Genomic DNA, 114,896 nt, shown 5'->3' on the forward strand with positions numbered 1-114,896 from the left:
CGGCCCGGCGACGTGATCGTCGCGGTCAACGGCGAGAAGACCGCGACCATGGCCGCGCTGTCCGAGCAGCTCACCACCTTCAAGCCCGGCGACCAGGTCAAGGTGGAGATCCTGCGTCCCGACGGCGAGACCCAGACCGTCACCGTGACCCTGGGCCAGCTCCCGGGCGATTGACGCCCCCGTCCTCACTGCCTGGCGGTGAAGACGATCTCCACGCGCCGGTTCTTCGCCCGGTTGCGTTCCACGGGCTTGCCGTCGACCAGGTTGGGCAGCTTCGGCCGCGTCTCGCCGTAGCCGGTGGCCTGGAGGGTCACCTCGCCGCCGCCGAGCAGCGTGCGCAACGCCTCGCGCACGGCCTGCGCGCGCCGCCGCGACAACACCAGGTTGTACGCATCGCTCCCCTGATCGTCGGTGTGCCCCTCGATCCGGACGACGCCGCCCGCCCCCTCCGCCTCGACCTTCTCGGCCACCTTCGCCAGCCGGCTCCTGGCCTTGGCGGTCAGCCGCCACTTGTCCAGCGCGAACAGCACGTCGCTGGTCAGCGCGACCGTCACCTGCCGCCCCTGCTTGGTCTCGCTCTCGCTCCCGTCCAGGGACTCGACCTCGCCGATGATGTCCTCGACGGGCAGCACGAGGTCCTCGACCGGCCCGGTCGCGCCGGGCGGGACCGTGGGCTGCTCGGTAGGCGCCGGAGCGGGCGTCAGGACGAGGGCGAGCGCGAGGCTAAGAGAGCGGAACATCGGACAACACGCCCATCATCGGCATCTCCACGTTCACCTTCGTGACCTCGGGCGGCGGGGCGGCGAAGACCGCGTACAGGGTGCTGGCGTTGCCCGCCTCCAGGAACTGGCCCTGGGTGCCGGAGCACACGCACTTGGCGTCCGCGCCGGTGCCGTTGCGGGCGACGCGGTAGCGCTTGGCGTTCACCGGGTCGATCAGGGAGACGTTCGCGACGCTGTAGTCGAGCGTCCCGGTGCCCAGGCCGTTGTGCAGGTTGACCTTTCCCTCGATCGCGGTGACCGTCCAGTTGAGCGTGACGGTCCTGCCCTCGCGCTTGAGCGAGGTGATCTCGACGCGGGCCTTGCCGTACTGGCCGCCGGAGCCGACCTTGGTCTCGCGGGTGGCGATGGGCTCGTCCTGCTGTACGGGCGCGCTCTGCTGTGGGGCCGTGCTCTGCTGTGGGGCCGCGCTCTGCTGTGAGCCGGGGGCGGTGGTGACCGCCTCCTTCGCGGCGGTCTGCGACTGCCCGCCGGGCAGCATCCCGCACCCCGACAGGACGAGGGCCGCGGCGGTCAGCCCGATCGTCTTTCGCATCTGTTGATCACCTAACTGCTCGGGAAGGGCCCAAGTCAGACACACTAGCCCGGATCACTCATTTCGGGCTGGACAAAAGGCGATCAACCGGTCGCCGACGACTGGGTCAGCCGGTAGTGCGAAGGCGGGACGCCGTACCGGTCCACGAAGGCCTGGCGCAGCGTCTCGGCCGTACCGAAGCCGCAGCGCGCGGCGATCGCGGACATCGGCAGCGAGGTCGAGACCAGCAGATGCGCGGCGCCCTCGGTACGGGCCAGCCGCACGAACCTGCCCGGCGTCTGCCCCAGGTGCTTGAGGAACAGCCGGGTCAGGTGCCGCTCGCTGACGCCCGCCGCGGCGGCCAGCGCGGCCGCGGTGAGGTCGGCGGCGAGGTTCGCGGAGATGTGCTCGACCGTCCGCCTGACCAGGCTGTCGGCGAGCGCCGGCGGGTCGACGAACATGCTCATCTGCGCCTGGTTCCCCGGCCGTTGCAGGTAGGTGACCATGCCGCGGGCGACCGTCCTGGACAGTTCGGCGCCGTTGTCCTCCTCGACCAGGGCGAGCGTGAGGTCGAGCGCGGCGGTGACCCCGGCGGAGGTGGCCACGTCGCCGTCGCGGATGAAGATCGGGGCGGGGTCCACGGTGACCCGCGGGTAGCGGGCCGCCATGTCGGGCGCCTCACGCCAGTGGGTGGTGGCCCGCCTGCCGTCGAGCAGGCCCGCGGCGGCCAGCACGTACGAGCCCGTGCACACGGACGCCACCCGCCTGCTCTCCCGCGCCAGCCTCCGGACGTGGGCGACGACCAGCGAGTTGTCCGCGGCGTCCACGTGGCCGGTGCCGCCGGAGACGATGAGCGTGTCGAGCGGGCCGGTGATCCGCTCCAGCGCGAGCTGGGCCTGGATGACCAGCGCGCTGCCGGTCGTCACGGGATGACCGCCGGGCGTCGCCAGCCGCACCTGGTAGTACGGTGAGGCGCCGTGCCAGTTCGCGTTCTCCAGCGTCGAGGTGACACACGCGATGTCGAGCAGTTCGGCCGCCTCGTAGGCGACGACCACGACCCGCCGGGGTTCCATGGGCACGACTGTAGGTCTATAGGACACAGAACCCAAGTTTCCGGACATGCCCTGCCTCGTCCCTTCCCGCGCGTGTTCCCGTCCGCGCAGAGTCGAAGACATGACCTCGACACCCGCCACGCCTTCGGCCACCGGACGCCGCTGGACGAGATTCGCCCTGCACTACCTGGAGATGATCGTCGCGATGTTCGCCGGCATGTTCGCGCTCGGCGCCCTCCAGTCAGCCGTCGGGCTCTCGGTCTCGCACGACGAGTCGCCGGAGCTGGCGTACCTGATCATGGCCGTGAACATGTCGGTGGGCATGGCCGCGTGGATGCGCTTCCGCGGCCACCGCTGGCCGTCGACGCTGGAGATGTGCGCGGCGATGTTCGTCCCGATCGTGCCGCTCTATCCCCTGCTCTGGCTCGGCGTCATCGACGGCGGCGTGCTGATGCTCGTCGCGCACGTCGCGATGTTCCCGCTCATGCTGGCCGCTATGTTCCGCCGCCTCGACGAGTACGCCGGCTGCGCCCACCGGCCCGCCTGACCGTTTCCTCCAGGCGGACGCCTAAGATGCCGCCATGTCGCGCTTCGAGATCGTGACCCTGGTCCTCGCCCCACCGGACCTGCTCTTCGACACGTCACTGTCCGTCGAGACCCACACCTCGTCAATGGCCGGCTCGTCCGAACGCGCCGTCGCGGGCGTCACCACCGGCCTGCTCACCCTGGGCGACCAGGTCACCTGGCAGGCCCGCCACTTCGGCCTCACCTGGCGGATGACCTCGACGATCATCGCCTGGGAACGGCCCACGTACTTCGTGGACGAGCAACTGAAGGGCCCGTTCCGCCACTGGCGCCACGAACACCACTTCGAGCCGGCTCCCGATGCGGACGCCACCCTCATGACCGACGTCATCGACTTCTCCGCCCCCGCCGGCCCCCTGGGGCGCCTGGTCGACCGGTTGGTGCTCCGCCGCCACATGACCCACCTGATGGACACCCGCAACCGCCACATCAGGACCACCCTCGAACACTGACCCGCCCCGGCGCCGCCGCCGGGCGGTTTCCGGGCATGAGGAACACGGAGACCGGCGTGCGCGCGGCCACCCAGAACGACTCCCCGGACGACCACGCCGTCCGTCCAGGCGGAAGGCCCGGGAAGATCTCGCCGAAGCCGTTGCCGGTCCTCGCCCACCTCGCCGCGGCCTGGACGGTGGGCTCGGTCCTCCTGCCGACGGCGTGGCTGATCCTGCTGGTCACGCTGTTCGCCGACGGCGAGGGCACGGTCCTCGTCGCCGCCGCACTCTGCGCCGCGGCGCTCCTGACCTACCTGATCATCGTGATCCGGGCCACCCGGACGGTCTCGGTCCTGGGCGCGACCCGCGGCGGCCGGTTGTCGTGGGCGCTGCTGGTCCTGGTCGTGGGGACCGCCGGATGGGCCCTCGGCTGGGCCGCGACCGACGTCGCCGACCTCGGGGTGAGCCGCGACACGCTGCTGACGTTCCTGCTCGGCGGCATCCCGTACGCCCTGGTGGCCGGCCTGCTCGTACGCGGGTGGCGCTACCGGACGGTCGCACTCGGACTGACCGTGGCACTCGTGGCCGCCGGCGTGGCCGTGCTGCGCCAGGAGGCGCCGGACGACCTTGAGGCGCGCCTGCGGGCGAGCAGCATCCACAAGGAGACCGCGTACGTGGTCTCCGTCCCCGGCTACCGGCCCGACGACAACGACTACGGCGGCGGACTGGGCGGCTCCGGCTTCTCACCCGCGAACCCCGCCTCCGTCCCGCCCGACCGGTACGTCACGATCACCGCGTACGACCGGCTCATGACGGGCGAGGCGAGGTGCGGACAGCCCACGGCCCAGGACGCCCATCTGCCGACCGAGTCCTGCACGGCCGAGAGCGGCGGCCTGGTCTATCGCCAAGGCCCGGTTGAGCACGGCTACCAGGTGAAGGTGGGCCGCCGCCACGTCGCGGTGATCGGGAGCACAGCCGTCGGCCACGACCTGCTCAGGTCCGCCGCCCGGAGCCTGCGCCCGGCCACCACCCGGGAACTGGGCGCCGACCAGGAGCAGACCGGCGACTATTACGCGGCGAAGATCCCGGGGTACACCCCAGGGCTCACGGCCATGCCGCCAGGGATGGTCTACACGCCCTCCGACCACACCGGCAACGGCGCGCAGAGCGTCCGCATCACGTTGTACGTGAGCATCGCCGACGGCGACGACCTCTGCTTCCGCACCGAAGAGTGCACCCCAGCCGGCTCCGGCCTCACATACGTCCGCACCGAGGACACGCACGGCTACGCGGTGCGCCGCGGCACGGTGAACGTCCGGGTGCTCGGCGGCCTGCGGTCGGACGGCAAACTGCTGCGCCAGGCCGCCCTCGACGCCCGCCCGGCCACCGACGGCGAACTGCGCCGCGTCCTGCCGCCCCCCGGGCCGAGCACCGTCCTGGACTGCCTCCGCCGATGGCTACGCGCCATCGGGTGAACACGCCGCCGCCATCGGACGAGCACACCGTCGCTGTCGGGTGAGCACACCGTCCCCTATTGGGTGAGCACACCGTCGCACAGCCGGAAGTCCCCGTCGGTGTACGCGGCCCCTTGCCCCTCGGTGTGGAGCTCCCAGAACTCGGCCGAGATCACGTCGTCCCCCCGCCGGCAGACGCTCTCGAGCGGGTCCTGCTCCACGTATGACAGATCCCAGACCCGGGGGCCGCTCTCCGGGCTGCCCATGACCGCGGTCCGTCCGTCGTCGCTGAGAGCAACCTCCTCCACGCCACGAACCCCCGTCCTCAGGGTGGCAAGCCTCACCGGTCTCGACGGCTCTGACAGGTCCCACAGGACGGCATGCCCGTGATAGTCGGCGGCGAGCACCAGATCCCCCTTCCGGGCCATGGCGACGGTGAAGACGTCACGAAACTCCCCGCCCATCGTCGCCACCCGTACGGGCTTCGCGCGGTCGCCGAGATCCCAGACCTCCACCCCGTTCCCGGTGCCGAACACGGCCCTTCGCCCGTCGGGGCTGAGCGCGGCCGATTCCATCCCTTGGTCACCGACATGGGACTCGGCGGGGTGGGCCGGATCCGTCAGGTCCCAGACCAGCGGGCTCCGTCCGTCGTCCCGAACAGCCACAGCCGTCCTGCCGTCCGCGCTGATGGCCAGGTCGTACAGCAGGTCGCCCGGCACCTTCAGTGTCGACCGACGGGCCGGACGGGACAGGCTGCCGAGGTCCCACACCTCCACGGTCACCCCTTCCAGGTCGTCGTCCAGGTCCTCGTACGCGATCAACGCCGTCGCCGCGTCGCGGGACAGGACGATCTCGAAGGAGGACCCCATGAGCGGCAGGAACGCCGCCTTGCGCGGGTGTGTCCGCCTGTCGAGATCCCACAGTGTCACGCCGTCGTAATCGTCGGCCGCCACGACCACCCGCCCGTCCGCCGACACCGCCATCCGGTCGACCGAGGAGGTCTTGAGATCGAGCACGCTCTCGTACCCGCCCTCCTCTCGCAGATCCCATCTATGCACTTTTTCGGCAAAGGGAAGGGCAAGAACGAAGGACCCGTCCGAGGCGATCGCCACGTCGTCGGATCGGCTGACGTCGTTGAGGTCGACCCGTCCTTCGTTCGCGACGGTGTCGGCCAGCGCCTCCCGCGTCTGCGCGTCGGCGTTCAGGCGTACGGCCGCCGCGCCGAGTAATCGGGCGCCCAGGGCGTCGACGTCGCGCAGTTCCACGCCCTTGAGTGCCAGCTTCCGCGCCAACGCCGCACGCTCGGCGTCACCTCTCCCGCCCGCCACGACCGAGATGCCCCAGACGGCGACGGCGAAGACGACCAGGAGGGCGAACCATCGTGTCCGGTCGGCGTGCGGGAGATCCACGTTTGCTCCGTTCGCGGGGTGATCCACCCAGATCCAACCACGCGCAACCGTACGACGGCACACAAAAAACGAAGGGCGGCCGGACCGGCGATGAAGCCGTCCGACCGCCCTTCGGCGATCCGTTCCGCAGGTCGAACACGGAACACACGTGGAGGTGGCGGGAATCGAACCCGCGTCCTTCAACCCCAAGTCAGGGCTTCTCCGGGCGCAGCCTGTTGTGCTTTTCTCAGCCCCGGCGATCACACAGGCGAGTCGCCGACGGGCTCAGCCACTGTTTGGTTTCCCGATCGCCCCCGTGGCCGGGTCGATCGGTTGAGCCTTCTAACGATGCCAGACACCGGGCCGAAGGCACTCCCGGGCTGACAGAGGTTTCGCTACTTAGGCAGCGAGGGCCAGGGAGTCCTGGCCGACCTCAGTGCGCTTGGAATTGGCACTTATTGGTTTGCGGTCACAGGATTAACGAGGTTATGTCCGCAGTCCTCGGCCCGCTTCACCTGGCTTGCAAGATCGAAGTCGAAGCCAGTCACCCCCTGTGCAGTTGTCAACACGCCTCACGCGGAGACGAGCAACACTGAATGTACATGGGATAACGCCCCCAACGCCAACTTAATTCCAGCATGGCGAAACCCCCGGGAGCGTGGCACAGCAGCACGCGCTCCCGGGGGCCGACCGGCAGGGTCGAGCCGGTCCGGACGGCAGGACTTCCCCCGAGATGAAGTCCTGATCTCATCACGGCGACTGAGTCCGCAACCCCCCGAGCGGGCCCAGTCATTGAGTAAGACGCAACCGCCACCCGCGATGGTTGCTCACCGTCACAAGATTTTCACGATTGGTCACGAAGGCCCGAGAAGAAGCTCCCCGCGACGGCCGCGGCGTCGTAGTTCTTGGCCAGTACGGCGATCGCCACGTCCCCCTGCCAGCCGACGAACCAGGTCATGGGCTTGTCCTGGCTGCCCGCCGTGGCGCGTACGCCATAGACGCGGCCGCGGCCCGCCTGGGCGGGGCTGCCGGTCGCGCCGGCCCGCATCATCGCGGTCAGCGCGGTACGGACCTTGGGATCCATCGCGACGGGCGGGGGCTGGGGCGCCGGCGCGACCTCGGCGGCCGGATCGGGCGACTTGGGGTCGGTCACGAGCACCGGCGGACGCCAGGTGCCGGAGCCGACCGCGGCCGCGACCAGCGCCATCGACAGCGGGCTGACCTCGACGTTCTGGCCGGCGATGGCCCTGGCCTTGTCGGCGTCGCTGGACAACTCGGGCAGCCCGCCGCTGAACGACTTCAGCGGCAACCGCCACGACTGGCCGATGCCGAACGACTTGGCGCTCGTGGCCAGGCTGCCGGCACTCACCCGGCGGGCCAGCGAGGCCAGCGCGGTCACGCAGCCCTTGGCGAAGTTCTCCTGGAACGTGGCCGAGGCCGCCGACCCGGCGGTCTGGCTGGTGTGCACGAACTTGGCGCCGCCCACCGTGCGCTCGGCCGGGCAGGCCAGCCGCTGCCGGGTGCTGACGCCGCTCTTGATCAGCGCGTCGGCCGCCACGATCGAGAACGCCGTGCCCGCCGGGAACCGGCCGGCCAGCGCGTCCTTCTCCTGGTTGAGCCCGCTGGTGCCGACGGCGAGGATCTCGCCGGTGTCGCGCTGCACGGCCACCAGGGCGCTGGTCTCCGTCTCGGCCACCGCCCGCTCGGCCGCCGCCTGGGTACGGCTGTCGATCGTGGTCTTGACCGAGACGTTCTGGCGGCCCGGCCACTCGCGCAACTTGGCCACCTGCCGCCCGGTCTTGAGATCGAGGGTGATCACCTTGGTCTCGGTCGAACCGGTCAGATAGTCCTGGTAGGCCTGCTGCAGGCCGCTCTGGCCGACCGAGTCACCGGCCCGCTGGGGGCCGCCGAGCTTCTGCTCGTCCTCGGGCGTGAGCGCGCTGACCTTGCCGACGATCTGCTTGGGGTCGGCGGGGTCGATGGGCTGCGGCTGCGGATCGGTCTGGATGCCGGAGATGCCGGCCAGCTTGGGCTTCATCGACAGGTAACGCGACCGACCGAACGTGACCAGCGGCACGAACTTGTCGGGCGGCGAGGACCTGATCCGGCTCAGCAGCCGGTCCTTGGCGTAGCCGGTGATGACCGACAGCTTGGCCACGACGTCCTCGGCCCGGTCGCCGAGCTGGGAGGGCACCACGCCGACGACGTAGACGTAGAGCTCGTTCTGCAGTGCGTCGCCCGACCGGTCGACCACGGGCTGGCGCGGCTTGGGGTTGGTCTCGACCGCGAACCGCTGGCCCTCCTTGAGCTGCGGATGCAGCACCGACGGCGACCAGCGCACCTTCCACCTGCCGTCGACCAGGTGCAGCGGCAGCGAGCCGTCGTACTCCCAGAGGGGGGTGTTCTCCCCTAGGTCGACCTCGGCGCGGAAGTCGGCCTTGGACTCGTCGCCGTTCACGCTCACGCTCTTGATCCTGAAGCGGAACGAGGCCGCGTCGAGCTCCAGCTTGGCGTTGGCGAGGGCCTTGCCCACCGTGGCCGGGTCGCCGTCTGTGCGGCCCGCGGCCAGGGCGTAGTCCTCCGACTGCCAGCCCACGAGGAAGTCACGCACCGCGTCGTGCGGCGAGGACTCCTCGAAGCAGCCGGTCAGTGTCATGCTCGCGACCGCCAGGGTGACGGCCGCGGCAAGAGTGCGGCGCGCGCGTGTCATCGGTTAGAGTGCCGCCGCTCTCATCGGTTGCGGTGCCGCATGGCCCGCGCCATCTCCCGCTTGGCCTGCTGCTCGGCCAGCGACTGCCGCTTGTCCCAGTCCTTCTTGCCCCGGGCCACGGCGATCTCGACCTTGGCCCGGCCGTCCTGGAAGTACAGGACCGTGGGGACGATCGTGAGGCCGCCCTCCTTGGTCATGGCGGCGAGCTTGTCGATCTCCTTGCGGTGCAGCAGCAGCTTGCGCTTGCGGCGGGCGGCGTGGTTGGTCCACGTGCCCTGCATGTATTCGGGAATGTGCACGTTGAGCAGCCACGCTTCGCCGTCGTCGATGCTGGCGTAGCCGTCGACGAGCGAGGCGCGGCCCTCTCGGAGCGACTTCACCTCCGTGCCCTGGAGCACGAGCCCCGCCTCGAAGGTGTCCTCAAGGTGGTAGTCGTGCCGAGCACGCTTGTTCTGGGCGATGACCTTCCGCCCGGTCTCACGTGGCATGCTTCGACCTTACCGGCGATTCCTCACACCCTGAGGTATCGGCGGAGCGTCACGAACGAGGCCAGCACACAGATCACGACACCGATGGCCATGGTCAGCGTGATGGTCTGGGCGACAGTGTCCCAGCCGAGCTTGGCCGAGCCGAAGAAGCCCGCCACTTCCTCGAAGAGCATGACCTTGGTCACGATCAGGATGACGGCCGCGAAGACGCCGCCGATCAGGCCGGCGATCACGCCCTCCATCACGAACGGGAGCTGGATGTAGAGGTTGGAGGCGCCCACCAGGCGCATAATCCCGGTCTCCCGGCGCCGGTTGAACGCCGACAACCGGACCGTGTTCCCGATCAGCAGCGCCGCGGCCAGCACCAGGATGATGGCGACGGCCAGCGCGTAGAACGAGAGTTTGTCGAGCATGGCGAAGAACTTGCCGATGGTTTCCTTCTGGTCGATCACCTGGGACACACCGGGCTGGCCCTTGATGGCCTGGATCACCGGCTGGTAGTTCTCAGGGTCGACCACCTTCACCCGGAACGACTCGGGCATGTCCTCCGGCCTGGTGGCGTCGACGAGGGCCGAGTTGGCCTGGTAGGCCGTCTTGAAGTTCTCGTACGCCGTGGCCTGGTCCTCGTAGAAGACCTCCTTGACGCCCTGGGTGCCCTTGAGGTTGGCCTCCAGCGTCTTGCTCTGCGCCGGCGTGATGGCCTTGCCGTTGCAGGCGGGCATCGCGGTGTTCTTGGTGCACAGGAAGACCGAGATCTCGACCTTGTCGTACCAGTAGGTCTTCAGCATGGAGACCTGGGCGTTGATCATCAAGCCGACGCCGAGCATCGCCATGCCGACTGCCACGGTGATGACGACCGCGATCGTCATCGTCAGGTTGCGACGGAGGCCGATCCAGACCTCGGAGAAGATGAAGTTCGCCCGCATGTTCTGTCTGCCGCTCCCTGTCAGTACGCCTGGCCGTAAACGCCACGCGACTGGTCACGGACGATTTTCCCGTCCTCCAGCTCGACGACGCGTTTGCGCATGGAGTCCACGATGGCCGCGTCGTGCGTGGCCATGACGACCGTGGTGCCAGTCCGGTTGATGCGGTCGAGCACCTTCATGATGCCGATGCTCGTCGCGGGGTCGATGTTGCCCGTGGGCTCGTCGGCCAGCAGGATCATCGGCCGGTTGACGAACGCGCGGGCCATGGCGACTCGCTGCTGCTCGCCGCCGGACAGCTCGTCGGGCATGCGATGGGCCTTGCCTTCCAGGCCGACCAGCTCGATGACCTCGGGCACGACCTTGCGGATGAACCGCCTGGGCTTGCCGATGACCTCTAGGGCGAACGCCACGTTCTCGTAGACGTTCTTGTTCGGGAGCAACCTGAAGTCCTGGAAGACGCAGCCGATACGGCGGCGCAGGTGAGGCACCTTGAAGTTGGAGAGGCGGGCCAGGTCCTTGCCGGCGACGTGGATCGCCCCGGAGTTGGGCCGCTCCTCCTTCAGGACCAGACGCAGGAACGTGGACTTGCCTGACCCCGAAGGGCCGACGAGGAACACGAACTCACCCTTGTCCACGTCGACGGAGACGTGGTCGAGAGCGGGCCGGTTCTGGTTCGCGTAGACCTTGGTGACATTATCGAAATGGATCACGAGAGCATCACGGCATGCCAGTCTAGGGGTCAGGACGGAAGCGAGGGTGGCACATGCCCATTTCCCGCCGCCGACCAATCGGGGGCGCCGTCTTTACTGATGATCGACGTTCCGATTGGCCAGACGACAGTCTAGGGGGAAGACTGGCATGGAACGTCCATAACGGAAACAAAACGATTGTGCGGCTAGACTTGGGGCTGTCATGAGTTGCGAACACCTCGTATGCGCGCAGTGCGCCCACCCCGTGATCGAGGGCCGCTGCCCGCTCTGCCGAGCCAACAGAGAGCGGATGCACAACCACGGCTTCGCCGGATTGTCACCCGCCCTCGTCGCCGTCCTGCTTCTGGTCCTGCTCTTCGCGACGCTGGTGCTCAGGCACCTAGTCGGTGCCTGACTCCTGCCGTCGCATCCAGCGGATCTCCGACTCGATGAACCCGTCGAGGTCGCCGTCGAGCACCGCCGTCGGGTTGCCCGCCTCTGTGCCCGTGCGCAGGTCCTTCACGATCTGGTACGGGTGCAGCACGTAGTTGCGGATCTGCGTGCCCCATGACGTGGTGGTCGCGCCACGCAGCTCAGACATCTTCTCCGCCTCCTCCTGCCGCTTGCGCTCCAGCAGCTTGGCCTGGAGCACGTTCATCGCCGAGGCGCGGTTCTGGAGCTGGGAACGCTCGTTCTGGCAGGAGACCACGATGCCGGTCGGGAGGTGCGTGATGCGCACCGCCGAGTCGGTGGTGTTGACGCCCTGGCCGCCGGGACCCGACGAACGGTAGACGTCGACGCGCAGGTCGTCCTCGTTGATGTCGATGTGGTCGGTCTGCTCGACGACCGGCACGATGTCGACACCCGCGAACGACGTCTGGCGGCGGCCCTGGTTGTCGAACGGGCTGATGCGGACCAGCCGGTGGGTGCCGTGCTCGCCGCGCAGCGTGCCGTAGGCGTAGGGGGACTTGATGGCGAACGTGGCCGACTTGATGCCGGCCTCCTCCGCGTAGGAGGTGTCGTAGACCTCGGTGGAGTAGCCCTTGCGCTCGGCCCACCGCAGGTACATGCGCAGCAGCATCTCGGCCCAGTCGGCGGCGTCGACGCCACCGGCCTGGGAGTTGATGGTGACGAGCGCCTCGCGGGCGTCGTACTCGCCCGACAGGAGGGTGCGCACCTCAAGAGCCCCGATGTCGGACTTGAGGGACTCCAGCTCCTTGTCGGCCTCGACGCGCGTGTCGTCGTCGCCTTCCTCCGCCGCCAGCTCGTAGAGCACCTTCAGGTCGTCGAGACGGCGTGCCACGCCCTCGACCCGGTTGAGCTCGCCCTGAAGGTGGGAGAGCTTGCTGGTGACCTTCTGCGCCTGCTCGGGGTCGTCCCACAGGTCTGGGGCGGCAACCTGCTGCTCCAGCTCCTCGATATGCTTGCGCATCGCGTCGAGGTCGAGCACGTCCTGGATGCTGCGGAGCGTGTTCGCGAGCTCGTTGATCTCTTCTGCTGGATCGATGCCTGCCACGTCTCCCTAGGGTACGCGACCCTCGCGTGCACGAATAACATGGCGAGGTGCGTGCATACGGTCGGGGGAAGATGCTGGCGCTCGCCGTCGGCGTGCTGGCCGCGGCAGCCGCGTGCACAGGCCCTGCTCAGAAGTCCCCTGCGCCGCCCACGGGGAAGGCGGCCGTCACGGGTTCCGCGACCCCCTCGCCCACGGGCCCGGCGCCCGTCGTCACGCGCGAGGAGGCCGCCGAGGCGTTCAGCTCGATCCTGGCCACCGACGACGTGCTGCGCGTGCAGAGCGACGTGCCGGGGCGGCTCGGGCTGGCCGTCGAGCTGACCCGCGACGGGCAGTTCCCGCTGACGCAGGCGGCCTACCAGTCCACCGACAACCGCCCGCCGCGCTACACGTGGGGCTCGCCGACCTTCTACGTGCCGAGGGCCCCCCAGCAGGGGCAGCCGCCCTGGTTCACGGCCCTGGTGACGCGCAACGGGCAGCCGACGCTGCTGACGTTCGCCAAGGTCGAGGACTGGCAGCTCAGCTCGGCGGCGCAGCTCCTGCCGGGGCAGAAGGCGCCGCAGGTGCGCCTCGACGCCGACGGCTACGCCAGCGCGGTGGCGCCCGACGACAAGAGCGTCACGATCAGCCCCCAGTACATGGGCCCGGTGCACGCGAGCGTCGCCGAGACCGGGGCGGCCGGGGTGACGGCCGGGCTGCTCGCCGACGGGCCGTACACGGCGGACGTGGCCGAGCAGATCGCCACCGACCGGGAGAAGGCCAAGAAGGACGGGTTCAGCTACGACTCGATCTTCAGCGCCGACAACTGGCCGGTCTACGCGCTGCGCACGGACGACGGCGGCGCGCTGATCCAATACTCGCTGTCGCGCAACACCTCGACCCGCACCGTCGCCAACAACACCTACATCATCCCGGTGCCGCCGGAGGCGGGCTGGGCCATCTCGGGCTCGTCCGTGCGCCGCAGCCTCAAACTCACCGAGATCCACCAGTACGCCTCTGCGGTGCCCCCGCTGACGGCCCCGGCCGCCGCCCGCGTCATCGCCCACGACGGAGCCCTGACCCGCGCCATCGGCGAGTGAGGGCCCCGTCGGGCGTTTCCTACGCCTCCGTGTGAGGCAGGTTGCTCGCGGCCACCAGCGTACGGATCGCGCGCAGGGCCACCGACAACGTCGCCAGGTCGAAGTTGTCGCTCTCCCAGATCTCCGCCAGCGTGTGCCGGGCGCGTCCCACGGTGGCCGAGTTGGCCTCGGACCACCCGGCGAGCCGCTCCTCGGGGGGCAGGCCGGGCGTGCTGTGGGCCAGCACGTCACGGGTCAGCGACGCGTGCGCGGCGTACAGGTCGTCGCGCAGGGCCGAGCGGGCGATCGAGTTCCAGCGGTTGTCCCTGGGCAGGGCGATGACACGTTCGCGCAGGCGGGCGAGCTGCAGGCGGTCGGCCAGGTCGAAGTAGACCTCCGCCACCTCGTTCACCGGACGGCCGGTCAGGGAGGCCACCTCGACCAGGTCCAGCGTCGAGTACGCGGGCACCATCGCGGCCACCCGCTCGGCCAGCTCCTGCGGCACCCCGCGGGCCACGAAGGAGTCGCGGCGCTCCTCGTACGCGGCCAGGTCGGGCCCCGTGAGCAGCTTGGGGATGTACGCGGCCAGCCCGTTGACGCCCTTGAGGAAGAAGCCGACCGCCCCGGCCAGGTCGATCGGCGGACGCCGGTTGACCAGCAGCCAGCGGGTGCCGCGCTCGACCAGCTTGCGGCCCTCCAGCAGCATGGCGATCTGGGTGGCGGTGTCGACCTTGTTGTCCAGCTCCTCCACGGCCCGGTAGAAGCTCGGCAGGTCGAAGACCTCGCGCGCCACCAGGTACGCCCGCACGATGTCTGGCGTGGAGGCCCCGGTCTCCTCCCCGAAGCGGAACATGAACGTCGTGCCCATGGCGTTGACCAGCTCGTTCACCACGCAGGTCGTGATGATCTCGCGCCGCAGCGGATGGGCGTCCATATACGTGCGGAACCGCTCGCGCAGGTCCGACGGGAAGTACGACACCAGCAACGAGGCCAGGTACGGGTCGTCGGGCAACTCGGACCCGAGCAGCTCGGCGTCGGCCACCATCTTGGTGTAGGCCAGCAGGACCGAGAACTCCGGAGCGGTCAGCCCGAGCCTGGCCTGCCGCCGTTCGGCCAGCGTCTTGTCCGAGGGCAGGAACTCCAGCTCCCGGTTGACCAGCCCGTCCCGTTCGAGCTTGCGCAGGTAGCGGGCGTGGATGTGGAGCATCTCGACGGACTGGGCGCGGGTCGCGTCGAGCACCACGTTCTGGGCGTGGTTGTCGCGCAGCACCAGATCGGCCACCTCGTCGGTCATCGACGCGAAGACCTGGTTGCGCTGCTTGTCGGTCAGCTCGCCGTCGCGGACGACCTGGTCGAGCAGGATCTTGATGTTCACCTCGTGGTCGGAGGTGTCGACCCCGGCCGAGTTGTCGATGAAGTCGGTGTTGACCAGGCCGCCGTTCAGCGCGAACTCGATGCGGCCGAGCTGGGTGAAGCCCAGGTTGCCGCCCTCGCCGATGACCTTGCACCGCAGGTCGCCGGCGTTCACCCGGAGCCCGTCGTTGGCCTTGTCGCCGACGTCGGCGTGGGTCTCCGAGCCCGCCTTGACGTAGGTGCCGATGCCGCCGTTCCAGAGCAGGTCTACGGGGGCCCGCAGGATGGCGCTGATCAGGTCGTTGGGGGCCAGCGAGTTGACGCCCGCCTCGATGCCCAGCGCCTCGCGCATCTGCGGGGTGATCTGGATGGACTTGGCCGTACGCGGGAACACGCCGCCGCCGGCGGAGATCAGCGAGACGTCGTAGTCGGCCCACGAGCTGCGCGGCAGGTCGAACAGGCGCTGCCGCTCGGCGAACGAGCGGGCCGCGTCGGGCTCCGGGTCGATGAAGACGTGCCGGTGGTCGAAGGCGGCCACCAGCCGGATGTGCTGGGAGAGCAGCATGCCGTTGCCGAACACGTCGCCGGACATGTCGCCGACGCCGGCCACCGTGAAGTCGGTGTTCTGCACGTCGACGCCCATGGTGCGGAAGTGGTACTTGACCGACTCCCAGGCGCCGCGGGCGGTGATGCCCATGGCCTTGTGGTCGTAGCCGACCGAGCCGCCGGAGGCGAAGGCGTCGCCGAGCCAGAAGCCGTACTCCTTGGCCACGCTGTTGGCGATGTCGGAGAAGCTGGCGGTGCCCTTGTCGGCGGCGACGACGAGGTAGGTGTCGTCGCCGTCGTGCCTGACGACGTCGTCCGGCGGCACGACCTTGCCGTCCACCAGGTTGTCGGTGATGTCGAGCAGGCCGGAGATGAACATCCGGTAGCAGGCCACGCCCTCGGCCAGCAGGTCCTCGCGGTTGCCGGACACGGGCGGCTGCTTCACCACGAACCCGCCCTTGGACCCGGTGGGCACGATGACGGTGTTCTTCACCATCTGCGCCTTGACCAGGCCGAGGATCTCGGTCCTGAAGTCCTCCATGCGGTCGGACCAGCGCAGGCCGCCGCGGGCGACCTTGCCGAACCGCAGGTGCACGCCCTCGACGCGGGGCGAGTACACGAAGATCTCGTACTTCGGCCGCGGCAGCGGCAGCACGCTGATCGCCTGCGGGTCGACCTTCAGCGAGATGTACGGCTTGCGCTGCCCGTCGACCGTCTGGAAGTAGTTGGTGCGCAGCGTCGCCTGGATCATCTCCAGGTACGCCCGCAGGATGCGGTCCTCGTCCAGCGAGGCCACCTCGTCGAGGGCGCCCAGGATCTCCTCGTTGAGCGCCTCCACGAGGTCGAGCCGGACCTCGTCGCCGCGCTTCGGGTCGAGCTTGGCCTCGAACAGGCGGACCAGCAGCCGGGCCAGCCGCACGTTGCCCAGCAGCACGCGTTCCATGTAGAGCTGCGAGAACGTGCTGCCGGCCTGCCGCAGGTACTTGGCGTAGACCCGCAGGATCTCGACCTGCTCCCAGGTCAGGCCCGCGCGCAGGATGAGGGCGTTGAAGTTGTCGGCCTGGACGCGCCCCTGCCACAGGGCGCCGAGGCCGTCCTGGAAGAGCCGCTTGAAGTCGTTCCTGTCCACCTCTTCCGAGGGGGTGTAGCGCAGGCCGAAGTCGTAGATCCAGGCGTTCTTGGTGCTGGCGTCGCCGTCCCTGTCGATCTCGTACGGCCGCTCGTCCACGACCTCGACGCCGAGCCGCTGGATCAGGGGCAGCGCCTCCGACAGGGAGATCGGCGACCCGACCTTGTAGATCTTCAGCCGCCGCTCGCCCTCGGAGGCGTCGTACGGCTCGTAGAGGTTGATCGCCACCTCCTCGCCCTCGGCGATGAGCTGCTCCAGGCGGCGCAGGTCGACCACGGCGACCTTGGGCGGGAAGTCGGCCTTGTAGCCCTCGGGGAAGGCGGGGACGTACCGTCTGGCCAGCGCGGGGGCCTCCTCCTCGGAGGTCATCTCGTCCAGCGCGGTCGCCAGGTCGTCCTCCCAGGAGCGGGTGAGCGCCGCGAGGCGCGACTCCAGCTCCTCCACGTCCACGCCGGGCGCCGGAAGCTGCTTGCCGCGCACGCCGCGCACCACGACGTGCAGCCGGGCCAGCACGGACTCGCCGATCATCGCGCTGTAGTCGAGCGACCTGCCGCCGAGCGCCTTGAGCAGCAGCTCCTGCATCTTCAGCCGCACCTTGGTGGTGTAGCGGTCGCGGGGCAGGTAGATCAGGCAGGAGATGTAGCGGCCGTAGTCGTCGCGCCGCAGGAACAGCTTGACCTGCTTGCGCTCACGCAGCCGCAGCACGCCGAGCGCGATCGGCAGGAGCTGCTCGACCGAGGTCTGGAACAGCTCGTCGCGCGGGAACGTCTCCAGGATCTCGATCAGGTCCTTGCCGTCGTGGCTGTCGGGCGCGTGGCCGGCGGCGTTGAGCACCTCGGCCAGCTTGCGCCGCAGCACCGGGATCCTGGAGATCGACTCGTTGTAGGCGACGTGCGTGAACAGGCCGAGGAAGCGCCGCTCCCCGATCACCTCGCCCTCGGGCGAGAACAGCTTGACCCCGATGTAGTCGAGGTAGGTCGCCCGGTGGACGGTGGCCCGGCTGTTGGCCTTGGTGATGATCAGGAGCTGCTTCTCGCGGGCCTTGGCCCGCACCTCGGCGGGCAACGCGGAGAAGCTGTCGGAGCCGACCTTGTCGTCGCGCAGGATGCCGAGCGCGGCGCCGGGCAGGGCCTTCAGCGTCTCGCCCTCGTCGGTGTGCTCCAGCCGGTACTCGCGGTAGCCCAGGAACGTGAAGTGCCCGTCGGCGAGCCAGCGCAGCAGGTCGAGGCTGTCCTCGACCTCGGCGGGCTCCAGCGGCGGCGGGTTCATGCTGAGGTCCTCGGCCGTCTGCACGGCCAGCGCCCGCATCTTCCTGAAGTCCTCGACCGCGTACCGCACGTCGGCGAGCACCCGCTGCAGGTCGGCCTCGATGCGCTTGAGCACCGCGGGGTCGGCCTGCCGGTCGATCTCGATGTGGATCCACGACTCGACCAGCACCTGGCCGGTGACGTCCTCCTGACCGCGGCCGAGCATCCGGCCGGTCATGTCGCGGCGGACCCGCATCTGGGGGTGTACGACGAGATGCGTGCCGATGTCGTGCCGGTCGAGCTCCATGGTGACCGAGTCGACGAGGAACGACATGTCGTCGGTGACCACCTCGACGACCGAGTGGCCCGGGTCCCAGCCGTTCTCCTCCAGCGTGGGGGTGTAGGCGCGGACCACGGCCCGGCCCTGGGGGCGTACCTCGGCGAGCCGTCGCTGGGACATCGCGGGGCCGTACACGTCCACGGGGTTGCGGTCGAGCAGGTCCTCCGGCGCGACGTGGCGGTAGTAGAACCGCAGGAAGGACAGGGCCTCCTCGGCGCTCACGTGCTCGCTGCCGACCGCGCAACTCTCCGCGGCTCTTTGCAGCAGCTCATCCTTGGCCTCGTCGAGCGGCATTTCGCTCTCACTCCTTTGTGAGGGTTTGCCATAGCTGTTCATAGCCAGGCCCTAAGTTCCCATAGCAGGGGGAAATAGTGCATTCGGGTACGTCCGCGGAGATAAGGGGCGCCGGTCGAGCCGCCTGTGCCCGACTTGGTGCCGATCTGGCGTTCGACCATCTGCACGTGGCGCATCCGCCACAACGCGGCTGTCTCGTCGTGCGTCAGCAGGTCTTCGGCCAGTTGCCACAGATCGTCGTAGGACCTGCGGTCTCTCGCCACGGCCAGCAGCGAGGCCATGATCTCCGCGTCGGAGACCGGCAGGCCACGCCGGGAGAGGGCTGTCAGATAAGCATCCCACAGCGTGGGCTCCGCCAGCCGGCGCCTGAGCCTCGTCAGCTCGGCGTCACTGGCGTTCCTGAAGCTGGACAGGTAACGCTCGTCCTTCAGCCCGGACAGGAACTCCAGCTCGCGGAACTGCACGGACTGGAACCCGCTGGCCGGGGCCAGATCGGCCCGGAAAGCCAGGAAGTCCTGGGGGGTCATCGTCTCCAGGACCTCGACCTGCTCGACCATCACCCGTTCGACCGCGTGCACCCGTTTGAACAGGTGCCTGGCCTGCCACAGCTCGCCGTCGAACATGGCTTGCCTGGCCGACTCCAGCTCGTGGAGCAGCAGTTTGAACCACAGCTCGTAGACCTGGTGGATGGTGATGAAGAGCAGCTCGTCCGGGGCCTGCGACTCCGGCCGCTGCTGCGCGAGCAGCTCGGGCAGACGGAGATAGCCGCCGTACGACAGCCGTCCGCCTTCCTCGCCGAACCGCCGATGCGGGGGAACGGGCGCATCACCGTCGATGCCCACCGCACACCTCCCCCTGAACGCCCGGCGCTGGTTCACCGGGCGCATGCCTCGCCGTACCGATATCACCCGAAAAGGGCACAGACGTCAACGTGACATCGACATGGGGGGATCATCGCCGGAGGTCGAGGGGGCGTGCTTGAGGTCGTCGAGCTGGTCGGGAAGCTCGGCCAGGTCGAGAAGCTCGGCCTGGCAGTGCTCGCACGTGTCGAGGTGGCGTTCGAACGCCTCGTGCTCCTCTTCGTCGAGGACACCGAGGACGAAGGCGGCCACCCCGTCGTGCATCAGCCGGCTACCCCCCTGTCCCGCAGCTGTTCGCGGAGAGCCCGGATTCCGTAGTAGAGCCGGGACTTCACCGTGCCCGGCGGAATCCCCAGAATCTCCGCCGCTTCACTTATCGTACGGTCTCGGAGGTAGGTCTGCTCAATCACTTCGCGGTGTTCCTCGGACAGGCTGCGCAGCGCGTCGGCGACCACGATCGCCGAAAGAGCCCGCTCGGAGCCGTCCGGCACCGACATCTGGTCGACTTCGGGTGGCTCGACCTCATGAGGCCGGGCGCTCTTCCGCCGACGTCCGTCAATCACGATCCGGCGGGCCACTGTCAGTAGCCACGCCCATAAAAGGCTCGGTTCCCATTGCAGTCTTGCCGAGTTTCGCCAGGCCCTGACCAGTGTCTCCTGTACGACGTCCTCGGCCCATTGCAGATCGTTACCAGTCGATTTGCGTACGTGGCGCAGCAGAGGGCCGCCGAACTCCTGGTAGAGCACCGCGATGCGATGTTCCGCCTCGGCATCCGCACTCTCGAACCTGCCGTCGAGGTGACCTAGCACGGGGCACATCTTTACACCTTCGTTATCAGTCCGGCAGCCACTCCGATAACTCCAGTCATTTCTAACTATCTCCGGTCATAGGTGAACCTGATGGTGTAAGCCCGCGTACCTCCGACCATGCAACGGCCTTCGTGCGGCGAGACCTCATGCTCGGCGCCGCCGAGGCGGTCGATACGAGGAGACAACCATGAGGAGAACTGGGCGCATGGCCGCGGCCGTGTCCGCTCTTGCCGTGGCGGCGGGTGGCCTGGTGTCCGCCGCCGTCATCGGCGCGGGTCCGGTACGGGCCGACAACTGCGATCCGGCGCAGGCGAGCCAGGAGAACGCCCAGCGACAGGGCGACCGCGCCGCCGACCGACAGGCGCCGGACCAGCAAGCCCCCGATCAGCAGGCCCCTGACCAGCAAGCTCCGGACCAGCAGGCGCCGGACCAGCAGGCCCCCGACCAACAGGTGCCCGACCAGCAGGCCCCCGAGCAGCAGCGGAACGGTGATCAGCAGGTGCAGGGCGGCGGGATCACCCTGCGCGACCCGGCGCAGCCGCCGGACCCGGGCGACCAGGCCGGCACCGGATTCGGGCGCAACCGCCCGGCCCGGACCCTCGCCCCCACCCGGAACGCCCCCCAGAACCCGGACCAGAACCCGGACCAGAACGCCACCGACCAACCCACCGACGAGCAGCCGACCGACCAGCCCACCGACGAGCAGCCGAGCGACCAGTTCCGCGACCGGTCCAGGCCCACCCGGTCGCCCTCGCCCTCGCCCACGGCGTCCCAGGGCGACGAATGCCTCAACCTGGGCCCGTTCGTCACGGACTTCGTGGACATCCGCCAGGTCCAGCCTCTCAGGCTCGACGCCGGCATCGGCCGGAACGGCTCACGCGGCACATTCGTCGCAGAATGCGGCACCAATCGCAATGGTCACAACAATCCCGACAATTTCATCGTGGCCCCCGGCGTGAGCAACGGCGCCCATCATCTCCACGACTACGTGGGCAACCTTTCGACCGACGGCTTCTCCACCGACGAGAGCCTGGCCGCCGCCGAAACCACTTGCCGCCAAGGGGATAAATCCACCTACTTCTGGCCGGTTCTGCGCAACCGCAAAGGCGACGTGGACGCCCAGGACCCGGACGGCAACGTCGGCCAGGTGATCCGCGCCCGCGCCGTCAGCCTGCAGTTCCGCGGCAACGCGACCTCCAGGGTCGTCGCGATGCCGAGGTTCCTGCGGCTGATCACCGGCGACGCCAAGGCCGGGACGAACGGCGGAGGCAACGCCCGCGCCCGCTGGACCTGCACAGGATTCACAAATCGCATAAGTCCCGATAAATATCCGCTTTGCCCGCGCGGAAGTCAGGTTCTTCGTATTCTGGATTTCCCCAGCTGCTGGGACGGTCAGAACACCGACAGCGCCAATCACCGCACGCACGTGGGCTTCCCCGGGCAGAACGGCGCCTGTCCGCAAGGCACCAAGGCGATTCCGCAACTGCGCATGATCCTCGCCTACACGGTTCCACAGGGTCCGTCGTTCGCCGTGGACGCGTTCCCTGAACAGAAGCACAACCCCGTCACCGACCACGCGGACTTCGCCAACGTCATGCCCGACCGGCTGATGCAATTCGTCGTCTCGTGCATCAACCGGGGTCGCCGCTGCTGACACGTCCCCATCAGCCTTCCGAGTCGTACCCTCACCCGACCTTGGAGGGAAATACATGCTCCACAGACGACAGCCCCGGCACGCCCCCACCAAGCTGGACACCAGGAACGTCCGGCTGGGGGCGAGCGCCACGTTGACGGCCATCGTGTTGTCGGTGGTCGCGCTGGCCGGGACCGACCGCGGCATCGCGCTGCTCGGCCGAGGGGTGAGCTTCCTCGAGTTCTACGCGGGCGTGTTCTCCCTGGTCCTGCTGACCGCGACGGTCGCGCTCGGCCTGGTCACCACAGAACGGGTCTTCCTGTCCCCGGCCAACCGGGTCAGGGCCCAGCTCGCGCACCGGGCCACCGCGCTCATCGGGCTCGGCTACCTGGTCACGCACATCGCCCTCATGATCAGTCTGGGTCACGCGCCACCGGGGGCCGCTGTCGTCCCGGTGGCCGGGCTCTACGTGGGGTTCGGCGCGCTCGCCTTCGACCTGATGGTCGTGGCGGTGGCCACGGGGATGCTCAGGGGTCGCTTCGCGGTACGCGGCACGCCTTGGCTGTGGCGGCTGCTGCACTCGGCCGCCTACCTGGCCTGGCCCATCGCGATCATGCACGGCCTGACGGCGGGCCGCTCCCCGGCCGGCTGGGTGGCCTGGTCGTACGTGGCCTGCCTGGCCGCGGTCGGCTCGGCGCTCGTCGTACGTGTGCTGGCCACGTTGCGCAGGCCGGACGTCGTACCGGAGAGGGTCGAGGCGCCCGCCGTGACGGCCGGCCGGACGGCGGACGTGCCCGTCGAGCGGCCGCGGGCCGCGGCGACCGCCGCGGCGCCGGCCGACGCGCCGGTGAGCCTGGCCGACGCCCGGCGCAGGTACCGGGAGGCCGGATGAGCCCGCGGGCGGGACGCGGACCCGTCAGGGGCCGGTCATGATCCCGCACCGGGTGCCGCGGGTGCTGCGGATGGGCCCGGCCCGGCTGACCGCCGGGCTCGACCACTGCCGGCGGCTGGACCTGCCCGCGCACCGCACGCTGCACGGCGAGCCGCGGCCGCGCGAGCTGGCCGAGCTGATCTCCATGGTCAACGAGGTGGACATGCGCGGGCGGGGCGGCGCGGCCTTCCCGTTCGGGCGCAAGCTGCGGGCGGTGGCCGACGCGGCGGGTACGGGCGAGAGCGTGGTCCTGGTCAACGGCGCGGAGGGCGAGCCCGCCAGTTCCAAGGACGCCATGTTGCTCACCCGCAACCCGCACCTCGTCCTGGACGGCGCGATCCTGGCGGCCGCGGCGCTGGGCGCCCGCGAGGTGGTCGTGGCCACCGTCGAGGGCGAGGTGGCCGAGTCGTCCGTGGCCGCCGCCGTGGCCGAACGCCGGGCCGCGAACGTGGCGGGCGGTTCGGAGAGCCGCATCCCGATCCGCGTGGTCGGCCTGGCGGAGAGGTTCATCAGTGGGGAGGGCGGTGCGCTCGTCCGCGGCGTGAACGGCGAGGAGGCCATCCCGCCGGGCCGCAAGCGGCGGGCCGCCACGAGCGGCGTGGACGGGCTGCCGACCCTGCTGTCCAACACCGAGACCTACGCGCAGTTCGCGCTGCTCGCCGAGTACGGCCCCGAGAAGTACGCCGAGGTCGGCACCAGCAAGGAACCCGGCACGATCCTGCTCACGGTGAGCGGCGGCGCGGCCAACGGCGCCGTGATCGAGGCGCCGACCGGCGTCGCGCTGGCCGACGTGCTCGCGCTGTGCGAGGCCGAGGCGGGCGACGGCGTGCTGGTCGGCGGCTACCACGGCGCGTGGTTGTCGGCCGAGGTGGCCCGGTCCGCGGTGATCTCGCGGGAGGGCATGAAGCTGGCCGGGGCCACGCTGGGCGCCGGGATCATCGTGCCGCTGGGCGATGCCACCTGTCCTCTGGGCGAGGCGGCCAGGGTGGCCTCGTACCTGGCCGCGCAGTCGGCCGGGCAGTGCGGACCCTGCCGGCTGGGCCTGCCCGACGTGGCCCGCGCCCTGTGCGCGATCGCCGAGGGCACCGGCTCGGTCGACGCCGTACGCCGGTGCGTACGGGCCGTCGAGCGGCGCGGCGCGTGCTTCCATCCCGACGGCACGGCCAAGTTCGTGTTGTCGGCGCTGGACGCGTTCGAGAGCGAGATCGCGCTCCACCTGGAGCACGGCTCGTGCGGCCGTCCGGTACGCGGGATCCTGCCGATGCCGGAGCCCGAGGTGGAGCCCGAGTACCGGCTGGAGGTGGACTGGACCCGCTGCCAGGGGCACGGCCTGTGCGCGCACCTGCTGCCGGAGTTCGTGGACCTGGACGACTACGGGTTCCCGTCGTTCAGGAACGTGCCGGGCTGGATGGTCAAGGACGCGCGGCGGGCGGTCGAGATGTGCCCGGCGCTGGCCCTGAGGATCGCCCAGACGAGCGGGGACGGGCCGAAACCGCCCATGTCGCCGCTGCGGCTGGTCAAGGACGGCGTGCTGAGGAAGGCGCCGGGGCCGCGGCTGACGCGGGTGGGGGCCAGTCCGAATATTTCGGGATTTGGAGGGACGGCTGGGTGAGGTCGGTAGTGATGCACTTGTGACCAACCTGTCCGGGTGTCCGCGCGTCTCATCGATCGGTTCGTACCGAATGACGGGGGACGCTGATGGACCGCCGGGCCTTTCTCCACCTCACCACGCTCGCGCCGCTGGTGATGGCCGGCGGCGCCGCGCGGTCGGCGCCGCCGCCGGACTGGGCGCGGTTGCGCAGGCAGCTCAAGGGCACACTGGTGCTGCCCGGCGACTCCGGGTACGACAGCGCCCGCCGCCTGTTCAACCCGGTCTACGACCGGATCAGGCCGGGCGGCGTGGCCTACTGCGCGACCCCCGCGGACGTCTCGGCCTGCCTGTCGTTCGCGCGCGCGAACGGCGTCGCGGTCACCGCCCGCTCCGGCGGCCACTCCTACGCGGGCTGGTCCACCGGCACCGGCCTGGTGATCGACGTGTCCAGGATGAACACGGTCTCCTACGCCTCCGGCCGGGCCACGGTCGGGGCGGGCGCCAAGCTGATCGACGTCTACGACCGGCTCGCCCGGCACGGCGTCAGCATCCCGGCGGGCTCGTGCCCCACGGTCGGGATCGCCGGGCTGACGCTGGGCGGCGGCATCGGCGTGGTGTCGAGGAAGTACGGGCTGACCTGCGACACGCTGGAGTCCGTCCGCGTGGTCACGGCCGACGGCCGCCTGCTGACCGCGGACGCCACCCACCACTCCGGCCTCTACTGGGCCTGCCGGGGCGGTGGCGGCGGCAACGTCGGCATCGCGGTCTCCTTCACCTTCCGCACCCACGCCGCGCACGACCTGACCGTGTTCTTCCTGCACTGGCCGTGGTCGAAGGCCGGGGCCGCGGTGCGCGCCTGGCAGTCGTGGGGCCCGTCCGCCCCGGACGAGCTGTGGTCGTCGCTGCACTTGACCAGGGACGCACGCGGCCTGGACGTGCTCGTCGTCGGCACGTACGCGGGGCCGAAGGCGTCCCTGGACCGCCTGCTGGCGCCGCTGGTCGCCCGCGTCGGCACGCCGTCGTCGAGGTCGGTGCGGACCACGTCGTACCGGCAGGCCATGATGATCATGGCGGGGTGCGCGTCGAGCTCGGTGGAGCAGTGCCGCCGGACGCCTCGGGAGTCGTTCGCCGCCAAGTCCCACATGGCCTACTCCGAGCTCCCGGCCGGCGGCGTCCGGAGCCTGGTGGACGGGGTGGCGCGCGGCGGACGGCACTCGGTGTTGCTGGACGCGCTGGGCGGCGCGGTGGGCCGGGTCAAGCCGGCGGCCACGGCGTTCCCGCACCGGGCCGCGCTCTACAGCGTGCAGTACTACGCCGAGGGCACGGACCGGACATGGCTGCGCGGCCTGCACGGCGAGATGGCCCCGCACTTCGGCGAGCACGCGTACGTGAACTACATCGATCCCGACCTGACCGGCTGGCGCGGCGCCTACTACGGCCCCAACGCCGCCCGCCTGGCCGAGGTGAAGTCCACCTACGACCCCGACCGGCTGTTCCGCCTGCCGCAGGGCATCTGACCTACTTCTCCCGCACGTAGACGGGCTCGCCGACGTCGATCATGTCGTACAGGCGCTTCGAGGTGGACAGCGGCACGCGGACGCAGCCGTGGGAGGCGGGCCGCAGCGGCACCTTCGTCGAGCCGTGCATGGCGATGCCCCCGTTGAAGTAGAGCGAGTCGTACATCGTGCCCAGCGGCCCCTCGGTCCAGCCTGGCGCGCGGCTGGTGACGTGGAAGTCGCCGGGCGGGGTGATGGCGTTGCCGCAATGGCCGTTGTGGCAGTAGCTCACCTTCGCGCCGGTCGAGATGTGCGAGACGAGCGCCGGACGGCGGTGGCGGTAGACGACCAGGAGCTGGTAGCGCAGGTTGATCTCGACCCGGTCGGGCTCGCCGCTCGGGACCAGCGGCTTCATGCGCACCGGCCGGTCGAACGCCCGCCACACCTCCGGCCCGACCGCACCCTGGGGACGCAGGTGGCGGTGCTTCTGGAGGGCCCACACGCCGAACTTCGTCTGCTCGTCGTAGACGCCGTTGAGCTTGCCGTAGTAGTAGCCGTGCTTGTGCAGCCGCTGCTGGAGAAGCTTGACGGTCTCACCCCGGTCGCCCGGCCGCAACACGACCGTGGTGTGCTCCTTCCGGCCGCCCGTGCCGTGTTCGGCCCGGGCGGCCGGGCGCACGGCCGCGTCGTGATCCTCGCCGCCGCCCGGCTGCGGGACGACCGTGTCGTGATCGTCCAGGTCATCCTGATCGTCCAGGACGTCCAGGTCGTCCAAGACATCCTGATCGTCCCGGTCACCCCGGTCGTCCCGGTCACCCCGGTCGTCCCGCGCCAGGAGCGGGCCGTGATCGTCCCGGTCGCCCGGCCGCCGCACGACCGTGTCGCCGCGCGCCGTGGCGCCGCCGGGCACCTCCGTGTCCGCCACGGCGGGCATTCCAGCCAGGAACGGCAGCCCGCCACACCCGAGGGCGACGAAAACAACCGCTCTCCGAACTTTTGTGATCATAGTTCGACGCCTACCCAGATCGCCGACAATTCACGACACTTGCAAATCCCGTTAAAAACCGGCATTTCGCATTTATGCGACGGCTGAGCCCAAGCTTTAGAGCTGCCTTGTGCAAGCGCGGAAACAACGAAGAAAAGGCGGATACGCCATGGACGCATCCGCCTTCGCTCCAGAGGCCGGGAGGCGAGCTGCGCGTTCGCCCATCCGGCTTCTTTCACCCCTCCGAACAGCCCCAACCATAGCCAAGGAATACTCCGGCGCGCACACCGTTCGGCAAAAGCTTTCTCGCGAATTCTCCGGCGCAGGCAAAAAACCAGTCGCAGGGACGGCCGTAAGACTGGAAGTATGCGGAGATATGCGCAACTGGCCGCTCTTTGAGCTCTCCATCACCACGCCGCGACTGGAGCTGCGGCACCCCACTCTCGACGACCTCGACGAACTGGCCGACCGGGCGGCCGAGGGCGTCCACGAGCCGGGTTACATGCCGTTCCTGTTCCCGTGGTCCGAGGCGTCCCCGGAGGAGCGGGCCCGGCGTACGCTGCAGTACCACTTCCGGAACTGGGGCGGGTTCACCGCCGACGACTGGTCGCTGGAGCTGGTCGCCGTGCACGAGGGCCAGGTCGTCGGCACCCAGGGCATCATGGCCACGAGCTTTCCCGTCACCCGCGAGGTCAAGACGGGCTCCTGGCTGGGCCGGCGCTTCCACGGCCAGGGCATCGGCACGGAGATGCGCCGGGCCGTCCTGCATCTCGCCTTCGCCGGGCTCGGCGCGCGCCACGCGGTGACGGAGGCGTTCGAGGACAACCACGCCTCGCTCGCGGTGACCAGGAAGCTCGGCTACCGCGAAGACGGCACGACCACGCACGCGCGCAAGGGCGAGCCGGTCGTCACCCAGCGTTTCCGCCTGGCCCGCGAGGACTGGTCGCCGTCGCCCGACATCGAGATCCGCAACCTGGCCGGCTGCCTGCCGCTGTTCGGCCTGGAGCCCTGAGGCCGGTCGCCCCAGGGCCCCGCACGCTCAGGCGGGCGGCGTGAAGTGCCGCAACACCTCCGGGTTGGCCATGGCGTCGAGGTTGGCGGCCTCCTCGACGGGCGTGCCGAGCAGGATCTTGCGTACGGGCACCTCCAGCTTCTTCCCGGACAGCGTCCGGGGGATGCCGGGCACGACGCGGATCTCGTTCGGCACGTGCCGGGGTGACAGCTCCTGGCGGAGGGCCGCGCACAATGCCCGTTCGAGCGGCTCGCCGAACTCGGCGCCCTCGGCGAGGGTGACGTACAGCAGCAGGCGGCCCTCCTGGCCGAGCTGGCCGGTGTCGATCACGAGGCTGTCGGCGATCTCGTCGAACCGCTCCACGACCCGGTAGAACTCGCTGGTGCCCATGCGCACGCCGCCGCGGTTGAGCGTGGAGTCGGAGCGGCCGTAGATGACGCAGCTCCCGTCCTCTTCGATCTTGATCCAGTCGCCGTGCCGCCACACGCCCGGGTAGACGTCGAAGTAGCTCTCGAAGTAGCGCCGCCCGCCGGGGTCGTTCCAGAACATCACCGGCATCGAGGGCATCGGCCGGGTCAGCACCAGCTCGCCCACCTCGCCGACCACCGGCTCGCCCTTGGGGTCGTACGACTCCACCTTCGCCCCCAGCGACCGGCACGGGATGATCCCCGCCCTGATCGGGTGCGACATGGTGGCCCCGACGAACCCGGTGCAGACGTCGGTGCCGCCGGAGAACGACCCGATCGGTGTCCCGGGCAGCTCGGCGGCGACCCAGGCGAAGCCCTCGGGCGGCAGCGGCGACCCCGTCGAGCCGATGCCGCGCAGCCGCTCAAGCCCGGTGGGATGCAGCCCGGCCTTCAGTGAGGCCATGATGTACGGCGCCCCCACCCCGAAGTACGTCACCCGCTCGGTGTCGGCGATGCGCCAGAGCGCGGCGGGCGAGGGATGTGTGGCCGAGCCGTCGTAGAGCACCGGCGTGGCCCCCACCAGCAGGGCGCCGATGAGGTAGTTCCACATCATCCAGCCCGTGGTGGTGTACCAGAAGAACACATCGCCCTCGCCCAGGTCCTGGTGGAAGGAGAGCGACTTGAGGTGTTCGAGCAGCACGCCGCCGTGCCCGTGCACGATCGGCTTGGGCAGCCCGGTCGTGCCGCTGGAGTAGAGGATCCACAGCGGGTGGCCGAACGGCACCCGTTCGAACTCCAGCGGCCCTTCCTCGGCCCGCAGCTCCTCCCAGCCCAGCGCCTCGCCGTGCGGGACCTGGCGGGGGTGCGCGGCGGCCAGGGAGGAGATCCAGACGGTGGCGCGCAGCGTGGGCAGCTCGGCGGCGATCTCGCCCACCTCGCCGGTACGGTCGTAGGTCTTGCCGTTGTAGTGGTAGCCGTCGACCGCGATGAGCACCTTGGGCTCGATCTGCCGGAAGCGGTCGACGATGCTCGGCACCCCGAAGTCGGGCGAGCCGGCCGACCAGATCGCGCCGAGCGAGGCGGTGGCGAGGAAGGCGATCAGGGCCTGCGGGATGTTCGGCAGGTAGCCGGCCACCCGGTCGCCCCTGGTGACGCCCAGCTTGACCAGGCCGGCGCGGACGCGGGCCACCTCGTCGCGCAGCTCGGCGCGGGACAGCTCCTGGCGGGTGCCGTCCTCGGAGACGAAGACCAGGGCCGTCCCCTCGGTACGGCGCAGCGCGTTCTCGGCGTAGTTGACCGAGGCGCCCTCGAACCAGGTCGCGTCGGGCATCTCCCCCGACAACACGGGACCGTCCCCGCGTTCCCCGACCACCTCGAAGTAGTCCCAGATCGACGTCCAGAACTCCTCAGGACGGTCGACGGACCACCGCCACACCTCCTCGTAGCCCGCGCCGGACCGTCCCAGCCACTCCAGGTAGCGGGTCAGCTTTGCGGCGGCCACGACCTCCTCGGTCGGCTCCCAGAGAAGCGCACCTTCAGCAACCATGTGCCCCATCCTGTCGCCCGGTCGGCGGAAAGTCATACCTGACCTCCCACATAACTTGCTACCTCCGTAGGTGGTCCACCGCCATACGCGCGGCCGTGCCGATCACCGCGTCGGCGCGTGGCTGGATGACCGCGGTGCCGAACGAGCGGGTGAAGACCGCTACCGCGTACCGGCCGCCGTCGGGGTACTCGACCAGGCCGACCTCGTTGCGCAGGGTCGGCAGCGAGCCGGTCTTGCCGCCGACCTCCACATCGTCGTACGGGAAGCCCGAGGCCAGCCGGTGGGGCCACACCTGCATGTTGAGCACGGCGCGCATCCAGGCGCACGACGCGGGCGAGGCGGCCTCGTCCCGCCAGATCATGGCGAGCAGGCGGGTCATCTCGCGTGGTGTGCTGCGGTTGGTCCGCGCCGGGTCGAGCACCCGCATGCGGGAGATGTCCTCAGGATCCAGGTACGGCCACCCGTGCCCGGTGTCCAGCTCCATGGTCTCGTACATGGCCCGGCCGCTCTGCAGCACGCGCGTGCCGGTGAGGCCGAAGGCGTCCAGCATGGTGTTGACGTCGTCCATGCCCACCCGGTCGAGCAGCACGTCGGCGGAGGTGTTGTCGCTGACCGTCATCATCAGGTACGCCAGGTCGCGCAGCGACATCGTCACCTCGTCGAGCATGGCCGACAGGCCCGTCGGCCCGGAGACGCGCTGGTCGGGCGTCACGGTCGTCTGGGTGGTGGGGTCGAGCCGCCCGGCGTCGGCCTGCCGGCAGAACTCGACCAGCAGCGGCAGCTTGTACACCGACGCCAGGGGCACCGGCTGGTCGGCGCCGAGCCCGGCCTCCCTGCCCGAGTCGACGTCGCGGACGTGCAGCCAGCCCGTCACGCCGGCCATGCGGAACAGCGTCGCGAAATCGGGATCGCTCATGCCACCATCCCCGGCCTCCGGCTGATCCGCCGCGCGGGCGCGACGCCCTCCTCGCTCATCCCGGCGCTCTCCTTCAACGTCCGTACGGCAACGGCCGAGAACTCGGCGACCCAGTCCTTCCTCTGGCCTGTCACCGCGCGCCAGGCGGTGGAGAGCCGGCACGCGATCGGCGAGCCTAGCAGCGGCCGCCATGCCAGCCCAGGGACGTCCGCCCGCGGCCCGAACGCCACGGCCTGGCCCGCGAGCACCAGGCCGAGCCCGGCGCCTTGGTGCACCTGGCCGGGGACGTAGCCGTGCCGGCGGCACTCGGCCAGCGTCTCGGCGTGCCAGCCCGGCTCGCCCTCCTTGGGCGGCATCAGCAGCTCACGTCCGGTCAGGTCGGCCAGGTGCACCTCGCCGGCTCCGGCCAGCGGGTCGTCCTCGGCGAGCAGCACGCCCTGGGGCTGTACGAGCATCTGACCGAACTCCAGGCCGGGCGCCGAGACGGGGTGGCGGACCAGCCCGACGTCGATCGTGCCCTCGGCCAGCGCGGCCACCTGGTCGGCGGTCCAGTTCTCGGCGGGGACGAGCCGTACGTCCGGGTTGGTCCTGCGGAAGCCGGCGACCAGCGCGGCGATCACGGAGGCCGCCAGGTCGGGTGGGACGCCGATCCTGAGCAGGCCGCCCTCGCCGTGGCGGGCCAGTTCGCGCAGCCGTTCCACCCTGGTCACGATCTCGCGGGCCTCGCCGAGCAGCAGCCGTCCGGCCTCGGTCAGGCGTACCTGGCGGGCGGAACGGTCGAAGAGCCGCACGCCGAGCTCCTCCTCCAGGCGCTTGATCCGCTGGCTGAGCGGCGGCTGGGCCATGCCGAGGCGGATCGCGGCGTTCCCGAAGTGCAGTTCCTCCGCCACGACGACGAAGTAACGGAGATGCCGGACCAAGTCCATGACCAGCCACTATATCCAGATTTATATCTTTGTAGCGCCTATATCAATATTGGACGGGGCTTCTCCGTCTCTGGTGTCCTCAGGCCATGGCATCACAAACGGGGGAACTGTACGGGCGACTTCGGCCGGAGCAACCACGCCGCCGACGTCGGCGCAGGTGGCCGCTGGTCATGGCCATCCTTGTCGTGCTGATCGTCGCGGCGGGAACCACGATCTGGCTGTTGCGCACGAAAGGCTCACCCGAGCAGACGACCGACGAATACCTCACGGCCTGGTCCGACCAGAACTACGCGAAGATGCGGGAGCTGGTCGCCGACCCGCCCGCCGACTTCGAGACCTGGCACCGGCGTTTCCTCACCGACCTCAAGGCCGAGCGGGCGACCTACCAGCGCCCCCGCCAGGGCGGCGTCTTCACCGACAGCGGCCCGGACGACAAGGGCTACATGGACTTCAGCGCCAAGCTGCAGGGCCGGCGGGACTGGGAGTACCAGAGCCGGTTCAAGCTGGTCGAACAGGACGGCGCGTGGAAGGTCGCCTGGACCCCTGCCGTCATCCACCCCAAGCTCAAGAAGGGCCTCTCGCTGCGCCTGGTCGCCCAGAAGCGCGACTCGCCCAGCGTCCTGGCCGCCGACGGCACCGAGATCGGCGGCCCGGACGCCCCCGGCTCGGTGCAGCAGCTGGTCGAGGGCATCAAGCAGAGCAACCCCGACCGCTTCGACGGTGGCGGCGACTCGATCATCGGCCTCTACAAGGGCGACGAACTGGTCGAGACGCTGGCCAAGCCGATCGGGACCAAGCCGTTCCCCACCACGATCGACCTGAGGGTGCACGCGGCCGGGGCCAAGGCCCTCGACGACGTCACCAAGCCGGCCTCGCTGGTGGCGCTGCGCGCCTCGACCGCCGAGATCCTGGCCGTGGTCAACAAGCCCGGCGGCTTCAACCGGGCGCTGCTCGGCAAGTACCCGCCCGGCTCGACGTTCAAGGTCGTCACGGCTTCGGCGCTGGTCGCGGACGGCGTCGAGCCGGCCAAGACGGTCACCTGCCCGGCCGAGAAGAACATCGGCGGCTTCCCCTTCCACAACGCGGGCTTCAAGGACTACGGCACGCTGTCCTTCCAGGACGCGTTCGCGCACTCGTGCAACACCACGTTCGGCGAGATGAGCGTGGCCGAGCTGAACGGCGGCAGGCTCGCCCAGGTGGCCAGGAGCTTCGGCTTCGACACGCCGATCAAGCCGGGTGTGCCGGCCGTACGCGCCGAGTTCCCCGACCCCAAGGACGACACCGACCTCGCCTCGGCCTCCATCGGCCAGGGCAGGGTGCTGGCCAGCCCGCTCAACATGGCCTCCGTCGCCGCCGCCATCGCCTCGGGCTCCTGGATCCCGCCGCGGATCGTCGCCAAGAACATGGCCGCCGACGTCCGTCCGCGCCCGCTGGAGCGCGGCGTGGTCTCCGCCCTGCGCAAGCTCATGCCCGCCGTCGTCACGGACGGCACCGCCAAGGCCGCGCCCCTGCCCCCGGGCACCGCCGGCAAGACGGGAACGGCCGAGTACGGCTCGGGCAAGGAGCCGCCCGCGCACTCGTGGTTCATCGGCTACAAGGGGGACGTGGCGTTCGCGGTGATCGTGGAGGGCGGCGGCGCCGGTTCGGCCGTGGCGGCCCCCATCGCCGCCCGCTTCCTCAACGCCCTGCCCTGATGACGGGGGCCCGCGGGAGGCGGGTCAGCCCGCCTTGCGGTCCGCCGGGGAGGTGGAGGCGGGTCAGCCCGCCTTGCGGTCCGCCGGGGAGGTGGAGGCGGGTCAGCCCGCCTTGCGGTCCGCCGGGGAGGTGGAGGCGGGTCAGCCGGCCTTGCGGTCCGCCGGGGATGTCAGGCCGGCCACCGCGGCCACCACCTCGGAGGCGTCGGACAGGTCGGGCAGCGCCAGGTCGGCGCCCGCCTCCCGGAGCTCCGCCGCCGTCGAACGCCCCGAGGCGACCCCGATGACGGCGGCCCCGCCGATCCTGGCCGCCTGCACGTCCCGCGTGGAGTCGCCGATCACTACCGTGTTGGCCGCCGTGAACGGCGTGCCCAGCCGCTGCTTGGCCCTCCCCTGCGCGACCTGCAACAACGTCGCCTTGGGGTAGACCTCCTCGCCGTAACCGCCGAGCTCGAAGTCGACGTACCGGTCCAGCCCGAACGCCTTGAGCTTGTGTACGGCGTTGCCCTTGATCGTGCCGGTCAGCACCGACTGCACGACGCCGTCGAGCCGGCCCACCGACTTCAGCGCGTCCTTGGCCCCCGGCATCAGCCGGCCCTCCTTGGCCAGCCGGCCGCGCCGGTCGGTGAAGGCGACGGCCAGGGCGGCCAGGAACCTGGGCAGGTGGTCGTCCTCGGCCTGGATCCCGTTGACGGCCAGCGTCTCGAAGACGATCTCGGAGTCGGGACGGCCGAGCGGCGGCACGAGCTTGACCAGCGGCCGGCCGGTCACGGCGCGGAACGCCTCGGCGTAGGCGTCCCGGGTCACGATGGCGACGTCGACCAGTGTGAGATCGACGTTCCAGAGCACAAGGCGGTTGATGGCGACCTCCTGAGGGGTTCCCGGCAAGCGTACGGCCGCCGCCCGTCCGGGTGCTCCCCTTACGGGCGGATTCGGCATGCCTCCGGGGCTCAGGCGTACCGCATGGCCTGGGCGAGCGTGTCCACCACGGGCAGGCCCGTGCCCTCCAGCTCGGCCCGCGTGGTCATGCCGCCGGTGTAGAGCACCGCCCGCGCGCCCACGTGCCGGGCCGCGAGCCCGTCGTCGACGCTGTCGCCGATCACCAGGACCTCGCCGGGATCGACGTCGAGGGCCTGGATGTGCGCGGTCATGTGGGCGGCCTTCTCGCCTCCGGTGCTGCCGATGAGCCCGTCGACCCGGGTGAAGTGCCGGGTGATGCCGAAGGACTCGACGACCGGCACCAGATGGGCGTGCGGCGCCATCGAGCACAGCGACTGGGTGCCGGCCCAGCCGCCGAGGACGACCTCGGCGTCGGGGGCCAGCCCGCAGGCCACGCTCAGCCTGAAGTAGTGCTCGTGGAACCCGTCGTCCAGCAGCTCCCACTCGCCCTCGGCCAGCGGCCGGCCGAGGAGGCGCTCGTAGGCGACCCAGATGGGACGGGTGTAGACCGCGCGGAACCCGTCGGCGTTGAGCTCGGGCAGCGCGTACGGCTTGAAGACGGCGTTGGTGGCTCCCACGACAGCGTCGATGTCGTGAAAGAGCGTCCCGTTCCAGTCCCAGATGATGTGCTTTGTCATGTCGCAACCAGCATATTCGTCAGGTCTGGCCATTCTGAGAGCGCAGCAGGTCAGGGATCTCCTGGGTCGCGTACCACATGAGCTCGTGGGCCTCCGCGCCGTCGACCGTGAACCTGGCGTCGTCGTCGCCGTCGTCGGAGGCGGGCAGCGCGCCGACGGCGGCCTCGATGTCGGCGGCGGCGTAGTGGTCGTCGATGTGCACCGCGGCCACCTTGCCCATCGGGACGGCCGCGCCGAGGCGTACCCGGGCCCGTTCCTCCAGGTCGGCGCCGGACGAGGCCGATCCGTCCGGCACCTCGGCGGCGACCACGACCCGCCGGGGCGCGGCGGCCACGCCGTCGGCGCGGTCGGCGGCCAGCATGCGCAGCGAGGCGCGGGCCGCCTCGGTGAGCGCCACGTACTCCAGTTCCTCGGTGTCGCCCGAGGCGTACCACTCGGTCAGCGCGGGGGTCACCGCGTAGCCGGTCAAAGGGGCCGGGCCCAGCTCCCCCGCCTCGACCGCGCGGGCGAGGGCCGGGAGGGTGCACGGCAGATAGACGCGCATCACGAACCTTTCCGAAATCGCAAGGGCACCATCATGCCCGTCGCAGCGTGAGCCGGAGGAGGGACTCCAGCTCTGCGAGGGTCGTGTCGGCGTCACGGTGGTGGATGCCGGTGATCCCGAGCGCGCGGGCGGCCCGGATGTTGGCCTCGACGTCGTCGATGAACACACACTGCTCGCCGGGCAGCCCGACCTGGTCGAGGGCGTGGCGGAAGATGCGTTCCTCGGGCTTGCGCATGCCGACCTCGCCGGAGATCACGACCGCGTCGAAGAGTCCGTCCCACTCGTGGCGAGGGTAGGTGTTCGACCAGGAATTGGAGAGCAGACAGGTTTTGACACCATTTCTTCGTACGTCGCGGAGCATGTCGTACATGGCGTCGACCCGTTCGAAACCGGCGAACATCCGGGTCAGCAGCCCTTCGGCGACCGGCGGCACACCGTCCACGGTGAGCAGCCGGGCGGCCAGGTCGCGTTCGAAGGCCGGGCCGTCGAGCTCGCCGCGTTCGAGCGCGTGCACGACATTCTGTCTCTCGCCGTCCTGAGCGCCGCCCTGGTAGGCGTGGTCGATCAGCTCGCGCATCACCGAACGGTAGTGCTCGGCGTCGATCCGGTCGGCCGCGATCCACCGGGCGATGGAGTCGGTCAGGCTGGTCGTGAGCACGCCGCCCCAATCGATGAGCATCCCGGCAACCACGACCGCCTCCTCGCGCGAATCCGGTTCTAGGATAGAACGCCCGGAATCGGCTCCCGCGTACGGTCCCCGGAAGCACCCGCGACCGAACGGCGCTAACCCGCGGCGCGCACCTTGGCCGCCAGCCTGCGGTGCTCCGGCGAACGCAGCACGCCGGCCGCCTCCTCCGCCGACGCGACGGGCGCCTCGGTCAGCAGCCCCCTCTTCTGCTTGAGCCTGAGCAGCCGGGTGACCGACTGGTCGAGGCGGTCCTCGGAGATGCGCCCCGACTTCACCGCCTCCAGCACCGCCTGGTACGCCTTGCCCAGGTCGTACGGCATGAGCAGCAGGTCGGCCCCGGCCAGCACCGCGCGCACCGCCACCTCGCCGTCGCCGTACTTCTTGCGCACACCCTCCATGTTGAGCGCGTCGGTGGAGATCACGCCCTTGAAGCCGAGCTTCTGCCGCAGCAGGCCGGTGAGGATGGGCTTGGACAGCGTCGCCGGGTCACCCGAGGGGTCGAGCTTGGGGAAGACGATGTGGGCGCTCATCACGGCGTCGACCCCGGCGCCGATGGCCGCCTTGAACGGCGGCGCGTCGATCCGCTCCCACTGGGCCCTGGTGTGCTTGATCACCGGCAGGCCCGTGTGGCTGTCGACGGAGGTGTCGCCGTGGCCCGGGAAATGTTTGGCCGTGGCCGCCACCTTGGCGTCGCCGAAGCCCTTGACCGCCGCCGCGACCATCTTCGCCACCGCGGTCGGGTCGTTGCCGTAGGCCCGCCGGCCGATGACCGGGTTGCGCGGGTTCACGTTGACGTCGGCGACGGGGGCGAAGTCGAGGTTGACCCCGAGCACCCGCAGCTCCTCGCCGGTCGCCCTGGCCACCGCCCTGGACATCGCCGGGTCCTTGGTGGCGCCGATCTCGGCCGCGCCGGGGAAGTCGGTCATCAGCGCGGACATGCGGGAGACCAGGCCGTTCTCCTGGTCGGTGCCGACCAGCAGCGGGACCTTCTTCGACGCCTCCTGAAGACCGTTGGTGAGCTTGACGACCTGGGCGGCGGACTTCACGTTCGCCGGGAAGAGGATCACGCCGCCCAGGTGGAAGCGGGCGATCACCTTGGCCGGGGTCTGGGCGCCGTAGCGGGCCTGGTTCTCGCCGGAGACGGTGTCGGCGGCGGTGCCGTACAGGACGGGCATGAAGAGCTGGCCGACCTTCTCCTCCAGGGTCAGCCGCTCCACGGCCCGCAGGACCGGGTCTGCCCCGGCCTGCGGCGGGCTCTGTGGTGTCGTGCTCGCGGAGGAGGTGTCCTTCGTGCCCTCCGGGGTGGCGCCCGTCGGGGCCGCGCTCGCCGGGGCGCCACCGCCGCCGCCGCACGCGGTCAGCGCCAACACCAGGAGCCCTGCCGTGCCGATCCTTCTGAACATGCCTTCCACGGTATCGATGCCGCGGCGCGGACGAGCCGCACGACCCGGAAACGGCCGTTCACACCCCCAGTGCCGCGAGCCCGGGCAGGTGGGTGCGCGCCACCGCGCGCGCGTTCGCCGCCGTGACCTGTGCCCGCGCGTTGCGCGCCGCCAGCCTGCACTGCTCCAGCGTGTGCGCGGCCAGTGCGGCCCGTACGGCGCCCAGCGCCCCCGCGCCCATCGACAACGTGGTCGCCCCGAGCCCGACCAGCACGCACGCCAGAGCCGGATCGGCGGCCGCCTCGCCGCAGACGCCCACCGGCTTGCCGTGTCCGCAGGACATGGCGACCAGGTCGAGCAGCGCGGGCTGCCACGGGTCCTGGAGCCCGCTCACCGTGCCGAGCTGGCGGTCGGCGGCGAAGGTGTACTGGGCCAGGTCGTTGGTGCCGAGCGAGAAGAAGTCCACCACCCCGGCGAGCTGCCCGGCCCGCAGCGCCGCCGACGGGACCTCGATCATGACGCCCACGTTGGACAACCCGCGCGCCCGGCAGGCGTCGGCGAACCACCTGGCCTCCTCGGCCGTGGCCACCATGGGGGCCATCACCAGCAGTTCGGCCGGCGCGCCCTCCGCCGCGTCCGCCAGCGCGCGCAACTGCGCGTCCATCACCTCGGGGAACCGCCTGAACAGGCGCAGGCCGCGCTCCCCCAGCGCCGGGTTCGGCTCGGCGGGGGCCGGCAGGAACCGCAGCGGCTTGTCGGCGCCCGCGTCCAGCGTGCGCACGACCACCGTGCCGCCCGGTACGGCCTCCAGCGCCTCGCGGTAGGCCCGCCGCTGCTCCTCGGCGGCCGGGGCCTCGGCCCGGTCCAGGAAGAGGAACTCGGTCCGGTACAGCCCGACGCCCTCCGCCCCGGCGGCCATCGCCTCCGCCAGTTCGTCCGGGCCCGCGACGTTGGCCAGCAGCGGCACGGCGTGCCCGTCGGCGGTCCGGCCCGGCCCCTTGACCGCGCCGATCGCCGCCCGCTTGGCCGCCGCCGCGTCGCGCGCCTCGGCCACGTGGTCGTCGGACGGCTCCAGGCTCACCTCGCCCGTGGTGCCGTCCACCAGCACCCGGACGCCGCCGGGGATGCCGGTCGCGCCGGGGCAGGCGACCACGGCGGGCACGCCCATCGCCCTGGCCATGATCGCGGTGTGGCTGGTGGGTCCGCCCTGCTCGGTGACGAACCCGGCCACGTCCCGCCGGGACAACAACGCCGTGTCGGCGGGCGCCAGATCGGCCGCGACCAGCACGTACGGCTCCTCGGGAGCGACCGGCAACCCCGGCAGCGGATGACCGGTGAGCAGGGCGATCACCCGGTCCCTGATGTCGTCGAGGTCGGCGGCGCGCTCGCCCAGGTAGCCGCCGGCCCCGGTGAGCACGTCCCGGTACTTCGTGAACGCCTCGAACACCGCCCGGGGAGCGGCGAGGCCCCGGTCGATGAGGGTCCGGACCTTGACGACCAGCCCGGGGTCCTCGGCCATCAGCGCCTGGGCCTTGAGGATCTCCTCGGCCTCGCCGCCCGCCTGGTTGCCACGGGCCTCGAGATCACCCGCGACCTGTGAGAGGGCGGCACTCGCCCGCTCCTTCTCCTGCTCCGCCTCACCGGTGTAGGTGCTGCCCTCGGGGGGTTCGGGCACGGAGACGGTCAGGACGTACGCGGGGCCGTGCCCGATGCCCGGGCTGACCCCCACCCCCCGCAGATTCATGGCGCTCCGGCGATCGTGGCCAGTTCGTCCAGGATCTCCTCGGAGCCGTCGCCCTCGGCGCTGATCACGACGGTCTCGCCCTGCCGGACGTCGAGCGCCATGATGGCGAGGATGCTCTTGCCGTTGACCGGCGTCCCTCCGCCGCTGGCCTTGGCCACGCTGATGTCCATCGGGGCCAGCTGGGCCCGTTTGACGAACGTCGCCGCGGGACGGGCGTGCAGACCCACCTCCGCCGCGACCGTGACCTTGCGCTCACCCATGAGCCTCTCCTTCTCTACCCGGTCCAGACCAGCTGGACCCTTACGTGAATGGCGTACGGCCGCTCGCGGTCGGGTCGGCGACCGTGGGGCCGGCCGGCGGGCAGGAAGCCCGCGGGGTCAGGCTTGCCTATTGTGACGTCTTCTCCGGATACGACCGTACGGGCACCGGTTTCGGGCGGAGTGGCGGCTAGTCCCATGTGAAGAGCTCGTCCCCGGCGTGCACCGCCCCCTGGACGATCCCCGTCACCGATTCCGAGGGGGCGTCCAGGGCCACGACCGGGCAGACGGGGGACCGTCCGCCCGCCTCGACGGCCGACGGGTTCCACGCCACGACCGGCTGCCCGGCGCTGACCCTGTCCCCCTCGGCCGCCAGCAGCTGGAAGCCCTCCCCCTTGAGCTGGACCGTGTCGATGCCCAGGTGCACCAGCACGCCCCTGCCGTCGTCCCCCACGATGACGTAGGCATGCGGATGCAGTTTCATGATCTTTCCCGCTATGGGGGCCACCGCCTTGCCCGGACCCCGCAGCGGGTCGATCGCCGTTCCCGGCCCCACCATGCCCGCGGAGAAGACCGGATCGGGCACGGCGGCCAACCCCACAGCCGCCCCCTCGACCGGGGCGAGAACAGTCGTCATGGTCTCGCCCTTAGCCGATGATGTCCTCGATGTCGCTGGCGATCGTGTCCGCCTCCGGCCCCACGACGACCTGGACCACGTTGCCCGCGGCCATCACGCCGTGCGCGCCCGCCGCCCGGAGGGCGGCCTGGTCGACCTTGGACGCGTCGTGCACCTCGGTGCGCAACCGGGTGATGCAGGGCTCGATCTCGATGATGTTGTCGGCACCGCCGAGACCGGCGATGATCGCATTCACATCCGCCGCCATCCGGTCCTCCCTCGCTTCAACTCCTTGACCAGGCTAAACGAGGCGCCTCGCTCAGTCCGTCTGCGTGACCTTGTTGAGTCCGCGCGGCGAGTCGGGGTTGATGCCGAGGCGCCTGGCCAGCGCCTCGGTGAGGAGCTGACCGGGGATGATCAGACCCATCGGCGCCACCCACTCGGGCAGGTCGGGACCGTTGAGCGCGGCCGTGCCGGCCTGCGCCAGCGCGTCGCCGACGCCGTGCGTGTACGCCGCCGCGCCCGCCGCCACGACCCGCTCGGCCAGGGCCACCGTGCCGGACAGCGTGGGGCTGTTCTCCGAGGCCACCAGCAGCGCCGGGGTCTCGGCGTCGACCACGGCGATCGGGCCGTGCAGCAGGTCGGCGTAGGACAGGCCCATGGCGTGCAGGTAGCAGGCCTCCTTGAGCTTGAGCGCGGTCTCCAGGGCCGTGGAGAAGGCGAGCCCGCGGCCCGACACGACCACGCCCGGCTTGTCCAGCAGCCCTTCGACGACCGCGTCCAGGTCGCCCGGCTCGGCGATCAGCTTCTCGACCGCCTCGGGCACCCGCCGCAGGTCCCCGGCGTCCACGTCGGCGCCCAGGCCCAGCGCGAGCACGGCCAGCGCGGCGAGCTGCGTGGTGTACGTCTTGGTCGCCGGTACGGCCTTCTCCTCGCCGGCCAGCGTGCACAGCGCGACGTCGGCGGCCTGGGCGAGCGGGCTGTCCTCGCCGCCGTTGGTGATGCCGACCGTCTTTGCGCCGCAGTCCTTGGCCCAGGCCAGCGTCTCGACGATCTCCTCGGTACGGCCCGACTGCGAGATCGCGACGGCCAGCACGCCGTCCAGGTCGATCTTGCGCTTGTAGGTCGTCGCGATGGACGGCGCCGCCAGCGCGCCCATCCGTCCCGCGTGGGACTCGACCAGGTAGCGGCCGTAGACTGCGGCGTTGTCGGAGGTTCCACGCGCGATGAACAGCAGCTGGCGAGTCTGCTCGCCCACCGCCTTCACCTCGCCGACCCTGGGCAGCAGGGCGTCGAGCGTGGCCCGCAGCGCTTCCGGCTGCTCGGCGATCTCACTGCGCATCTTGGTGGTCATCCTGAGCTCATCCCTCGATTCATACGGTTCGGACTTGACCGTCTTTCGCGACATGTGGTCTAGTCCGGACTAGACCAGTACGAACCATAGCCCATGGCCATCAAACAAGAAATCTGCCCATAGACTGCCGCACCACCAGACACAGATTTCTTCTTTGCCGATCGAGGGGAGGATCCGTGGCGCACATCGATCCGGATAGCCCGGTGCCCAAGTACTTCCAGCTTCGCGAGATCCTGCTGGACCTCATTGACAGCAACGAGCTCAGCATCGGCGCGGCGATCCCGTCCGAGCGTGAGCTGTGCCAGCGGTTCGGCCTGTCCAGGATGACCGTACGGCAGGCCGTGGACCACCTGGTCTCCGAGGGCCGCCTGCACCGCGTACCGGGCAAGGGCACGTTCGTGGCCCGGCCCAAGATCGAGCTGGCGCTGCAGCTCACCTCGTTCACCGACGACATGAGGGCGCGCGGGATGATCCCGGGCTCGCGCGACCTCGATCGCCGCATCGTACGGGCCAGCGCCCACCTGGCCAAGGAGGTGGGGATCCAGCCGGGCGAGGAAGTGCACTTCATCGAGCGCCTGCGTACGGCCGACGGCGAGCCGCTGTCCATCGAACGGGCGCACATCCCGGTCAAGCTCGCCCCCGACCTTGCCGATTACGACTTGTCGGATAAATCGCTGTACGAGCTACTGGAGAGCCGTTACGGGCTGGTCATGGACGCCGGCGAGCTCACCATCGACGGCGGCATCGCCGACCCGAGCGACGCCGACCTGCTGAAGCTGCCACGCGGCGGCGCCGTGCTGCTGCTCCAGCGCCGGTCCTTCTCCGGCGGCGTCTGCGCGGAGCTCGGCGTGTCCACCTACCGCGCTGACCGGTATCAACTGCGGACCATCCTCGAAATGCCCGTTAGACGGGGCTAGGGTCGCTCCGTCGGGCCCGGACGGCTGCGTCCGAGGGCATGTCCGGCGGACGCCCGACTCCCACCCCCCGGAGGAACGACCGGTGAACGAGACCACCGCCGCCCGCCCTTCGCCGTTCGCACGCGTGATGAACGTGCTCCAGCGGCTGGGCCGCTCGCTGATGTTGCCCATCGCGGCCCTGCCCGCGGCCGCGCTGCTCTCCCGGTTCGGCCAGCCCGACATGCTGGGCTCCAACGGCCCCGCCCCCGGCGGTCTGGCCGACGTGCCCGGGTTCACGTGGATGGGCCAGGTCGCCGAGGTGCTGGCCGCGGCCGGGGACGCGCTGTTCCAGAACCTGCCGCTGCTGTTCGCGGTGGGCGTGGCCATCGGCTTCGCCCGCAAGGCCGACGGCAGCACGGCGCTCGCGGCCGTCGTCGGTTACCTGGTGTTCGACCGGGTGACCAAGGTGATGTTCTTCGGCTCGGACATCCGGGACACCGTGGCCATGCGCCAGGTCCAGGACCAGGGCATCAAAGAGGTCATCAACTACGGCATGCAGAACCCCACCAAGGTGCTCGGCGGCATCGTGATGGGCCTGGTCACCGCCCTGCTGTGGCAGCGTTTCCACCGCATCAAGCTGCCGTCGTGGCTGGCGTTCTTCGGCGGGCGCCGGTTCGTGCCGATCATCACCTCCATCGTCGCGCTGCTCCTCGGTGTGCTGTTCGGCTGGCTCTGGCCGGTCCTCGGCGAGTGGATCCGCCACGCCGGCGAGGCCCTGGCCGCCCTCGGTCCCATCGGCACCGGCATCTACGGCCTGATCAACCGCCTGCTCATCCCCCTCGGCCTGCACCACTTCGTGAACTCGGTCGTCTGGTACGTCGTGCCGCAGTGCGAGGTGGGCGGCCACGTGCTGGGCGGCGACTGGAACTGCTACTTCGGCGGCGCGCCGCACTCCGGCCAGTTCATGGCCGGCTTCTTCCCCGTCATGATGTTCGCCCTGCCGGCCGCCGCCCTGGCCATGTGGCGGGCCGCGCCCCCGCACCGGCGAGCCACGGTGGGCGGCATCATGCTCTCGGCCGGGCTGGCCTCGTTCGTCACCGGCATCACCGAGCCGATCGAGTTCGCGTTCATCTTCGTCGCGCCCGCGCTGCTGGTCGCGCACGCCGTACTGACCGGCCTGGCGATGGCCCTGACCACGCTCATCGGCGGGCAGCTCGGCTTCGGCTTCTCCGCCGGCCTGCTCGACATGCTGCTGAACGTCAGCAAGTCCAACACCCAGAATCTGCCGGGCATCCTGCTGCTCGGCGTGATCTACGGCGTCGTCTACTACGTCGTGTTCACCTTCCTCATCCGCAGGTTCAACATCATGACGCCGGGCCGCGAACCCGAGCCCGACCTCGACTCCGGCGAGACCTAGCACCCGTTTTCCCAGGTCCACGCCGTGGTAGGAACCTGGCATTCCCCCGCCGACGGATCATCGAGCGGGGGTGGGGGCCATGGGCGCGTCGCCCTGGCCGGCGACGTTCGCGGTGTTGCAGCGCATCGGCCGCTCGCTCATGATGCCCATCGCCGTACTGCCCGCCGCGGGTCTGCTCTTCCGCTTCGGCCAGGACGACCTGCTCGGCGCGGACGGCCTCGGCGGCCTGTTCCCCTGGTTGCTGCCCGTCGCCGGCGTCCTGGCCGCGGCCGGCGGCGCCCTGTTCGACAACCTGCCGCTCCTGTTCGCGATCGGCGTGGCCATCGGGTTCGCACGCAAGGCCGACGGCTCCACGGCCCTCGCCGCCCTGGTCGGCTACCTGGTGTTCGACCGCGTCAGCCGTACGCTCTTCTTCGACGCCGGGCACGGCGCCGTCTACGACAAGGTCGTCATCGCCACCCCCGGCGGGCCCATGCTCAACCTGGGCGCCCAGAACCCCACGGGCGTGCTCGGCGGCATCGTCATCGGCATCACCGCGGCGCTGCTCTGGCAGCGCTTCTACCGGCTCAAGCCGCCCCCGTGGCTGGCCTTCTTCGGCGGACGCCGCTCGGTGCCGATCATCACCGCGGTCGCCGCGCTGCTCCTCGGCGTCGTCTTCGGGCTGGCCTGGCGGCCGGTCGGCGACTGGTTGTCCACCGTGGGCGACTGGCTGTCCGCCCACGGCACCGCGGGCACCGGCATCTACGGGGTGGCCAACCGCCTGCTGATCCCCGTGGGCCTGCACCACTTCCTCAACACCATCGTCTGGTTCACCCTGCCGGAGTGCCACGCGGGCGTGGACGGCGCCACCCGGAACGCCGCCGGCGACCTCAACTGCTACTTCGCCGGCGAGCAGGGAGCCGGGATCTTCATGACCGGCTTCTTCCCCGTCATGATGTTCGGCCTGCTCGGGGCGGCCATCGCCATGTGGCGGGCGGCGCCGCCGGAACGGCGCGAGTCCGTGGGCGGCATCATGTTGTCGGCGGGCCTGACGGCTTTCATCACCGGGATAACCGAGCCGCTGGAATTCGCCTTCATTTTCGTGGCGCCCGTGCTTTTCGTGGTGCACGCCGTACTGACGGGTGTGTCGATGGCCCTGATGGCGGAATTGGGCGCCCGTCTCGGGTTCACCTTCTCCGGCGGGGCCATAGACATGCTGCTGAACGCCAGCAAATCCAACACTCATGAACTCGGCCTGATCATCGGCTTCGGCCTGTTCTATTTCGTGCTCTATTACGTGATCTTCGCGTACCTGATCCGCCGCCTCGACATCCCCACCCCCGGCCGCGAACCCCTCGACTCCCCACTCCCCTGACCGCCCCGAAGGGCCCGCCCGGGGCTCCAGGTCCTCACCGGTCGCCGGGACCGGAGAGCCCCGGCACCGAGCCCGCCGTCGGCCCGGTGCCGCCGGAGCCCCCGCCTCCTGCCTTCGCAGGGGACGGGGGCCCGTTCAGATCTCGCCTCAGCGTGTCAGACGGCGTTCTTCGGGTCGCCGTGGCAGCGCTTGTACTTCTTGCCCGACCCGCACGGGCAGGGCGCGTTGCGCTCGACGTTGCCGTACGCGGCCCGCTCGGCCGACGTCGTACGCACCCGCGTGTGCTCGACGTCGCCCTGCTCGCCCGGAGCGGAGTATTCGAGCTCAGCCGGCCGCTGCGGCCCGCGCAGGGCGCTGGAGATGATCGACCGGGTCTCGGTGACCGCCGCGTCCTCCTCCTCGACGATCGGGTTCTCCTGAACCTCGACCTCAAGGTTGAACAGGAAGCCGACCGAGTCCTCCTTGATGCCCTCAAGCATCGCGGCGAACATCTCGAAGCCCTCGCGCTGGTACTCGATCTGCGGGTCCTTCTGCGCGTAGGCCCGCATGCCGATGCCCTCGCGCAGGTAGTCCATCTCGTAGAGGTGCTCGCGCCACTTGCGGTCGAGCACCGACAGGATGACCTGGCGCTCGAAGTTGCGCGTGGCCTCGGCCCCGAGCTGCTCCTCGCGCCTGGCGTACGCCTCCAGCGCGTCGGCCTTGATCTTCTCGGAGATGATCTCGGCCGTCAGCTCCTCGCGGCTGCCGACCTCCTCGACCAGGTCGTCGATCCGGACCGAGACCGGGTAGAGCTCGCCGAACGCCTTCCACAGCTTGTCGAGGTCCCACTCCTCGGCGAAGCCGTCGGAGGTGGCGCCCGCGACGTAACCGTCGATCACGTCGCCGACGAAGCCGCGCACCTGCTCGTGCAGGTCGGCGCCCTCCAGCACCCGACGGCGCTCGGAGTAGATCACCTTGCGCTGCCGGTTCATGACCTCGTCGTACTTCAGAACTTCCTTGCGGATCTCGAAGTTCTGCTGCTCGACCTGGTGCTGGGCGGAGGCGATGGCCTTGGAGACGATGCCCGACTCGATCGGCTGGTCGTCGGGGATGCTCAGCCTGTTCATGATCATCTCGACCCTGGCCGCGTTGAACAGGCGCATGAGGTCGTCGCCGAGCGAGAGGTAGAAGCGCGACTCACCGGGGTCGCCCTGACGGCCGGAACGGCCGCGGAGCTGGTTGTCGATGCGGCGCGACTCGTGGCGCTCGGTGCCCAGCACGTAGAGGCCGCCGAGCTGGGTGACCTCGTCGTGCTCGGCCTTGACGGCCGCCCTGGCCTTCTCCAGCGCCTCGGGGTAGGCCTTCTCGTACTCCTCCGGCGTCTCGACCGGGTCGAGGCCGCGCTGGCGCAGCTCGAGGTCGGCGCGGAACTCGGAGTTGCCGCCGAGCATGATGTCGGTGCCTCGACCGGCCATGTTCGTGGCGACGGTGACGGCGCCCTTGCGGCCCGCCTCGGCGACGATCGCCGCCTCACGCGCGTGGTTCTTCGCGTTGAGCACCTCGTGCACCACACCGCGGCGCTTGAGCGCCTTGGACAGCCGCTCGGACTTCTCCACCGAGGTCGTGCCGACGAGGACCGGCTGCCCGGCCTCGTGGCGCTCCTTGATGTCCTCGACCACCGCGTTGAACTTGGCGTCCTCGGTCTTGTAGACCACGTCGGCCTGGTCCTTGCGGACCATCGGCCGGTTGGTCGGGATCGGGACCACGCCGAGCTTGTACGTCTGGTGGAACTCGTTGGCCTCGGTGACCGCCGTACCGGTCATGCCCGACAGCTTGGCGTAGAGGCGGAAGTAGTTCTGGAGGGTGACCGTGGCGAGAGTCTGGTTCTCGTCCTTGATCTTCACGCCTTCTTTGGCCTCGATGGCCTGGTGCATGCCCTCGTTGTAGCGCCGGCCGTGCAGCACGCGGCCGGTGAACTCGTCGACGATGAGCACCTCGCCGTCGGAGACGATGTAGTCCTTGTCCTTCTTGAACAGCTCTTTCGCCTTGAGCGCGTTGTTCAGGAAGCCGACCAGGTGGGTGTGCTCGGGCTTGTAGAGGTTGTCGATGCCGAGCCAGTCCTCGACCTTCTCGACGCCGGCCTCCAGGACGCCGACCGTGCGCTTCTTCTCGTCGACGATGTAGTCGCCGGTGCTCTCCTCGCCCGGGTTCTTCGCCTCGACGCCCTTGCGGAGCCTGGGAACGATCTTGGCGAACTCGCTGTACCACTTGCCCGACTGCTCGCCGGGGCCGGAGATGATCAGCGGCGTGCGGGCCTCGTCGATGAGGATCGAGTCGACCTCGTCGACGATGGCGAAGTGGTGACCACGCTGGACGCACTCCTCCAGCGACCACGCCATGTTGTCGCGGAGGTAGTCGAAGCCGAACTCGTTGTTGGTGCCGTACGTGATGTCCGCTTCGTACTGCTTGCGCCGCTCGTCCGGTGCCTGACCGGAGAGGATCATGCCGACTTCCATGCCCAGGAACCGGTAGACGCGGCCCATGTTCTCGGCGCCGACCTTGACCAGGTAGTCGTTGACGGTGATGACGTGGACGCCGTTGCCCGCCAGCGCGTTGAGGTAAGCCGGCAGCGTACAGGTCAGGGTCTTGCCCTCACCCGTCTTCATTTCGGAGATGTTGCCCATGTGCAGGTTGGCCCCGCCCATGATCTGCACGTCGAAGTGCCGCTGGCCGAGCACGCGCCGGGCCGCCTCACGCACGGTCGCGAACGCCTCGGGAAGCAGGTCGTCGAGGCTCTCGCCGTCGGCGTAGCGCTGCTTGAACTCGTCGGTCAGCGCACGCAACTCCGCGTCGGACAGGCTCGTGAAGTCGTCCTCGATGGAGTTGACCTGATCGGCGATCCGCTTGAGCTTGCGGAGAGTCTTGCCTTCGCCGGCACGTAGGATCTTGTCGAGAATGGCTGCCACTTTATGTAAAGCTCCTCGCAGGTCTACCCCGGCGGCGCCGCCAGGAGGAGAGGCCGAGACAAACTTCCCCGGTTGCCATCGTAGGCGGTTCCGCAACCAGACACAGCCACCGTGACGACGAGGGCGCCGGACACGTCTGGGAGAATGGGGTCAAGGCAGAGGGTATGCCGGTTGAGCGCCGGTTCGCACCAATTGCGGGATATCCGGCAAAGGAAGGATTTAGTCATGGTTGAGGGGAAGAAGTCCGAGCACGCGGAGAATCTCGGCAACCACGGCGGGCGAGCCTCCTCGTGGCTGGCCGTGACGGTCATGGTGGTGGGCACCATCGTGTCCGGCTTCGGGCTGACGGCCGACAACTGGACTCTCGTCTGGGTCGGCGCCGGTGTGTTCGTCGTCGGCGGCATCCTCGCCCTCGTCTTCGACATCTTCACGGACGTGGTGATCGACGCGCCCCGGGTCGGCATGCACGCCGAAGACCACCGCTGACCGTCCCCACAGACGGCGGGCCCCGGCACCGGGCGCCCGCCGTTCCTGTTCCCACGGCCCTTTCGTACGTCCTTCGCACGCCGTCCGTACGCGCTCCGTGAACCGGGCTCCCGTTCTGGGCATCGAATTCCCCAACCCCGCGACATCGGCGTGTCGGCCCCGGCCCTGCCGCAACCTCGGCCGGAGCGATTCTGTCGGTGGGCACCGCTAAATTTCCCCCATGGATAGCCCTACCGTCCCCCACCGCCCCCTGGGGTTCCCCGTATGACGAACGTGACCGACCTGACCGCCGACGAGGCGCGCCGGGTCATTCTGCGTGCCCAGGGCCTCATCGGCGCCGACGCGCGCAAGGGCGGGGTGCGCGGCATGCTGCGCCGGCTCGGCGCCGTACAGCTCGACACGATCTCCGTCCTGGCCCGCTCCCACGAGCTGGTCGCCTACGCCCGCCTCGGCGCGGTCGGCAGGCCCGAGATCGAGCGCTCCTACTGGCACGATCCCTCCCAGAGCTTCGAGTACTGGTGTCACGCGGCCTGCATCCTCCCCATCGAGCACTGGCCGCTCTACTCCTTCCGCCGTCGCGCGTTCCGCAACAGGCGCTACCGCTGGCACGAGGTCCCCGACAGCGTCGACAAGCTGCTGCAGCAGGTGCGCGACGCGGGCCCGCTCACGACGTCCGACGTCGGCGGCGCCAAGAACGGCGGCCCGTGGTGGGACTGGTCCGACTCCAAGATCGGGCTGGAGTGGCTGCTGGACATCGGTGAGATCGCCTGCGTGCGCCGGGTCGGCTGGCGGCGCGTCTACGACCTGACCGAGCGCGTGGTCCCCGCCGACCTGCTGGCCGACGACCTGACCGACGAGGAGTGCATCGTCCTGCTGGCCGCCATCGCCGGCCGGTCGCTCGGGGTGGCCAACCGTACCGACCTTCTCGACTTCCTGCGGCTCAGGGGCCAGTTCGCGGCGATGCTCGACGAGGCCCTGCTCAGCGGCGCCGCCGGGCTCGTACCGGTCAAGGTGGCGGGCTGGCCCGCCAAGAAGGGCCACGCCAACGCCTGGGCCGACCCGCAGGCCCTCGAGTCCGAGCCGCGCGGCCGTCACCGCACGACGCTGCTGTCGCCGTTCGACTCCCTGATCTGGCATCGCGGCCGCACCGAGCGTGTCTTCGGCTTCAAGTACCAGCTTGAGCTTTACGTGCCCAAGGAGAAGCGCGTCCACGGCTACTTCACGATGCCCGTGCTGTCCGGGGGCCGCCTGATCGGCCGGGTCGACCCGGCCCGCGAGGGCACCACCCTCGTCGCCCGCCAGGTCCACCTGGAGCCGGGCCTGTCCCCCGCCAAGTGGGCCGACGCCCTGCGCGACGCCCTGTGGTCGGCGGCCGAATGGGTGGGCTGCGACGCCGTACGCGTCGAACGCACCGACCCCCCAGAACTGGCCCACCACCTGACCACATCCCCGTAACCACAGCCCCCAGCCCCCCGCCCTGGCCGCCAAGGCACTGAGCATCACGAAGTCCCTAGCACTGGGAGAGGCAGTACCCCCGGCTCTGAGGGCAACTGCGCCACCGGCGCTGCGCGAAGCGTCCGCGGTCCCAGGCGGGGAGTGAGGCAGCGACGCCGTCGGCGCCGTGCGAGCGTCCGCGCTCCCCGCCTTACCGCGAACCGCGCCGAGTGACCATCGCCCGGGGAACAAGCCTGGAGGCCAGGGGTCGGCATCCCTACCTGGAGTTGGGGCCGACGGGTCGGTGGGGCGGCGGGGGCGCCCGGGTGGTGGCGCGTAACCCCGGGTAGTAGCGCGTGACGCCGGATCGCGGCACAAGGCGCTGGCCGGGGGCGGGGTGGCGCTGGTGGGCAGGTGGTGCTGGTGGGCGCAGGGGGGCGGGGTGGGTCAGGTGATTTCCAGCATGCGTTCCCGGACTGCGTACACCACTGCTTCCATGCGCGAATGCAGTTGCAGTTTGTCGAGGATGTTGCGGACGTGGTTCTTGACCGTGTTCTCGGAGATGAAGAGCTGCTTGGCGATCTCGCGGTTGTTCATGCCCTTGGCGACCAGGCGCAGGACCTCCATCTCGCGGTCGGTCAGCCGGGGCACCGGGAGCTGCGGCGGGCGTTCGGCCTCCTTGCGGCTCATGTTCGCGAACTCGCTGATGAGCTTGGCGGCCATCGCCGGGTTGATTAACGACTGCCCCTCGTGCACGCCGCGCACCGCGGCCGGGACGTCGTTGATCTGCACGTCCTTCAGCAGGTAGCCGGTGGCGCCGGCCTTGATGGCCTCGAAGAGATCCTCTTCCTCGTCGCTCACCGTCAGCATGATGATGCGGGTGCTCGGGACGGAGACCTTGATGGCCTTGGTGGCCTCGATCCCGTCCTGTCTGGGCATGCGTACGTCCATCAGAGCGACGTCGGGCATGAGGCGATCGGCCAGTTCGACCGCCTCCTGCCCGTCGCTCGCCTCACCGACCACCTCGATGTCGGGCTCCGCGGCCAGCGTCAACGCCAGGCTGCGCCTGATCAGCTCGTGATCGTCAACGATCAGCACGCGGATCGGCTCGCTCTCTGCCGTACGGACCTCGCCGGACTCGGTCACGAGCCCTCCTCGGTCCGCCTTGCGCCTGCCTTGCTCACGGGAAACCTGCTCATCGGACGGCCGCTCCACTGTCACGCCCGGTCGGGGCCGCAGCGGCTGTCCGCGTGGCGGTTCGCCCGTCAGTACCCTCGCTTCGCTCGCTCATCTGCACCTGACTGAGCTCGCTCACGTGTCCTCCTCGTCGGGGGGCCAGAGCCGTCGGACCGCCATGATGGCACGTATACGGCGGTCCTCGGGTGGTCGAGAAGATCTTTTAGGGCGCGATCAGGGCTCTACGAGCCGCAACACGCCGTAGTTGTACCCGCGCCGGTTGTAGACGACGCTCGGCAGGCCGCTCTCTTTGTCACGGAACAGGTAGAAGTCGTGGCCGACCAGTTCCATTTCCAGCATGGCCTGGTCGATGGTCATCGGCTCCGCTTTGTGGAACTTCTCCCGTACGACGAGTGGGCCCTCGCCGTCCATCTCGATCGGGACGATGTCGTCGTCCTGCACCGGCAGGTCCTCGTAGGACTCGGCCGGCTCCGGGACGGATTTCTTCTCCCGGGACGGCCGGCCGGCGACGTCAGCGAGCGTCGCGGTGATCTCCGCCACCGAGGGCGGGACGTGATTGCCGTGATGGACCTTGCGCCGGTCGGCCAGCCGCCGCAGACGGCCTTCCAGCTTGTCGAGGGCGATGTCGAGGGCTACGAATCGGTCGTCGGCCGAGGCTTCGGCGCGGATGGCCGGGCCTCGCGAGTGAATGGTGAGCTCGACGCGCTCGCGCTGATCGGCGAGGCGAGGGTTGCGTTCCTTCGACACCTCCACATCGACTCGGATGAGTTTGTTGTCCAGACGTTCGATCCTGGCCAGCTTGGTCGTCACTTGGTCTCGGAACCGGTCACTCACTCCTGTGTGCCGACCCTTGACGATGATGTCCATGCAACAGCCCCCCTTCGCTAACGACTGAGCAAGAGCGCCCGACTTTGTACGTGCCGAGCGGGGTCTTCTGTCTGCCTCTCTGTCACCGTTACCCTCTTCCGCCACGACGTCACCGGGATCTCGGGTGGCACCCGCCCGGCCGACCTGGTCTTCGACCCCACATTCGCCTGCTGAGGGTTTCGCAGCTCTGTTGCCACTACTGCCCTTCTCTTCTGACGAGGGACATCTGGACCCTCGGGAAGGCAGGACTTACCCCTAAGCCGCACCGTGATCGGTCGACAAAGAGTCGCCTTACGTGGACCGTTTAGCCTGCGGCTGGCATCGGCTAGCAGAGCCGGGGACACCGGCCCTGCGCAACCACGGACCCGAACGGGTGCCATGTCAGAACGCTATCCGCATCCTGCGCGAATGTCAGCCGGGGGATCGACCAAAGGATCACGTACCGTGATCTTTTCGGGGTTTCGGACGTCTGGAGGATGTCGTAACGACCTGTCGGCAACCCCTGCGGCCACGCGCCTTCCGCCAACCTGAGCTGCTCTGCTTCTTCTTCCCCCGAAGAGACATCGAGCCCTCATGACGGACACGAGAATTGGATCTTTCTTTACCCAGAGTGATGACAAGCGTTTCAAGATCTTCGGCGTGTCGCGGCGACGGTCACCGCCAGCGGCACCCGTACGCCGGCAGCGCGGAGTGCACGGGCGGCTTCGGCGAGCGAGGCGCCAGTCGTGACGATGTCGTCCAGAAGCAGCACAGACGGCGCTGGAGGGCTTTTCACGCTCCTCGGGACACAGAGGGACCCGGCGAGGTTCGCGACGCGCTGCGTGGAGCTCAGGCCCGCCTGGTCGGACACGCGCCGCGCCTGGCTCAGCGCCGTCCACGGCTCGGCGGGTAAGCCCGCGGCGGCGAGATGGCGGGTGACGAGCCCGGCCAGGCGGCCCATGGGGTCGTGGCCCCTGCCCCGCGAGGCCCGCTTCGCGCTCGGCACCGGAACGACGGCGAACGGCCCGCGCGCCCACCCGCCGCCCGTCCCCGCCAGGGCGGTGAGCACGGTGAACGCCAGGACCTGCGCCAGCACGCCCGCCAGCGCCACCGCGCCGCGCTCCTTGTAGGCCAGGATCGCCCTGCGCGCCGCGCGCTCGTACGACGTGGCCGACCAGCAGTCGGGCAGGCCGGGCGGGCTCGGCCTCGGCAGCCGCCGCGCCGGGGCGGCGGCCATCTCGGCCGCACACCCGGCGCAGCACCGCGCGCCGGCACGCCCGCAGCCCACGCAGGACTGCGGCAGAAACACATCGAGCACGGCCCCCAACACGCCGCCCAGCATGCCCGCCCCCACCGACAATTCCGCGGTCGGGGGCCGGGGGCCGGAGGGGTCAGCCCAGGGGGAAGAAGGGGTTTTTGGCGTTGGGTTCGATTTTGCTGGTCCAGCCCTGCCGGTCCGGGTTCAGCTCGATGATCTTGGGCCCCTTGTCGGTGTTGGCCTCCGCCAGCACGCGCCCGTTCAGCGCCGTCACCCGCTCCAGCCGATCCTTCAGCGGGATCCCGATCGTCTCGCCGTCGCCGATGTCGATCTCGTTGAGGATCCGCCCCGCCGTGCTCTGGATGAGCACCAGCAGGTGCTCGTCGTCCTCCCAGGCGATGTCCTCGATCTTGTACTCGACCTCCGTCGAGGTCAGCGTGTGGAGGTTGCCGAGCATGGGCCCGTTGAGCCCCTCACTGAGGGCGCCGAGCTGCACGGTGTTCTTGCCGGTGCGCAGGGCCACCCGCACGCCGTCCCGGGCGATCTTGAACGCGGTGACGTCGAGGCCGTCGAGGCCGGGCGCGGAGACGCGCTCGGGGCCCCGGCCGCCGTTGGGGTCGAACCGCAGCACCACCTTGTTGTGCTGGTCGAACGTCCACAGCGAGCCGTCGCGGCGCCAGGTGGGGGCGGTGAGGTCGGCGCCCTCGATGACCTGCTGCCAGCGCCCCTCGGGGGTGAGGCTCGCGATCGAGATGCCGGTGGACGTCTTGGCCGCGACGATCGCGCCGGCCTGCTGCGAGGACAGCGCGAACGCCTTGAAGTCGGAGTTCGTCTCCCCCGCCGGCCCTGACACGGCGACGCCCGCGCCCTCGTTGCTCATGACGTGCACGGAGCCCTTGCTGGTGTAGTACGGCGTGTTGCCGCCGTTGTCCAGCCAGTGGGTCTCGGGGTTGGGCGGCTCGGTCCAGTACTGCTCGCCCTCGATCTGCACCTCGATGGTACGGCTGTTGGCGACCTTGTTGTTGGTCAGGCTGTACCTGAGCTGCGCCACCAGGGCGGCCTTCTCACCGAGGTCGAGCGGCAGCAGCGGGCCCGAGAAGTTGATCACGACGCGGTCCTCGCCGGTGCCGACCGACTCGACCTCGGTGCCCTCCGGGAACACGGTGCCCACGGCGCCGCGCAACGCGCTGCTCGGCCCCTTGAGCAGCCGCTTGACGATGGTCTGCGCGAAGCTCTCGGTCGGCTTGAGCCGCAGGCACACCCGGTCGACGACCAGCCGCTCGCGGGCGTTGTTGAGGTAGTAGAGATTGGTCAGCCGGTACGCCCGCGCCACGTCGGACTTGGTGAGCAGCAGCCCGTCCGGCAGGTCGTCCACCCGGTAGACGCCCCGGGCGTCCTTCTTCAGCACGAACAGCCGCTCCGGCGCGTTGCCCGAGAGCGGCACGTACGCGTCGTCCGGGTCGATGCGGGCGACCTGCTTGCCCTTCAGCCCGTACGTCTCGTTGGCGTCGCCCTCCCCCGGGTACTCCACCTGGTACGCGTCCTCGATCACCGTCACCGGCCCGGCCGGCTTCCACTTGGCCTGGGCCTTGGGCGTCAGGTACCCGGCCAGCACGGTCGGGTCGTCGGGGTAGGCCGCCATGGCCGCCTGGAGCCCCTTGATGAGCAGCTCGGGGTCCCAGTCGTCGCGCGGCGGGATGGCGATCATGCGCTGGAACGGCTTGTTCAGCGGGTCGCCGCCCCCGGTGTCGCTCACCGTGTACGGCCCGCTCACCGGGATCACCGTGCAGCCCGAGCCCGCGCAGGCCACGGCCGCGGCCAGGGCGCCCGCGGCTCCGACCCGTCTAGTCCTCGTCATGGCCGCCTCCGTCCCCCGAGGCCGGGAGCAGCACCGGCGTCATGTGGCTGCGCCAGGTGCGCCGCATCTCGATCTCGGGCGGCACCAGCGACAGCGGCGAGCCCTTGAGGTCGGCCCCGGCCAGCCGGGGCAGCGTGAGGCGGAACTGCGAGCCCTCGCCCGGCTGCCCCCACGCCTGGAGCCAGCCGCCGTGCAGCACGGCGTCCTCGCGGGAGATGGCCAGGCCGAGCCCGGTGCCGCCGATGGTCCTGGCCCTGGACGGGTCGGCCCGCCAGAACCGGTCGAACACCATCGTCTCCTCGCCCGGCTTGAGCCCGATCCCGTGGTCGCGTACGGCGACCGCCACGGCGTCGCGGTCGGCCCCCACGGTCACCACGATCTCCCGGCCCTCGCCGTGCTCGATGGCGTTGAACAGCAGGTTGCGCAGGATGCGCTCGACGCGGCGGTTGTCGACCTCGACCATGCACGGCTCGTGCGGCAGGCGGATGTCGAAGCGGGTGGCATGGCGCTCGGCCAGCGCCTCGGAGTCGGCGATGGCCCGGTGGACGACGTCGCGCATGTCCACGGAGTCGACGTCGAGCGTGGCGGCCCCGGCGTCGTAGCGGCTGATCTCCAGCAGGTCGGCCAGCATCGACTCGAACCGTTCGAGCTGGGCCTGCATCAGCTCGGCCGAACGGGCGGCCATGGGGTCGAAGTCCTCGCGGGCGTCGTAGAGCAGGTCGGCGGCCATGCGGACGGTGGTCAGCGGCGTGCGCAGCTCGTGGGAGACGTCGGAGACGAACTGGCGCTGGACCTGCGACAGCTCCTCAAGCTGATGGATCTTGAGCGCCAGGTTGGCGGCCATCTCGTTGAACGAGTTCGCCAGGCGGGCGAGGTCGTCCTCGCCGCGTACCTTGAGGCGTTCGTCCAGTTTGCCGGCGGCCAGGCGCTCGGCGGCCTGGCGGGCCAGCCGTACGGGCGTGACGACCTGGCGGGCGACCAGGTAGGCGATGGCGGCCAGCAGCAGGACGAGCCCGAGCCCCACCACGACGATGGCGAGCCGGACGTTGGACAGCAGCTCCTCTTCCTCGCTGAACGGGAAGAAGTGGTAGACCTGGTAGTCCTCGCCGGTCAGGGGCTCGTGCACGACCCCGCCGACCACGTACGTCAGCGTGGCCTGGCTCTGGCCGTCGAACCTGACCGAGTCGATCTGCGCCTCGGTCTTGCCGTACTCGGCCCGGTTCATGTACCTCTGCAGGCGTTGCCGCAGCGAGGCGGGCACGTCGGCCTGCACGACCCGGCCCGAGGCCCGCGACATGCCGGGCGTGGCCTCGTTGAGTATGAGGACGTCGTAGCGCTTCTTGGAGCCGTCCTCGCCCGACCCGGTGACGGTGTTCATGACCTCGTCGAGCGGGTTGACCTTCTGGTCGGCGTCGGGGGCCTTGCCCTGGTCGTCGGCGGGCGGGATCAGCGCGTCGGCGATCTGCAGCCGGTCGGCGTACGCCTCGTTGAGCGAGGACTGCTGACTGCTCTCGACCACGGACCTGTTGATCTCGTCGGACAGGAACGTGCCGAGCACGACCACGACGGTCACGGAGATCACCAGGGTGCTGGTGACCACCTGGAGCTGGAGCGAGCGCCGCCACACGCTGCGCACCCGGCCCGCCGCACGCCGCACCCGCCGGCGGGCGCCGCCGAGAATCTGGCGGATCGACCGTCGGTGGGGCTTCTTCTTGGTCGGGGGCATGGCGGGGCGGGGCGAAGGCTAGGCGGGGCCGGCTTTGTAGCCCACGCCGCGGACCGTCACCACGATCTCGGGGTGTTCGGGGTCCTTCTCGATCTTGGCGCGGAGGCGCTGCACGTGCACGTTGACCAGCCGGGTGTCGGCCGCGTGCCGGTAGCCCCAGACCTGCTCCAGCAGGACCTCGCGGGTGAACACCTGGCGCGGCTTGCGGGCCAGGGCGACGAGCAGGTCGAACTCGAGCGGCGTGAGGTTGATGGTCTCCTCGCCGCGCTTGACCGAGTGGCCCGCCACGTCGATGGTGATGTCGCCGATCTGCAGGATCTCGGGCGTCGGCTCATCGGTACGGCGCAGCCGCGCCCGAACCCGCGCCACGAGCTCCTTCGGCTTGAACGGCTTGACGATGTAGTCGTCGGCCCCGGACTCCAGCCCGAGCACGACGTCGATCGTGTCGCTCTTGGCGGTGAGCATCACGATCGGAACCCCCGACTCCGCCCTGATCCTGCGCGCGACGTCGATGCCGTCCGCACCCGGCAGCATCAGGTCGAGCAGCACCAGGTCCGGGCGTGTATCCCGGAACGCGTCGAGGGCCTTGTCGCCGTCGGAGACGAAGGACGGCTCGAAGCCTTCTCCGCGCAACACGATGCCGAGCATCTCGGCGAGAGCGGCGTCGTCGTCGACGACCAGCACGCGACCTTTCATGGCCCCTCATTCGTTCTACGCATTGTGGGACATACCCGCACGATCGCTGAAGGTTACCCTTGGTCGGCCCATGTGTGGGACATGAGCCCTACGAAAGGTGAATTTTAGGTTCCCCCCGCAACCACAATCTCAGTCTGCGGTAACAGAGCGACTTTCGGCCATCCCCGGATGCCAACCTTGCCCCGTTTCGCCGATAAATGCGGGCAAGATGAGTCGGGGAATCGCCTCGGTGACACCAGCCACCCGCCCAGCGTGCCAGGATTGGGATATGTCAGACGGTCACGGACGCACGCCCGAGACGCCCCCAGGCTGGTCTGCCGAACAGCCCCCGCCCTACAGCGCCCCGCAGGCTTCCCCGTGGACCGCGCCGGGCTCGCCCCCGCAGGCGCCGTACGGCCAACCGTACGAGCCGCAGGGCGAAGCCCCCCAGCCGCCGCCCTACGGCCCGCCGGGGCCTCAGCAACCCTACCCCCAGTCCGGCTACCCACAGTCCGGCTACCCACAGCCCGGCCCGGGGCACCCGCCGCCCGGCCATCAGCCGCCCGGCTACGGCTACATGCCGCCGCCCGCGCTGCGGCCCGGCATCATCCCGCTGCGCCCGCTGGGGCTCGGCGACATCCTCGACGGCACGATCAAGCTGATCAGGTCCAACCCCAAGGCCGTGCTGGGCCTGTCGGCCGTCGCCGCCCTGCTCAGCGCGGTGCCGCTGGCCGTGGGACAGGCGATCCTGTTCGGGTCGATGGGCAACATGCTGGAGGACCCGGAGAGCGCCTCCGCGAGCCTCAACAGCTTCTACGGCCTCATCGCCCAGTACGGCGGCATGATCGTCTCGTACGTGATCCAGTTCGTCGTGGTCACGGTGCTGACCGGCGTGCTGACCCGCATCCTCGGCCGGGCCGTCTTCGGCGGCAACATCACCGCGGCCGAGGCCTGGCACCTCAGCAAGGGCCGGCTCCCGGCGCTGTTCGGGGTCATCGGGCTGATGGCCGTCATGATGATCGTGCCCCTGGCCGTCCTCGTGCTGGTCGTGGCCGCGCTCGCGATGAGCGTCAACTCCGCCGACGGCGCCGGTCTGATCCTCGGCGTGGTGGTCCTGTTCCTCCTGGCGTTCGTCCCGTACTACCTGTTCATCACCACGCGGTTCGCGTTCGCCGCGCCCGCCGTGGTACTGGAGGGACGGGGGCCGATCGACGCGATGCGGCGGTCCTGGCACCTGGTGACCGGTGACTTCTGGCGGGTGCTCGGCATCCTGCTGCTGACGTCGCTGCTGGTCGGCGTGGTGTCGGGGGTGTTGTCGGTGCCGTTCTCGTTCGGCGGGACGCTGATCGGCATGCTCGGCGGCGGCTCGCCGGGCTCGGCGGTGGTCGCGGCCGCGTTCATCGCCGTCGGCGGCACGCTGAGCGCGATGTTCTCCTACCCCTTCCAGGCCGGCGTCTCCGGCCTGCTCTACGCCGACCGGCGCATGCGCGGGGAGGCGTTCGACCTCGTGCTCCAGACGGCGGCGATCGAGCAGCAGCGCCAGGGATGGGTGCACGCCTCCGCCGACGAGCTCTGGCACCCGTCCAACTCAGCCAGGTCGTGAGCCAGGTCGTGAACCCGGTCGACCGGGAGGAGGCGGCCCGCAGAGCGGCCGAGGAGCTCCTCAAGCCCGGATACGAGAAGGAATCCCTGTTCGACCAGCTCTACCGGCGTTTCAACCAGTTCGTCGGCGATCTGACGGACGCGGTCACCGGCGGCGGCTCGACCGGCGGCGTCATCGCGGCCGTCGTGATCACGCTGATCATCCTCGGCGTGATCGCCCTGGTCGCCTGGCGGCTGCGCGGAGCCGCGCGCAGGAACGCCATGGCCGCCGGCGGCCTCTACGGCGAGCGCGTCCTCGACGCCGCCGCGCACCGCCGGGCCGCCGAGCGCCTGGCCGCCGAGGGCGACTGGTCGGAGGCCATCCGCGAACGGCTCCGGGCCATCGCCCGCGACCTGGAGGAACGCGCGCTGGTCGACGGCATGCCCGGCCGCACGGCCGACGAACTGGCCGCCGAGGCGGGCGCGGCGCTGCCCGGCTTCGCCGCCGAGCTGGCCGCCGCCGCCCGTTCGTTCGACGACGTCAGCTACGGGGGCGTGCCCGGCACGCAGGCCGCGTACCAGGCCATGAGCGGGCTGGACGACCGGCTGCGCCAGGCGCGGCCGGTCCCGCTGGCCGTGGCAGGGGGGCCGTCATGAGCGTGATCGCACCGGCGCCGCAGGCCACCGGCGGCGGCTCGGCCCCGGCCTCCCCCACCGCCCGCTCGACCTGGCGGGCGAGCCGCGTGATCGTCCTGCTCGGCCTGGTCATCGTGCTGCTGGCCGTGGCCGGGGTGCTGCTCAGCCCGCAGCGCGGGCCCTCGCGCCACCTCGACCCCGCCGACACCTCGCTCGCCGGCTCGAAGGCGCTCGCGGAGTTGCTGCGCGCCCGGGGCGTCCAGGTCGACCGGGTCGACTCGGTCGAGGCGGCCGCCGGCGAGGCCGCCTCCGGCGACCGGCTGCTGCTGATCACCGACACGACGTACGCCGACGAGCACCAGCTCGCCCAGATCCCCGGCGACCGGCTGATCGTGGGCGACCTCCCCGGGCTCGGCGTACTGGCCCCCGAGGCGCGCACCCGGCGTGAGCCGTCGCGCGTACGCTCCCGCGACCCGCTGTGCGGGCTGCCCGCGGCGACGCGGGCCGGCAGCGCGTACGTCGGCGGCCTGGTGCTGAACGGCCCGCAGGGCGCGGCCTCCTGCTACCCGGCGGGCGAGGGGTACTCGCTGGTCAGCTACCGTACGGCCGCCGGCGCCACCACCACGGTCGTCGGCGACGGCGAGTTCATGACCAACCTGCGCCTGCCCGAGGACGGCAACGCGGCGCTCGCCCTCAACCTGATCGGCACCGGCAGGCCCGTCACCTGGCTGGTACGCCCGGAGACCCCGCCCCCGCTCGACCTGCCCGGCTCCGAGGGCAAGTCGATGTACGACCTGATGCCCGACAGCGTCCCCTGGGCGATCCTGATGGCCTGCCTCACCGTGGCGCTCGTCGCGTTCTGGCGTGGCCGCCGCCTGGGGCCGGTCGTGATCGAGAAGCTGCCCGTCGTCGTACGCGCGGCCGAGACGGTCGAGGGCCGGGGCAGGCTCTACCGTGCCAGGCGGGCCAGGCAGCGGGCCGCGGACTCGCTGCGCGCCGGCACGATCGACCGGCTCACGCCCCGGCTGGGCCTGGCCCAGGGCGCCGGGCCGCACGAGCTGGTCGCGGCCCTCGCCGCGCGGATCGCCGACGACCCTCAGGGGATCGGGGCCGCGCTCTACGGCCCGCCGCCGGCCGACGACGCCGGGCTCGTCGCGCTGGCCGGATACTTGGACTCCATCGAAAGGCAGGTCAGTGAACTCTGAGGAGACTTTCCGCGTGGCCCCGTCGGGCGAGGCGGCCAGGGAGGCGCTCGCCGCGCTGCGCGCCGAGGTGTCCAAGGCCGTGGTCGGCCAGGACGCCGTGGTGACGGGGCTCGTCATCGCTCTGCTGTGCCGGGGGCACGTGCTGCTCGAAGGCGTGCCGGGCGTGGCCAAGACGCTGATGGTCCGCACGCTCTCCGCGGCGTTGTCGCTCGACTTCAAGCGTGTGCAGTTCACGCCCGACCTGATGCCGGGCGACGTGACCGGCTCGCTGATCTACGACGCGAAGACGGCCGAGTTCGAGTTCAGGGAGGGGCCCGTCTTCACGAACCTGCTGCTCGCCGACGAGATCAACCGCACTCCGCCCAAGACGCAGGCGGCGCTGCTTGAGGCCATGGAGGAGCGGCAGGTGAGCGTGGAGGGCGTGGCCCGCCCGCTGCCCGACCCGTTCGTGGTGTGCGCGACCCAGAACCCGGTCGAGTACGAAGGCACCTACCAGCTCCCCGAGGCCCAGCTCGACCGGTTCCTGCTCAAGCTGACCGTGCCGCTGCCGCCGCGCGACCAGGAGATCTCGGTGCTCGAACGGCACGCGCGCGGCTTCGACCCGCGCGACCTGTCCGACGTCAAGCCCGTGGCCACGGCCGAGGACCTGGCGGCCGGCCGCGAGGCCGTCTCCCAGGTGCACGTTGCCCCCGAGGTGCTCGGCTACATCGTCGACGTGGCCCGCGCGACCAGGAGCTCGGCCTCGCTCCAGCTCGGCGTCTCGCCGCGTGGCGCGACGGCGCTGCTGGCGGCCTCCAGGGCGTGGGCGTGGTTGTCCGGGCGGCCCTACGTGACGCCCGACGACGTCAAGGCGCTGGCCAGGCCCGCGCTGCGGCACCGCGTCCAGCTCCGGCCCGAGGCCGAGCTGGAGGGCGCGACCTCCGACGGCCTGCTCGACGGCATCCTGGCCTCGGTCCCGGTCCCGCGCTGATGGCCCGCTCCGACGGACACGACAGGCACGTGGCGGTGCGCCGATGGCTCTGACCGGACGCGCCGGGCTGCTCGCCGCGGCCGGGATCGTGGTGGTGCTGCTCGCCCCCCAGCCCGGCGCCGCGCTGGCGGGGGTCTGCCTGCTGCTGGCCGCCGCGATCATCGTGGACCTGGTGTTCGCGGGCGCCGTACGGCCCCTGCGGCTCCACCGTTCGGGTGACACGCTCGTACGGCTGGGGCAGACGGCCACGGTGGAGCTGATCGTGGAGAACCCGGGACGCCGGCGGGTGCGCGGCCGGATCAGGGACGCCTGGCCGCCGTCGGCCGGGGCCGTTCCCCGGGTCGCCGCGCTCGACGTGCCGGCCGGTGAGCGGCGCAGGATCGTGGTCACGCTCAACCCGACCAGGCGCGGCGACCGGTCGTCGGTGGCGGTGACCGTGCGCTCGGTCGGTCCGCTCGGCCTGGCCGCCCGCCAGGGAAGCCACCGTTCGCCCTGGTCCGTACGCGTCCTGCCGCCGTTCCTGTCCCGCAAGCACCTGCCCTCCAGGCTGGCCCGGCTGCGCGAGCTCGACGGCCGGCACCCGGCCCTGGTACGCGGCCAGGGCACCGAGTTCGACTCCCTGCGCGAGTACGTGGTCGGCGACGACGTACGGTCCATCGACTGGCGGGCCACGGCGCGCCGCAACGACGTCGTGGTGCGTACGTGGCGGCCCGAGCGCGACCGGCGCGTGCTGATCGTGCTCGACACCGGCCGCACGTCGGCGGGCCGGGTGGGCGACGCGCCGGTCCCCCTGGCCGGGGCCGCCGCCCAGGGCCCGGGCCTGCTGGTACGTCCCGACCCGCGCCCGGCGCCCGGCTGGCCGCGCCTCGACTGGTCGATGGACGCGGCGCTGCTGCTGGCCGCGCTCGCCGGCCGGGCCGGGGACCAGGTCGACTTCCTGGCCTACGACCGCGCGGTGCGCGCGTGGGTGAGCGGCGCGTCCCGTACCGAGCTGCTGTCGTCGCTGGTCAACGTGATGGCGCCGATCGAGGCCGAGCTGGTCGAGGCCGACGGGCAGGGCATGGTGGCCGCCATCCTGTCCCGTGCCAAGCGGCGCTGCCTGGTCGTGCTGCTCACCGATCTCAACGCGGCGGCGCTGGACGAGGGTCTGATGCCGGTGCTGACCCAGCTCTCCTCAAGGCACCTGGTGCTGGTCGCGGGCGTGTCCGACCCGCGGGTGGCGGCCATGGCGGCCAGGCGTGGCACCACCGAGGAGGTCTACGACGCGGCCGCGGCCGAGCAGGCCCAGCTCGCGCGCAGGCGGATCACGGCCCGGCTGCGCCGGCACGGCGTCGAGGTCGTGGACGCGCCGCCCGAGGACATCGCCCCGGCGCTGGCGGACGCCTACCTGGCGCTGAAGGCCGCGGGCCGGCTCTAGGCCGTGGGGGCGACGTCGGGCGCGCGTTCGACGTCGCCGGTCTCGTTCTCGCGCAGGGCCCGGCGGCCGAAGACGATCACGTACGCCAGGAAGGCCGCCTCGGCGAGCACCCCGATGCCCACCCGCACGGCCGTCGGCAACCCGGACGGCGTCACGAACGCCTCGAGCAGGCCCGACACGAACAGCACCACGACCAGCCCGAGCGCCACGCTCATGACCGCCCTGCCCTGCTCGGCCAGCGCCTCCAGCCGCCTGCGCGGCCCAGGGTCGATCACCGTCCAGCCCAGGCGCATGCCGACGGCCGCCGCCAGGAAGACGCCGGTCAGCTCCAGCAGGCCGTGCGGCGTGATCAGGCCGAAGAAGATGTCGAGCTTGTCCCTGGAGGCCATCAGCCCGGCCGATACGCCGACGTTCTCGGCGTTGCTGTAAAGGACGAACGGGATCGGGATGCCGAGCAGAATGGCGTAGATGATGACCTGCGCGGACACCCAGGCGTTGTTGGTCCACACGCGACCGGCGAAGGAGGCGGCGGGATTCTCGGAGTAGTAGTCGGCGAAGTCGTGGTTGACGAGCTGGCTGATCTCGTCGGGCGAGGCGATCGACGCCTGTACGTCGGGACTGCCCGCCACCCACGCCCCCAGCACCCACGCGACCGCGACGCTCGCCAGCGCCGTGGCCAGCCACCACCACCGCGCCCGGTAGGCCACGACGGGGAAGGTGACGGTGAAGAACCTGGTCAGCTCCCGCCAGGCGGGCGTGTGCGCGCCGGTCACGGCCGACCTGGCCCTGGCCACCAGGGCCGACAGCCGTCCGACCAGCATCGCGTCGCGGGACGAGGAGCGCACGATGGACAGATGCGTGGACACCCGCTGATAGAGGTCGACCAGTTCGTCCACTTCCGCGCCGGTCAGCTTGGAGCGGTTCTTGACCAGGTGGTCGAGCCGGTCCCAGACGGGGCGGTGTGCTGTGACGAACGCATCGATGTCCACCCGACCATTGTGGCCGCTCGATCAGTGCGGCATTGCCGTTAGGCTCCACATATGTCAGAGGTTGTGACCGGGGACGCCGTCGTCGTCGAGGTGCGGGTGGCCCAGATGCCCTCGCGCGCGGTGGCGATCGTCATCGACATGGCGGTGCAGGTCATCGTACTGATCGGCGCGTACATGCTCTTGGGCGCGTTCGCGGTCGTCACGGACGACGCCATGTTCGGCGCGGTCATGATCGTGCTGCTGGTGCTGGTGATGATCGGCTATCCCGTGCTCTTCGAGACCCTCACCCGGGGGCGCAGCCTCGGCAAGCTGGCGCTCGGGCTGCGGGTGGTGGCCGACGACGGCAGCCCCGAACGGTTCAGGCAGGCGCTGTTCCGCGGGCTGGCCGGGCTGGTGGAGTTCTGGATGTTCTCCGGGGCGCCCGCGCTGATCTCCTCGCTGGTCTCGCAGCAGGGCAAGCGGCTCGGCGACATCTTCGCGGGGACCATCGTGATCTCCGACCGGGCGCCGCGCGAGAGCGGGCAGGTCATCCTGATGCCGCCGCCGCTGGCGAACTGGGCCGCCACTCTGGAGCTCTCCCAGCTTCCCGACGAGGTGGCGCAGGCCGCCCGGCAGTACCTGATGCGCTGGCACGACCTCGCGCCGCAGGTCCAGCACGAGATGGGGATGCGCATCGCGGCGCAGACGGCGGCCTTCGTGTCGCCGGCCGCGCCCTCGGGGGTGCCGCCGCACGCCTATCTCAGCGCGGTGCTGGCCGAGCGCCGCCGCCGGGAGGAGGCCCGGTTCGCGCAACGCGCCGCCGCCGCCCTCGGAACCACCCCGGCACGTCCCACGCCGTACGCGCAGCCGCCCTATGCGCAGCAACCGCCGTATTCGCAGCAACCGTCCTTTCCGCAGCAGCCGCCGTACGCTCCGCAGCAGGCGCCTTATCCGCCGCCGCAGGAGCAGCGGGGGCCCGCGCCGGAGCCGCCGAGGGCGACTCCGGGCGGGTTCGCGCCGCCGCAGTGAGCCGGCGGCGTTCGATCAGTTGCCGCCGGGGACGCCGCGCCCGTGCTCGGGGTACGAGCCCTGGGTCTGCGCGTTCAGCAGGCCCATCTTGACGCTGTTGGCCTGGTTCGTCCGCGGGTCGTTGAGCTTCAGCACGTCCAGGCCCAGGTTGAAGTCAGAGCCGTAGATGTAGCCGTTGTAGTAGTACGCCGACCAGAAGCCGCCGTCGAGCGGCGGGGCGGTCTCGTCCGGCCCGCGTTCGAAGAAGGCGATCTCCTTCGGGTTGGCGGAGTCGGTGAAGTCCACCACCGAGATGCCGCCCTGGTACCACGCCTGGACCATGACGTCACGGCCCTTGACCGGGATCAGCGAGCCGTTGTGGGCGACGCAGTTCTCGGTGTCGGCCTGGTGCCTGGCGATCTTGAAGTAGCCCTTGAACACCAGCTGCCCGCCGGCGATGTCGTAGTAGGCGTTGGCGCCCTTGTTCGGCCCGATGGCCGCGTTGCAGGTGGCCCTGCTGCCGCCGCCCAGCTCGTCGGTGAAGACGACCTTCGTGCCCTCGTTGTTGAACGTGGCCGAGTGCCAGAACGCGAAGTTCACGTCATCGCGTACCTGCGCGGTGACCTTGGGCTGCTCGGGGTTGGAGATGTCGAGCAGGATGCCCTCGCCCATGCAGGCTCCGGCGGCGATGCCCTTCTCGGGGTAGGCGGTGATGTCGTGGCAGCCGGTCGTGGCCGACTTGCCGTTCGGGTACGGCAGCGGCAGGCCGGGGTTGCCGCCGTCGGGGAACAGGTTCGGCGTCGCGATGACGGCCGCCGAGGTCGGGTCGGCCAGCGGCACCTTGATGATCGAGATCAGGTCGTGCGGCGGCCGGCAGTCGGGGTAGTTGGCGTTGGGGCCGTAGGAGGAGACGTAGATGTAGACGTTCTTGCCGGCCTTGTCGGGCACGAGCGTGTTCGTGTGCGAGCCGCAGTTCGTCTCGACCGACTTGATGTACTTCGGGTTGGACTTGTCGCTCACGTCGAAGATGCGCATGCCCTCCCAGGACTCCTTGACGGAGGCGCTCTGGCCGGTGCTGCTGCACGAGTCGTTGTTGCGCGAGGAGTCGACGGACCCGAACAGCAGGTTGCCGTAGACGGACATGTCCATCTGGCCGCCCGGGCACACGACCGAGCTCACGAGGGAGGTCTTCTTCGGGTTCTTGATGTCGTAGACCGAGAAGCCGTAGTAGTTGCCGACGAAGGCGTAGTCGCCCTGGAAGGCCATGTCCGTGTGGATGTCGGACAGCGCTTCGGGCTTGGGCACGTTCGTCACGTGCGTGATGTTGGAGCTCATGACGATCTCGCCGGGAGCAGGGATGTCCGCAGCCTGGGCGGGCACCGTGGCACCCGCCGCCGCCACGAGGGCGGTGATCAGGATGAGGGCTCTACGGGGGGTGAACACTCCGTGGTCCTCCTATAAAGGGGGCATAAATCTCCGCCATCGTCGCTCACGTCCCGCGAACTGGCCAGCGTCCAATCTGTCAAATCTTGTTCCGTTTCGCCCTCTTTCGCTTGGCACGTTCATGCCCTAGAGTCCGCATTCTCGACCCAGAGCCAGTCAGGAGGCTGAGTGCGCGCCGCGCTCATCGTCATCGCGGGCACGCTGATTGCCCTGTCCGGCTGCTCCTCCGGCGCGTCCACCGCGCCGCGCGCGGACTCCACCGCCCCGGTGCTCGTCCCGGGCCGTCCGGGCGAGCAGGCCAGGACGCTGCCCCCCGGAGAGGCGGCCACCGCCGTCCCCGCGCCCACGGCCAACGCCGCCGACATCACGTACGTCCAGGACATGGTCCTCCACCACCGGCAGGCCCTCGACATGGCGATCCTGGCCCCCACCAGGGCCGACTCGACCAAGCTCAAGAGCCTCGCCGACCGGATCAAGGCGGCCCAGGGCCCGGAGATCCAGTTCATGTCCACCTGGCTCACGCAGCAGGGCCAGAAGGTGCCCGACCACCACGCGGCGCACGGCGACATGCCGGGCATGGCCACGCCGGAGCAGATGGCGGCTCTGAAGGCGGCCAAGGGCAAGGACTTCGACCGGCTGTTCCTGGAGCTGATGATCAAACATCACCTGGGCGCGCTCGAAATGTCGGAGAAGGTGCTGACCGACGGCTCGCACATCAAGATCGAGGAACTGGCCACGGACGTCAGCGTCACCCAGACGGCCGAGATCCGCCGTATGCAGGAGATGCAGGCGGCGCTCTAGGAACCCCGGCTCAGGAGCCCACGCGCCAGGAGTGCAGGTAGTCCTCCTGGTCGGGGGTCAGCGTGTCGATGCCGATGCCGGCGGCGGCCAGCTTGAGCTTGGCCACCTCGTGGTCGATCTCCTCCGGCACGTCGTACACGCCGGGTACGAGCTCGGCCCGCTGCCCGGCCAGCCAGGCCACGGCCAGGGCCTGCGCGGAGAACGACATGTCCATGACGGCCGCGGGATGGCCCTCGGCGGCGGTCAGGTTGACCAGGCGGCCCTCGGCCAGCAGCAGCAGGCGGTTGCCGTCGGGCATGACGTACTCGTCGGTGTTGGGGCGCACCCCGCGGTGCACCTCGTGCGCCATCTCGTCCAGGGCGCGTACGTCGATCTCCACGTCGAAGTGGCCGGCGTTGGCCAGGATCGCGCCGTCCTTCATGACGGACAGGTGCTCGGCCCTGATGACGTCCCGGTTGCCCGTCACGGTGACGAACAGGTCGCCGATCATCGCCGCCTGGGCCATCGGGCGCACCTCGTAGCCCTGGAGGGTGGCGTCGAGCGCCTTGACGGCGTCGATCTCGGTGACGACGACCCGCGCGCCGAGCCCCTTGGCCCGCTCGGCCACCCCGCGCCCGCAGAACCCGAACCCGGCCACCACCACGGTACGGCCGGCCAGCATGGTGTTGGTCGCCCGCATGATCCCGTCGAGCGTGGACTGCCCGGTGCCGTACCGGTTGTCGAACATGCGCTTGGTACGGGTGTCGTTGACGGCCACGACCGGGAACCGCAACGCCTGCTCGGCCGCCATCTGCCGCAGCCGGATGATGCCGGTCGTGGTCTCCTCGCACCCGCCGCTCACGCCGTCGAGCAGGTCGGTGCGCTCGGTGTGCAGGATGTTCACCAGGTCGCAGCCGTCGTCGAGCACGAGGTCGGGCCCGAGGTCGAGGGCCTGGTGGATGTGCAGGTAGTAGGTGGCGCGATCGACCCCGGCACGGGCGTGCACGGCGATCCCGTACGCGCGCAGCGCCTCGGCCACGTCGTCCTGGGTGGACAGCGGATTGGAGGCGGCCAGCGCGATCTCGGCGCCGCCCGCCTTCAGCGCGCCCATGAGCACGGCGGTCTCGGCGGTGACGTGCAGGCAGGCCGCGATCTTCAGCCCGTCGAGCGGCCGTTCGAGCGCGAACCGCTCACCGATGGCCGTCAGCACCGGCATCGAGCGGGCGGCCCAGGAGATCTGCCGCTCGCCGCTTTCCCAGACATCCATGCCCAGCCCCTCGCGAAAAGAAAGCGGCTCCGGAAGGGGACCGACCCCTCCCGGAGCCACCCGGCGGATCAGTAGCGGTAGTGGTCGGACTTGTACGGGCCCTCGACGTGCACGCCGATGTAGGCCGCCTGCTCCTTGGTCAGCTCGGTGAGCTTGACGCCGAGCGCGTCGAGGTGCAGGCGGGCGACCTTCTCGTCGAGGTGCTTGGGCAGCGTGTAGACGCCGATCGGGTAGTCGGCCGTCTTGGTGAACAGCTCGATCTGCGCGATCACCTGGTTGGTGAAGGAGTTGGACATGACGAAGCTGGGGTGGCCGGTGGCGCAGCCCAGGTTCATCAGGCGGCCCTCGGCCAGCACGATGATCGAGTGGCCGTCGGCGAAGACCCACTCGTCGACCTGCGGCTTGATGTTGATCCGCTCGATGCCCGGCAGCTTGGCCAGGCCGGCCATGTCGATCTCGTTGTCGAAGTGGCCGATGTTGGAGACGATCGCCTGGTGCTTCATCTGCGCCATGTGCGCGGCGGTGATGATGTTGAAGTTGCCGGTGGTGGTCACGAAGATGTCGGCGATGCCGACGACCTCCTCCAGCGTGGTGACCTGGAAGCCGTCCATGGCCGCCTGGAGGGCGCAGATCGGGTCGATCTCGGTGACGATGACCCGGGCGCCCTGGCCACGCAGCGCGTCGGCGCAGCCCTTGCCGACGTCGCCGTAGCCGCAGACCACGGCGACCTTGCCGCCGATGAGCACGTCGGTGGCGCGGTTGAGGCCGTCGATGACGGAGTGGCGGCAACCGTACTTGTTGTCGAACTTGGACTTGGTGACCGAGTCGTTGACGTTGATCGCCGGGAAGAGGAGCTGGCCGTTCTTGTGCATCTCGTAGAGACGGTGCACGCCGGTGGTGGTCTCCTCGGTCACGCCCTTGATGCTCTCGGCGATGCGGGTCCAGCGCTTGTCCTCGCCGACCGTACGGGTGAGCAGGTCGATGATGACGTGCCACTCCTCCGGGTCGTCGGCGCCGGCAGCGGGCACGGCGCCGGCCTTCTCGTACTCGGCGCCCTTGTGCACGAGGAGCGTGGCGTCGCCGCCGTCGTCGAGGATCATGTTGGGGGCGTCACCGCCGGGCCAGGTGAGGGCCTGCTCGGTGCACCACCAGTACTCCTCCAGCGTCTCGCCCTTCCAGGCGAAGACCGGGACGCCCTTCGGGTCCTCCTCGGTGCCGTGGGGGCCCACGACGACCGCGGCGGCGGCGTGGTCCTGGGTGGAGAAGATGTTGCAGCTCACCCAGCGGACCTCGGCGCCGAGCGCGACCAGCGTCTCGATGAGCACGGCCGTCTGGATCGTCATGTGCAGGGAGCCCATGATCTTCGCGCCGCGGAGGGGCTGGGAGGCCGCGTATTCCTTGCGCATCGCCATGAGACCGGGCATCTCGTGCTCGGCGAGCCGGATTTCCTTACGGCCGAAGTCGGCAAGTGAAAGGTCGGCGACCTTGAAGTCCATCGGGATTCCCCTCGCGTCACGAATGGTGTCGCGGACGAGTTTAGGCGTCGCTCGGGCAGCCTCGCATCTCCGAGACAGCGAAACTGACGTAAGAATGTAAGGATGCGCATCACGGAAGCAGCCAAGCGGCTCGGCATGTCCCCACGAATGCTCCGATATCGGGAGGCTCTGGGCCTGCTGCCACCGGTCAGAGAGCGCGGCGCGCACCGCAGATTCGGCCCGGAGGAGCTGGCCGCCGTGGCGCAGGGGGTGGAGCTGGAGAAACAGTTCGACGTCTCGCCCGCCGAGCTGGCCTTCGCGCTGCGGGTGCTGAGCGAGCCGCCGGCCGCCGCCGCCGTGCGCGACCTGGGTGTGCGGATCGGCCGCATCCAGGTGCCGCGCAGGGCGCTCGACTTCGAGAAGGAGAAGGCCCTGAGGCTGCTGCGGCCCCGGGGCTGAACGGTCAGGCGTTCGTCGTCCGCAGCCGGTCGAGGTCGGGCTCCAGGTAGATCACCCGCGCGATCGGCACGGCGTCGCGGATGCGCCGCTCGGCCTCGTCGATGCCGCGGGCCGCGTCGCTGGCCGTGTCGTCGTGCTCGACCGCGATCTTGGCGGCGACCAGCAGCTCCTCGGGGCCGAGGTGCAGCGTACGCATGTGGATGATCCTGGCCACCTCGGGCGCGCTCTCCATCGCGGCCCGGATCTGCTCCTCGACCTCGGGCGAGGCGCCCTCACCGAGCAGCAGCGACTTGGTCTCGACGGCCAGCACGACCGCGATGATCGCCAGCAGTACGCCGATCATGAGGGTGCCGATGCCGTCCCAGACGCCGTCGCCGGTGACGACGGCCATCGTCACGCCGAACAGCGCGAAGATCAGGCCGAGCAGCGCGCCCAGGTCCTCCAGCAGGATGACCGGCAGCTCGGGCGACTTCGACCGGCGGATGAACGCGACCCACGACTGCCTGCCGCGCAGCGGGTTGGACTCCTTGACCGCCGTACGGAACGAGAAACCCTCGGCGATGATCGCGAAGATCAGCACCGCGAACGCCCAGATCGGCGACTCGACCTCCGTCGGCTGGGAGATCTTGTGCCAGCCCTCGTAGAGCGAGAAGACCGCGCCGATGGTGAACAGCACGACGGCGACCACGAACGCGTAGAAGTAACGTTCGCGCCCGTAGCCGAAGGGATGGGTCTTGTCGCTGGCCCGCTTCGCGCGTTTGCCGCCCAGCAGCAGCAGGAGCTGGTTGCCCGAGTCGGCGACGGAGTGGATGCCCTCGGCGAGCATGGAGGACGACCCGGTGAAGAACGCCGCCACGAATTTCGCCACCGCGATCGCCAGGTTGGCGCTCAGCGCCGCAATGATTGCCTTCGTGCCGCCACTCGCGCTCACCGGTCGTCTCCGCTCATAAGATCACCTACAAAGACCTGGGAATGGGATCCTATTGGGAAACCCTGGTCCTAAGCTCAGTGATCGTGGCCACAGGCGTCGGATCGACGTCGTAGCCGAGGGCCAGGTAGGTGCCGGCGTAGTCGGCCAGGCCGATGAGCGTGGCCAGCCGTTCGAGCGGATGCACGCCCTCCGCCGTCAGCTCGCTGACCGGCACGTCGCGGTCGGTCGCCAGTCGCAGCGCCGTCTCGCGCTGCCGCGTGACCTGCGGGTGCTCCTCGACGTCGCGCAGCATGACGAGCCTGAGCGTCGGCCCGGCCTCGTCGGCGAAGATGTCGCGCTCGGCCAGCGGCCCCTCCAGCGCCGCCACCTGGTTGTGGCCGGCCTCGGGCAGCTCGCCGAAGATCGCCGGGTACTTGCCGCTCTCGTTGAGCTGGGAGGCCAGCCGGCGCGCGGCCGCGCACGCCACGGGCGATGATCCCCAGATCATCGGAATGCTCTCGGCCAGGTCAAGGGCGAGGGACTTGCCCGGATTGATGAAGGACTCGCTGGAGGGGCGGCACCGATGGGCGATGTCCTCCAGGATCGCGGCCACCCGTTCGAACACCTCGGGCCCGGCCGTGACCAGCCCGAGCGCGGAGGCGGCCGCGACCACCGGGATCGTCAGCAGCCAGAGGTTGGCCCTGGGCTGCCCCTCGGCCCGCACCGGTACGTGCAGCGCCGAAGCCTGCACGGCGACGGCCTCCAGCGGCGAGCCCGGCGGGCACACGGCCAGCAGCGCACACCCCCGCCGGACGGCCTGGACGGCGACGGAGACCGTCTCGTCCTCGTCGCCGGTGGCGGACACGGCGATGACCAGGTCGGTCGCGCCGACCCAGCCCGGGAGCTGGTAGGACCGCAGCGTCACGATCGGCGCCGGCACACCGTTGCCGCACACCGCGGCGAGGATGTCACCGGTCAGGCCCGCCGTGCCCATGCCCGCGACCACGACGGCCCGCGGGCGGCCCAGGCCGGCCAGCCGGTCGACGCCGGGCTCGACCGCGGCACGGTGGCCCGTGCGCACCTGGGCGGCCGAGGACGCGACCGCGAGCAGCATGCCGCCCGGATCGGCCTCGGCGAGATGTCGCTGGTCGTCGAGCCGCCTGGGCTCCCAGGTCACGGCTTTCTTGCCTCGTCGACCAGCAGGACGGGGATGTCATCGCGCACGGGGTAGATCAGACCGCAGTCCGTGCAGACCAGCTCCTCGGTCGCGGCCTCGGCGCGGAGGGGCGCCTTGCAGGCCGGGCAGGCCAGGATCTCCAGCAGCCAGTCGTCGATCTTCACAGTGACACCCTTCCCACGATGGCGAGGACCTCGTCCTTGATCGCCTTCATCTTGCTCTCGTCGGCCGCCTCGGCGTTCAGCCTGAGGAGCGGCTCGGTGTTGGACGCGCGCAGGTTGAACCACCAGTCGGGGCCGGTGATGGTCAGTCCGTCGAGCTCGTCGACCTCGCCCCGGCCCTCGAAGGCCGCGCGTACGAGGGACAGCGCCTCGCCCTGGTCGGCGACCGCGCTGTTGAGCTCGCCGGAGGCGTGGTAGCGGGAGTAGGCCGCCACCAGCTGCGACAGCGGGCGGTCCTGCTCGCCGAGTGCGGCCAGCACGTGCATCGCGGCGAGCATGCCCGAGTCGGCGAACCAGAAGTCGCGGAAGTAGTAGTGGGCCGAGTGCTCGCCGCCGAAGATCGCTCCGGTGCGGGCCATCTCCGCCTTGATGAAGGAGTGGCCGACGCGGGTACGCACGGGCGTGCCGCCGTGCTCGCGGACGATCTCGGGCACGCCGAGCGAGGTGATCACGTTGTGGATGATCGTGCTGCCGGGGTCTTTGGCCAGCTCGCGGGTGGCGACCAGCGCGGTGACGGCCGACGGCGAGACGGACGCGCCGCGCTCGTCGACCACCCAGCAGCGGTCGGCGTCGCCGTCGAAGGCGAGGCCCAGGTCGGCGCCGGTGTCGAGGACGGCCCGCTGCAGGTCGACGAGGTTCTGCGGCTCCAGCGGGTTGGCCTCGTGGTTGGGGAAGCTGCCGTCGAGCTCGAAGTAGAGCGGGACCAGCTCCAGCGGCAGGGCCTCGAACACGGCCGGGACCGTGTGGCCGCCCATGCCGTTGCCCGCGTCGACGACGACCTTGAGCGGCCGGATCGACGACAGGTCGACGAGCGCGCGCAGGTGGTGGGCGTAGCCGGACAGCAGGTCCTTCTCGATCAGCGACCCGGTCGGGGTGGCGGGGGCGCCGACCAGCTCGGCCGCGCGGTCGCGGATCTCGGTCAGCCCCGTGTCGCCGCCGATCGGCACCGCGCCGCCGCGGCACATCTTCATCCCGTTGTACTCGGCGGGGTTGTGGCTGGCGGTGAACATCACGCCGGGCAGGCCCAGGCTGCCGCTGGCGTAGTAGAGCAGGTCGGTGGAGCCGAGCCCGGCGAACACGACATCGGCCCCGCGCGAACGGGCGCCCCTCATGAACGCCTCGGCCAGCGGTACGGAGGACTCGCGCATGTCATGGGCGACGACGACGGAGACGGCTCCGGTCACCTCGACGAACGCCGCACCCACGGCCTCGGCGATCGGCTCGTCGAACTCGTCCGGGACCACCCCGCGAACGTCGTACGCTTTGAAGATCTTGGCGAGGTCGCCCACTCTCCAGCTCCGCCCCTAGGTCGTCTGTCGTGTGGAACGAGCCTACCGGTCGCGGTGCTGCTGGGCCGACCGGAGAACGCGCAGGTGGCCTCTGCGCCCGACCTCGACCCCTTGGCCGACCGGCTCGCCGCTGCCGGACGGATTGGGCCTGGCGGCCTCCCTGACCGCGTTGGCCAGCGCCTCCAGGTCGTCCGAGCTGGGTGAGTTGCCGTCGGTGGGGAGCCGGACGACCTCCCAGCCGCGGGGAGCGGTCAGCCGCTCGGCGTGTTCGGCGCACAGGTCATAACAGTGTGGCTCGGCGTACGTCGCCAGAGGGCCGAGAACTGCGGTCGAGTCGGCGTATACGTACGTGAGCGTGAAGACGGCAGGCTGGCTGCAAGCGGTGCGGGAACAGCGGCGGACGGGGCTCACGGAGGGACCGTATCTGGTAAGAGTGCGAGGCGCCACTATCTGGGCGCTCTTAACGAGCGTGTCGCCACAATTCGGACACCTGTCGCAGGCTTTCCGCCTACATGCACCGATGCGAGCGCCTGAGAGACAACACTGCCCCGTGACCGTTGACGCCACACCGGTGGGCCTGTACTTTCCATATCAGTTAATTAACCACCAAGGAAAGTGATGAGACGGGACGATCAGCTGAGCGCCACCTTCGCCGCCCTCGCGGACCCGACTCGGCGGGCGATCCTCGCCCGGCTGGCCGAGGGCGAGGCGACCGTCGGGGAGCTGGCCGAGCCGTTCGACCTCACGCTGCCCGCCGTCTCGAAGCACGTGAAGGTGCTGGCGCAGGCGGGGCTCGTGGAGCAGGGCCGGCAGGCGCAGTGGCGTCCCTGCCGGCTGCGGCCCGAGCCGCTGCGAGACGTGCTGACGTGGATGGAGCAGTACCGCGAGTTCCTCGGGCAGAGCCTCGACCGCCTCGACGACTACCTGCGGGGCCTACAGGAAGGTGAGCGAAAGTGACGCGACAGGACCTGGGCGGGCGGACGCGGCTGCGCTGGGAGGCCCGGTTCCCCTCGGCGGAGATCCTCGGCTTCGCGCTGGGCACGGGGATGACCAAGGGCGTGCTCGAACAGTTCGACCGGCTGGCGACACTGCTTCCCACCCTCCCTTCCTGACCGCGCCGCCCGGCCACGCCGACCCGGGACGGGGGTTCCGAGGGGCGGGGGCGGGTGCCCTTACACTTGGGCGGTGACTCCAAAGCGCGGTCCCAGACGGCGCGATCGCCACGGTCGTGGCCTGCGCGGCCCCCTCGCCCCCTCTCACGTCCCCATGGCCAGGTCCCGCAGCGAGCGCTTCGACGACCTCGTGCTCGACGCCGTCGACAGGCTCCGGCCGCGATGGGACAAACAGCTGTCCGCCGTGGAGTTCGCGGTCGAGGAGGTGCCGCCGCTCAACGAGCTGGGCGACGGCCCGAGCATGGGCACCGAGCCCATCCCGTTCGGCCGGGCCGACGCGGCCAGCGGCCAGTCACCCGCCGCCGTGGTGATCTACCGCCGTCCGCTGGAGGCCCGTGCCCGCGACCGCGACACCTTGGGCGCGATGGTGCACGACACGGTGGTCGAGCAGGTGGCCACCCTGCTGGGCCTCGCCCCCGAGACCGTCGACCCGGGCTACGACGACCGCCGCTGAGCCGCGGGCCCAGGTCGTCAGGGCGCCACCACGCGGGCGCTGTCGGTCAGCACGGGCAACATCGTCCACATGCGCGCGGGCGCGAGCGGCTGGGCCGTGACGAGCAGCCCGCTCTTCTGGCGTTCCTCGATGACGCGGCCCCCGTACACCTGGCCCGACACGGGGGTGACGACCACGGCGAAGTCGCCCTTGCCGCGCAGCCGTACGTCCTTGGTCCGGCCGGCGGGGACCGTCACGGCGAACGGCTTGCCCGCCGCGCCCTTCGCCGGCACCTCCTGCACTCTGACCTCGCCCGGCCCGCCCAGCGCGGTGAACAGCAGCCGCGTGCCGGCGCCGTTGCCCGCCACCGCGCTGCCCAGGTCGAGTGCCGGCGTGCCCGCCGTGAACGCCACGTCCTGCCGCTGCCCGGTGCCGACGACGACCAGCCCGGCCACGACCGGCGCGGGCGCGGTGAGCACGAGCGCGGCCGACTCGCCGCCGATCCCGGTGGTCACGTCCACCGCGACCACGCTGCCGGCGGGCACGTCGACGGTCTCGCGGCCCTTCATGGCGTACTCGGCGTCCTGGCTGACCGCCTTGACCTGCACGGACACGTCGCTCTTGCCGGGCGCCGCGACCAGCAGCTCACGCCGGCCGCCACCGCCGGGGATGCCGGGCACCACCACGCGCGTGGCGGGCGGCGCGGCGAGCGGGAGCCAGTCCACGCCGCCGGCCCGCATGGACGCCCTGGCCGCGACCGCGACCCGGCCGAAGACGGTGGTGACGCTGACGGCCATGATGTCGGCCGAGGGGGCGAGCGTCCTGAGGTCGATCTCCTTGTGCTCGCCCGGCGCGATCTCCAGGCCGCGGCCCTTGTCCCCGGAGACCGGGCCCTCGGCCGCGTACACCTCGACGTCGGCCTGGGCCGGGGACTTGTCGGCGTTGGTGAGGTGCAGGAGCACGTCGGCCTCCGCGGGGCCGGGTCCGACCAGCCAGGCGACCGGGGCCGGCTCGGTGCAGCGCACCCCGGACAGTCCGCGCAGCGCGCCGGAGGTCACCCGGGTGGTGTATCCGGCTTCGAGCGCTCCGGGGCCGTTCGTCACGTACGGGTCGGCGTTCTTCATGACCTCGTGGGACAGGCGGCCGGGCAGGTAGACGTCCACCTGGGTGCCCTTGGCACCTGGGCAGACGGCGGTCACCGACTCGACGGCGACCTTCCTCGGCCCCTCCGCGTGTGGCGGTGCGGGGGCCGGGCCGGTGACGAAGGCGACGCCGTACAGGGCGGACAGGGCCACCACGACCAGCACCAGCAGGCCGAACCGGTTCTCCACGAACGCCTTCATCGCACTCCAACCGGCGCGGCGGCGGGCGCCTCGACGCCCTCGACCGCGCCGCTCTCCCGGCGTCCCGGCATGGCCAGGGCGAACACGAGCAGGGCCAGGACACCCTGCGCGCACAACCACGGCGTGTGCAGGACACCCGCAGGCTGGACCGGCACACGGGTGACCGGCTCGGTCAGCCGCCACAGGCCGCCCGCCTCGGACAGGCTCATGCGCCGCAACGACGGTTGCGAGTCGAGCGACCTGGCGAGCTGGGGCGGCACCGGCGCGGCCACGGCCATCATGGCGATCCCGTGCTGGGCCAGCGTCGCCGCGTCGGTCCCGCCGCGCCCGCCGACCAGGCCGCGCGCCGCGGTCGCCACCTTCGTACGGGCCTCGGAGGCGACCGGCAGCTCGGCCTCGCCGATCAGCGGGGTACGCCCGTGCAGCACGGTGAAGGCGTCACCCTTGATCACCAGCGTGCGTTCGCCGTTCCTGGTGCTCCAGGTGGCCAGGGCGGGCAGCACGTCGGGCGCGTGGCCGGTCAGCGGGCCGCGTACGCCGTACGCGATCCAGTAGCCGGCGGCCAGGATCGGCGTGCTCACGGCGGCGGCCACCACCAGGGTCGCGCCCAGCCTGCGCAGTCCGCCGCCGGCCCGCAGCTCGGCCAGCCGGTGCGCGGTCAGGCCCACGAGCACCAGCAGCCCGGTCCCCGCGAACGCCAGCGGCACCCCGGGCCAGGCCCGTGCCCCTTCGACGCTGATCCGGCCGACCAGGATGGCGGCCAGCATGCCGTACAGCGTGACACCCCAGCCGATCGCGACGACCATCCGCTGGCGGCGCATGAGCAGCGCGGCCAGCGCGGTCACCACCAGCCCGGCCGTCACCCAGAACGGCGGCAACCCCGGCCCGCCCGGACTGAGCGCGAGCAGCGACTCCGGCGCGAGCCCCGACTCCACCAGGGCGGGATCGTGCAGCCCGGCCTCCAGGAGGATCCGGCCGGGGTCCGCGACCAGTCCGGCCAGCCACGGGAACAGCAGCGCGAGCGGCACCACGAGCGCGATCACCATGGAGGTCACCACACCGCGCCGCACCCCCCCGAACCAGACGGCGGCCAGCACGCCGAGCACCGCGAAGAGCGGGTACACCAGCGGCACGAACGCGGTCCCCACGGCGAGCAGCAGCCCGAGCGCCCAGGCCGCGCGCCGGGCCCGGCGCCGCTCGCCGGACAGCAGCGTGGTGCCGAGCGCGGCGTACACCGGGACCAGCACGAACACCACCGCCGTGCCGAGCCTGCCCGCCGCGATCGCGCCGGTCGCGACGGGCAGCAGCGCGTACGTCCCCGCCGCCCACGCCCGCGCGGGCACCGCCGGGATGATGTGCCTGGTCGCCAGGTACGCCGACGCCCCGGCCAGCGGCACCGACCCCAGCAGCAGCACGGACACCGCCAGCCACGTCTTGCCGAGCGCCAGCGTCGAGGCCAGCGCCAGCAGCCCCACGTACGGCGGCGCCCAGTCCGTGGAGCCAAGCCCGATGTCGTGGAAACCCTCGGTGTAGAACCGCCACAGGTCCCCCGCGCCGCCCGTGACCGGCACCAGCGCGCGGCCGCCCAGCCGGTCGCCGAAGAGCAGCGACCGCTCGGCGGCCAGCGAGACCACGGCGAGCGCGAGCATGAGGACGACGCCTGGCCGGTGGAGGAAACGCTTGACCGCGCCGGTGTCGACCGGCGTGCTCTCCTCGTCCTCCTCGCCGGCGGAATGGTGGTGGCGGCCGGCGGACTCCACGGGTCCCTCGCCGGCGAGGAAGCTCTGCACCATGTCGGTCAGCCGCCGGTACGCGACCCCCGACGGCGTCAGCAACCGCTTTATGCGGATAAATCCCTTTTTACGGCCTTCGCGCCGGGCCCTGCGCGCCTTGAACAGCCGGAACGGGTGCACCAGGATCGACCCCAGCGCCACCATCTCGTCCAGCGCGTTCGCCGGCTGCTTGCCCACCAGGAACAGGAACGTGCGCAGCGCCGAGCCGGCCAGGTTCCGCAGCAGCGCCCACACCATCACGCGGAACGGCAGGTTCGCCATGATCACGAAGATCGCGTTCCGCCGGTCGAGCCTGCGTGGATGGTCGCCGCTGACCGTGATCCGCCGCCGCCTGCGTGCCGCCGCCTCGGCGTGCCAGGCCACCGCCGAAGTGACGGCCAGGACCTTGTGCCCGGCGTTGCGTACCCGCCAGCACAGGTCGAGGTCGTCGCGGAAGAGCGGGAACAGCGGGTCGAGGCCGCCGAGGCGTTCCCAGACGTCGCGGCGGACCAGCATGCCCGCCGTGGAGACCGAGAGCACCTCCCGGGTGCCGTCGTGCTGCCCCTGGTCGAACTCGCGCGGCTCCAGCCCGGTGTCCCTGCGCCCGGTGAGGCCGACGGTCACGCCCAGTTCGAGCAGGCGCCTGCGGTCGAGCCAGTCACGCAGCTTCGGGCCGAGCACCGCCGCCTTGGGATCCTGGTCGGCCGCCGTGAGCAGGGCCTCCAGCGCGCGCCGGTCGGGGGCGCAGTCGTCGTGCAGCAGCCAGATCCACTCGTCGGGCCCGCACGGCGGCAGCCTGTCCAGCACCTCAGCGACGGCGTCGCCGAAGGAGGCCGAACGCGGCAGCGTGAGCACGTTGGACGTGCCGAGCGTCTGCGCGAGCAGGTCGGCCGAGCCGTCCCTGCTGCCGTTGTCGACGCCGGCGACCCGCTCGGGCCTGCGGCTCTGGCCCGCCAGCGCGCGCAGCGTGTCCCCGAGCCAGCGCCCGCCATCATGGGCGACGACGATCGCGGTGACGAGGGGACGTGACATGGGCGGGCACTCCAGCGTTGATCAGGCGCGCCCACCATACAGGTCAGAGCAGGACCACATGCGAAAAAGGGTCACACGGCAGCCCGCGTGACCCTTTCGCTCATATCCCCTAAACGGCCTGGCGCTTGATCCGTCTGCGCTCCCGCTCCGACAACCCACCCCAGATGCCGAATCGCTCATCGTGTTCGAGTGCGTATTCCAGGCACTCCGCACGGACCTCACACGATCGACAGACCTTCTTGGCTTCTCGGGTGGAGCCGCCTTTTTCCGGGAAGAACGCCTCCGGATCAGTCTGCGCGCACAACGCGCGCTCCTGCCATCCGAGTTCTTCAGCGTCAAGCTGATCCTGTGCGATGACCGGATCGGTCACTGCACACCTCCCTGCCGCCCGCCCGCAATGGAGCCCCCCATGGACGCCTTCCTTACTACCCACCCACAGGAAGGCGTAACAACATGGTTGTAATTACACGCGCGTGCCGTACGTGACGTCAAGCGGCATGACGGTATCCGGGGAAAGACCGACTCTCGCCCCGGTGTGCTCGGCATGTGGTGTTCGCACCAGGCCGGAGCCTCCTGCGCAGCAAGGCTTCGACCTGGTTCGTTCAACGCTGTCAGCGGTCGGAACCGTACCAGGGCGGGGTAGACGCCCGCCCTTTGGGCCACCTTCTCTCTAGCCGTCGTTTGCCGGTCCGTTACCTGCGTGGCTCGTTGGGCGTGTATATGGCCGTTGGGTCGATTGGGTCGTCGCCGGGGCGGTTCTGGGCGCCCAGCGCGTCCCCGAACGACGAGGGGTCCAGCCGCATCGTCGACTCGCCCTGCGCCTCGCTCCACCCGGCCGGGGCCTGGGGAGCCTGCGGGGCCTGGTGGGTGGGGCGGTAGCCCTGGGGCTCGTACTGGCCCTGCTGGGGTTCGTACGCGCCCTGCTGCTGGTACGGCTGAGGCTGAGCCTGCTGGGGCTGGGCCTGCTGGGGGTGGCCGAACGGGTCGTCGTACGGCCTGGCCGGCTGGCCGGCGTAGTCGGGCACCCGCAGGTCGGGCTGGGTGCCGACGGCACCGGCCGTCGAGCTCTGGTACGTCTCGGCCTGCTGGTAGGCGTCCAGGAGCTGCTGGGAGCGGGGGTCCACGGGCGGGTCCGGCTCCTGGAAGGCGGGGGTGGCGTACTCGAGGCCGGAGTAGCCGGTGAACGGCTGACCGCCCTGCTGGCCCCCTGGCTGACCGCCCTGCTGGCCGCTCTGCTGGTCGAAGGCGTTCTGGCGGTCGTAGTACGACGGCTGCTGCTCCGCCGGCGGGTACGGGACGCTCGGGCTGGTCTCGCCGCTCGGGTACGCCTGGTCGGCGAACGCGTTCGGGGAACTGTCGCGCGGGGCGTACGGATTATCCGGGGTCGGGTAGTTCGTCTGGCCGTACGCGCTGGGCTGGCTGTCCGCCGGGACGTAGGGGGCGGGCGTGTACTCACCGGCGGGCGGCTGGTAGCCGGAGTCGGGGAGCGTCTCGGACGGGGTGTAGGACGGCGTGGCGTAGCCCTGGTCCTGGCCGAAGCCCTGCGGCGGGAGGCCCTGCGGCGCGAAGCCCTGGTCCGGCTGCCCGAACGGCTGCCCGGTCTGGCCCTGCGGGTGTCCGAAGGGCTGCTCGACCGGGGCGTACGGGGGCTCGGGGGCGGGGGGCGGGGGGAAGGGCGACTCGGGCTGGCGCTGGTCGGCGGGCGCGGCGGGGAGCGCGGCCCTGGCCGGCTGGTAGGGCTGCTGCTGGTAGGGGTCGGACTGCTGGCCCTGAGCGGGCTGGCCTTGGGAGGGCTGCTGGCTCTGCGCGGGCTGGCCGAAGGGGAGCTGGTCGGGCTGCTGACCGTAGCCGGGCTGCTGGCCCAGCCCCTGACCGTGGCCCTGGCCGTACGCGGGCTGGGCGTCGGGGGTCTGGGGGGCGTAGGGGGACTGCGCCTCGGCGGCGTGCGGGACGGGCGTCTCCGGCTGGTGGCCGTACCCGGGGACGGCGGGCTCGGGCTGACCGTAACCGGAGGGCTCAGGCTGGCCGTAGCCGGAAGCGGCGGGCACGGGCTGACCGTAACCGGGGGCTTGGCCGTAGCCTGCGGCGTCCGGCTGGGCGAGGCTGGGCATGGGGGGCTGGCCGTAGCCCGCGGGGTCCGGCTGGGCGAGGCCCGGGGTGGAGGGCTGACCGTAGCCGGGGGTGGTGGGGTCGGGCTGGCCGCCGTAGCTCGGGGGCTGCTGGCCGTAGCCGGTGCCGGGTTGGCCGCCGGGGCTGGTCGACTGGGCGCCGTAGCCGGACTGCTGGCCGAAGGCGGCCGTCTGGTCCTGCGGGCCGAAACCGCCGGGCACCTGCTGGCCCGACGGCGGCTGCGGCACGTAACCGGAGGACGGGGGCTGCGGGGCGTAACCGGAGGAAGCGGGCTGCGGCTCGTAGCCCGAGGAGACGGGCTGGGGCTCGTAGCCCGAGGAAACGGGCTGGGGCTCGTAACCGGGCGAGGCCGCCTGCGGCTCGTAGGGCGACGGCTGCTGGCCGGAGGGCGGCTGCGGGGTGTAGCCGGACGCGGCGGGCTGCGGGTCGTGGGCGGAGGACTGGGCGTCCTGGCCGCCCGGGGGCAGTTGGGCGAGCGCGGGCTGCTGGCCGTAGGGGGTCGGCGCGGAGTGCGGCTGCGCGTACGCGGGCTGGTCGGACTGACCGTAGGCGGGCTGGTCCGGCTGGCCGAACTGCGGCTGGTCGGGCTGGCCGTACGGGGGCTGGTCCGCGTGGCCGAAGTGGGGCTGGTCCGGCTGGCCGAACTGCTGGGCCTGGCCGTACGGGGGCCGGTCCGGCTGGCCGAACTGCTGGGGCTGGCCGAACTGCTGGGGGTGCCCGTAGTGGTTGGACTGGCTGCTGTAGCCGGTGGAACGGCCGGGCAGGACCTCGGGAAGCAGATAGACCAGCGCCACGGCAGTCAGGGCGAGCGTGGGGACGCCCGTGAGCACGTACTCGAACACCCCGCGGACCGTGCCGCCGGCGAACAACCCGACGACCAGCGCCACCTCGCCGAACACGGCGGCCAGCAGCAGGCCGGCCACGGAGCCGTAGGCGATGGGCCTGGCCGCGGACGAGCGCTCGCCGACCTTGGTGACGAGCAGCACGGCGCCCACGAGCAGCGCGGTCACGACCGGGCTGGTCAGGCCCAGCAGGTTGGCGGCGGCCCGGTCGGCGAACCCGGCGCCGTACGAGTTGCCCGTGCCGAGCAGGATGCGGCCGATCGTCAGGACCACGTCGACCAGACCGGTGACGAGCATGATCCAGGCGGCCGGCTCCCGTAGCCGGGTGGCATTTACTTTGCTCACGAGTAACCCCCATCGGACCCTTTGGCCCGAAGGGAGTTTGCCACATTGCCGACTTACGCGGCGGGCGTCCCAAGAACCTCTTCCATCCCATTTACCCCTATACCTGGAAGTTCCTTGCCATCAGGAGGGGCAAAACCACTCCCCCCGCAGGGATGTCGGAGGCCGGTGGAAGACTGGGCCGCATGCACATCGTGTCACTCGCCGGCGGCATCGGCGGCGCCCGTTTCCTGCGCGGCCTGCGCGCCACCGCACCCGACGCCTCGATCACCGTCATCGGCAACACGGGCGACGACATCACCCTGTTCGGCCTGCGGGTCTGTCCCGACCTCGACACCGTCATGTACACCCTGGGCGGCGGCATCGACGAGGAGCAGGGCTGGGGCCGGGCCAAGGAGTCCCACGTCGTCAAGGAGGAGCTGGCCGCCTACGGGGTCGAACCGCAGTGGTTCGGGCTCGGCGACCGCGACTTCGCCACCCACATCGTCCGCTCGCAGATGCTGGAGGCGGGCTACCCGCTCTCGCAGATCACCGAGGCCCTGTGCGCGCGCTGGCAGCCGGGCGTACGCCTGCTGCCCATGACCGACGACCGCTGCGAGACGCACGTGGTGATCTCCGACGAGCACGGCAGGCGGGCGGTGCACTTTCAGGAGTGGTGGGTGCGGTTGCGCGCGTCGGTCCCGGCCGAGTCGTTCGCGCTGGTGGGGGTCGACACGGCGAAGCCGGCGCCGGGGGTGCTGGAGGCCGTCGAGCAGGCCGACGTGGTCATCCTGCCGCCGTCCAACCCGGTGGTGAGCGTCGGCACGATCCTTCAGGTCCCCGGCATCCGCGAGGCGGTCGCGGCCAAGACCGTGGTCGGCGTCTCCCCCATCATCGGCGGCGCGCCCGTGCGCGGCATGGCCGACGCCTGCCTGACGGCGATCGGGGTGGAGACCACGGCCCAGGCCGTGCTCGACCTCTACGGCTCCGACCTGGTCGACGGCTGGCTGGTGGCCGAGGAGGACGCGGGGGTGGCGCTCGACGGCGTGCGCGTGGTGTCCCGGCCGATCCTCATGCACGACGCCGAGGCCGCCGCCGACATCGCCCGCACCGCGCTCGACCTGGCCCTGGAGCTGGCCCGATGAGCACGCGACGCATCGAGGTCATCGCCGTGACCGGCATCGGCGAGGTGCGGCCCGGCGACGACGTGGCGGCTCTGCTCAAGGGCGCCGACCTGCGCGACGGCGACATCGTCGTGGTCACCTCCAAGATCGTCAGCAAGGCGGAGGGCCGCGTCCGCCAGGCGCCCGACCGTACGAGCGCGATCGAGGAGGAGACCGAGCGGGTCGTCGCCAGGCGCGGCGAGACGGTGATCGTCCAGACCCGCCACGGCTTCGTCATGGCCGCGGCCGGGGTCGACGCCTCCAACACCGAGCCGGGCACGGTCCTGCTGCAGCCCGACGACCCCGACGCCTCCGCCGCGCGGATCAGGGCCGGGCTCGGCGGCCGGGTGGGCGTGATCGTCTCCGACACGTTCGGGCGTCCCTGGCGCAACGGGCTGACCGACGTGGCGATCGGCGCCGCGGGGGTGCGTCCGCTCGACGACTTCCGCGGTTCCTCCGACTCCTACGGCAACCCGCTCAGCGCCACCGTCACCGCGCTGGCCGACGAGATCGCGAGCGCGGCCGAGCTGGTCAAGGGCAAGCTCGGCGGTGTTCCGGCGGCGATCGTGCGTGGTCTCGGCCATCTGGTGACCGACGAGGACGGGCCGGGGGTCAGACCCCTCGTACGCCCGGCCGACGAGGACCTGTTCCGCTTCGGCGCCCGGGATGTCGTGTTCGCCCGCCGTACGATCAGGGAGTTCTCCGACCGCCCGGTCGACGGCGAGGCGGTGCACAGGGCGGTGGCCGCGGGCATCGCGGCGCCGGCGCCGCACCACACGACCCCGTGGCGGTTCGTGCTGGTGGAGTCCCCTGCCACGCGCACCGCGCTGCTCGACGCCATGCGCGAGGCGTGGATCGAGGACCTGCGCGGCGACGGGTTCACCGAGCAGTCGATCGCCAAGCGCGTCCGGCGCGGCGACGTCCTGCGCAAGGCCCCCTACCTGGTGGTGCCGTGCCTGGTGATGGAGGGCTCCCACACCTACCGCGACGAGCGGCGCAACGCCTCCGAGCGGGAGATGTTCGTCGTCGCGACGGGCGCGGGCGTGGAGAACTTCCTGATCCAGCTCGCGGTCGAGGGGCTGGGCTCGGCGTGGGTGTCGTCCACGATGTTCTGCCGGCCGGTGGTGAGGGAGGTGCTCGACCTTCCGGAGTCGTGGGATCCGATGGGCTGCGTGGCGATCGGTCACGCCGCCGCGCCTCCTCGTGACCGCGCCCCCCGCGACCCGCGCGATTACATCGTGACGCGCTGAGCCTCTGACGAGAGTCCGGAAATCTGGTAAGCCAACCGTTTACCGTTAGGAAACTTTCCTTTACATTTGGACTATCCCCCCATGTAAAGGAGCCACTTCAATGCGAAGGACTCTCACGTTAGTCGCCGTGGCGGTGATCACCATCGCCACGGCGGTGTTCAACACCTCTCCCGCGTTCGCCCACGGCTATGTGAACTCACCCCCCAGCCGGCAGGCGTTCTGCGCCCAGGGCAAGGTGCCCGACTGCGGCCAGATCATCTATGAGCCGCAGAGCGTGGAAGGGCCGAAGGGCCTGCGGAGCTGCAACGCGAATCTTGGACAGTTCGCTCAGCTCAGTGACGAGAGCAAGCCGTGGCCCGCCACCTCTGTGGGCAACTCGGTCACCTTCACCTGGACGTTCACCGCCAGGCACGCCACGCTCAACTACGAGTACTACATCGGCGGCACCCGGGTCGCCGTCTTCAACGGCAACGGCCAGCAGCCGCCGTCGACGATCTCCCACACGGTGAACCTCTCCGGCTACTCCGGCCGCCAGAAGGTTCTCGCGATCTGGAACATCTCCGACACCTCTAACGCCTTCTACTCCTGCATCGACCTGCAGATCGGCGGCGGCGGTCAGCCGACCCCCACCCCGACCCCGACCCCGACCCCGACCGTGACCCCGACGCCCACCCCGACCCCGACGCCGACCACGACGGCGGCGGGCACCTGGAAGGCCGGTACGGCCTACACCGCGGGCAGCACGGTCACCTACAACGGCGTCTCCTACCGGTGCCTGCAGCCCCACACGGCCATCGCGGGCTGGGAGCCGCCGAACGTCCCGGCGCTCTGGCAGCGGATCTGAGGTCTGGACACGTCGATGACCAAGCTTCGTGACGCCGCGCTGTCGCTGTTCCGCATCGTGGTGGGCCTGCTGTTCGCCTGCCACGGGGCCGCCACTCTGTTCGGCGTACTCGGCGGCCCGTACGGCGGAACGACCCCCTCCGTAGGCCAGTGGCCCGACTGGTGGGCGGGGGTGATCGAGCTCGGCGCGGGCGGCCTCGTCCTCGTCGGGCTCGCCACCCGCGTCGCCGCCCTGCTCTGCTCGGGCACGATGGCCTACGCCTACTTCACCGTCCACTTGCCCAAGGGCCTGTTCCCGTTGCAGAACGGGGGCGAGACCGCGGCCATGTTCTCGTGGTCGTTCCTGATGCTGGCGCTGCTGGGCAGCGGCGCGTGGTCGCTGGACAAGCTCGTGTCCCACTTCCACCATCGCGGCGAGAACGCCACCGTGCAGCAGATCTAGACCGAGGGGGTGCCGGGCGACCGGCATCCCCTCAGGTGGCCGGCTTGCAGGTGGGGTGGCAGAGCCGGCGGGCCAGGGCGCCGAGGAAGACGTCGATGATCTCCCCGGGCTCCTGGGCCTCGTGCAGCGAACCGTTCGTGACCGCCGTGATCTGCGACAGGCTGCCGCGGTCCACGTCCTTGCCGAACGCGATGATGACGATCTGTACGGGCTTGTCCGGATCCCATTCGTTCCGCAGGGTGTTCAGAAGCTGCGGAAGCTTCACGCCCTTGCCGTCGTCCCTGCCCGCGGTGATCACCAGCAGCGTGTTGTTCATGTCGTCGCGGTAGTCGCCGCTGACCTTGCGGAACCCGCTGAGCACCGCGTCGTAGAGCGAGCTGTCCAGGTCGGGGTGCGGGGCGATGGTGCTGGTCAGCTCGTCGAGTACGCTGCGCCGCAACACCTGGCCCGACTCCGGCTCGCTGATCGGGCCGAGTCCGACGCGCTCCCGGTAGCCCCTGATGTTCCCGACCTTGTCGGCGAACTCCCACATGCCCATGTGCGTGGAGTTCGGGAAGAGCTGCAACCCGATCTTGGCCGCGGCCAGCGCGATGCGCACCTTGGTGCTGCCGTTCAGCGGCTCGGCCATGTGCTTGGAGGTGTCGGCCAGCACGAGGATGTTGGTCGGCGGCGCCAGCCTGCTCCAGGCGCGCAGCGCCTCGTCGATGTCCTGCTGCGACACCGACGGCCTGGTCTTCGGCGCCTCGGACGGGATCTGCGGCCCCGGCGAGAGCGGCCCCAGCCGGCCGTCGCCCGACCTGAACCCGGCGCGCCGGACGATCTCCTGGGCCTGCGTGCCCTTCAGCCAGTCGGCGAAGGCCGTGGACGCCTCCGCGACCGCGGGGTCGGCGGCCGTGACGACGTAGGGATAGTCGAGGTCGATCGTGCCCTCGCGCGGGTGCAGCGCCACCACCGGGTCGGCGGAGGGCACCTGGTTGTGGTTCCACACCGACTGCTCGGGGACGATCACCACCGGCCGCTGCCAGAAACCGCGGTCGTCCACGGCTTCGAGCATGCTGCGGTAGTCGGGCGCCGACCCGGCCTGCGCCCACCGGACGAACGCGGTCAGCGCCTTGTCGGCGGTCTCGCCGGTGCCCACGACGTCCCTGGCCGCGGCCACGGTGGCGATCCCCGCGCCGACCAGGGACGGATCGGGCACCCGTACGACGTCGGGCTCGTTCGAGTTGGGGGTGAGCCGCCCGCGCACGGTCGGTGGGAAGACCATCCGCCAGTTCATCTCGGTCCGGCCGACCGAGAAGCGCCGGGCCAGCGACGACCGCGTGGCGAACACCAGCGGCGAGGTGGCCACCACGGTCTCCCCCGCGGGCAGCGAGCTCGCGCCCTGGCTGCGGGCCAGCCTGATCCAGGCCGAGGAGTCGGCGATCCAGCCGTCCGGGCGCTCGCGCAGCACGCCGGCCCGGTCGCCGATCAGCGTGCGCAGCACCGTGGCCGGCGGCTGCTCGGTGACCTGGACCAGCACGCACCGGCCGCCGACCGACGTCTTCGTCCCGTTGAAGCGCCCGGCGGCCTCCATGACCGCCGGCGCCACGTCCACGGCGGCGGCCACGCTGACCAGAACAGGCTCTCGCGACACGCAGAGGGCGGGACCGCCGCCCAGGACCACGTACAGGCTGCCCGCGGCGACGACCACGGCGGCGAGGCCCGCCAATATGCCACGTTGGAGCGCTTTCCTGCGTCGCTGCACGGGAGGCAGCGCGGCACGGTGTCGACCCAACCGCACGATGAACCTCTCTCCGGTGGAGTGATGATTCTCCCAGGGCCTCCCATACCGCCCGCAACCCTTGTTAGAACTTGTTATAACTACGCCATCGGCAAGACCCTTCTCACGCTCTGGCACACGCCGTCGCTCGCCTGCGCGGCGGCCAGCCGCTCGGACGTGGGACGGCCGTACTCGGTGGTGCGCTGGCGCACCGGCCTGCCGGTGACCTCGACCATCTCGCGCAGCTCACTGATCGTCTTGTACGAGCCGTTCTCCGACCCCGCCATCCGGCTGATCGTCTCCTCCATGAGGGTGCCGCCGAGGTCGTTCACGCCGCCCCGGAGCACCTGGCGGCACAGGTCGTCCTGGAGCTTGACCCACGAGCACTGGATGTTGGGGATCGCGCCGTGCAGCAGGATCCTGGCCAGGGCGTGCACCGCGCGGTTCTCCTGCGCGGTCGGGCCGGGCCGGGCGATGCCGGCCAGGTAGATCGGGGCGCTGGTGTGCACGAACGGCAGCAACACGAACTCCGAGAACCCGCCGGTCTGCTCCTGCAGCCGCCTGATCAGCTTGATGTGCCTGACCCAGTGCAGGTGGTTGTCCACGTGGCCGTACATCATCGTGGACGTCGTCGGGATGCCGACCTCGTGGGCCGTCGTGATGACCTCGATCCACTCCTTGGCCGGCAGCTTGCCCTTGGTCAGCACCCAGCGCACGTCGTCGTCGAGGATCTCGGCCGCCGTGCCGGGCAGCGAGTCCACGCCGGCCTCCTTGGCGGCCTCCAGCCAGTCGCGTACGGACAGGTTCGTCCGTGAGGCGCCGTTGATGACCTCCATCGGGGAGAACGCGTGCACGTGCATGTCCGGCGTCCTGGCCTTGACCGCCCTGGCGATGTCGAAGTACGCGGTTCCCGGCAGGTCGGGATGGATGCCGCCCTGCATGCACACCTCGGTCGCGCCCGCCGCCCACGCCTCCTCGGCCCGGTCGGCCACCTGGTCCAGGCTCAGCGTGTACGCGTCGGCGTCGGTCCTGCGCTGGGCGAAGGCACAGAAGCGGCAGCCGGTGTAGCAGACGTTGGTGAAGTTGATGTTCCGGTTGACGACGTAGGTGACCTCGTCGCCGGCGACCTCCTCGCGCAGCTCGACGGCGATGGCGGCCAGCTCGTCCAGCGCCTCGCCCTCCGCGCCGAGCAGCGCGACCGCCTCGGCGTCGGTCAGCCCGGCGGGGTCGGACGCGGCCCGCCTGAGCGCCTGCCGCACGTCGCTCGGCGTCGAGGGCGCGGCCGTGCCGAGCCGTTCGCGCAGGGCCGCCCAGTCGCCGTAGACGTGGTCGAAGTCGTCGCGCCGGTCGTTCGTGCGGCCGGTGGTGTCCACCTCGACGTGCAGGTCCACCCGGCCGGCGGCGGCGAACCCGCCGTCGGGCTCCTGCCAGGGACGCCCCTCCACCACGGCGTCCGCGCGGGCCAGCCCGGTGGCGGGATCGGCCAGGGCCTCGACGTGCGCGAACAGCCGCGGGTCCAGCCAGGGCTCGCCGGCCTGGACGTACTCGGGGTAGATCGTCAGACGTTCCCGCAGGTCGAAGCCGGACTCCGCGGTACGGGCCGCCAGGTCGTCGATCTGCGGCCAGGGGCGTTCGGGGTTGACGTGGTCGGGGGTCAGCGGCGACACGCCGCCCCAGTCGTCGATGCCGGCGCGGATCATCAGCGCGTACTCGGAGTCGACCAGGTTGGGCGGGGCCTGGAGGCGTACGCGGGGGCCGAGGACCAGGCGCGCCACGGCGATCGTGGCCGCGAGCTCGTGCAGGTCGGCGTCCGGCAGGCCGCGCATGGCCGTGTCCGGCTTGGCGCGGAAGTTCTGGACGATGACCTCCTGGATGCCGCCGTACTCGCGGGCGACCTTCCGGATGGCGAAGATCGACTCGGCCCGGTCCTGGACGGTCTCGCCGATGCCGATGAGGATCCCGGTCGTGAACGGCACGTTGGTGCGCCCGGCGTCCTCCAGCACCCGCAGCCGCACCGCCGGGTCCTTGTCCGGCGAACCGTGGTGCGGCTGTCCCTTCTCCTCGAACAGCCGCCGCGAGGTGGTCTCCAGCATCATGCCCATCGACGGCGCGACCGGCTTCAGCCGTTGCAGGTCGCGCCAGCTCAGCACGCCGGGGTTCAGGTGCGGCAGCAGCCCGGTCTCCTCCAGCACCCTGATCGCCATGGCCCGTACGTAGGACAAGGTGTCGTCATAGCCGTGCGCGTCCAGCCATTCGCGGGCCTGGTGCCAGCGGTCCTCCGGCCGGTCCCCCAGCGTGAACAGCGCCTCCTTGCAGCCCATCGCGGCGCCCTGCCGGGCGATCTCCAGCACCTCGTCCGGGCTCAGGAAGAGCGACTCCAGCTTGTGCGGCGCGGTGGCGAACGTGCAGTAGCCACAGCGGTCACGGCACAACCTGGTCAGCGGGATGAACACCTTCCTGCTGTAGGTGATCACCCCTTCCCGGCCGGCTGCCTTCAGCCCGGCGTCCCGTACGCGGGAGGCGTGATCGAGCAGCGCGTCGAGCTGCTCGCCCCGCGCGTGCAGCAGGACCGTGGCCTCGGTGACGTCGAGCGCCTTGCCGTCACGAGCACGGGCGAGGGCGCGGCGGAGCGCGGAATCACTGACAAGACTCATAAAGGCACAGTACGCACCCCTGAGTTCGCGACGCGCACCCAGGGCCGCCGGTCAGAACGACCGGTAGTCCCGCGCCGCCATCCGCGGCCCGCGGGCCGGCGGGCGCAGGCCGCTGAGCCAGATGAGCACCGTCGCCCGGTGCCGATGCCCCCGGTACGGCTCCAGCAGCCGCATCATGCCCTGATCGTCGGTCTTCTCCCCCGTCAGCGCGTAACCGACCAGCTTGGCCAGGTGGAAGTCGCCCACGCTCACCGCGTCGGCGTCACCGAAGACACGCTGGCGCACCTCGGCCGACGTCCACACGCCGATGCCCGGCAGGGCCCGCAGCAGCCGGTCGAGCTCCTGCGTGGTGGCGGCGGCCTCCAGCTTGGCGGCGTGCCAGGCGGCGTTGGCGATCGTCCTGGCCCGCACGGCCTCCGCGCCCGCCCGGTGCCAGTGCCAGCTCGGGATCTGCCGCCACACGACCGGCTCGGGCGCCACCCGCATGCCCTCGGGCGCCGGGCCGGGGGCGGGCTCGCCGTAGTGGCCGAGCAGCCAGCGCCAGGCCCGCCACGCCTCCCGGCCGACGACCTTCTGCTCCAGCACGGCGGGCACCAGCGCCTCCATGACCCGCCCGGTACGCCCGATCCGCAGGCCGGCGTGCTTGCGGGCCACGTCGGCCAGCACGTCGTGCCGGACGCGGAAGCCGGAGACGTCGTCGAACGCGCCGAGCAGGGCGGGCAGCGTCTCCAGCGACCATCCGGCGCCCGGCCCCCACGCCTGGGCGTGCACGGCCCCGGCCACGACGTTCACCCGCAGCGTGCTCGGGCCGTCGGGGGTGCGGCAGGTGCGCCAGACCGAGCCGTCGGGGGTCCTGCGCCAGGCGGGATCGCCGGTGCCGCGCCGGTGGGGGCCCAGCGCCAGCTCGACGTCGAGCGGCCCGGCGGGCTCCCACCTGCGTTCCATCACCTGTCCAGTGTGCCGCCCACGGGCAGGTGGTCGCTCACACGTCGCTGGAGTAGCGCACCGCGCACTCGGGCAGCTCGATGCCGGGCCAGACACGTACGCCGCCCTGCAACTCGTTGCCGGGCCCGACCACCGCGCCGTCGCCGATCACCGCGTCGCGTACCACCGTGCCGGCGCAGATGCGGGCGCCCTTGCCCACCACCGAGTCCTGGACGGTGGCGCCGCCCTCGATGACGCAGTCGTCGCACAGGACCGATCCCACGACCGACGCGCCCGCCTCGACGACGGCCCGCGCGCCGACCGCGCTGCCGCCCTGGACCTCGGCCTCGGCCGAGATCTCGGCCCCTTCGAGCGCGAGGTGCTCGCCCTGCGGGCCGGGCATCGCGGGCGAGTCGAGCCGCCCGAGCACCAGGTCGCGCGAGCCCTTCACGAACGCGGCCGGGGTGCCCACGTCGAGCCAGTACGTACGGTCGGCGTAGCCGAGCACCAGCTCGCCGGAGTCGATCAGCCCGGGGAACGTCTCGCGCTCGACGGAGACGACCTCGCCGCGCGGGATCGAGTCGATCACCGAGCGGGTGAACACGTAGCAGCCGGCGTTGATGCGGTTGGTGACCGGGTTGGGGGTCTTCTCCAGGAACGCGGTCACCCGTCCGGACTCGTCGGTCGGCACGCAGCCGAACCGCGTGGGGTCGTCCACTTCCGTCAGGTGGAGCGTCACGGCGGCGCCGCGCTCGCAGTGGGTGCGTACCTGGTCGCCGATGTCGTGCCCGGAGAGGATGTCGCCGTTGAGGATGAGCACCGGGTCGTCGGAGCCCGACGTGAGCGCCTCGGCGGCGTTGCGGATGGCCCCGCCGGTGCCGAGCGGCGTCTCCTCGGTGATGTATTCGAGCGAGAGCCCGAAGGCCGCCCCGTCACCGAAGACGGGCTCGAACATCGACGCCTTGTACGAGGTCGCGAACACGATCCGGCGTACGCCGAAGGACCGGGCCCGCGCCAGTTGGTGGGCCAGGAACGGCACTCCGGCGGTCGGCAGCAGCGGCTTGGGCGTGCCCAGTGTCAGCGGGCGCAGGCGTGTGCCCTGCCCCCCGACCAGGAGGATCGCCTCGAGGTCTGGCAAAGAGCTCTCCATCACTCCGTGACTGTAGCGAACTATTCGATTGCGCGTTGATAAGAGTTGAGATGGGCCTCCGCGGAAGCGGCCCAGGTGAACTCACGTGCCCGTGCCTGCCCGGCCTCCTGCAACTGCCTCCTGCGCTCGGCGGAGGCCAGCAGTTCGCCCAGGGCGTCGGCGATGCTGTCGGCGTCCGGCTCGGTGTAGGCGACCGCGTCGCCGCCCACCTCGGGCAGCGAGGTGCGATGGGTGGTGAGCACGGCCGCGCCGCAGGCCATGGCCTCCAGCACCGGCATGCCGAAGCCCTCGCCCCGCGAGGGGAACGCCACGACGAGCGCCCCGCCGAGGAACCCCGGCAGATCGGGCGCGCGCAGGTATCCGGGCCTGATCACCCGGACGGTGGCCTCGACCTCGCGGCAGGCGGCGTCGACGTCGTCCTCGTGCACGCCGCCGCCGAGCACCAGCGCGGGCGGCGTCTCCAGCCGCTTCACGGCGGCGGCGAAGCCGCGGATCAGGTTGGGGACGTTCTTGCGGGGGTCGAGGTTGCCGAGGAAGGCCACGTACGGCTGTCCGTTCAGCCCGCATCTCGAAGCCGCGCGGCGGATCTCCTCCGCGCTCGGCGGGTGGAACTGGGCGACGTCGACGCCGTGGTAGGCGACGTCGATGCGGGTGGGGTCGGCCGACAACACGCGTACCAGTTCGTCCCTGGTCGCCTTGGACGGCACGATCACGCGCCGGGCATGGCGGACGGCCGTACGGGTCGCCGAGCGGAAGAACGCGGCCCTGGCCGGGCTGTGCTGCTCGGGCTCGGTGAACCAGGTCACGTCGTGCACCGTCACGACGGTCGGCACGCCGGAACGCAGCGGCATCGAGTAGTAGGGGGCGTGGATGACCTCGGCCCCCGTCTGGCGGGCGAGCAGCGGCACGCCGGTCTGCTCCCAGGCGAGCCGGGTGGCCCTGTTGGTGATGGCGACGGGACCGGGGATGACACGGGCCGAAGGCGCCAGCCGCTGGTACCTTTCCGCTTCCGCACGCTGGCAGACCACGGCCAGATCGGCCCCGGCCCGGTGGAGCGCGGCCACGAGCCCGTCCACGTACCTGATCAACGCGCCGCGGTCGGCGGGGACCGCTGCGGCATCGACGAGCATTCGAGGCATTACGTAGATCTTCTCCCCTCAAGATCGACGTGGGACCTGGCAAGTCCCCCCTCTTCGGTTCAGCTTATGACCAGCCTCCCCCAAATCGTGGGCCAAATCACACTGAGTCCCGACGTGAGGCGATTCCCGCCAAGCCTGCGCAGATCAGGTCCCCTAGCACGATGACAATGCGGGAGGAAAGGGCCACCGCGATGGCCGCCGCGCTGTCGAGCACCGGAGCGAGCACGGCCACCATGGCCACCTCGCGCACCCCCGCCCCCGCCGGCACGACGAAGGTCACGATGCCCAGGCACCACGACAGGGCGAACGCGCCGACGGCGAACAGCAGGCCGCCCTGGGGCGCGATGAAGTAGAAGTGCACGCCGTAGGCCGCCCAGCCGGCCAGCGCCCAGCCGAGCGCGGTGAGCATGCCGCGGCGGGTGAGCGGGCGTTCGAGGGGGTCGCGCCCGAGCTTGCGCAGGCCGAAGCCGATCACGCCGTTGATGACCTTCGGCTCCAGCAGCACCAGCAGCAGCGGGATGAACAGCAACACCCAGCCGAACCGGTCCCAGCCGAGCGTGACCAGCGTGACGAGCAGGCCGCTGGCGATCTGGACGGGCATCATCAGGAAGAACGCCGCCGCGCTGCGCGGACGCGGCACGCCGAGGTCGCGGCCCATCTCCATCTGGGCGAGCACCGGCCAGACCGCGCCGGGGATGTACTTGCCGAGCTGGCCGACGAAGAACACCTTGGCGGCCGGCCGCAGCTGCAGCGGCGAGCCCAGATCGGCCAGCAGCGTACGCCAGGTGAGCATGGCCCCGAGCAGCGCGGCGACCACGGCGACCAGCGACCCGGCCAGCGCCGGCCACGACAGCCGGGCGAACCCGGCCACCACGGCGTCCCACTGCCTGGCCACCGCCCACACGCCGAAGGCGAGCGCGACGGCGAGGAAGCCGAAGCGCAGCAGCCTGCGCGGGAGCGACCGCCCGGGGACCGCGCTCGCGCCGGTCTCGTCCACGAGGCTCACAGCGGCAGGACCCGCTCGGGCGGCTGCGGCAGCGCGGCCCCCGCGGGCCTGCGCGGCGTCTTGGTGGCCACCCACAGGTACGTCGGCACGATCGGCAGCAGCAGCCGCAGCACCTCGCGCGGAGCACGGGCCAGCACGGCCTTGACCACCCGGCCCAGCGCGCCGGGGAACAGCTCCGAGCCGGCGAACCTGGTCGGCGTGGCCAGCACGGGGAACGTGTAGTCCCATACGTGGAAGGCCCGCAACATCCTGCGCAGCCCCCGCCGCGTCCTGAACCGCTCGTAGTAGTGGTCGGCGCGGCCGAAGGCGCGGACGTACCGGTCGGCCAGCGTGGGCGGCAGGTAGGACAGGAACGGCAGCTTGTAGTGCGGCTCGACGACCCCGAGCCGGTTACCGAGCCCGAGGTAGAGCACGCCGTCGTCGGACAGCACGCGGTGCATCTCGGCCACCACGGCGTCGGGGTCGACCACGTGCTCGTAGATGTGGTTGAACACCAGCACGTCGAGCGAGCCGTCGGGGAAGGGCAGCGCGGTGCCGTCGCCGCAGACGAACGCCACCCGCTCGCCGAACCGGTCGGCGGCCTTGCGCAGCCCCGGCACGTCGATGTCGATGCCCAGCGTGTGCTTGGCCCCGGCCCGTGCCAGCTCGTCGGCGATGAACCCGGCCGAGCAGCCGACGTCGCCCACGGTCAGCCCGCCGAGCGGCCCCTGGAAGTGCTCCAGGACGGCGATGATCTTCGCGGCCTTGCGGCGGCGTTTGTCCTCGTCGAGCATGGCCGACTGGAATTCGGAGTACTCGAGCTGCGCGACCCGTTGCTTGCCCACGTCGCCCAACAGTACCCGCGCCGCGGGCCTCGGCACGTTGAGCCGCCAGACATGGGCCGCCCGACATGAGCCCGCGGCTCTGGCTCTTCCCGGTGGCTCGCGCGTAGCCTGGGCTGATGCTGCGCCGCCTGCTGCGCGTCCTGCTCGCGCTGGTCGCCCTCGCCTTCCTCGGCTACGGCCTGGCGACCAACTGGACCGAGACCACGCAGGCCCTGGCCAGACTGTCGCCCTGGGCGGTGCTCGGGGCGTTCGGGGCGGTGCTGGCCGGACAGCTCTGCATGCTGGTGGCCTGGCGGCAGATCATGGCGGGGCTCGGCACGCGGCTGCCGCTGCGGGTGGCCGGGCGGATCATGTTCGTGGGCCAGCTCGGCAAGTACATCCCGGGCGCTGTGTGGGCGTACGCGGCCATGATGGACCTCGGGCGCGACCACGGGAGCCCGCCGCGGCGCACGTTCGCGACGATCTCGCTCGGGCTGGTGGTCAACCTCGGCGTCGGCATCTCGGTCGCGGCCGCCACGCTCGGCTCGCACGAGGCCGTGCGCCGGGCCTGGTACGTGGTGCTGCTGGTGCCGGTGATCATCGTGTGCCTGCATCCCAAGGTGCTCACCTGGGGCCTCAACCTGGCACTGCGGATCGCCCGCAAGGAACCGCTGGAGAGCGCGCTGCCCGGCCGTACGGTCGTCGTCACGGTGGCCTGGACCGTGCTCGGCTGGTTCGTCTACGGCCTGCACACCTGGCTGCTGACCGGCCGAGCCGACCTCTACCTCGTGGCGACCGGCGCGTACGCGTTCGCCTGGTGCACCGGCATCCTCACCTTCATCGTGCCCGCCGGGGTGGGCGTACGGGAGGGCGCGCTGGTGCTGGTGCTCGGGCCGGTCATCGGCACCGCCCCGGCCATCGCGGTGGCGATCGTGTCGCGGCTGGCGTTCACGCTGGCCGACGCGGTCGCCGCGGGGGTCGCGTTCGTGCTCGGCCGTCAGATGCCGAGCAGCGTGCCCGCGTACGCGGCCCAGAACGGCTCTGGATCGACCGCCTTGACCCCCGACCGCAACCTCTCCGGCTCGCCCGAGGCGTAGAAGCGCTCGATCGCCGCGCGCAGCGCGCCCGCGTCACCCGGCTCGACCAGCAGTCCGTCCACGCCGTCGGTCACGTGGTCGGCCAGCGCGCCGACCCGGGTGGCGATCACCGGCACGCCGTGCTCGTGGCCGAGCCAGACGTTCTGGCTGGCGGTGGCGCTCCGGTACGGCAACACCAGCGCGTCGGCCGCGGCGAACAACTTCGGCACGTCGGCGGCGGCGACGTAACCGGGCCGCAGCTCGACCCGTTCGGCCAGGCCCAGCTCGTCGATCAGCGCTTTCGTCCCGTCGAGCCCGCCCCAGAACTCGCCCGCCACGGTCAGCGACACCCCGTCGGGCAACGCCCGCAGCAGCAGGTCGAGCCCCTTGTACGGGCGTACCATCCCGAAGAACAACAACCGGCGGCGTACCTGTCCGGACTTCTCGGCCGACGTGGACGGCAGGTGCGGCGGCAGCCCCGCCACCCCGACCGGCTTGCCCGGCGCGAGCCCTCTGGCCAGCTCGGCCTGCTGCTCGGAGTGGGTCAGCACGCCGTCCACCCGCCGCAGCAGCGCCTTCATGAGCGGCTGGTCGTAGGGCTTGCGCTCGTGCGGCAGCACGTTGTGGCAGAGCGCGACCGTCCGGACCTTCCGCCCTGTCCCGGACAGGATCCCCAGATACGGAGGAACCTGCACCGAGCTGAGCACGGCCAGCACCACCAGGTCCGCGCCGCGCAGCCGCCGCCCCGCCGCGAACCACCCGTCGGGCCGCTGCTGGTCGAGCCGCCGCTCGGTCCTCGGGTACGGCGTGCCCTCGGGCTCGGAGATCGTCTGCTGCCCCGGGTAGAGGAAGGACGGGTACTGCGCCCGCCACGACTCGATCACCACGTCGTGCCCCTGGGCCGTCAGCCGGTGCGCCAGCTCGGTGGTGTGCTGCGCCCCGCCCCCCTTGTACGGATGGGTCGGGCCGACGATCGCGATGCGCACCCGCTATTCCCCCCGCGACCGCACGATCAGGTCGGCCAGCAGCGCCACCGAGCCGATCAGCAGGCCGGACAGGAAGATCATGACCGTGTTGGCCGGGAAGTAGAACGGCTGCCGGACCATGTCCCAGACGCCCTTCACGAACCCGATCGCCACCAGCCAGAGCGCGGGCGGCATGAGCACCTTGAGCGGGTTGAAGTACATGATCATCCGCAGCACCTGGAGGATGTAGCGGTAGGCGTCGGAGATGAAGCTGAACTTCGACTTGCCGGCCCGCTTGGCGTACTCGATCGGCAGGTAGTAGACGTCGTGCTGGTTGGACAGGAACGACAGCGTGATCGTGGTGACGCACGAGAACCCGGGCGGCAGCAGCCGCAGGTAGGGCCGGGCCACCGACTTGCGGAAGGCGCGCAGCCCGGAGTTGAGGTCGGGGATCTTCTGCCCGGCGAGCTTCTCGGCCACCTTGCGGATCACCCACTTGGCCGGCACCCGCAGGATCTTGTGCGAGCCCTCCTCGGTGGTGCGCGCGCCGACCACCTGGTCGACCGTCTGGTCCTTCTCCAGGATCTGCACCAGCTCGGGGATGCGCTCGTTGGGGTAGGTCATGTCGGCGTCGGTCCAGACGACGATCTCGCCCCTGGCCTCCTGCGTGCCGATGCGGCGCACGGTGCCCGAGCCGCCGTTGCGGTGGAAGGCGCGGATGCGCAGGTGGGGGTATTCGGGGGCGGCCTCTTCGAGCCGGGCCAGGGTCTGGTCGGTCGAGCAGTCGTCGACGGCGACCAGCTCGTAGGTGTAGCCGCTGGAGTCCATCGCCCGCGTGATGCGCTCGACCTCGTCGATGACGTGGTCCTGCTCGTTGTAGCAGGGCAGGACGATCGTGACGTACGGCGCTTCTTCCACGGCAGGTCCACTCTTGGGGGTCTCAAGCGTGCTCACGGGGGTCGAGGGTACTCTGCCCCGCTGAGAGCCGAGTCCACATCGACGGGCTTTACGCTCACTTGATCAGCTGCGACCATCCTACGCCGGGCATCCTGAGCATCTCCTGACCCACCGCCCTGGCCCTGGCCGGGTCGTCGAAGCGGACGTACAGGATCTCGGGGACCCGGTCGAGCGTGAGCGGCGGCGCGTCGCCCTGATAGAGCCGGGAAAGCCGCAGGCCGAACGGCTTGTCCTGGAGGAACACCTCGTCCACGCCGTCCAGCTCGCGCAGCCGGGCCACGACGGCGTCGCGCTGCGCCTCGGTCGCCGCGCCGGTCCGGCACCCGGCGAACCGCCGCTCCCGGCCGCACATCACGACGCTCAGGTCGGCCTTGCCCTTCCAGAAGTCGGGCATCCTGGGCATGACCTGGATGCTCTGCTCCCCGGCCAGCCGCCGCTTGACGGCTTCGTAGTCGGCCGGGCCGCGCAGCCCTGCCTCGATGATCTGCGCCTGCACGAGCGCGCGGTAGTCCACCCCCGCCTCGCCGTTGATCGTCCGCTGGGACCAGCGTCGTTCGAGCTCGGCGGCGGGCACTAGCGTGGGCGCGACGGCCTCGGGGATGCTCCGGATCAACGCCAGCACTCGTTCGGCCGTGCCGTCCGGGCAACCCTCCAGCCCTTCGGTGCACAGCGAGACGACGAAACCGTCCACGACGGGAAGCGCGGCGACCGGCGGGGGCGCGGGCAGGAGCGAGCGCCGGTGCAGGTACCAGCCGCCCGCGCCGAGCCCCGCCAGCAGCACGACGCCCGCCACGACCAGCGCCGTCAGCCGCCCGTGGGCCTCGATCCAGCCTCGTAACCAGGGCTCGCGGTCGTCGCCGAACGACAGCTCATCGCTCTCAGACATGCGCACGACTATCGCGATCCGCTCAGATCGGGTCAACCCACCGCCATCCACACGTCCACCGACAGGGACCAGGTGCCGTCGGGCGGGTCGACGAGCGAGCGTTCGTCCTGGCGCGTGACCAGGGCCATGATCTGGCGCGGCGGGCCGTAGGGCGCGACCTGGCCGGCGTTCGCGGCGAGCACGACCGGCACCCGGCCGGCCGCCCTGACCCGGGCGATCGCGGCCCGTACCCGCTGCTCCGGCGCGAGGTCGCCCGAATCCCGCCTCACCTGCGCCGCCGGGCGGCCGCACATGCCGCGGACGAGCTGGGTGAGCCGGTCGCCGGTCACCCGTTCGACGAACAACACCGACGCGTCCGGCGGGATCGCCGCGCACAACGTACGGACCGCCGCCGCCTCCCCGCGCTCGATCGGCGTGAACGCGGTGCCGATCGAGGTCACCGCCGGCGGCACGAGCACCAGCAGCACTCCGGCGGCCGTCACCCATCGCCGCGCCGGCTCCCGCAACCACGACCGTTCCCGCAACCAGCCCAGCCCCCACACCGCCAGCACGATCAGCCCGGGGATCACGATCGGGACCAGCCGCCGCGAGGCCCACGGCTGGTCGGGGGTGATCTCGGGCCGCAGCAGCGTGGTGACCGTCGTCCAGCCGAACATCGCCAGCGGCAGCAACCACCCGAACGGCCTGCCGTCACGCAGCAGCCGGCGCAGCAGCACGGCCGCCGCCACCGTGGCCAGCACCACGGCCGGGATGCCGATGTACCAGGTCACCCAGTGGAGGGAGTACTCGAAGTAGAGCCGGTCCGCCTGGACGGGCAGCCCGTTGCCCTTCTGCGTCTCGGCGATGAACCTGGCCGTACGGGCGTCGTCGAGGTTCGCGGGCGTCCTGGTCACGGTCTGGAACCAGGGGCGGGCGTACAGACCGGCCATGACCAGCGCGACCAGCGTGGCCCCTGCCGTGGGCAGCCAGCGCGGGGGCCGGATCCTGGCCAGCGCGGGCGCGGCCAGCACACCGACCGGCGTGAGCACGAGCACGGCCGCGCAGATCATCAGCAACGGCCGCACCGACCCGGACAAATACTCCAGGTACGGCCGCGCCAGCACGTACGCCGCCACCAGCCCGAGCCCCGCCCCCGCCACCAGCCCCGCCAGCAGCGGCACCCCCACCGCCCCCTGCGGCCTGCCGGACCGCCGCATCGCGATCAGCAACCCCGCGAACGCCAGCACCGGCAGCACGTCGCGCAGCCCGTCCACCCTGACCAGCACGGCCAGCCCCAGGACCAGCCCGGCGACCAGGCCGCGTCCCCAGCCGGGCCGGTCGGCCTCGATCGCGTCCTGGGTCAGGGCCAGGCCGCCGAACAGCAGGATCAGCGACGGGATCTCGCTGAAGGTCGTACGCGAGGTGTAGAGGACCGGCAGGCTCACCGCGAACGCCGCCGCCGCGAGCACCGCCCACCGCCCGCCGGCCAGCCGCGCCGCCACCCCGGCCACCGCCAGCACGGCCAGCGCGCCCAGCACGGCCGGAACCGCGAACGGCACGCCGAGCCAGTCGCCGATCGCGAACAACATCGGCGGCCCCGGCATGAACTGCGGCACCACGCCGCCGTCCACCGGGTAGGTGCCGACGCTGTCGAAGTACAGGAGCGAGGGGTCGGCGCCGCCGAACGCCGCCGCCTGGTCCGGGATCGGCAGCGAGCCGTACCCGGCGATCCAGGCGGTGTACTGGGCGTAGGTGGCCGGGTCGCGCCGGACGAGGAGCTGCTCGGCGTGCAGGATCGTGTTGAACACGCCCGACCCGGCGGCCACCGCCACGATCCCCGCCACCTGCCAGGCCGTGGCCTGGACACCCTGGCCCGGGCCGCCCGCGCAGCGCAGGAGGCCGCGCGTGCCCACCCAGCACAGCGCCGCCGCGGCGGGCAGTCCGAGCAGCAGCGCGGGCAGCGGCGCGAAGCGGCCGGCCAGCAGCAGCGGCAGGCCCGCGAGCAGCCAGCCCGCCACGGCGAGCGCGGGCGACAGCGACAGCGCGGCCAGCACACGGCCCGATCTATCACGTTCCATCGGTGAGCGAGCGTATCCAACGCCGGAGTCACGGGGTCCGCGGAATCGCGGGTAGCGTACGCGAGGTGCAGGAGGAGCGGGATGACGCGCGGGTGAAGCCGGAGCCTCGTGCGGGGACCCCGGCCCGCGGCGGCACGCCCCTGGCCAGGTTGTTGCGTACGCCGTCGCGCGCGAGGAAGGCCGCCTGGTGGCGACGGCACGGCTGGTTCGCGGGCGTCCTCGCGGCCGGCGTGGTCCTGCGCTCGCTCGCCATGCTCGGCTACCGCCCGGCCCTGTGGTTCCCCGACTCCTACACCTACGTCGTCACCGTCTTCCGGCCGCGCCCCGACCTGGTGCGCCCGGCGGGCTACTCGATGTTCATGAAGCTCCTGGAGCCCTTCCACGGCTTCTGGGCGGTCATCGCCGCGCAACACCTGCTCGGCCTGGCCACCGGCGTCATCGTCTACGCGACCGCGCGCCGGGCCCCCCGGTGGGCGGCCACGCTCGCGGCCGTGCCCGTGCTGCTCGACGCGTACCAGGTCGAGCTGGAGCACCTGCTGGTCTCCGACACGTTGTTCCTGTTCCTGGTGGTCGCGGCCGTGGCCCTGAGCCGTACGGAACGGCCCGCCACCGTCGCCGCCATCGGCCTCCTGCTGGCCGCCGCCACCCTCACCAGGACCGTGGGCCAGCCGCTCATCGTCGTCCTGGCCGCCTGGTACGTGCTGCGCAGGCGTGTGGGCCTGGCCGGGGTGCTGCTCGCCGCCGCGCTGGTCCCGGTGATCGCCTACGGCGGCTGGTTCTACGCCACCTACCACCGCGTCGGCCTGGTCGGCGCGAACGGCGCCTTCCTCTACGCCCGCACGATGTCCTTCGCCGACTGCGCCCGGATGAACCCTCCGGCCGACCTGCGGGTGTTGTGCGATCCCCGTCCGCCGGAGTCGCGCCCGCCCTCGCAGGAGTACATCTGGTCCAAGGACTCGCCGCTGGTGAAGCTGCCGGGGATCACGTTCTCGAAGGCGAACGACGACCTGGCCTCCAGGTTCGCGACCCTGGCCGTCACCAGCCAGCCGCTCGACTACGCGGCCTCCGTGCTGCGCGAGCTGGGCCGTACGTTCACGTGGGGCCGCCCGGTCTATCCCGACCCCGAGGTCTACGCCTACTACCAGTTCCCGGCGACGCCTCCTGGACCGCCTGGGCGCTATCCCGCGCAGGTCGGCGCCGAGTATGCCAAGCTCTATGAGCAGGGTGCGATCGGTACGGAGATCGTCGAGCCCTACGCCGGATGGCTGCGGGGCTACCAGAGCGTGGTGCGCCTGCCCGGCCCGGTGCTGCTGGCGCTCCTGCTCACGCCGCCCGTCGCGGCCCTCGTGCGCCGGGTGCGCGGCCCGCGCCAGGCGGGTCCGCCGGCCTGGCTGGTGCCCTGGTCGGCAGCCGTCGTGCTGCTCGTCGTACCACCTGCCGTGGCCGAGTTCGACTACCGGTACGTGCTCCCGGCCGTGCCTCTGGCCTGCCTCGCGGGGGCCCTGATCGTCCGGCCTGACCTGCGGAAACGGTCAGAGAACGGGAAAGACTTTGGCAATGATATTCCACGAAATGTCCGGCTCTGAGTATGCTGTGCCGCGGAAACATCACGCCCGGGTCACGGTCGTTTCCGGCGGTCATGGCACCGGGCACGCCGTACGTGACCTAATCTCGTGGCGCGGAGCGACCAAGCCGGCGCGTTGGCGCAAGGAACGAGGCTAGGGGGCGTATGAGTGACTACAGGAGCGCGTCCACGCAGGACGCCAGGGTCACCCCCAGCGCTCCGGGCAGCCGGATGGCACGCAGGGCCGCGGGCTCCCCGCCGCCCCCTCCCGACGACCAGCGCCAGCGCGGCCACCGCGGCGGCGGCGACAACGGTCAGGGCAAGATGCGGGTGCTGGCCTGGGTCAGCATCGCGGCCACCACGGTCATGGTCGCGGGAGCGCTGACCGGTTACACGGTCTATCGCGACGCCTTCGGCAACATCACCCAGAAGAGCGTCAAAGAGGACATCATCAACCCGCGTCCACGCGACACGGGCGCGCTCAACGTCCTGCTCGTCGGCTCCGACACCCGCGCCGGCAAGGGCAACGCCCGGTACGGCCAGCAGATCGCCAGGACGGCCGACGCGGGCGGCAAACGCACCGACACGATCATCCTCATGCACATCTCCCCCAACCGGGACAAGGCGCGCCTGATCAGCTTCCCGCGCGACTCGATGGTGCAGATCCCCAGGTGCAAGAACGAGACCACCAAGGCCGAGATGGCCCCCCGCCGGGACATGATCAACTCGGCGTACAACTCCGGCGGCATCGCGTGCACGATCTCCACGATCGAGACGCTCACCCAGATCCGCATCAACCACTTCGTCGAGGTCGACTTCAGCGGCTTCAAGAACATCGTCGACGCCCTCGGCGGCATCGAGATCTGCCTCAAGTCCGGCGTCAACGACAAGGCATCCCATCTCGTCCTGCCTCCGGGCAAGAGCCTGCTCAACGGCGAGAAGGCGCTCGGATACGTACGGCTGCGCCACTACGGCGACGGCAGCGACATCCAGCGCATCAAGCGCCAGCAGATCTTCCTGAGCAAGGTCATCGCCAAGGCCACGAGCAGCGAGCTGCTCACCGACCTCGGCAAGCTGACCGGCTTCATCAAGGCCGCGGCCGGCTCGGTCACGATGGACCCCGAGCTGGCCAACGACACCCAGCAGCTCATCGACATCGCCACCAGCGCCAAGGAGCTGACCGCCGGCGGCGTGCAGCTCACCACGATCCCGTGGCTGCCCGACCCGCAGGACCCCAACCGGGTGGTCTGGAAGCAGCCCGACGCCTCCGCGCTGTGGGCCTCGGTCATCAGCGACACCGAGGTCGCCACCCCGGCCCCGAGCGCCAGCGCGAGCACCAAACCCAAGGTCACGCCCAAGCCCGAGCAGGTGAAGGTCCAGGTGCTCAACGGCACCACCACGCCGGGCAAGGCCCGCGAGGTGGCCGACGAGCTGGCCAAGCAGGGCTTCAACGTCGTCGGCGTGGGCAACTACCAGGCCGCCGGCGGCGCGAGCCTGCCGACCAGCGAGATCCGCTACGCCAAGGGGGCCACCACCGGCGCCGACTACGCGGCCGTGTTGTCCGGCGCGGTGGTGCCCAAGCCGGCTCCCGAGGCGGGCAAGGTCACCACGACCAACCTGCAGCCCTACACGTCCACGGTGACCGCCGGGGCCGGCGTCAAGGGCGCTCCGCTGATCCAGCTCGTGGTGGGCTCGGACTTCAAGTCGGTCAAGGTGACCAAGCTTCCTGACAGCGTGAACAACAGCACGATCACCGCCTCCGACCAGAAGAACGTGTGCACCTGAGGCTCCAAGTTCCCTGTGGAACCGGGCATCCCGTGAGACACGGGACGCTAGATCGGGATAATGTTTGCGGGTCGGCGACTCAGCGCGACATGGCTGCTGTTGAAGCGTTTGTAAGAGCGGCCTGTCAGAGTTGCGTCGTGCACCCCGGCCCCTAGCGAAGCTGAGCTCCCCAGTGTCTGAGACCAAGTTCTCCTCACCCGTCACGACCCCGCGGAGCCCTGACGGCCCCGTGGAGGAAGGCGGGCCGGCCAACACTGGAGCTCGCTGGCCGCTGCCTCAGGAGTCCGCCTGGGGCAACCAGACCGATCCTCACGGCATCGCCAGGCCCGACGACCCGCAGGAGCGGGAGGAGCCCGCCGAGGAGCCCGAGCCGCCCAAGCGCAAGCGCGATCCCTATCTCGACAACGTCAAGTTCGTCCTGATCGCGCTCGTGCCGCTCGGCCACTCGCTGGTGCCGACGCTCGCGGCCCATTCCTCCAGAGCGCTCTACATCTACATCTACATGTTCCACATGCCGCTGTTCGTGCTGATCAGTGGCTACCTGTCCAGGAACTTCTGGAACTCCAACGCGAAGACGAACAAGCTCGTCGACACGTTCGTCGTGCCGTACGTGATCGTCGAGGTCGGCTACGCGGCCGTCCGCGCCGGGCTGGGCCAGAAGTGGAGCCTGACGATCATCGATCCGGCCTGGCTCAACTGGTATCTGCTGGCGCTGCTGTTCTGGCGGTTGTCCACACCAGTGTGGAAGCGCATGAAGCACCCGGTGCCGGTCGCCATCGCGATCTACATGTTCGCCGGGTTCTCGCAGATCGCGGGCGACTTCAGCATGGACCGCTTCTTCGGCCTGCTGCCGTTCTTCGTGATCGGCCTGGTCATGCAGCCCGAGCACTTCGAGATGCTCAACAAGTTGTGGATCAAGATCGTCTCGGGGGTCACGCTGCTGTGCGCGGGGGCCGTGGCCATCGTCATCGCGCCCAAGGCCCCGCTCGACCCGTTCTACTTCAAGCACAGCTTCCAGGACATGGACCTGTCCTGGTGGATGGGCCTGCTGCTGAAGGTCGGGCTGCTGGTCTGCGCCCTCGCGATGAGCTTCGCCGTGCTGGCCCTGGTGCCGCGCGGCGAGACCTGGTACTCCGACCTCGGCACCCGCACGCTCTACTGCTACCTGCTCCACGGCATCCCCGTGCTGATCGCCAAGGACCAGGGCTGGCTGGCGCTGCCGTGGCTGCACGGGCCCCTGGGCGTGCTCGCCATCGCGGCCAGCTCGTTCGCGCTGGCGATCGTGTTGTGCCTGCCGGAGACCCGTACGGTCTTCAAATGGGTGCTCGAACCCCGCCTGACCTGGCTCTATCGCCGCCCATCTGGAAGTTAAGCGGCACTTTCACCTGCGTTAACGCCTTTGACCTGGTAGGCGCGGAGCATCGACACATGCGCGCATGTGTCGCCACCACCGTCCACCATCCCGAGGACGCCCGGATCATGCACAGGCAGATCCGGGCGCTGCTCGACGCGGGCCACGAGGTGACCTACGTCGCGCCGTTCACCTATTACAACGTGACCCCGGCCGCCGGGCTCACCGCCGTCGACGTCTCCCGCGACGCGCCGTACGGCAAGGCCCGCGCGGCGCTCAGGCGCGGCGTACGGGACGCCGACCTGCTGATCGTGCATGATCACCAATTGCTGCGCGCGCTGCCCCACCGGCGCCCTCCGGTCGTCTGGGACGTACGCGAGGACGTCTCCCCCAGGCGGCGGGCCCGCGCGGAAAGACGGCACCACGTGATCACCTCCGCGGTGGTGCCCGAGGCGACCCTGGTGTCCCCCAGCCCGCCTCCTCCCGGAGACACCAGGGTCGTGCACATCGGCCGCCTGGCGACCGACCGCGGCGCGGCCGAGCTGATCGCGCTGGCCGAGCGCCTGGTCCCGCACGGCATCAGGATGGACCTCATCGGCGCCGCCGACCGCGACGTACGCCCGCTGCTGCGCGACGCCCAGCGCGTCGGCCTGCTCGACTGGTTCGGGTACGTGCCCAACCGGCACGCCCTGCGCATGGCCGAGGGCGCGCTGGCCGGATTGTCCCTGGCCGGTGACGCCGTGACCGAGCCGCCGACGAAGATCCTCGACTACATGGGCCGCGGCCTGCCGGTGATCGCGACCCCGCAGGCCGCCCCGCTGGTCAAGGCCATCGGCTGCGGCCTGATCGTCCCCCGGGACGTGGACGCGCTGCTGGAGGCCGTACTGGACCTGAAGGAGGACCCCGCGCGGCGGGCCGACCTGGGGGCGCTCGGGCACGCGGAGGCCCGGCTCCGCCACCACTGGCCCGACCAGGCCGGGCGCTTCGTCACGCTGGCCGAGTCGTGGGCCGGGCTGACCGAACACGCGCTGGCGGTGTAGGAATGGCCAGCGGGCTCGCGGGTTGATGTACTGGACCCATGGCATCGCATCTGATCCAGGGCCGGACGGTGGGCATGCCTGTGCGAGTGGAGGACGCGGAGGTCTGCAGCGCCTTCTACGCGGTGCGGGCCGACGCGGCGCGGGCGGTGATCGCCTACTCGGGCCTCGACGTGGCCGAGGTCTTCCCCGGCAAGGCCGTGTGCGTCCTGCTGTTCGTCGACTACCGCGAGGGTGACCTCGACACCTACCACGAGTTCGGGATGGCCTTCCTGATCCGGCGGCCGGGCGCGAGGGGCACGGTCGGGCTCCGCGACCTGCGCGAGGCCGGCATGTTCGTCCACTGGCTGCCCGTCGACCAGCGGTTCACGCTGGAGGCCGGGCGGCGGATCTGGGGCTTCCCCAAGGAGCTGGCCGACATCGAGCTGCGGCTCGGGTCGCCGTACAAGCGGTGTGTGCTGCGCAAGGACGGCCGGCTCGTGCTCGACGTACTGATCAGGCCGGGGTTGCCGGCGCCGGCGGCCATGGCCCCGCTCGACGCCTACACCCACCTGGAGGGCGTCACCCGGCGCGTCCCCTGGTCCGTACGCGCCGGCGGCACCCGGATCCGGCCGGGCGGCGCGCTGATCCGCCTGGGCAACCACCCGATCGCCAAGGAGCTGAGCGAGCTGGGGCTGCCCAAGCGGGCGCTGTTCACCTCGACCGTCTCCCGAGCCTCGATGACCTTCGGCGAGGCGGAAGAGGTCCGGACGGTCTAGACGATCGGCGGGCGGCCCAGCTTGACCATGTGCCAGGCGGTACGCCAGGCCATGGCACGGCGTTCGCCCGCCGGTGTGCGCAGCCCCTCGAAGAAGCCGGAGAACCACGCCTTGATCGCGACCCCCGAACGGCGCTCGCGGATCAGCGTGAGCACCACCCAGTTGGTCAGGTAGAGGAACGCCAGCGGCCACGGCAGATTGCGACGGGCCAGCCAGACGCGGTTACGGGCGTTGAGCCGGTAGAACTGCGCGTGGCGGGTCGGCGGGACCTGCGGGTGGTACATGACGGTCTCGGCGTCGTACTCGATGCGGTAGCCCTCGCCCAGCAGGCGCCAGGCCAGGTCGGTCTCCTCGTGCGCGTAGAAGAACTTCTCCGGCAGCCCGCCGACCTGGAGGAAGGCCGAACGGCGCACGGCCGAGGCACCCCCGAGGAACGTGGTGACCGGCGAGGAGCGCTGCGGGTCGCCGGCACGCAGCCGGGGCACGTGACGCCGCTGGCCGACGCCGCCCTCCGGGTCCATCACCCGGAAGGAGATCACCGCGAGGTCGGGCTCGGTGGCGAAGCGGTCGCGCACATGGGCGACGACCTTCTGGTTGGCGTACCAGCCGTCGTCGTCGAGGAACAGCACGACATCGCCTGAGCACTCCTCGACGCCGCGATTACGGCCGGCGGGAATGCCGGTGTTGTGGTCGAGCCGGATCGTCTTCACGACCGCGGCCGAGCCCTCGGGTGGCGTCGCCGGCACCTGGGGCACGTCGGCGCCGTTGCCCACGATCACCACTTCGACGTCTCCGTCGATCTGGTTGAGCGCGGACTCGACGGCCCGGTTCAGCTCCGCGACCCGGTTGCCCATGGTGAGAATGACGCACGAAATCTTCAACGGGTCATCGTCCTGACGCGTTGAGGACACGAGCGGAACATACTTTCATGATCACCGAGTCTGCTGGTCTGCAACTTGTTGACAATGGTGGAGCTAAGCGTATCGGAACCGATGGTGAACCCCCACCGAACGGCGGACGTCCGATCAATACGACGGACGGGAAGCTCCTCCGGTTCCGACATGAGATCACCCAAGCCGCCTCGAGGCCATAATGCTGATCAGATGGAGCACGGTCTGCAGCCCGGCGGCGATCGCGCAGGCCACGATGAGCACACGGGAGGCCCCGAGCGCTCCGGTCGCCAGATCGATCACCGCGGCCACCACCGCGAGCAGGGACAGCTCGATCGGCTGCACGATCCGGTGGAACTTCGTCGCCGCCAGCACCCGCCTGCCGAACCCGAGCAGCCCCGAACGGAACTGCACCGCCGACGCCTCGGAGGAGGAGCCCAGCCCGCCCTTGGCCCGAGCGACCTCCACGAGGTCGGTCTCGGCCTTGATGAGGATCGCGCCGAGCGCGGCGGCGAAGCCGAGCACGGTGTACCAGTCGGGCAGGACGGCCGAGGCCCGCCAGCCGAGCCCGGCCAGCACGGCCGCCTCGGTGAAGTAGGCCCCGACGCGGTCGAGGTAGACCCCCGCCAGCGACGTCTTGCCCGTCCAGCGGGCCAGCTCGCCGTCGGAGCAGTCGAGCAGCAGGTAGACCTGGACGAGCAGGGCGGCGAGCACGGCGGCCCACAACCCCGGCAGGGCCAGCACGAAGCCCGCCGCGACCCCGGCGACCGTCATCACCCAGGTGAGCTGGTTGGGCGTGACCGACGTCTTGCTCATCAGCCACGTGACGTAGATGGACAGCCGGCGCATGTAGAGCACGCCCGCCCAGTGTTCGCCATTCCTGCGTTCCAGGTGGCCCTCGGGCTGGGCGACCCGCCGCAGCTCAGCTACCGAAGGCCCGGACATAGTCCTCCACCCGATCGCGGATCTCGGAGTCCTGCATGCGCAGGTGTTCCAGGATCGTGTAACGGCCGGGACGGGTCGACGGCGCCAGGGCGACGACCTCGGCGAACTGCTCGCCGGTCAGCCCGATGTCGGCGGGCACGACGGGCAGCTCGTGCCGGCGCAGACAGTCGACGACCTGGGCCACCCTGGCGGCGTCCTCCCGGAGGAAGAAGCAGAAGGCGGCCCCGATGCCGGCGAGCTCGCCGTGGTTGGAGGTGCCGGGGAAGAGCTGATCCACGGCATGAAGGATCTCATGATCTCCACCGCTCGCGGGCCGGGACGACCCGGCCACCACCATCGACATCCCGGACAGGATGAGCGACTCGGCGAGAACGGTCAGGAAGGCGTCGGACTCGATGCCGTCGCTCCGGCCGACCAGCGCCTCGGCGGCAGTGCGGGACATCGAGCAGGCCAGGCCGTCGATGGGCTCGCCGCGCTCGACGCTGCCGAGCTGCCAGTCCTCGATCGCCGACAGGTTGCTGACGACGTCGCCGATCCCGGCCCTGACCAGCGACTTGGGCGCGTTGTGCACGAAGTCGAGGTCGACCAGGATGGCCAGCGGCATCGGCACGCCGAACGTGCCCTTGCCCCCCTCGTAGACGAGGGAGGCTGTGGGCGAGCAGATGCCGTCGTGGGAGAGGTTGGTGGCCACGGCCACCATCGGGATGCCCGCGAGCGAGGCGGCGTACTTCGTCGCGTCGATCGTCTTGCCGCCGCCGACTCCCACGACGACCTCGTAGGCACCCTTGCGCAGGTCTGCGCCGAGCGAGACGGCGGCCTCGACCGACCCGTCGCTCACCCTGAACACCTCGGCCTCGCCCAGCGTGGGGGCGATCAGGCTCTCGATGTGATCGCCCTGGCCGGGCCCGACGGCCACGGCCACCCGGCCGGACGTCGCCACGCGGCTGTCGGCCAGCAGGGCGCCGAGCTCCGCCACGGCGCCGCGCCTGACCTCCATGGTCAGGGGCGCCGGCAACATCCTCGCTAGAAGCGGCATGCGCGCTCCCTCTAGTAGCGAACGGCTATGGTACGAGCCTTGGCCAGGTCGTCGTGATTGTCCACCTCGACCCAGTCGACCTCGCCGATGGGCGCGACGTGGATGCCCTCGCCGCGCTCGACCATCTCCTGGTAACCGTCCTCGTAGTAGAGCTGGGGGTCGCGCTCGAAGGTCGCCTTGAGCGCGTCGGCCAGCCGCTCGGCCGCGCCGGGCCTGATCAGCGTGGCGCCGATGTACTCGCCGTAGGCCTCGGACGGGTCCATCAGCTTGGTGATGCGGCGCAGCGAGCCCTCCTGCGAGAGGGTCACCTTCATCTCCTCGTCGGCCAGCTTCTTGACGTCGTCGACCGCGAGCAGGATGTCGCTGGTCTCGGGAGCGGCCAGCAACGTCTTCTCGACCGAGACGGGGTGGACGGTGTCGCCGTTGACCAGCAGCACGCCCTGGGCGAAGTAGTCGCGGGCGCACCAAAGGGAGTAGGCGTTGTTCCACTCCTCGGCCTTGTCGTTGTGCACGAGGGTGAGCTTGACGCCGTGTCGCCTCTCCAGCTCCTCCTTGCGCTCGTGCACGGCCTGCGCCGCGTAACCGACGACGACCACGACCTCCCGCAGGTCCACCTCGGCGAGGTTGCGCAGCGAGATGTCCATGATCGTGGTTTCGCCGTCTACCGGCACGAGCGCCTTGGGCAGCGTGTCGGTGTACGGCCGCAGGCGTCGTCCGGCCCCGGCGGCCAGAACCATTCCCAGCAACGTGCACTCCTCGGTCGAGCATGACTACGTGTGCCCAAAGGTTAGTTGCCTTTGGCCCCTTCGCGGGTAATCCGGCGTTAGTCTTGCGTTCCCATCTCGGTCGCCTCGATGCCCGATCGGGGCGCGGCCAGCCAGCATGTGATGCTCTCCCAGCCGAACAACGCCCACAGGTAGAGCATCAGCAGCACGTACCCGGCGGTCATCCAGCCAGCGATCGCGGCCAGCGAGACCGCCATCATCCGGCCGTCCCAGCCGAGGCCGAGCGTCGAGAGCCAGGGCGGCGGGTAGACGCGCTGGCGCAGCCGGTAGACCAGGTCGTAGTGGTGGAAGGCGAGCGCGCCGAGCAGCAGGAAGGTCAGCACCGGCGGCAGGCCGTGGGCGAACCCGCAGGCGGCGACGAAGCTGTACTCGATGAGTCGCAGGATCGGCGGCACGAGCCAGTCGAAGCGGCCGTCGTGCGGGTGGGTGCTGCCCGGTCCGGCCAGCAGCAGCGCCACGCCCGGCGCGAACACCGCGAGCCCGTCGGAGCCGGCCACGCCGATCAGCAGCAGCACGCCGGTGACGAATGTGCCGGCGATCACCGGCGGCAGCGGCGGGAGCTGCCCGGCCACGAGCAGGCCCATGGCGCGCGAGAGCGGCCCGTCGTCGCGGTAGGCGACCACGGTGCTGTTCGGTACGGGGGTCATGTGGACGGAGATCACGCTGCCGGCCTCCCGATCGGCGCAACGACGGCCCGGCGGGCGGCCCTCATGAAGGCCCGCGGGTCGGCCCGCCTCACCGCGCCGACCTGGCGACGCGGCCGGCGAGCTGGTAGAGGGCGGCTATCCCGCCCCAGACCAGCAAGGACAGGAACGTCACCCTGGCGTTCCACACGGCGGCGGTGACGGCGACCAGCGCGGTCCGCTCGCCGATGGGCAGCACGATGATCTTCTTGAACCAGCGGGCGACCGAGTCCCGTTCCATACGCTGGGCGAACCCGAGCACCCCGTGGGCGTGCCGGGCGTCGGCCGACTCCAGCAGGGAGCGGGCGGGCCTGGCCCACAGCGCGCCCACGCGGCCCGCGTCGGCGACGGCCCCGGCGTAGGAGTAGTCGAGGGCGTGCCGGACGACCTGCGCGATCATCGCCGCGGCGGCCAGGTACCAGATCTCGGTGCCGCCGTAGCCGAAGGCGAGCCCGGCGTAGACCAGGTACTCCTTCAGCCGGTCGGCCATGCCGTCGGCCCAGGCCCCGAGCGGTGAGAACGCGCGGGTGTAGCGGGCGAGCTGGCCGTCGAGGCAGTCGAGCGCGAACGACAACACGAACAGCACGCCCCCGGCCACGCGGGCGGGTTGGGTGCCGGCCGAGAACCAGACGGCCGCCAGCGCGGCCAGCCCGATCGAGACGCCGGTGACGGTGTTGGGGGTGAGCTTGAGCCGGACGGCCGGTCTGATCAGGTGGCGCGACCAGGTCGAGACGAAGAACGTGGCGAAGAAGCCGTCGTCCTCCTTGACCGCGGTGTCGAGCCTGACCCTGGCCTCGTCGATCTCGGCGAGCCTGGTCAGGGCGCTGTCGGCGGCGTTCTGGCCGGTCACGCGGTCGGCGTGCAGCGGGCCGAGCGAGGCGGCGCGCACCCGTACGCCCGATCTGACCAGGCCCACCAGCAGCAGGTCGATCGTCTCGACGGCGGTGACCGGGCCGAGCTTGCCCGTGTCGGCCAGCTCGGCCAGCTCCTCGGCGATGTCGGCCAGGGACGCCAGGTCGGCCTCGCCGGCCTGGAGCACCCCCCTGAACGTGGCGTTGGCCTCGGGGACGGTGTGGAACGAGCTGCCGGCGGCGACGACCCGGCCGGCCTCCACCCGTACGGGCGGGCGCATCGGACCGGCGGCGGCGTCGTGGGAGACGAGCGCGCCGGTGTCGCGCGCGGGATGTTCGAGCAGGAGCGCGAGCGCCTCGGTGTGGGCGACGAGGTCGGCGGGGAGCACCACGATCGTGCCGGCGGAGACCCGGGCGATCTTGGCCACGCCCCGCAGGTCGGCGCCGAGCCCGCCCCCGGCGGTCACCACCTGGACGTCGCGGACGGGGAGCACGGTGAGCTGGTCGCTCAGCCGGTCGAGCAGCGTGCCGTCGGCGCAGGAGAGACGGCAGGCCGGGGTCGTGGCGAGCAGCACCACCGAGGTGGTCGTGCCCTCGCGGGTCAGTGAGTCGGGCAAAGCGCAGGTCTCCTCCCGGTAGGGAGTGCGTGGACACAGCGTAGCGACAGGGCGACGCGATATCACGGAACAGGACCGTTACGCTGCCGGACATGGAAGCAGCGCTGCGGTCG

102 protein-coding genes and 1 other RNA gene (2 of these 103 only partly in view) are annotated in these 114,896 nt (G+C 70.8%); 38 read left to right on the forward strand and 65 right to left on the reverse strand.

All coding sequences use genetic code 11. The features are described from left to right. Positions 1–174 carry the 3' portion of a S1C family serine protease gene (locus DMB42_RS08450; RefSeq protein ID WP_125632273.1) on the forward strand. It extends 912 nt beyond the left edge of the window, so only the last 174 of its 1,086 coding nucleotides appear in the window; its start codon lies off the left edge, out of view; it ends in the stop codon at positions 172–174. 11 nt (positions 175–185) lie between these two features. Here DMB42_RS08450 and DMB42_RS08455 read toward each other — a convergent pair whose 3' ends face one another. From DMB42_RS08455 to DMB42_RS08465, 3 genes are all read right to left on the reverse strand, one after another. Next, positions 186–740 (reverse strand): OmpA family protein, encoded by a 555-nt coding sequence (locus DMB42_RS08455; RefSeq protein WP_125632275.1) that lies wholly within the window; start codon positions 738–740, stop codon positions 186–188. Further along, positions 724–1,314: a hypothetical protein gene (locus DMB42_RS08460; RefSeq protein ID WP_125632277.1), complete on the reverse strand. Its 591-nt coding sequence runs from the start codon at positions 1,312–1,314 to the stop codon at positions 724–726. The genes DMB42_RS08455 and DMB42_RS08460 overlap by 17 nt, the downstream gene beginning before the upstream one ends. 83 nt (positions 1,315–1,397) lie before the next feature. After that, positions 1,398–2,366: a GlxA family transcriptional regulator gene (locus DMB42_RS08465; RefSeq protein ID WP_125632279.1), complete on the reverse strand. Its 969-nt coding sequence runs from the start codon at positions 2,364–2,366 to the stop codon at positions 1,398–1,400. A 100-nt stretch (positions 2,367–2,466) separates the two neighbouring features. On the opposite strand from DMB42_RS08465, the gene DMB42_RS08470 reads away from it, so the two are divergent. From DMB42_RS08470 to DMB42_RS08480, 3 genes are read left to right on the forward strand one after another with little or no spacing between them, the layout of a single operon-like run. After that, a complete protein-coding gene (locus DMB42_RS08470) occupies positions 2,467–2,892 on the forward strand; it encodes a hypothetical protein (protein WP_125632281.1) in 426 nt (141 codons plus the stop codon). Positions 2,893–2,926: 34 nt separating this feature from the next. Beyond that, positions 2,927–3,382: an SRPBCC family protein gene (locus tag DMB42_RS08475; protein ID WP_125632284.1), complete on the forward strand. Its 456-nt coding sequence runs from the start codon at positions 2,927–2,929 to the stop codon at positions 3,380–3,382. A gap of 35 nt (positions 3,383–3,417) precedes the next feature. Further along, on the forward strand, positions 3,418–4,836 hold the full coding sequence (locus DMB42_RS08480) for a hypothetical protein (protein ID WP_125632286.1): 1,419 nt from the start codon (positions 3,418–3,420) through the stop codon (positions 4,834–4,836). A gap of 56 nt (positions 4,837–4,892) precedes the next feature. Here the strand turns inward: DMB42_RS08480 and DMB42_RS08485 are convergent, their stop codons facing one another. The 7 genes from DMB42_RS08485 to prfB form a co-directional block, all read right to left on the reverse strand. Beyond that, positions 4,893–6,224, reverse strand: a complete 1,332-nt coding sequence (locus tag DMB42_RS08485; protein WP_125632288.1) for a WD40 repeat domain-containing protein — start codon at positions 6,222–6,224, stop codon at positions 4,893–4,895. A 146-nt stretch (positions 6,225–6,370) separates the two neighbouring features. Beyond that, positions 6,371–6,755, reverse strand: a transfer-messenger RNA (tmRNA) gene (gene ssrA, locus DMB42_RS08490). A gap of 292 nt (positions 6,756–7,047) precedes the next feature. After that, positions 7,048–8,913, reverse strand: coding sequence for a penicillin-binding transpeptidase domain-containing protein (locus tag DMB42_RS08495; RefSeq protein WP_125632290.1), 1,866 nt, complete (start codon positions 8,911–8,913; stop codon positions 7,048–7,050). Between the two features lie 20 nt (positions 8,914–8,933). Beyond that, positions 8,934–9,401: an SsrA-binding protein SmpB gene (smpB, locus tag DMB42_RS08500; protein WP_125632292.1), complete on the reverse strand. Its 468-nt coding sequence runs from the start codon at positions 9,399–9,401 to the stop codon at positions 8,934–8,936. Positions 9,402–9,424: 23 nt separating this feature from the next. Continuing rightward, the gene (gene ftsX / locus DMB42_RS08505; protein WP_125632294.1) at positions 9,425–10,327 is read right to left on the reverse strand and encodes a permease-like cell division protein FtsX; all 903 of its coding nucleotides are present in this window, start codon (positions 10,325–10,327) and stop codon (positions 9,425–9,427) included. A gap of 20 nt (positions 10,328–10,347) precedes the next feature. Next, positions 10,348–11,037, reverse strand: coding sequence for a cell division ATP-binding protein FtsE (gene ftsE / locus DMB42_RS08510; protein WP_020541427.1), 690 nt, complete (start codon positions 11,035–11,037; stop codon positions 10,348–10,350). Between the two features lie 379 nt (positions 11,038–11,416). After that, positions 11,417–12,532: a peptide chain release factor 2 gene (prfB, locus tag DMB42_RS08520; RefSeq protein WP_125632298.1), complete on the reverse strand. Its 1,116-nt coding sequence runs from the start codon at positions 12,530–12,532 to the stop codon at positions 11,417–11,419. 47 nt (positions 12,533–12,579) lie between these two features. Between prfB and DMB42_RS08525 the strand changes: the two genes are divergently transcribed. Further along, entirely contained in the window at positions 12,580–13,608 is a 1,029-nt protein-coding gene (locus DMB42_RS08525) for a hypothetical protein (RefSeq protein ID WP_125632300.1), read from the forward strand. Positions 13,609–13,627: 19 nt separating this feature from the next. Here the strand turns inward: DMB42_RS08525 and DMB42_RS08530 are convergent, their stop codons facing one another. The 4 genes from DMB42_RS08530 to DMB42_RS08545 all read right to left on the reverse strand — a co-directional run bounded on the left by DMB42_RS08530 (position 13,628) and on the right by DMB42_RS08545 (position 20,165). Next, the gene (locus tag DMB42_RS08530) at positions 13,628–18,496 is read right to left on the reverse strand and encodes an NAD-glutamate dehydrogenase (RefSeq protein ID WP_125632302.1); all 4,869 of its coding nucleotides are present in this window, start codon (positions 18,494–18,496) and stop codon (positions 13,628–13,630) included. Positions 18,497–18,534: 38 nt separating this feature from the next. Beyond that, positions 18,535–19,338, reverse strand: a complete 804-nt coding sequence (locus tag DMB42_RS08535) for a tryptophan 2,3-dioxygenase (protein WP_221762051.1) — start codon at positions 19,336–19,338, stop codon at positions 18,535–18,537. A gap of 84 nt (positions 19,339–19,422) precedes the next feature. Next, positions 19,423–19,620 carry a zf-HC2 domain-containing protein gene (locus DMB42_RS08540; protein WP_125632306.1) on the reverse strand — a complete coding sequence of 66 codons (198 nt, stop codon included), beginning with the start codon at positions 19,618–19,620 and terminating at the stop codon, positions 19,423–19,425. Beyond that, a complete protein-coding gene (locus tag DMB42_RS08545) occupies positions 19,620–20,165 on the reverse strand; it encodes a sigma-70 family RNA polymerase sigma factor (RefSeq protein WP_125632308.1) in 546 nt (181 codons plus the stop codon). Before DMB42_RS08545 ends, DMB42_RS08540 begins: the two co-directional genes overlap by 1 nt. 205 nt (positions 20,166–20,370) lie before the next feature. Between DMB42_RS08545 and DMB42_RS08550 the strand changes: the two genes are divergently transcribed. The 4 genes from DMB42_RS08550 (at position 20,371) to DMB42_RS08565 (ending at position 25,837) form a co-directional block, all read left to right on the forward strand. Then, positions 20,371–21,819 (forward strand): DUF1996 domain-containing protein, encoded by a 1,449-nt coding sequence (locus DMB42_RS08550; protein WP_221762052.1) that lies wholly within the window; start codon positions 20,371–20,373, stop codon positions 21,817–21,819. Positions 21,820–21,874: 55 nt separating this feature from the next. After that, the gene (locus DMB42_RS53045) at positions 21,875–22,690 is read left to right on the forward strand and encodes a hypothetical protein (RefSeq protein ID WP_185844527.1); all 816 of its coding nucleotides are present in this window, start codon (positions 21,875–21,877) and stop codon (positions 22,688–22,690) included. A 37-nt stretch (positions 22,691–22,727) separates the two neighbouring features. Then, positions 22,728–24,341 carry an NADH-quinone oxidoreductase subunit NuoF family protein gene (locus DMB42_RS08560; RefSeq protein ID WP_260477564.1) on the forward strand — a complete coding sequence of 538 codons (1,614 nt, stop codon included), beginning with the start codon at positions 22,728–22,730 and terminating at the stop codon, positions 24,339–24,341. Between the two features lie 86 nt (positions 24,342–24,427). Continuing rightward, positions 24,428–25,837 carry an FAD-binding oxidoreductase gene (locus DMB42_RS08565; RefSeq protein WP_125632310.1) on the forward strand — a complete coding sequence of 470 codons (1,410 nt, stop codon included), beginning with the start codon at positions 24,428–24,430 and terminating at the stop codon, positions 25,835–25,837. A gap of 1 nt (position 25,838) precedes the next feature. Here the strand turns inward: DMB42_RS08565 and DMB42_RS08570 are convergent, their stop codons facing one another. Continuing rightward, positions 25,839–26,741: a L,D-transpeptidase family protein gene (locus tag DMB42_RS08570; protein ID WP_125632312.1), complete on the reverse strand. Its 903-nt coding sequence runs from the start codon at positions 26,739–26,741 to the stop codon at positions 25,839–25,841. 436 nt (positions 26,742–27,177) lie between these two features. On the opposite strand from DMB42_RS08570, the gene DMB42_RS08575 reads away from it, so the two are divergent. Beyond that, positions 27,178–27,813, forward strand: a complete 636-nt coding sequence (locus DMB42_RS08575) for a GNAT family N-acetyltransferase (RefSeq protein WP_125632314.1) — start codon at positions 27,178–27,180, stop codon at positions 27,811–27,813. 27 nt (positions 27,814–27,840) lie between these two features. Here the strand turns inward: DMB42_RS08575 and DMB42_RS08580 are convergent, their stop codons facing one another. The 3 genes from DMB42_RS08580 to DMB42_RS08590 are packed head-to-tail and all read right to left on the reverse strand — an operon-like array spanning position 27,841 to position 31,608. Next, on the reverse strand, positions 27,841–29,766 hold the full coding sequence (locus DMB42_RS08580) for an acetoacetate--CoA ligase (RefSeq protein WP_125632316.1): 1,926 nt from the start codon (positions 29,764–29,766) through the stop codon (positions 27,841–27,843). 58 nt (positions 29,767–29,824) lie between these two features. After that, positions 29,825–30,682 carry a serine hydrolase gene (locus DMB42_RS08585; protein ID WP_125632318.1) on the reverse strand — a complete coding sequence of 286 codons (858 nt, stop codon included), beginning with the start codon at positions 30,680–30,682 and terminating at the stop codon, positions 29,825–29,827. Next, positions 30,679–31,608 (reverse strand): LysR substrate-binding domain-containing protein, encoded by a 930-nt coding sequence (locus tag DMB42_RS08590; RefSeq protein WP_125632320.1) that lies wholly within the window; start codon positions 31,606–31,608, stop codon positions 30,679–30,681. The genes DMB42_RS08585 and DMB42_RS08590 overlap by 4 nt, the downstream gene beginning before the upstream one ends. A gap of 170 nt (positions 31,609–31,778) precedes the next feature. On the opposite strand from DMB42_RS08590, the gene DMB42_RS08595 reads away from it, so the two are divergent. Continuing rightward, positions 31,779–33,302, forward strand: coding sequence for a penicillin-binding transpeptidase domain-containing protein (locus tag DMB42_RS08595; protein ID WP_260477565.1), 1,524 nt, complete (start codon positions 31,779–31,781; stop codon positions 33,300–33,302). A 141-nt stretch (positions 33,303–33,443) separates the two neighbouring features. Here DMB42_RS08595 and DMB42_RS08600 read toward each other — a convergent pair whose 3' ends face one another. From DMB42_RS08600 to DMB42_RS08645, 10 genes are all read right to left on the reverse strand, one after another. Then, positions 33,444–34,151 (reverse strand): HAD family hydrolase, encoded by a 708-nt coding sequence (locus DMB42_RS08600; RefSeq protein WP_260477566.1) that lies wholly within the window; start codon positions 34,149–34,151, stop codon positions 33,444–33,446. 101 nt (positions 34,152–34,252) lie between these two features. After that, positions 34,253–34,879: an HAD family hydrolase gene (locus DMB42_RS08605; RefSeq protein WP_125632324.1), complete on the reverse strand. Its 627-nt coding sequence runs from the start codon at positions 34,877–34,879 to the stop codon at positions 34,253–34,255. Between the two features lie 19 nt (positions 34,880–34,898). Then, positions 34,899–35,423, reverse strand: coding sequence for a DUF6912 family protein (locus DMB42_RS08610; protein ID WP_125632326.1), 525 nt, complete (start codon positions 35,421–35,423; stop codon positions 34,899–34,901). 31 nt (positions 35,424–35,454) lie between these two features. Next, positions 35,455–36,102, reverse strand: coding sequence for an HAD family phosphatase (locus DMB42_RS08615; RefSeq protein ID WP_125632328.1), 648 nt, complete (start codon positions 36,100–36,102; stop codon positions 35,455–35,457). Between the two features lie 104 nt (positions 36,103–36,206). Then, positions 36,207–37,514, reverse strand: coding sequence for a glycoside hydrolase family 3 protein (locus DMB42_RS08620; RefSeq protein WP_125632330.1), 1,308 nt, complete (start codon positions 37,512–37,514; stop codon positions 36,207–36,209). A 58-nt stretch (positions 37,515–37,572) separates the two neighbouring features. Continuing rightward, a complete protein-coding gene (gene ptsP / locus DMB42_RS08625; protein WP_125632332.1) occupies positions 37,573–39,237 on the reverse strand; it encodes a phosphoenolpyruvate--protein phosphotransferase in 1,665 nt (554 codons plus the stop codon). Beyond that, positions 39,234–39,497: an HPr family phosphocarrier protein gene (locus tag DMB42_RS08630; RefSeq protein WP_125632334.1), complete on the reverse strand. Its 264-nt coding sequence runs from the start codon at positions 39,495–39,497 to the stop codon at positions 39,234–39,236. The genes ptsP and DMB42_RS08630 overlap by 4 nt, the downstream gene beginning before the upstream one ends. 187 nt (positions 39,498–39,684) lie before the next feature. Beyond that, positions 39,685–40,131, reverse strand: a complete 447-nt coding sequence (locus tag DMB42_RS08635; protein WP_125632336.1) for a PTS glucose transporter subunit IIA — start codon at positions 40,129–40,131, stop codon at positions 39,685–39,687. A 10-nt stretch (positions 40,132–40,141) separates the two neighbouring features. Then, positions 40,142–40,378, reverse strand: coding sequence for a glucose PTS transporter subunit EIIB (locus DMB42_RS08640; RefSeq protein ID WP_125632338.1), 237 nt, complete (start codon positions 40,376–40,378; stop codon positions 40,142–40,144). Positions 40,379–40,429: 51 nt separating this feature from the next. Then, a complete protein-coding gene (locus DMB42_RS08645; protein ID WP_125632340.1) occupies positions 40,430–41,464 on the reverse strand; it encodes an SIS domain-containing protein in 1,035 nt (344 codons plus the stop codon). A 176-nt stretch (positions 41,465–41,640) separates the two neighbouring features. Here DMB42_RS08645 and DMB42_RS08650 point away from each other — a divergent pair, with 176 nt between their 5' ends. From DMB42_RS08650 to DMB42_RS08660, 3 genes are all read left to right on the forward strand, one after another. Continuing rightward, a complete protein-coding gene (locus DMB42_RS08650) occupies positions 41,641–42,381 on the forward strand; it encodes a GntR family transcriptional regulator (RefSeq protein ID WP_125632342.1) in 741 nt (246 codons plus the stop codon). Between the two features lie 82 nt (positions 42,382–42,463). Continuing rightward, the gene (locus tag DMB42_RS08655) at positions 42,464–43,777 is read left to right on the forward strand and encodes a PTS transporter subunit EIIC (protein WP_125632344.1); all 1,314 of its coding nucleotides are present in this window, start codon (positions 42,464–42,466) and stop codon (positions 43,775–43,777) included. 79 nt (positions 43,778–43,856) lie between these two features. Next, complete coding sequence (locus tag DMB42_RS08660; RefSeq protein WP_125632346.1) at positions 43,857–45,131, forward strand: PTS transporter subunit EIIC; 1,275 nt, start codon at positions 43,857–43,859, stop codon at positions 45,129–45,131. Between the two features lie 155 nt (positions 45,132–45,286). Here the strand turns inward: DMB42_RS08660 and secA are convergent, their stop codons facing one another. Beyond that, positions 45,287–48,076 (reverse strand): preprotein translocase subunit SecA, encoded by a 2,790-nt coding sequence (gene secA, locus DMB42_RS08665; RefSeq protein ID WP_125632348.1) that lies wholly within the window; start codon positions 48,074–48,076, stop codon positions 45,287–45,289. 225 nt (positions 48,077–48,301) lie between these two features. Between secA and DMB42_RS08670 the strand changes: the two genes are divergently transcribed. Continuing rightward, positions 48,302–48,562, forward strand: a complete 261-nt coding sequence (locus DMB42_RS08670) for an HGxxPAAW family protein (RefSeq protein ID WP_125632350.1) — start codon at positions 48,302–48,304, stop codon at positions 48,560–48,562. 264 nt (positions 48,563–48,826) lie between these two features. Continuing rightward, positions 48,827–50,017, forward strand: a complete 1,191-nt coding sequence (locus DMB42_RS08675; RefSeq protein WP_125632352.1) for a winged helix-turn-helix domain-containing protein — start codon at positions 48,827–48,829, stop codon at positions 50,015–50,017. Positions 50,018–50,443: 426 nt separating this feature from the next. Here DMB42_RS08675 and DMB42_RS08685 read toward each other — a convergent pair whose 3' ends face one another. The 6 genes from DMB42_RS08685 to mtrA form a co-directional block, all read right to left on the reverse strand. Then, entirely contained in the window at positions 50,444–51,142 is a 699-nt protein-coding gene (locus DMB42_RS08685) for a response regulator transcription factor (RefSeq protein ID WP_125632354.1), read from the reverse strand. 264 nt (positions 51,143–51,406) lie between these two features. Then, entirely contained in the window at positions 51,407–52,060 is a 654-nt protein-coding gene (gene hpf / locus DMB42_RS08690) for a ribosome hibernation-promoting factor, HPF/YfiA family (protein WP_125632356.1), read from the reverse strand. Positions 52,061–52,685: 625 nt separating this feature from the next. After that, a complete protein-coding gene (locus DMB42_RS08695) occupies positions 52,686–53,357 on the reverse strand; it encodes a ComF family protein (protein ID WP_260477567.1) in 672 nt (223 codons plus the stop codon). Between the two features lie 73 nt (positions 53,358–53,430). Continuing rightward, a complete protein-coding gene (locus tag DMB42_RS08700) occupies positions 53,431–55,155 on the reverse strand; it encodes an LpqB family beta-propeller domain-containing protein (RefSeq protein ID WP_125632358.1) in 1,725 nt (574 codons plus the stop codon). Next, a complete protein-coding gene (gene mtrB, locus DMB42_RS08705; RefSeq protein WP_125632360.1) occupies positions 55,142–56,881 on the reverse strand; it encodes an MtrAB system histidine kinase MtrB in 1,740 nt (579 codons plus the stop codon). The genes DMB42_RS08700 and mtrB overlap by 14 nt, the downstream gene beginning before the upstream one ends. Positions 56,882–56,899: 18 nt before the next feature. Next, positions 56,900–57,577 carry an MtrAB system response regulator MtrA gene (gene mtrA / locus DMB42_RS08710; RefSeq protein ID WP_043620615.1) on the reverse strand — a complete coding sequence of 226 codons (678 nt, stop codon included), beginning with the start codon at positions 57,575–57,577 and terminating at the stop codon, positions 56,900–56,902. Between the two features lie 268 nt (positions 57,578–57,845). Here mtrA and DMB42_RS08715 point away from each other — a divergent pair, with 268 nt between their 5' ends. From DMB42_RS08715 to DMB42_RS08735, 5 genes are read left to right on the forward strand one after another with little or no spacing between them, the layout of a single operon-like run. Beyond that, positions 57,846–59,159, forward strand: a complete 1,314-nt coding sequence (locus DMB42_RS08715; protein WP_125632362.1) for a glycerophosphoryl diester phosphodiesterase membrane domain-containing protein — start codon at positions 57,846–57,848, stop codon at positions 59,157–59,159. Continuing rightward, positions 59,156–59,794, forward strand: a complete 639-nt coding sequence (locus DMB42_RS08720; RefSeq protein ID WP_260477568.1) for a DUF4129 domain-containing protein — start codon at positions 59,156–59,158, stop codon at positions 59,792–59,794. Before DMB42_RS08715 ends, DMB42_RS08720 begins: the two co-directional genes overlap by 4 nt. Continuing rightward, positions 59,791–60,978, forward strand: coding sequence for a DUF4350 domain-containing protein (locus DMB42_RS08725; RefSeq protein WP_185844528.1), 1,188 nt, complete (start codon positions 59,791–59,793; stop codon positions 60,976–60,978). Before DMB42_RS08720 ends, DMB42_RS08725 begins: the two co-directional genes overlap by 4 nt. 13 nt (positions 60,979–60,991) lie before the next feature. Then, the gene (locus DMB42_RS08730; RefSeq protein ID WP_125632364.1) at positions 60,992–61,948 is read left to right on the forward strand and encodes a MoxR family ATPase; all 957 of its coding nucleotides are present in this window, start codon (positions 60,992–60,994) and stop codon (positions 61,946–61,948) included. A gap of 43 nt (positions 61,949–61,991) precedes the next feature. Continuing rightward, positions 61,992–63,365, forward strand: coding sequence for a DUF58 domain-containing protein (locus DMB42_RS08735; protein WP_125632366.1), 1,374 nt, complete (start codon positions 61,992–61,994; stop codon positions 63,363–63,365). Here DMB42_RS08735 and DMB42_RS08740 read toward each other — a convergent pair. Beyond that, positions 63,362–64,354, reverse strand: a complete 993-nt coding sequence (locus DMB42_RS08740) for a stage II sporulation protein M (protein WP_125632368.1) — start codon at positions 64,352–64,354, stop codon at positions 63,362–63,364. The two genes, DMB42_RS08735 and DMB42_RS08740, sit on opposite strands and share 4 nt — an antisense overlap. A gap of 51 nt (positions 64,355–64,405) precedes the next feature. Here DMB42_RS08740 and DMB42_RS08745 point away from each other — a divergent pair, with 51 nt between their 5' ends. Continuing rightward, entirely contained in the window at positions 64,406–65,362 is a 957-nt protein-coding gene (locus DMB42_RS08745; RefSeq protein ID WP_185844530.1) for an RDD family protein, read from the forward strand. A gap of 15 nt (positions 65,363–65,377) precedes the next feature. Here the strand turns inward: DMB42_RS08745 and DMB42_RS08750 are convergent, their stop codons facing one another. Beyond that, the gene (locus tag DMB42_RS08750) at positions 65,378–66,784 is read right to left on the reverse strand and encodes an LVIVD repeat-containing protein (RefSeq protein ID WP_185844531.1); all 1,407 of its coding nucleotides are present in this window, start codon (positions 66,782–66,784) and stop codon (positions 65,378–65,380) included. 168 nt (positions 66,785–66,952) lie between these two features. On the opposite strand from DMB42_RS08750, the gene DMB42_RS08755 reads away from it, so the two are divergent. After that, positions 66,953–67,585 (forward strand): DUF305 domain-containing protein, encoded by a 633-nt coding sequence (locus tag DMB42_RS08755; protein ID WP_125632370.1) that lies wholly within the window; start codon positions 66,953–66,955, stop codon positions 67,583–67,585. A gap of 10 nt (positions 67,586–67,595) precedes the next feature. Here DMB42_RS08755 and DMB42_RS08760 read toward each other — a convergent pair whose 3' ends face one another. Further along, a complete protein-coding gene (locus tag DMB42_RS08760) occupies positions 67,596–68,831 on the reverse strand; it encodes an adenosylhomocysteinase (RefSeq protein WP_125632372.1) in 1,236 nt (411 codons plus the stop codon). 68 nt (positions 68,832–68,899) lie between these two features. Then, entirely contained in the window at positions 68,900–70,327 is a 1,428-nt protein-coding gene (gene ahcY, locus DMB42_RS08765; RefSeq protein ID WP_125632374.1) for an adenosylhomocysteinase, read from the reverse strand. A 102-nt stretch (positions 70,328–70,429) separates the two neighbouring features. Here ahcY and DMB42_RS08770 point away from each other — a divergent pair, with 102 nt between their 5' ends. Then, positions 70,430–70,765, forward strand: a complete 336-nt coding sequence (locus tag DMB42_RS08770; protein ID WP_125632376.1) for a MerR family DNA-binding transcriptional regulator — start codon at positions 70,430–70,432, stop codon at positions 70,763–70,765. Between the two features lie 4 nt (positions 70,766–70,769). On the opposite strand, the gene DMB42_RS08775 is transcribed toward DMB42_RS08770, so the two are convergent. The 5 genes from DMB42_RS08775 to DMB42_RS08795 are packed head-to-tail and all read right to left on the reverse strand — an operon-like array spanning position 70,770 to position 74,773. Beyond that, the gene (locus DMB42_RS08775; protein WP_125632378.1) at positions 70,770–71,696 is read right to left on the reverse strand and encodes a cation diffusion facilitator family transporter; all 927 of its coding nucleotides are present in this window, start codon (positions 71,694–71,696) and stop codon (positions 70,770–70,772) included. Between the two features lie 49 nt (positions 71,697–71,745). Then, complete coding sequence (locus DMB42_RS08780; RefSeq protein ID WP_125632380.1) at positions 71,746–72,852, reverse strand: SIS domain-containing protein; 1,107 nt, start codon at positions 72,850–72,852, stop codon at positions 71,746–71,748. Then, the gene (locus DMB42_RS08785; protein ID WP_125632382.1) at positions 72,849–73,016 is read right to left on the reverse strand and encodes a Trm112 family protein; all 168 of its coding nucleotides are present in this window, start codon (positions 73,014–73,016) and stop codon (positions 72,849–72,851) included. Before DMB42_RS08785 ends, DMB42_RS08780 begins: the two co-directional genes overlap by 4 nt. Continuing rightward, positions 73,013–74,362, reverse strand: a complete 1,350-nt coding sequence (locus DMB42_RS08790; protein ID WP_125632384.1) for a phosphomannomutase/phosphoglucomutase — start codon at positions 74,360–74,362, stop codon at positions 73,013–73,015. Before DMB42_RS08790 ends, DMB42_RS08785 begins: the two co-directional genes overlap by 4 nt. A gap of 42 nt (positions 74,363–74,404) precedes the next feature. Then, positions 74,405–74,773 carry a DUF3499 domain-containing protein gene (locus DMB42_RS08795; RefSeq protein WP_125632386.1) on the reverse strand — a complete coding sequence of 123 codons (369 nt, stop codon included), beginning with the start codon at positions 74,771–74,773 and terminating at the stop codon, positions 74,405–74,407. A gap of 207 nt (positions 74,774–74,980) precedes the next feature. Between DMB42_RS08795 and DMB42_RS08800 the strand changes: the two genes are divergently transcribed. The 3 genes from DMB42_RS08800 (at position 74,981) to DMB42_RS08805 (ending at position 75,988) form a co-directional block, all read left to right on the forward strand. Continuing rightward, positions 74,981–75,319, forward strand: coding sequence for a helix-turn-helix transcriptional regulator (locus DMB42_RS08800; protein WP_125632388.1), 339 nt, complete (start codon positions 74,981–74,983; stop codon positions 75,317–75,319). Continuing rightward, positions 75,316–75,474: a hypothetical protein gene (locus tag DMB42_RS53050; protein WP_185844532.1), complete on the forward strand. Its 159-nt coding sequence runs from the start codon at positions 75,316–75,318 to the stop codon at positions 75,472–75,474. The genes DMB42_RS08800 and DMB42_RS53050 overlap by 4 nt, the downstream gene beginning before the upstream one ends. A 154-nt stretch (positions 75,475–75,628) precedes the next feature. Next, a complete protein-coding gene (locus DMB42_RS08805) occupies positions 75,629–75,988 on the forward strand; it encodes a metallopeptidase family protein (RefSeq protein ID WP_221762053.1) in 360 nt (119 codons plus the stop codon). Positions 75,989–76,005: 17 nt separating this feature from the next. Here DMB42_RS08805 and DMB42_RS08810 read toward each other — a convergent pair whose 3' ends face one another. The 4 genes from DMB42_RS08810 to DMB42_RS08825 all read right to left on the reverse strand — a co-directional run bounded on the left by DMB42_RS08810 (position 76,006) and on the right by DMB42_RS08825 (position 83,431). Continuing rightward, positions 76,006–77,310: a DUF5719 family protein gene (locus DMB42_RS08810; protein ID WP_125632392.1), complete on the reverse strand. Its 1,305-nt coding sequence runs from the start codon at positions 77,308–77,310 to the stop codon at positions 76,006–76,008. Beyond that, positions 77,307–80,114, reverse strand: a complete 2,808-nt coding sequence (locus DMB42_RS08815; RefSeq protein ID WP_125632394.1) for a glycosyltransferase family 2 protein — start codon at positions 80,112–80,114, stop codon at positions 77,307–77,309. The genes DMB42_RS08810 and DMB42_RS08815 overlap by 4 nt, the downstream gene beginning before the upstream one ends. Positions 80,115–80,223: 109 nt before the next feature. After that, on the reverse strand, positions 80,224–80,484 hold the full coding sequence (locus tag DMB42_RS08820) for a WhiB family transcriptional regulator (RefSeq protein WP_020546325.1): 261 nt from the start codon (positions 80,482–80,484) through the stop codon (positions 80,224–80,226). A 322-nt stretch (positions 80,485–80,806) separates the two neighbouring features. Further along, positions 80,807–83,431, reverse strand: coding sequence for a hypothetical protein (locus DMB42_RS08825; protein WP_125632396.1), 2,625 nt, complete (start codon positions 83,429–83,431; stop codon positions 80,807–80,809). Between the two features lie 182 nt (positions 83,432–83,613). Here DMB42_RS08825 and cofD point away from each other — a divergent pair, with 182 nt between their 5' ends. The 4 genes from cofD to DMB42_RS08845 all read left to right on the forward strand — a co-directional run bounded on the left by cofD (position 83,614) and on the right by DMB42_RS08845 (position 87,105). Beyond that, positions 83,614–84,552: a 2-phospho-L-lactate transferase gene (gene cofD / locus DMB42_RS08830; RefSeq protein ID WP_125632398.1), complete on the forward strand. Its 939-nt coding sequence runs from the start codon at positions 83,614–83,616 to the stop codon at positions 84,550–84,552. Next, on the forward strand, positions 84,549–85,820 hold the full coding sequence (locus DMB42_RS08835; RefSeq protein WP_125632399.1) for a coenzyme F420-0:L-glutamate ligase: 1,272 nt from the start codon (positions 84,549–84,551) through the stop codon (positions 85,818–85,820). Before cofD ends, DMB42_RS08835 begins: the two co-directional genes overlap by 4 nt. Positions 85,821–85,920: 100 nt before the next feature. Continuing rightward, a complete protein-coding gene (locus tag DMB42_RS08840) occupies positions 85,921–86,664 on the forward strand; it encodes a lytic polysaccharide monooxygenase (protein ID WP_125632401.1) in 744 nt (247 codons plus the stop codon). 15 nt (positions 86,665–86,679) lie between these two features. Then, positions 86,680–87,105 carry a DoxX family protein gene (locus DMB42_RS08845; RefSeq protein WP_125632403.1) on the forward strand — a complete coding sequence of 142 codons (426 nt, stop codon included), beginning with the start codon at positions 86,680–86,682 and terminating at the stop codon, positions 87,103–87,105. Positions 87,106–87,136: 31 nt separating this feature from the next. Here DMB42_RS08845 and DMB42_RS08850 read toward each other — a convergent pair whose 3' ends face one another. The 7 genes from DMB42_RS08850 to DMB42_RS08880 form a co-directional block, all read right to left on the reverse strand. Continuing rightward, positions 87,137–88,813 (reverse strand): substrate-binding and VWA domain-containing protein, encoded by a 1,677-nt coding sequence (locus tag DMB42_RS08850; RefSeq protein ID WP_260477569.1) that lies wholly within the window; start codon positions 88,811–88,813, stop codon positions 87,137–87,139. A gap of 152 nt (positions 88,814–88,965) precedes the next feature. Beyond that, entirely contained in the window at positions 88,966–91,518 is a 2,553-nt protein-coding gene (locus tag DMB42_RS08855; protein WP_125632404.1) for a bifunctional FO biosynthesis protein CofGH, read from the reverse strand. Positions 91,519–91,569: 51 nt separating this feature from the next. Then, positions 91,570–92,463 carry a DNA-3-methyladenine glycosylase gene (locus tag DMB42_RS08860; RefSeq protein ID WP_125632750.1) on the reverse strand — a complete coding sequence of 298 codons (894 nt, stop codon included), beginning with the start codon at positions 92,461–92,463 and terminating at the stop codon, positions 91,570–91,572. Positions 92,464–92,500: 37 nt separating this feature from the next. Then, positions 92,501–93,592 carry a sugar phosphate nucleotidyltransferase gene (locus DMB42_RS08865; RefSeq protein WP_125632406.1) on the reverse strand — a complete coding sequence of 364 codons (1,092 nt, stop codon included), beginning with the start codon at positions 93,590–93,592 and terminating at the stop codon, positions 92,501–92,503. 20 nt (positions 93,593–93,612) lie between these two features. Continuing rightward, a complete protein-coding gene (locus DMB42_RS08870; protein ID WP_125632408.1) occupies positions 93,613–94,722 on the reverse strand; it encodes a glycosyltransferase family 1 protein in 1,110 nt (369 codons plus the stop codon). 106 nt (positions 94,723–94,828) lie between these two features. Continuing rightward, positions 94,829–95,737 carry a flippase-like domain-containing protein gene (locus tag DMB42_RS08875; protein ID WP_260477571.1) on the reverse strand — a complete coding sequence of 303 codons (909 nt, stop codon included), beginning with the start codon at positions 95,735–95,737 and terminating at the stop codon, positions 94,829–94,831. Continuing rightward, positions 95,734–96,561, reverse strand: coding sequence for a class I SAM-dependent methyltransferase (locus DMB42_RS08880; RefSeq protein WP_125632410.1), 828 nt, complete (start codon positions 96,559–96,561; stop codon positions 95,734–95,736). Before DMB42_RS08880 ends, DMB42_RS08875 begins: the two co-directional genes overlap by 4 nt. A 116-nt stretch (positions 96,562–96,677) precedes the next feature. Here DMB42_RS08880 and DMB42_RS08885 point away from each other — a divergent pair, with 116 nt between their 5' ends. Next, positions 96,678–97,637: a lysylphosphatidylglycerol synthase domain-containing protein gene (locus DMB42_RS08885; RefSeq protein WP_125632412.1), complete on the forward strand. Its 960-nt coding sequence runs from the start codon at positions 96,678–96,680 to the stop codon at positions 97,635–97,637. On the opposite strand, the gene DMB42_RS08890 is transcribed toward DMB42_RS08885, so the two are convergent. From DMB42_RS08890 to DMB42_RS08905, 4 genes are read right to left on the reverse strand one after another with little or no spacing between them, the layout of a single operon-like run. Further along, positions 97,538–98,602, reverse strand: a complete 1,065-nt coding sequence (locus DMB42_RS08890; RefSeq protein ID WP_125632414.1) for a glycosyltransferase family 4 protein — start codon at positions 98,600–98,602, stop codon at positions 97,538–97,540. The genes DMB42_RS08885 and DMB42_RS08890 overlap by 100 nt on opposite strands. Before the next feature lie 3 nt (positions 98,603–98,605). After that, positions 98,606–99,535, reverse strand: a complete 930-nt coding sequence (locus DMB42_RS08895; protein WP_125632415.1) for a glycosyltransferase family 2 protein — start codon at positions 99,533–99,535, stop codon at positions 98,606–98,608. A gap of 58 nt (positions 99,536–99,593) precedes the next feature. Continuing rightward, positions 99,594–100,424, reverse strand: coding sequence for a hypothetical protein (locus tag DMB42_RS08900; protein ID WP_125632417.1), 831 nt, complete (start codon positions 100,422–100,424; stop codon positions 99,594–99,596). A 32-nt stretch (positions 100,425–100,456) separates the two neighbouring features. After that, a complete protein-coding gene (locus DMB42_RS08905) occupies positions 100,457–102,481 on the reverse strand; it encodes a glycosyltransferase family 39 protein (protein ID WP_125632418.1) in 2,025 nt (674 codons plus the stop codon). 65 nt (positions 102,482–102,546) lie between these two features. Between DMB42_RS08905 and DMB42_RS08910 the strand changes: the two genes are divergently transcribed. The 5 genes from DMB42_RS08910 (at position 102,547) to DMB42_RS08930 (ending at position 108,976) form a co-directional block, all read left to right on the forward strand. Then, positions 102,547–104,067 carry a hypothetical protein gene (locus tag DMB42_RS08910; protein WP_260477572.1) on the forward strand — a complete coding sequence of 507 codons (1,521 nt, stop codon included), beginning with the start codon at positions 102,547–102,549 and terminating at the stop codon, positions 104,065–104,067. Between the two features lie 143 nt (positions 104,068–104,210). Continuing rightward, positions 104,211–105,830 (forward strand): LCP family protein, encoded by a 1,620-nt coding sequence (locus DMB42_RS08915; protein WP_125632420.1) that lies wholly within the window; start codon positions 104,211–104,213, stop codon positions 105,828–105,830. Positions 105,831–106,002: 172 nt separating this feature from the next. Continuing rightward, positions 106,003–107,202: an acyltransferase family protein gene (locus DMB42_RS08920; protein WP_125632422.1), complete on the forward strand. Its 1,200-nt coding sequence runs from the start codon at positions 106,003–106,005 to the stop codon at positions 107,200–107,202. 56 nt (positions 107,203–107,258) lie between these two features. After that, positions 107,259–108,221 carry a glycosyltransferase gene (locus DMB42_RS08925; RefSeq protein ID WP_125632424.1) on the forward strand — a complete coding sequence of 321 codons (963 nt, stop codon included), beginning with the start codon at positions 107,259–107,261 and terminating at the stop codon, positions 108,219–108,221. A gap of 38 nt (positions 108,222–108,259) precedes the next feature. Continuing rightward, positions 108,260–108,976 (forward strand): acetoacetate decarboxylase family protein, encoded by a 717-nt coding sequence (locus DMB42_RS08930; RefSeq protein ID WP_125632426.1) that lies wholly within the window; start codon positions 108,260–108,262, stop codon positions 108,974–108,976. Here the strand turns inward: DMB42_RS08930 and DMB42_RS08935 are convergent. From DMB42_RS08935 to DMB42_RS08960, 6 genes are all read right to left on the reverse strand, one after another. Continuing rightward, positions 108,973–109,857 carry a glycosyltransferase family 2 protein gene (locus DMB42_RS08935; RefSeq protein WP_125632427.1) on the reverse strand — a complete coding sequence of 295 codons (885 nt, stop codon included), beginning with the start codon at positions 109,855–109,857 and terminating at the stop codon, positions 108,973–108,975. The two genes, DMB42_RS08930 and DMB42_RS08935, sit on opposite strands and share 4 nt — an antisense overlap. Positions 109,858–110,043: 186 nt before the next feature. Further along, positions 110,044–110,811: a CDP-alcohol phosphatidyltransferase family protein gene (locus DMB42_RS08940; protein WP_125632429.1), complete on the reverse strand. Its 768-nt coding sequence runs from the start codon at positions 110,809–110,811 to the stop codon at positions 110,044–110,046. Further along, a complete protein-coding gene (locus DMB42_RS08945) occupies positions 110,789–111,829 on the reverse strand; it encodes an iron-containing alcohol dehydrogenase family protein (protein WP_185844558.1) in 1,041 nt (346 codons plus the stop codon). Before DMB42_RS08945 ends, DMB42_RS08940 begins: the two co-directional genes overlap by 23 nt. Positions 111,830–111,858: 29 nt before the next feature. Next, positions 111,859–112,593 carry a sugar phosphate nucleotidyltransferase gene (locus DMB42_RS08950; protein WP_125632433.1) on the reverse strand — a complete coding sequence of 245 codons (735 nt, stop codon included), beginning with the start codon at positions 112,591–112,593 and terminating at the stop codon, positions 111,859–111,861. 77 nt (positions 112,594–112,670) lie between these two features. Further along, a complete protein-coding gene (locus DMB42_RS08955; RefSeq protein WP_125632435.1) occupies positions 112,671–113,294 on the reverse strand; it encodes a DUF5941 domain-containing protein in 624 nt (207 codons plus the stop codon). Between the two features lie 73 nt (positions 113,295–113,367). Continuing rightward, entirely contained in the window at positions 113,368–114,783 is a 1,416-nt protein-coding gene (locus DMB42_RS08960) for a CDP-alcohol phosphatidyltransferase family protein (RefSeq protein ID WP_125632437.1), read from the reverse strand. A 92-nt stretch (positions 114,784–114,875) separates the two neighbouring features. Here DMB42_RS08960 and DMB42_RS08965 point away from each other — a divergent pair, with 92 nt between their 5' ends. After that, on the forward strand, positions 114,876–114,896 hold the start of the coding sequence (locus DMB42_RS08965) for a 2-C-methyl-D-erythritol 4-phosphate cytidylyltransferase (RefSeq protein WP_185844533.1). 717 nt of this gene lie beyond the right edge of the window; 21 of the gene's 738 nt are visible here — the first part of the coding sequence; it begins with the start codon at positions 114,876–114,878; its stop codon lies beyond the right edge, outside the window.

This window comes from Nonomuraea sp. WAC 01424 (assembly GCF_003947315.1).
In the GTDB taxonomy this organism is placed as follows: Bacteria; Actinomycetota; Actinomycetes; order Streptosporangiales; family Streptosporangiaceae; genus Nonomuraea; species Nonomuraea spiralis.

What these genes read in the sequence shown, in the direction of transcription:
- DMB42_RS08455 (WP_125632275.1), bottom strand. Translation starts at nt 740, where the DNA reads ATGTTCCGCTCTCTTAGCCTCGCGCTCGCCCTCGTCCTGACGCCCGCT.
- DMB42_RS08460 (WP_125632277.1), bottom strand. Translation starts at nt 1,314, where the DNA reads ATGCGAAAGACGATCGGGCTGACCGCCGCGGCCCTCGTCCTGTCGGGG.
- DMB42_RS08465 (WP_125632279.1), bottom strand. Translation starts at nt 2,366, where the DNA reads ATGGAACCCCGGCGGGTCGTGGTCGTCGCCTACGAGGCGGCCGAACTG.
- DMB42_RS08470 (WP_125632281.1), top strand. Translation starts at nt 2,467, where the DNA reads ATGACCTCGACACCCGCCACGCCTTCGGCCACCGGACGCCGCTGGACG.
- DMB42_RS08475 (WP_125632284.1), top strand. Translation starts at nt 2,927, where the DNA reads ATGTCGCGCTTCGAGATCGTGACCCTGGTCCTCGCCCCACCGGACCTG.
- DMB42_RS08480 (WP_125632286.1), top strand. Translation starts at nt 3,418, where the DNA reads ATGAGGAACACGGAGACCGGCGTGCGCGCGGCCACCCAGAACGACTCC.
- DMB42_RS08495 (WP_125632290.1), bottom strand. Translation starts at nt 8,913, where the DNA reads ATGACACGCGCGCGCCGCACTCTTGCCGCGGCCGTCACCCTGGCGGTC.
- smpB (WP_125632292.1), bottom strand. Translation starts at nt 9,401, where the DNA reads ATGCCACGTGAGACCGGGCGGAAGGTCATCGCCCAGAACAAGCGTGCT.
- ftsX (WP_125632294.1), bottom strand. Translation starts at nt 10,327, where the DNA reads ATGCGGGCGAACTTCATCTTCTCCGAGGTCTGGATCGGCCTCCGTCGC.
- DMB42_RS08530 (WP_125632302.1), bottom strand. Translation starts at nt 18,496, where the DNA reads ATGCCGCTCGACGAGGCCAAGGATGAGCTGCTGCAAAGAGCCGCGGAG.
- DMB42_RS08540 (WP_125632306.1), bottom strand. Translation starts at nt 19,620, where the DNA reads ATGCACGACGGGGTGGCCGCCTTCGTCCTCGGTGTCCTCGACGAAGAG.
- DMB42_RS08550 (WP_221762052.1), top strand. Translation starts at nt 20,371, where the DNA reads ATGGCCGCGGCCGTGTCCGCTCTTGCCGTGGCGGCGGGTGGCCTGGTG.
- DMB42_RS53045 (WP_185844527.1), top strand. Translation starts at nt 21,875, where the DNA reads ATGCTCCACAGACGACAGCCCCGGCACGCCCCCACCAAGCTGGACACC.
- DMB42_RS08560 (WP_260477564.1), top strand. Translation starts at nt 22,728, where the DNA reads ATGATCCCGCACCGGGTGCCGCGGGTGCTGCGGATGGGCCCGGCCCGG.
- DMB42_RS08565 (WP_125632310.1), top strand. Translation starts at nt 24,428, where the DNA reads ATGGACCGCCGGGCCTTTCTCCACCTCACCACGCTCGCGCCGCTGGTG.
- DMB42_RS08575 (WP_125632314.1), top strand. Translation starts at nt 27,178, where the DNA reads ATGCGCAACTGGCCGCTCTTTGAGCTCTCCATCACCACGCCGCGACTG.
- DMB42_RS08580 (WP_125632316.1), bottom strand. Translation starts at nt 29,766, where the DNA reads ATGGTTGCTGAAGGTGCGCTTCTCTGGGAGCCGACCGAGGAGGTCGTG.
- DMB42_RS08585 (WP_125632318.1), bottom strand. Translation starts at nt 30,682, where the DNA reads ATGAGCGATCCCGATTTCGCGACGCTGTTCCGCATGGCCGGCGTGACG.
- DMB42_RS08590 (WP_125632320.1), bottom strand. Translation starts at nt 31,608, where the DNA reads ATGGACTTGGTCCGGCATCTCCGTTACTTCGTCGTCGTGGCGGAGGAA.
- DMB42_RS08595 (WP_260477565.1), top strand. Translation starts at nt 31,779, where the DNA reads ATGGCCATCCTTGTCGTGCTGATCGTCGCGGCGGGAACCACGATCTGG.
- DMB42_RS08605 (WP_125632324.1), bottom strand. Translation starts at nt 34,879, where the DNA reads ATGACAAAGCACATCATCTGGGACTGGAACGGGACGCTCTTTCACGAC.
- DMB42_RS08610 (WP_125632326.1), bottom strand. Translation starts at nt 35,423, where the DNA reads ATGCGCGTCTATCTGCCGTGCACCCTCCCGGCCCTCGCCCGCGCGGTC.
- DMB42_RS08615 (WP_125632328.1), bottom strand. Translation starts at nt 36,102, where the DNA reads ATGCTCATCGATTGGGGCGGCGTGCTCACGACCAGCCTGACCGACTCC.
- DMB42_RS08620 (WP_125632330.1), bottom strand. Translation starts at nt 37,514, where the DNA reads ATGTTCAGAAGGATCGGCACGGCAGGGCTCCTGGTGTTGGCGCTGACC.
- ptsP (WP_125632332.1), bottom strand. Translation starts at nt 39,237, where the DNA reads ATGAATCTGCGGGGGGTGGGGGTCAGCCCGGGCATCGGGCACGGCCCC.
- DMB42_RS08630 (WP_125632334.1), bottom strand. Translation starts at nt 39,497, where the DNA reads ATGGGTGAGCGCAAGGTCACGGTCGCGGCGGAGGTGGGTCTGCACGCC.
- DMB42_RS08635 (WP_125632336.1), bottom strand. Translation starts at nt 40,131, where the DNA reads ATGACGACTGTTCTCGCCCCGGTCGAGGGGGCGGCTGTGGGGTTGGCC.
- DMB42_RS08640 (WP_125632338.1), bottom strand. Translation starts at nt 40,378, where the DNA reads ATGGCGGCGGATGTGAATGCGATCATCGCCGGTCTCGGCGGTGCCGAC.
- DMB42_RS08645 (WP_125632340.1), bottom strand. Translation starts at nt 41,464, where the DNA reads ATGACCACCAAGATGCGCAGTGAGATCGCCGAGCAGCCGGAAGCGCTG.
- DMB42_RS08660 (WP_125632346.1), top strand. Translation starts at nt 43,857, where the DNA reads ATGGGCGCGTCGCCCTGGCCGGCGACGTTCGCGGTGTTGCAGCGCATC.
- DMB42_RS08670 (WP_125632350.1), top strand. Translation starts at nt 48,302, where the DNA reads ATGGTTGAGGGGAAGAAGTCCGAGCACGCGGAGAATCTCGGCAACCAC.
- DMB42_RS08675 (WP_125632352.1), top strand. Translation starts at nt 48,827, where the DNA reads ATGACGAACGTGACCGACCTGACCGCCGACGAGGCGCGCCGGGTCATT.
- hpf (WP_125632356.1), bottom strand. Translation starts at nt 52,060, where the DNA reads ATGGACATCATCGTCAAGGGTCGGCACACAGGAGTGAGTGACCGGTTC.
- DMB42_RS08700 (WP_125632358.1), bottom strand. Translation starts at nt 55,155, where the DNA reads ATGACGAGGACTAGACGGGTCGGAGCCGCGGGCGCCCTGGCCGCGGCC.
- mtrB (WP_125632360.1), bottom strand. Translation starts at nt 56,881, where the DNA reads ATGCCCCCGACCAAGAAGAAGCCCCACCGACGGTCGATCCGCCAGATT.
- mtrA (WP_043620615.1), bottom strand. Translation starts at nt 57,577, where the DNA reads ATGAAAGGTCGCGTGCTGGTCGTCGACGACGACGCCGCTCTCGCCGAG.
- DMB42_RS08715 (WP_125632362.1), top strand. Translation starts at nt 57,846, where the DNA reads ATGTCAGACGGTCACGGACGCACGCCCGAGACGCCCCCAGGCTGGTCT.
- DMB42_RS08725 (WP_185844528.1), top strand. Translation starts at nt 59,791, where the DNA reads ATGAGCGTGATCGCACCGGCGCCGCAGGCCACCGGCGGCGGCTCGGCC.
- DMB42_RS08735 (WP_125632366.1), top strand. Translation starts at nt 61,992, where the DNA reads ATGGCTCTGACCGGACGCGCCGGGCTGCTCGCCGCGGCCGGGATCGTG.
- DMB42_RS08745 (WP_185844530.1), top strand. Translation starts at nt 64,406, where the DNA reads ATGTCAGAGGTTGTGACCGGGGACGCCGTCGTCGTCGAGGTGCGGGTG.
- DMB42_RS08760 (WP_125632372.1), bottom strand. Translation starts at nt 68,831, where the DNA reads ATGGATGTCTGGGAAAGCGGCGAGCGGCAGATCTCCTGGGCCGCCCGC.
- ahcY (WP_125632374.1), bottom strand. Translation starts at nt 70,327, where the DNA reads ATGGACTTCAAGGTCGCCGACCTTTCACTTGCCGACTTCGGCCGTAAG.
- DMB42_RS08770 (WP_125632376.1), top strand. Translation starts at nt 70,430, where the DNA reads ATGCGCATCACGGAAGCAGCCAAGCGGCTCGGCATGTCCCCACGAATG.
- DMB42_RS08800 (WP_125632388.1), top strand. Translation starts at nt 74,981, where the DNA reads ATGAGACGGGACGATCAGCTGAGCGCCACCTTCGCCGCCCTCGCGGAC.
- DMB42_RS08805 (WP_221762053.1), top strand. Translation starts at nt 75,629, where the DNA reads ATGGCCAGGTCCCGCAGCGAGCGCTTCGACGACCTCGTGCTCGACGCC.
- DMB42_RS08810 (WP_125632392.1), bottom strand. Translation starts at nt 77,310, where the DNA reads ATGAAGGCGTTCGTGGAGAACCGGTTCGGCCTGCTGGTGCTGGTCGTG.
- DMB42_RS08815 (WP_125632394.1), bottom strand. Translation starts at nt 80,114, where the DNA reads ATGTCACGTCCCCTCGTCACCGCGATCGTCGTCGCCCATGATGGCGGG.
- cofD (WP_125632398.1), top strand. Translation starts at nt 83,614, where the DNA reads ATGCACATCGTGTCACTCGCCGGCGGCATCGGCGGCGCCCGTTTCCTG.
- DMB42_RS08835 (WP_125632399.1), top strand. Translation starts at nt 84,549, where the DNA reads ATGAGCACGCGACGCATCGAGGTCATCGCCGTGACCGGCATCGGCGAG.
- DMB42_RS08840 (WP_125632401.1), top strand. Translation starts at nt 85,921, where the DNA reads ATGCGAAGGACTCTCACGTTAGTCGCCGTGGCGGTGATCACCATCGCC.
- DMB42_RS08845 (WP_125632403.1), top strand. Translation starts at nt 86,680, where the DNA reads ATGACCAAGCTTCGTGACGCCGCGCTGTCGCTGTTCCGCATCGTGGTG.
- DMB42_RS08855 (WP_125632404.1), bottom strand. Translation starts at nt 91,518, where the DNA reads ATGAGTCTTGTCAGTGATTCCGCGCTCCGCCGCGCCCTCGCCCGTGCT.
- DMB42_RS08860 (WP_125632750.1), bottom strand. Translation starts at nt 92,463, where the DNA reads ATGGAACGCAGGTGGGAGCCCGCCGGGCCGCTCGACGTCGAGCTGGCG.
- DMB42_RS08865 (WP_125632406.1), bottom strand. Translation starts at nt 93,592, where the DNA reads ATGGAGAGCTCTTTGCCAGACCTCGAGGCGATCCTCCTGGTCGGGGGG.
- DMB42_RS08870 (WP_125632408.1), bottom strand. Translation starts at nt 94,722, where the DNA reads ATGCTCGTCGATGCCGCAGCGGTCCCCGCCGACCGCGGCGCGTTGATC.
- DMB42_RS08885 (WP_125632412.1), top strand. Translation starts at nt 96,678, where the DNA reads ATGCTGCGCCGCCTGCTGCGCGTCCTGCTCGCGCTGGTCGCCCTCGCC.
- DMB42_RS08900 (WP_125632417.1), bottom strand. Translation starts at nt 100,424, where the DNA reads ATGTCTGAGAGCGATGAGCTGTCGTTCGGCGACGACCGCGAGCCCTGG.
- DMB42_RS08905 (WP_125632418.1), bottom strand. Translation starts at nt 102,481, where the DNA reads ATGGAACGTGATAGATCGGGCCGTGTGCTGGCCGCGCTGTCGCTGTCG.
- DMB42_RS08915 (WP_125632420.1), top strand. Translation starts at nt 104,211, where the DNA reads ATGAGTGACTACAGGAGCGCGTCCACGCAGGACGCCAGGGTCACCCCC.
- DMB42_RS08925 (WP_125632424.1), top strand. Translation starts at nt 107,259, where the DNA reads ATGCGCGCATGTGTCGCCACCACCGTCCACCATCCCGAGGACGCCCGG.
- DMB42_RS08930 (WP_125632426.1), top strand. Translation starts at nt 108,260, where the DNA reads ATGGCATCGCATCTGATCCAGGGCCGGACGGTGGGCATGCCTGTGCGA.
- DMB42_RS08940 (WP_125632429.1), bottom strand. Translation starts at nt 110,811, where the DNA reads ATGTCCGGGCCTTCGGTAGCTGAGCTGCGGCGGGTCGCCCAGCCCGAG.
- DMB42_RS08945 (WP_185844558.1), bottom strand. Translation starts at nt 111,829, where the DNA reads ATGTTGCCGGCGCCCCTGACCATGGAGGTCAGGCGCGGCGCCGTGGCG.